Raw genomic sequence first — 110,609 nt, 5'->3', positions numbered from 1 at the left:
GCGATCGCCGCGCCGATCCCCGACGAGTTCTGGGAGCGCGCCGCCGCGTTGCTCCCCGAACCGTCCGTCTGGCTCGACGCCGAGCGCTGACCGCCTGGGTGTCGGCGGGGCACCGGCGCCCGCGGCCCTCCGGTCACGGCAGACTGGGCGCATGGCGAGCAATGCAAGTGGCAATCAGTCGGACTCGGCGCAGACCTGGGACTCGGTGAACTCCGGCCAGTCGGACGACATCGAGAACAGCCTGACCGGGCAGGGCACCTCGGATCGCGAGACGACCCGCGAGGTCGACCGCGACGAGGCGGTCGAGGAGCGGCACCACGACGGCGCGCACGCCGACGACGGGGCCGAGAAGGGCGCCTGAGCCCCGCGCCCCTCTCACCCCTTACGCTCCCCGAACCTTCCGTTCACGATCGCGGGGAGCACCGCTCGGTACGGTGAGCGGGTGAACGACCGCGGGCTCGTCGTCGTGCTCGAGGACGAGCGCGCGATCGCGGAGATGGAGCGTCTCTACCTGCAGCAGGCGGGGTTCGGCGTGCACGTCGCCGCGGACGGGCAGGCGGGCCTGAACGACATCCGGCGCCTGTCGCCCGTCGCGGTCATCGTCGACATCGGCCTGCCGGGTCTCGACGGCACGGAGGTCGTGCGCCGGCTGCGCGCCGACGGCGACTGGGTGCCCGTCGTGTTCGTCACCGCGCACGACAGCGAGATCGATCGGGTGCTCGGGCTGGAACTCGGGGCCGACGACTACGTGACCAAGCCGTTCTCGCCCCGCGAGCTCGTGGCCCGGGTCAAGGCACTGGTGCGCCGTTCGTCGGGACCGGCCGCCGGATCCGTGCGCCGCGCCGGCCGCATCGAGCTCGACGAGGGCGAGCGCCGGGTGCGGGTGGGTGGCGCGGAGGTCGCGCTCACCACCACCGAGTTCGACCTGCTCGCGCATCTGCTCTCGCGTCCCGGCCAGGTGTTCACGCGCGAGCAGCTGCTCTCGGCGGTCTGGGGCATCGCCGACTACAGCGGCACCCGCACGGTCGACGTGCACGTCGCGCAGCTGCGTGCGAAGCTCGGCGACCCCGATCCGATCCGCACGGTGCGCGGCGTCGGCTACGCGCTCGAGGCGGCGGGGTGAGGGGCCCGATCCGGCGGCGCGTACTCGTCGCCACCCTCGTGGCGGCCTTGGTCGCCGTGGTCGTGACGACGATCGCCGCCCTGACCCTGGTGCGCGGCGTCGACAACTCGGCGGGCCGGGATGCCCTGGCCGCGCAGGTGCAGCGGCTCGCGAGCGCCACGCCCGCGGCGCGTCAGGCGGTCGTCGACGGCCTCTCCCAGCTCGGCGATCAGGGCGTGCTCGTCGCGCTCGTGACGCCACGGGGTGCCGTCGCCGGGTCGGCCTCGGCCGAGGCCGTGCCGCGCGTCCGGCTCGAGCTGCGCGCCGGTCGCCCGGTGTCGACGACGGTGCGCCGCGATGGTCGCAGCTACCTCGTCGAGGCACGGCCCGTCGCCGGCGGCGGCGGCGGAGTGGTCGGAGCTCAGGATGCGTCCACGGCCAGGACTCTCACCCCCGCGGTCCTCACCCGGCTCGCGATCGCCCTCGCGATCGGCATCGTCGTCGCGCTCGTGGCGGCGCTCGTCGTCGCGCGGGCCCTCTCGCGTCCGCTCGTGCGGCTCGCCGGCGCCGCACGGCGTCTCGCCGACGGCGAGCGCGACGTCGCGCTCGAGCCGAGCGGGATCGACGAGGTCGCCGATGTCGAGGCGGCGCTGGGGTCGCTGGATCGGGCGCTCGCGCGATCCGAGGGGCGGCAGCGGGAGTTCCTGCTGTCGATCTCCCACGAGCTGCGCACGCCGCTGACGGCGATCCGGGGGTACGCGGAGGCGCTCCGTGACGGTGTCGTGCCGCTGGAGCAGCTGCCCGAGGTGGGTCGCACGCTCGAGGCCGAGTCGACCCGGCTCACCGCCTTCACCGACGACCTGCTCGCCCTCGCGCGGCTCGAGGCCGACGACTTCCCGCTGCAGGAGGCCGACGTGGAGCTCGGCGCCGTGCTGCGCGAGGCCGAGGTCGCCTGGCTGGCGACGGCGAGCGTCGGCGGTGTCGAGATCGAGGTGGATGCGGTCGGCCCCGTCGTCGCCCGCACCGACGCCGCGCGGGTGCGCCAGGTCGTCGACGGCCTGCTCGAGAACGCGTTGCGGGTGAGTCCGGCCGGGTCGCGCATCGTCGTGCGCGCCGGTCGCGCCGAGGACGGCGCGGCGATCGTCGAGGTCGCCGACGGCGGCCCGGGGCTCACGCCCGACGACGCCGCGCAGGCCTTCGAGCGCGGGCGGCTCCGCGACCGGTACCGCGACGTCCGCCCCGTCGGCACGGGCCTCGGCCTCTCGATCGCGGCGCGTCTCGTCGAGCGCCTCGGGGGCACGATCACGGCGCACTCCACGCCGGGCGGCGCGGTCTTCCGCATCTCGCTCCCGCGCGCCGGAGCATAGAGCGACGACCGCGTCCGGACGACGGCGACGGCCTCAGCGCAGCCCGGCGGCCTGCGCGATCGCCGCGTAGCTCTCGACGGGATCGTCGCCCGGCCCCGGGATCACGTGCACGGCGACGTGATCGGCCCCGGCATCCAGGTGCCGTCGCAGTCCCGCCACGATCGACGCCGGGTCGCCCGACACCACGAGATCGTCGATGAGCCGATCGCTGCCCTCGCCGGCCAGGTCGTCGTCGGTGTAGCCGAGGCGCTGCAGGCTCTCGCGGTAGTTGCGCAGCCCGAGGTAGGGCGACACGACCGAGGGCCGGCCGATCGCGCGCGCCTCGGCGGGGTCGGTGCGCAGCACGACCCGCTGCTCAGGGGCGAGCAGTGGCCCGGCGCCCAGGATGCCGCGCGCCTCGCGCGTGTGCTCCGGCGTCACGAGGTAGGGGTGGGCACCGGCCGACCGCTCGGCGCTGAGGCGCAGCACCCGTGGCCCCAGCGCGGCGAGGGCGCGCTCACCGACCGGCACGCCGCCGGCATCCAGCCCGTCGAGGAATTCGTTCAACGCCGTGTACGGCCGCCACTGCGTCGCGGGGACCCGCTCCGGATGCCCCACCCCGATCCCGAGAAGGAGCCGACCGGGATGCGCCTCGACGACCCGCTGATACGACTCGGCGAGCGTCCGCGGCTGCGTGGTGAGAATCGAGACGATGCCGGTCGCGACGACCAGCCGCGTCGTGGCGTCGAGGATCTGCTCCACGACCTCGAGGTCGCCGGGTTGGCTGCCGAGCCACAGCGCCGGATACCCCAGCCGTTCCAGCTCGGGCGCGATCGCGGGGTCGAAGGTGCGCCCGCTCTCCCAGACGCCGAAGGTCCCGAGGCTCGCCTTCCAGTCCGTCACGCAGGCTCCTGAAAACGAAAAGGGTCAGGCGGCGACGAGCTCGCCGGACGGCACCTCGTCCTCGGCGGAGATGTTGAAGCGCTCGAGCGAGTTCTCGACGATCCGCAGGCCCTCCATGCCGGGGAGCTTCGCGATGTGCGAGTCGACGTCCTGGATGAGCTTGCGGCCTTCGGATCCCGCGAACAGCGCGCCCATGACGTGCTCCACCTCGGAGTCCGGGCTGATGCCGGAGCCGACCGGCCGCCAGAACTTGCGCAGCGCGAACCGGGTGATGACCTGCGCCTTCTTGCTGTCCGCCAGGCGGGCGCGGGCCTGCGACGCGTAGAACGCGACGTGCTTGGTCTCCTGCGCGGCGATCCGCTTCAGCAGCTCCCCGAGCACCGGGTGGTTCTGCTGCTTGGCCAGCCGGAGGTACGCGGCGTTGGCCGACCACTCGTTGACGGCGCCCCACGACATGTGCACCGCGACGAAGTCGTGCCCGACCAGGCCGCCCATGAGCGACTGCTTGATCGGATCGAGGCGGTCCTTCCAGCCCAGCTTCACGCGGTTGGCCTTGAGCTCGTCGAAGTCGAGCGTGATCCCGTGCTTGCCGAGCACCGTCGCGAGCGCCTCGCCGTGCCAGAACTCCTCGCGGTTCCACATCGTCATGAAGGCGCCGATCTCCGGCTCCTTGTGCGACGGGGTGGTCAGCAGATCCCGGAGGTAGCAGACGGTGTGGTACTCGACGTCGGCCATGTAGCGCAGCGTGCGCAGCGTCTCGGGCGGCAGCGGGTCAGTGTCGAACGCGTCGAAGTCGAGGTCGTCCCACGCGACGGACTTGGAGTTCGTCGTGTATTTGTCGATGTCGAAGGCCATCGCCTCGTCCTTCCTACCGGGCCGGTGCCGCTATCTCATCACGCTTGGGTGAACGAGCGCTGCGTTTCCAGCTGTCGATGCGCCAGTGCCGCCGCTGCGCCTCGCGCAGCAGCTGGGTGTCCGGATTGACGGCGTGCGGGTGCCCGAGCAGCTCCAGCCAGCCGAGATCGGCGTGCGAGTCCCCGTAGCCGTACGACTCCGCGAGGTCGAGCCCGTTCTGCTCCGCGTAGCGCTGCAGCCACGCCGCGCGGGCCTCCGCCACGAGCGGCGGACGGTCGAGGAACCCGGTGAGCACGCCGTCGCGCGAGTGCATGTCGCTCGCGACCACCTCATCGAACAGGCCGGCGAGCGGCAGCACGAGCGTGCCGATCGAGCCCGTGACGAGCACCGTGCGATGCCCCGCCTCGCGATGCGCCTTGATCGCGGCGATCGCGTCCGGGCTCGTGTGGCGCAGGAGCGTGTCGCCGTAGCCGCCCTGCACGATCCGCTCGAGGCGGGAGACCGGCATCCCCTGATAGCGGCGGAGGAAGGCGCGGATGAACTCGCCCCGGTCGCGGCGATCGGTGCGGAGGTAGCCGGGGGCGGCGGCGACGAGCCGCGCGAACTCGGCCGGCCAGGCGGCCTTGCGGAAGCCCGCGGATCGCACCCAGAGGTACTGGTGCACGATCGTCGAGTCGACGACGGTGCCCTCGAGGTCGAAGACGGCGACGACGTCCTTGCGCTCGGACAGCGCCGGGCGCTTCTTCGGCGTCGCCGCGGCGGACGCCGCCGAGGCGCGCTTGGAGTACGCCCGCGTCATGCCGGTGATCGCCGGGAAGTGCACGTTCTGGAGGTAGTCCTCCCAGTCGATGCCCGGCACGTCGATGCCGCGGTCGGCGCGCTTGGTCTTCGGGATCGCGTCGTTCAGCGCCCGCGTGTTCGTGTCGTCGAAGATGATCTCCGTCTGCACGTAGGCGCGGTACAGCTGCGTGAAGTTGCGCAGCGTGCCGAGGTCGTGCACGCCGGTCTCGAGCTTGGCGAGGTTGCGGCGCACGGCCGGCGTCTTCGGCAGCAGCCGCAGCACCGCGGCGCCGCGCGCGGCCGCCTTCTCCTTGCGCACCAGCCCGCGCTCGACCTTGCGCCCGCCGGGGAACTTCCACGTCGGCACCCGGATCTCGCCCGGCTCGCCGGGCTTGGGCATCGGATGCTCGAGGAAGTAGCGATTGACGTTGTCGAACATGCGGTGGAACGGCAACGGGTTGGAGGCGCCCGAGCTCACGTGGAAGTACTGCGGCTCGCGCGGCTTCTCGGGGTTGGCCGCGGCGGCGAGCACCGTGTTGACGACGAGGTCGACCGGGATCAGGTCGAGGATCGAGTCGGGCAGGCCCGGGAACTCGGGCAGCTGCCCGCGGCCGTAGGCGATGATCAGCGGGTCGGCGACCTTGAAGCCGTCGATCCAGCCGGGGAACGGATGGTGCAGCGCGGACTCGATGATCGTGGGACGCACGATCGAGAGGCGGTGCCCGTTCTGGGCCCACAGCTCCTCCGCGGCGCGCTCTGCGCTCGCCTTCGTGAGGGTGTACACGTCGGTCCAGCCGAGGCTCTGGGCGCGGGCACGGCCGGCATCCACCAGCTCGGCTTCTACCCACTCGATACGCGCCGCCTCGGTCGCCTTCGCCACCGCCTGCGGGCCCTGCTTGCCGTGCTGCTCCCGCGCGGCGTCCATGAACCGGCGCAGCGTCTCGGGGCGGCGCGAGACCAGCTCGATCTCCTCGCGTGCGGAGCGCGCGGCGGCGTACTCGGCGCGCCAGTCGACGTTGTGCACGAGGCTGGCCTCCTGCTGGACGCCCCGGCGCAGGCCGCCGACGTAGCAGGTGGAGACGTGCACGACGTGCGGGTCGCCGCCCGTCGCGAGCAGCGCCTCATAGAGGTTCATCGCGCCGCCGACGTTGGTGTCGAACGCCTGGTCGATGGGCGGGTCGAACGAGACCGACGCCGCGGAGTGGATGACGACGTCGAGGTCCTTCGGCAGCTCCGGCACGCGCGACAGCGACCCGTCGACGATCCGGATGCGCTCGGCGACCGCCTTCTCGACGACGGCGTCGCCCACCTTCTCGCGCCATGCCTTGAAGACCGGTTTGCGCAGCAGGGTGCGGAGGCGGTCCGCGCCGCCGGCCGAGCCCTTGCCGCGCACGAGGAGCGAGATCGTCGTCTCCGGATGGTCGGCCAGCAGCCGCTCGAGGATCGCCTGTCCCACAAAACCCGTGCCGCCCGTCAGGAAGACGTGCGCACGGCCGAGGTCGGTCGCGGCGCGCTTCGGCGTCACGGAGCAAGCCTGGTGGCGACCATCGGGGCGACGGACTGCATACCGGGGAGGGAGGCGATGAGCGAGGCGATCCGGCCCCGCTCGGTCGGCCCCGAGGCGCCGCCGAACACGGTCGCCTCGAAGGCCGCGCGCTCGTCGGACGGGAGTTCGGTCGCGCCGACCGGCCATGCCATCCGGCGCAGCTCCTTGCGGGTCAGGCGGCGTCCGCGGCGCGAGTCGGTGAGCCGACGCTGCGCCTCCTCCGTGAAGAAGCGGATGTGGCGGGACTTGACGTCGAGCACCAGCTCGACCACGGAGCCGAGCGTCGAGGCGAGCTCGCCGAGCTTGCGATAGGCGGTCTGGCCGATCCACTCGTCGACCAGCTGCGTCGTGATGTGCGCGTCGACGAGGGCCGGGCCGGCCATGTTCGCGGCGAGGGCGCGCCGGACCGGGCCGCGCCGCTCGATGCGCTCGCGCAGCGACCGACGCGGCGCGGCCGTGAACTCGGTCGACGCGCGCTCCTCGCCGGCGGCGTCGAGCACGGCGTCGAGCGCGTCGGCGATCCAGAACTTCTCGAACGCCCACGTGGTGAGGAAGGCGGTGACCCGCGCGTCCTTGTGGGTGGCCGTCACGAGCACGTTGCGCATGCGCTGCATGGTGGCGCGCTCGAGGTCGCGCAGCGTGCGCACGAGGCGCAGCACCTCGACCGGCAGGTTGCCCGGGGCGATCCCGCTCAGGTCGAGCTGGTCGCGCAGATTGCCCCGTGCCGTGCGGGCGAACTCGCGGATGTCGAACGCGTGATCACCGGCGGGTTCCCCGGGCGTCGCCGACGCGAGCGTCGCGCTCGACGCGTCGGAGTGCTGGGGGTCATCGGAGCGGGCCCTTCCTGGCCGGTGCGGGGGCACCCCGAAGGCAGGTGGCCGCATCCGCTAGCACCGTATCGTAAGCCACATGGGCATCCCCGTGGGCACGGCGCTGGTCACCGGCGGCACGTCGGGCATCGGTGCGGCCTTCGCGCGGGCGCTCGCGAAGCGCGGGCACGACATCGTGCTGGTGGCCCGATCGGCCGGGCCGCTGGAGGCGATGGCGGCCGAATTGCGCGCGCTCGGCAGCCATGTCGAGACGATCACCGCCGACCTCTCCGACCGCGCCGACACGTCACGGGTCGCCGAGCGGCTGCGCGATACCGGCCGCCCCATCGACGTCCTGGTCAACAACGCGGGGTTCGGCCTGCGCACCCGCCTGGTCACCCCGGATGTCGCGGAGCACGAGCGTGCCTTCGACGTCATGATCCGCGCGGTCTTCGTGCTCGGCGCGGCGGCGGCGGAGCAGATGCGCGGCCGCGGCCGCGGCGCGATCATCAACGTCGGCAGCGTCTCGGGCGAGACCTCGATGAACGCGTATTCGGCGATCAAGGCGTGGGTCAACACCTACAGCGAGGTGCTCGCCAACGAGCTGCACGGCACCGGCGTCACGGTCACCGACCTCGAGCCGGGGTGGGTGCACACGCAGTTCCATCAGCGCGCCGAGCTGCGCTCCTCCAGCATCCCGGGCTTCCTCTGGCTCGACGCCGACTACCTCGTCGAGCGCTGCCTGCGCGACGCGGATCGTGGCAAGGTCATCTCCATCCCCAGCGTGCGCTTCAAGGTGCTCACCTGGTTCACCCGGCACCTGCCGAGCACGTCGATGCGCGCCGTCTCCCGCAGGATCGCTTTGCGCCGGCGCGATACGGTTAGCCAATGACCGACGACGTCGCGGCGAAGCCCACACGCGACCGGTTCAATTCGAAGGGCACGCTGCCGGCCGCTTCGTGGCGCAGCATCTCATCCTGAAGCCGGTCGTCTGGTCGCTCGTGACGGTGCAGATCATCGGGCGCGAGAAGGTGCGCAAGACGAGCGGGGCCTTCGTGGTGGTCGCCAACCACTCCTCCCACCTCGACGCCCCCTCATCCTCGGCTCGCTCCCGCGGCGGATGTCGCGCTACCTCGCGGCGGGCGCCGCCGCCGACTACTTCTTCGACGTCTGGTGGCGTCGCGGGCTGACGGCCCTGTTCTTCAACGCGTTCCCGGTCGACCGCAGCGGCAATCACCCGCGCCGGGTGAGCGCCAAGGAGCTCCTGCAGCGCGGGGTGCCGCTCCTGGTCTTCCCCGAGGGCACGCGCTCGAAGGATCTCAAGCTGCACGCGTTCAAGCCGGGGGCGGCGGCGCTCGCCACCTCCGTGGGCGTGCCGGTGCTACCGGTCGCCCTCATCGGCGCCGGCGAGGCGCACCCGCGCGGCTCGAGCTGGCCCAAGCCCGGCCGGCTGCCGGTCGGCGTCGTGTACGCCGAGCCGATGCAGGCCGAGCCCGGTGAGACCGCGGCCGAGTTCATGGCGCGGGTGAAGGTCGTCATCGAGGGCCTGATCGCGGAGCACGGTCCGCGTATCCTCGCTTCGAAGACCGATCAGCAGGCTGGGACAGAGCCCGGAGGAGTGTCCACATGAGCGATGTCAAGCACATGAAGTGGTGGGGGTGGGGCGTCGAGGGCGTCGGCTTCCATTGGGAGGACAAGCCCGGCTTCGCCCCTTCGTGCTGAAGGCCGTCGGCCTCGACCTGCACCAGGCCCAACCCGTCGACCCGCCCGTCTTCGACGACCTGTCGATCGCCGGACCGGTCGTGAAGCAGGCCTTCCTGAAGACGCTGCAGGGGATCGTCGGCGCGGACGACGCGACGATCGACCCGATGGAGCGCGTCGTCCACACCTACGGCAAGAGCCTGCGCGACCTCGTGCGCATGCGCGCGAACGCCGTCGAGCGCTACGTCGACGTCGTCGTCTACCCCGACGACGAGCAGCAGGTGCAGGCGATCGTGGACGCCGCGGTCGCCGAGAACGCGGTCATCATCCCGTTCGGCGGCGGCAGCAACATCGCCGGCAGCCTCGAGCCCCGCTCCGAGGAGAAGCGCACGGTCATCTCGCTCGACCTCGGCCGGCTCAACAAGGTCGTGTCGATCGACGAGACGTCGGGCCTGGCCCGCATCCAGGCCGGCGTGCTCGGCCCCGACATGGAGGAGCAGCTGGGCGCGCAGGGCTGGACCCTGGGCCACTTCCCCGACAGCTTCACCCACTCCACCCTCGGCGGCTGGGTCGCGACCCGCAGCTCCGGCATGCAGTCCGACAAGTACGGCGACATCGCCGACATCGCCCGGGGCTTGCGCGTCGTGCGGCCGAGCACCGACGGCCGCAGCGGCGCGCTCGTGATCCGCGGCATCCCGTCGGCGTCGAACGGCCCGAGCGTGCGCGAGATGATCCTCGGCAGCGAGGGGCGCCTCGGCGTCATCACCGAGGTCACGGTGCAGGTGCACCGGATCCCGGCCAAGCGCGACGTCTACGCCTACTTCTTCCCGAACTGGCGCGCGGGCGTCGAGGCGATGCAGGAGGTCGCCGAGTCGGATGCCCACCCCTCGATCACGCGCGTCTCGGACGCGCGCGAGTCGGGCTTCTCGCTCGCGACGAGCAAGGAACGCCACGGCTTCGACAAGTTCGCCGCCGACACGGTGCTGCCGTTCCTCATGCGCCGCAAGGGGTGGAAGAACCTCGAAGACATCTGCCTCTCGTTCATCGGCTACGAGGGCGAGGAGTCGTACGCCAAGCGCCAGCGCAAGCTCGTCGAGGCGATCATCAAGAAGCACGGAGGCCTCGGCGTCGGCACCGGTCCCGGCGTGCTCTACGACCAGAAGAAGTTCGACACCCCGTACCTGCGCGACTTCCTGCTCGACCGGGGCGCCGCGGGCGACGTCTCCGAGTCGGCCATGCCGTGGTCGCAGGTCATCCCGCTCTACGACGCCGTCGTCGCGGCGGCGGAGAAGGCGTTCGACGAGATCGGCATCCAGGGCTGGATCATGGCCCACCTCTCGCACTCGTACCACTCGGGCGCGTGCCTCTACTTCACGTTCGCGTTCGTCTTCGGCGACGACCCGATCGGCGAGTACGACACGGTGAAGCGCGCGATCCAGCAGGCGTTCGTCGACAACGGCGGCTCGATCTCGCACCACCACGGCGTGGGCGTCGAGCACTCGCCGTGGCTCGAGCAGGACATCTCGCCCGAGGGCGTGGCCGTCATGCGCGGACTGTTCGAGGCGACCGACCCGGCCGGCACGTTCAACCCGCGCAAGATCGTGCCGGATGTCGCCCCCGCGGCCGCCGCGCCGGCCCGCCGGCGCGCGACGACGGCCGCCGCGAAGACGGGTGCCAAGACGGGCGCGAAGGCCGCGGAGAAGAAGGCGCCCGACACGAAGGCCGCCGAGAAGAAGAGCACGACGCGTCGCACGGCCGCCGCGCGTTCCTGAGGTGGTCGCGCTCACCCTGTCGGCCGAGGTCGCCGATGCGATCGCCGCACGGCGTCCCGTCGTGGCGCTCGAGTCGACGATCATCTCGCACGGCCTGCCGCACCCCCGCAACCACGCGGCCGCGCTCGAGTTCGAGCAGCAGCTGCGCGACGCGGGCGTGACGCCCGCGACCGTCGCCGTGCTCGACGGGGTGGCGCACGTCGGGCTCGACGCCGAGGGCGTGCGCCGGATCGCCGAGGACGACCTCGCGAAGGCCAGCGTGCGCGACCTCCCGATCCTCGCCGCGCGCGGGGCGTCCGGCGCCACGACGGTCGCCGCCACGGCGCACCTCGCGAACCGCGCCGGTGTGCGGGTGTTCGCGACCGGCGGGCTCGGCGGCGTGCACCGCGGGGCGAGCGACTCCTTCGACGAGTCGGCCGACCTCCCCACCCTCGCCGCCACGCCCATCACGGTCGTGAGCGCGGGCGTGAAGAGCGTGCTCGACATCGCCGCGACGCTCGAGCGGCTCGAGACGCTCTCGGTGCCGGTCGTCGGCTACCGAACGCGCCGCTTCCCCGCGTTCTGGCTGCGGGACTCCGGCCACGACCTGGACTGGACCGTCGAGGGCGCCGAGGAGGTCGCCGCGATCATGGCGGCGCGCGACGAGGGCGGGTCGAGCGCGGGGATCCTGGTCGCCAATCCGGTGCCCGAGGCCGAGGAGTGGGATCCGGGGAGCACGACCGGATCCTGGATGCCGCCCTCGCCGAGGCGGACACCGCCGGGCTCCGCGGCAAGGCCGTCACACCGTTCCTGCTCGGCCGCATCGTCGAGCTCTCCGGCGGCCGCAGCCTCGAGGTCAACCTCGACCTGGCCCGCAATAACGTGCGGGTCGCGGCCGAGGTCGCGATCGCGTGGGCCGCCCGTAGGTGACGATGACCGGCGCGCGGATCGTCTGCGTCGGCGACGTGGTCAACGACATCGTCGTCGTGCCGGTCACCGCGGTGCGCCCCGATACCGACACGACGGCGCGCATCCGCCGGGCCGCGGGCGGTTCGGCCGCGAACTCGGCCGCGTGGCTCGGTGCTCTGGGAGCGCCGGTCGACTTCGTCGGCAGCGTGGGGCTGGCGGACGCGGCCCAGCACGCCGACCGGCTCGCCGCCCACGGCGTCGTGCCGCATCTCGGCATCGCCGACGGCCTCGAGACCGCGACGATCGTCATCGTCGTCGACGGGGACGGGCGGGCGATGCTCACCGACCGGGGCGCGAACGCGGCGCTGGATCAGGGGCAGGTCACCGACGAGCTGCTCGACGCCGCCGGGTGGCTGCACGTGACGGGGTACAGCCTGTTCGACGGACCGCGGGCACCGGGCATCCGGCGGCTCATCGAACGTGCGCACGAGCGCGGGATCACCGTCTCGATGAATCCGGGGTCGGTCGGGTACATCGCCGACTACGGCGTCGAGCGCTTCGCCGCCGACACCGCCGGCGTCGACGTGCTGCTGGCCAACCTCGACGAGGCCGCGCTGCTCACCGCGACCGACGACCCGTCGGCCGCGACGTCGGCGCTCGCCGTGCGGCACGGCACGGCGGTCGTGACGCGGGGATCGCTCCCCGTGCTCGCGGCCGAGGGCGGCTCCGCGGTGCTCGAGGTGCCCGTGCCGGCGGCGACGCTCGTCGATCCCACCGGTGCGGGCGACGCGATGGCCGCCGGTTTCCTCGCCGCGCGGCTCGGCGGCGCCGGGCTCGCCGCGGCGGTCGGGAGCGGCATCGCCACGGCGGCCCGCGCCATCGGGATCGTGGGAGGCCGCCCGCCCGCTGCGCGCTAGCGGTTCGCGGCCCGCATGTGCTCGAACGCCGCGAGGGCGTCCGCACGCGACGCGGCGAGGTCGACGATCGGTGTCCGGTAGGCATCGGTGCCGGCCTCGGGCACCCACCGCCGCACGTACTCGCCGTGCGGGTCGAACCTGCGCGCCTGCAGCTCCGGGTTGAACACCCGGAAGTAGGGCGCCGCGTCGGCCCCCGAGCCCGCGACCCACTGCCAGTTGGCGGGGTTGTCCGCCTCGTCGGCGTCGACGAGCGTGTCCCAGAACCAGGCCTCGCCGATCCGCCAGTCGGCGAGCAGGTTCTTGACCAGGAAGCTCGCCACGACCATGCGCACCCGGTTCGGCAGGTAGCCGGTCGTCCACAGCTCGCGCATGCCGGCATCCACGAGCGGGATGCCGGTGCGGCCCTGCTGCCAGGCCGCGAGCTCCGCCTCCCGCGGCGGCTGCCACGGGAACGCGTCGAACTCCGCGCGGACGTTGCGCTCTGCGACGTCGGGGCGGTGGTACAGGATGCTCGCGTCGAACTCGCGCCACCCCAGCTCGCGCAGGAACGCGCCGACATTGCGCCGGGCCGCCGCACTGAGCTCGCCGTGCACGCGATGCCAGAGCTGCACGGGGCTGAGCTCGCCGAATCGCAGCCGGGGGCTGAGCAGGGAGGTCGCCTCCTGCGCCGGGATGTCGCGCTCGTGATAGTCGGCCAGCACCTCCGTGGCGAAGCGCTCGACCCGCCGGTGCGCGGCGTCCTCGCCGGGCTCCCAGCGGGCGCGGAGGCCGGCGGCCCAGTCCGGCCGCGTCGGCAGCAGCGCCCACGCATGGAGCTCCTCGGAGTCGACCTGCCGCGGTCCGGGCACCTCGCGGGGCGTGGGGACGGGCTCCCGGACCGGCAGCTGCTGCGCCGCCCGCCAGAACGGTGTGAACACCTGGAACGCGCCCCCGCGCCCGGTCGCCACGGTCCATGGCTCGTGCAGCAGGTTCGCGGCGAAGCTCGCCACTTCGACTCCGTCGGCGCGCAGCGTCGCCTTGAGCCGGGCGTCGATCTCGCGGCTCGCACCGTACCGCCGGTTCCAGAACACGGCACCGGCGCCGGTCTCGGCGACGACGGTGGGCACCACGGCAGCGGCGGGACCGCGCCGCAGCACGAGCCTGCCTCCCCGCGACGCCACCGCGTCGTCGAGCGCCGCGAGGCTGTGATGAAGCCACCACCTCGTCGCACCGCCGAGGGGCCGGATACCGGGGCTCTCGTCGTCGAGCACGTACAGCGCGACGACCGGGCCGCCCCGATCGACCCCCGCCCGCAGCGCCGGGTTGTCCGCGATCCGCAGATCGTCGCGCAACCAGACGACGGCGGGCGAGGTCACAACGGGTCGACTTCGTGCCGCAGCTTGTCGGTGAGGCGGGCGAGATCCCGTAGCTCGTCGGGTTCGAGCACCGACATGAGCTCGGCGATCGCGGCCGCGTGGTGGCTGCCCACGCGGCGGAACACCGCGGCGCCCTCCTCGGTCAGCGTCACGATCGTGCCGCGCGCGTCGCTCGGGTCGTCGCTCTTCGTGACCAGGCCGCGTGCGGCGATCCGGTCGAGCAGGCGACTCACGCTCGGCTGGGTGAGCAGCAGGCGGCGATTGAGGTCTCGGATGCGGGCGGCACCGCCGGGTGTGCGCGAGAGGTTGAAGAGCACGTCGTACTCGCTGATGGAGATCTCGTCGTCGGGGAAGACGGCGCGCAGCCGACGCAGCACGGCGACCTGCGCGCGGTAGAGCGCCTCCCAGGCGTCCACGGCCTCTCGACGGTCGTTCACCCGGCCAAGCCTACGAAACCGGGGCGCGCCTTAAATGATTGTGGGCCGGTCGCAGAGGCAAGCGACCGGCCCACTCCCTTGCACCAAGAGTGTCCTGCAATCACATTCCGCGGTAGCTGCCACAGCAAACAACTAACGCTCTTGAAATGTATAACGGACAGGTAACGGTGTCTAGTTACCTGTTCGTTATTTTTCCTGGGAAATCGCCAAGAGCGCGAACGCCCACATCTTCCCGATCACGACCGGGCGCTCGCCGACGGCTGCCCGGGATCCTTCCGATTGACCGGCCCGTCGAACAGCCGCACGATCTCATCGACGGAGTGCCCCTTCGTCTCGGGCAGGAAGAAGTAGACGAAGAGGACGCCGATCACGCACAGGCCCGCGAACACGATCATCACCCAGCCGAGGCCGATCCCCGCCTGCATGATCGGGAACGCCAGCACGAGACCGTAGTTCGCGAGCCAGTCGACCGCCGCGCCGATTCCGGATGCCCGTCCGCGCACCGTCGTCGGGAACACCTCGCCCTGCAGCAGCCAGCCCGTTCCGCCGATCCCGATCGCGAAGCAGGCGATGAACAGGGCGAACCCGACCATGATGACGATGAGTTGCGGCACCCCGGACAGGAACGACGCGCCGTACGAGCCGATGAGCAGGAAGACCGCCATCCCGATGTACGCACCGATGGCCAGCCGCCGGCGCCCCACGGTGTCGATGAAGCGGAACGCGAAATACGTGGCGATGACATTCACCACGGCGAGGATGCCCGCGGCGATGACGCCGAAGACCTCCGACTGCACCATGGACGTGCCCGGGTGGGTGAAGTAGGGCGTCAGCAGATGGGGCCCGTAGTAGAACGCGACGTTGATGCCGGTGATCTGCTGGAAGATGAAGAAGACGCACACGATGACGAGCGCACGCTTGACCGGCGGCGTCCACTTCGTCTTCGAGGTCGCGCGTTGCATCTGCGCCCGTGCCGCCTCCGCCTCCGCGTGCACCTGCTCCGCCGTCGCCTCCACCCCGAGGGTCTGGAACGCCTTGAGCGCCTTCTCCTCCAGGCCGCGTTCGAGCAGCCAGCGCGGGGACTCCGGCATCCGAGCCCGCAGGAGGAGCGAGATGATCGCCGGGATGAATCCGACGCCCAGCAGAATCCGCCAATCGATGGTTGACGCCGCCTTCGGGGCGACCTCCAGCACGATCACGGCGATCACGTACGCGGCCAGGATGCCGATGGTGATCATCCACTGCTGGATGATGGAGAGCGACCCGCGGCGGCGCTTCGGCGCGAACTCCGAGATGTAGGCGGTGGCGATCGCCGAGTCGGCTCCGATCGCGATGCCGATGATGACGCGCCCGATGATCAGCGTGGTCGGCTCGAACGCGAACGCCGAGATGAGCGAGCCGAGCGCGAACAGGCCCGAGTCCACGAGCAGCAGGGACTTGCGCCCGAATCGGTCGGTCAGCGGACCGGCCGCAATCGCCCCCACGAACGAGCCCAGCGACGCGCCGCCGACGATGATGCCGATCGCCAACGGGCTGAGCTTGAAGGGGAGGAAGACCAGGGCCGAGCCGATGTTCGACGAGTCGAACCCGAACAAGAACCCGCCGATGGTGGCCAGGATCGCCAGGTAGATGTAGAACCGGCCGATGTCGCGGGTGTCGAGCGTCTCGAGCAGCCCGGCCTTCGTGCTCTGCATGACGCGGACGCTACGCCGCTGCCGCAGCGCGGATCATCGACACAGGAGACTCCCAGAGGAGTGCGGACGTGATTCGACTCAGCTCACGCCTCGTGACAACGTCGGCGGACGTGGACACGATGGTCCTCGTGAACGAGCAGCGGATCGCGGGGCAGGAGCGTCTCGACCGGATCGTCGTCGACCGCCTCGCCGGCGAGCCGGTCGATCAGGGGCCGATGTTCTCGACGACCGGGTGGCGGCGCGGCGGCAAGGTGTTCGCGTTCGTCGGCGGGAGCGGTGAGCTCATGATCAAGCTCCCCGAGGCGCGCGTGCGCGCGCTCATCGACAGCGCCGCGGGCGAGCCGATGACGATCCGAGAGCGCACCATGCGCGAGTGGGTGCGCATCCCGCCGGAGGGCGACTGGGAACCGCTCGTCGTGGAGGCGCAGGCGTTCCTGGCCGTGTGAGCGCGAGGTCGTGGCATCCGTCGAGCAGGCTCTCGCGTCCGACCGCGTCATCGGGATCACGACGGTGGGACGGTCGAGCGGCCGGCCGCGGCGGATCGAGATCTGGTTCGAGCAGATCGACGGTCGCTACGTGCCGGGCGGCGCGGTTAGCGGATCGGTGTGATCCGGAACGAGATCGTCTTCGTCGCGCCGGGTGCGAGCTCGAGCGTGCCGCGGCGCCGCTCCCAGTGGCCGTCCTCCTCGCGCATCGGGTTGCCGCTGATCGAGCCGTACCAGGGCTCGAGAGCGGCGAACGGCGAGCCCGGCACGTTCCAGACCTGCAGGTAGGTCGCACCGGGGAGGTCGAGCGCGAGCGCACGGCGGGTCTGGTCGCTCCCGAGCACGACCCGATCGGAGGCCAGGTCGCCGAGGCAGAACGCGCCGTCGGGGAACTGGCTCGGGTCGAGCCGCAGCCGGCGGCCGTCGGCGCTGAACGCGTCCTCGATGGCCGAGCGCGGCCCGAACGTCCGCACGACCTTCTCCGGTCCCTCGGGCGCATCGAAGGCGAGGTGGTGGTCGGTGAACGCGAGACCCTCGGCCGGATCGACGGGGCAGGTGAACCGCGGATGCGATCCGACCGAGTAGAGCATCGTCTCCTCGCCCGGGTTGTGGATCTCGTAGTCGGTGACCAGCGTCGGCCCCTCGAGCGAGTACCGCACTCGCAGCCGGAACGGGAACGGGTAGGTCGCGAGCGTCGCGGGCGTGTCGCGCATCTCGTAGGTGACGCTCGCGTCCGTCCGGTCGATGACCTCGAATTCGGTGTCGCGGGCGAAGCCGTGCATCGGCATCTCGTACTCGCGCCCGTCGAGCTCGTAGCGGCCGTCCGGAAGCCTGCCGAGCAGCGGGAAGCAGGTCGAGGTACGCGTCAGCCCGGGCTCGGGCGGCATCCAGAGGTAGTCGAGCTCCTCGTCCAGGAACCGGAGCGAGTGCAACTCGGCACCGTGGCTGTCCGAGACGAAGGCGACCTCGTCGTCGGCGATCGTGATGCGCACGCGGGTGCTCTCAGCCGTCCGTCCGGGTCAGGCCCACGACAGCGGGCGGACCACGCGCGGGTTCTGGTTCGGATAGAAGTGGTCCTCGGGCGCCGGGAAGATCCGGTCGATCTCGGCGAGCACGTCGGGGGTGAGGGTGACGTCGACGCTCGTGGCCAGCTCCTCGAGCTCCTGCACGTTGGCCGGCCCGATGATCGGCGCGGTGACCGCCGGCTGGGTCAGCTGCCAGGCCAGATGCACGACGGCGGGCTTGAGGCCGAGGTCGTGGCAGAGCTTGGCGTACTCGGTCAGCTGCGGACGGTACGCCTCGACGTACCAGACGTCGGTCTCGTGGATCTTGTGGTCGTCGGGCTCCAGCAGGTCGACCGCGAAGACCCCGCGCCGGATCGGGCTGAACAGCAGGACGCCGATGCCCTGATCGATCGCGCAGGGGAACGCCTCGATCTCGGCGGCGCGGGTCAGCATGTCGTAGCGGTGCTGGGTGCTGACCAGACCCATGAAGTTGCGGCGGCGCGCGACCTCCTGCGCCTTCATCATCTCCCAGGCGTAGGCCTGGCTGCTGCCGACGTAGTCGAGCTTGCCCGAGCGGACGAAGCCCTCGAAGGCCTCCCAGAGCTGGTCCCACTGCGCGTTGCGGTCGATCCGGTGCATGTGCACGAGCTCGACGTGATCGGTGCCGAGGCGGCGGAGCGACGCCTCGAGGTGGCGACGGATCTTCCAGAGCGAGAGGCCGTCCTTGGTGTTCGCGCCGTCGTCGTCGTTGTCGAACATCGTGCGCCCGACCTTGGTGCCGAGGAAGACCTTCTCGCGCCGGCCGCCGCCCTGGGCGAACCACTTGCCGATGATGCGCTCGGTGTCGCCGCTCGTGCCGCGGCCGTGGTTGCCGTAGACGTTCGCGGTGTCGAAGAAGGTGATGCCCAGGTCGAGCGCGGCGTCCATGATGCGGAAGGCCTCGGCCTCGCCGGTGGCCCCGAGGTCGCCGACCCACGACTCGTTGTAGCCGAAGGCGCCCGTTCCCAGACACAGCTGGCTGACCAGGACGTTGGAGCTGCCGAGTTCGCGATACTGCATGGTCGCCTCAATTCCATGATACGGAAACAAAACTACGTATTGTGGAATCTAGCACAGCCGAGTTACGCTCCCGGCACGGCCGATCGTGTCCCGGCGCCCCCATCGGGCCGGTGTGATCGGACGGGGGCGCGGGCCCGGTCACCTCGGCGTTCGCGTCGACGGTCCGGGCGCCGCCCGGACCCGCACCACCCGGTCCTGACCGCATTCACACGAGGGAGTCTGAATTGTTCCGCTCACCTGCCCGGCGACGGTTTCGAGTCGCGGCCGTCGCGGCCGCACTCGCCGTCGCTCTGCCCCTGGCCGCCTGCTCCGCCGGCAACCCTTCGTCCGGCTCCGGATCGTCGACCTCGTCGACGGCCACCGACACACTGAACCTCGCCATCCCGCCGAGCGCGCTCACGCTCGATCCCGCCCTCATGCAGCCGACCGTCAGCCGGTACATCTGGGGTTCGATCTACGAGTCGCTCGCCTACTGGGACCCGAAGACCGGCGCCGTCACCCCGTGGGCCGCCAAGAAGTGGACGTACTCACCCGACGGCAAGACGCTCACCATCGAGTTGCGCAACGGCCTGACATTCAGCGACGGCAGCGCCGTGCACGCGTCGGACGTCGCGGCGACCATCAACCGCAGCGTCAACACCGCGGGCTACATCCAGTCGATCGACACCGCGGTGGACTCCGCGGAGGCGACGAACGACAAGACGGTCGTGGTGCACTTCAAGAACTACGACCCCAAGTGGGTCTCCCTGCTCGGGCGCGAGGCCGGCGTGATCGCCAAGGCGTCGGACCTCAACAGCCCGGACATCGCCACGAACCCGATCGGCTCCGGTCCGTACACGCTCGACACCAAGGCGACGGTCGCCGGCACCAAGTACGTCCTGCAGAAGCGCAAGGACTACTGGGATGCCAAGGCCTTCCCCTTCAAGACGATCAACATCACGATCACCAACGACCCGACCGCGCAGCTCAACGCGTTCAAGGCGGGACAGGTGAACGCCACCGCCGTCACGGCGCAGCAGGCGGCCGCGGCCAAGGCCGTGTCGGGTGCCACCGTCACGCAGACCACGGCGAGCACGATGTACTGGCTGCTGTTTCTCGACAAGTACGGCAAGAGCGCCAACCCGGAGTTCAAGGACGTGCGGGTCCGTCAGGCCGTCAACTACGCCCTCGACCGCGAGGGCATCGCCAAGAAGCTCCTCCAGGGCTACGCCACGCCGACCGATCAGGTCTTCTTCCCCTCGCGCGAGGTCTTCGACTCGAAGCTCGAGAAGGTGTACGCCTACAACCCGGCGAAGGCGAAGAAGCTGCTGGCCGCGGCCGGCTACCCGGACGGCTTCACGATCGAGATCCCGAGCAGCCAGGCCACCACGCAGTTCGAGCCGACGCTGTCGCAGGAGCTCGGGGCGGTCGGCATCAAGCTGAAGTGGGTGCCGATCCCGGAGTCGCAGACGGCCAGCATCATCCTGACCGGCCAGTACCAGCTCTACCTGAAGCAGTCGGGCATCGTCTCCGACCCGTACACGGCAGCGCTCTACTTCACGCCGCAGGGCGGAACGGTCAACCCGGAGAAGTACACGGACCCGACCATCACCGATCTGTACGACAAGATCACGACGACGGTCGACACCGACAAGTCACTGGCGATCTACAAGGAGCTGAACAAGTACGCGGTCGACCAGGCGCTCGCCGCCCCGGTCACGATGACCAGCGGCCTGTGGGCGACGTCGCAGGGCGTGACCTTCGTGGACCGCGCCGGACTGCCTGCCGACATCCGACAGTTCGGCGTCGCCGGCAAGTAATACTGACCCGAAGGGGTCGCCGCGCGTGCGGCGGCCCCTTCGGGCAGAAGGAGTTCGATCCCGTGCTTGCCTACGTGCTCCGGCGCCTGCTCATCGGAGTGGTGCTCGCGGTCCTGGTGACCTTCATCACCTACCTGCTGCTGAGCGGGTCGTTCCGCGATATGGTCTCGACCCTGCTCGGGCCCGACGTGACCGCGGCCGACATCACGCGACGCACACACGCCCTCGGGTACGACCGCCCGGTCGTCGTGCAGTACGTCGACTGGCTGGGTCACGCCGTGCGCGGCGACCTCGGCACATCGCTGTTCACCAGCTCGGCGGTCGCCCCCACGGTGCTGTCGCACATCGTTGTCACGATGTCGATCGTCTTCCCGGCGCTCCTGATCGCGGTGATCCTCAGCGTCACGCTCGGCGTGTGGGCCGCATCGCGAAGCGGCGCCCCCGACCGGATCGCGCAGAGCATCTCGCTCGTCGGGCACGTGATCCCGGCGCTGCTGACCGCGATCGTGCTGGTCGTCGTCTTCGCCGTGGAGCTCAAGATCTTCCCGGCCACCGGCTTCGTCCAGTTCATCGACAGCCCGGTCGGCTGGCTGCGCAGCGTCACCCTTCCGGTGGTCGTGCTCGTGATCGCGGGCATGGCGAGCATCACGGCGCAGGTCCGCGGATCGATGATCGAGGAACTGAGCAAGGACTACGTGCGCACCCTGCGCACGGCCGGCCTCCCCGCGCGGTCGATCGTGCTCAAGCACGCGCTGCGCAACGCCGGCAGCCCGGCGCTCACGGTCATCTCGCTGGAGTTCATCTCGCTCTTCAGCCACTCGGTGATCATCGAGAACGTGTTCGCGCTCCCGGGCTTCGGATCGTTCGCCTTCAGCTCGGCGCAGAACATCGACGTGCCGGTCATCATGGGCGTCACGCTCGTGAGCGTCGTGCTGGTGACGGTCATCAACCTGATCGCCGACGTCGCCAACGGCTACCTCAACCCGAAAGCGAGACTGCATTGAGCACCACGCTGATCCCGGAGCCCGACGACGCGCAGATCTCGGTGGTGCCGCGCCGCTCGGTGTGGCGACATCTGCGGCGCGATCCGCAGGCGGTCGCGACCGCGATCATCCTCATCGTGCTGTTCCTCGCCGGCCTCCTGAGCCCGCTCATCTCGCCGCACGACCCCAACGCCGCCAGCCTCGACGCGATCAACCTGCCCACCGGCACGCCCGGATATCTGCTCGGCGGCGACGAGAGCGGGCGCGACATCCTGTCGCGGCTGCTCTACTCGTTCCAGACCGCCACCGTCTCGGCGCTCATCGGCGCGAGCGTCGCCCTCGCGATCGGGGTGATCGCCGGCCTGGTCGGCGGCTACTTCGGCACCGCGGTGCGCAGCAGCACGGAGTGGCTCTTCAACCTGATCATGACCTTCCCGGGTCTCATCACCCTCATCGTGCTGCTCCCGCTGACCCACGGCGACTATCGATGGACCATGCTCGTGCTCGGCGTGCTGATGAGCCCGGGCACCTACCGGATCGTCCGCAACCTCGTGCTGGGCGTGAAGAAGGAGCTCTACATCGACGCCGCCAAGGTGTCGGGCCTCGGCGACGTCCGGATCCTCGCCCGCCACGTGCTGTTTGCCGTGCGCGGTCCGATCATCGTCAACACGGCGTTTCTCATGGGGTCGGCCATCGCGGCGCAGTCCGGTCTCGCGTTCCTCGGCGTCGGGGCGAAGGACGTGCCGAGCTTCGGCCTCATGATCTACTCCGGCTTCAACAACATCTACGCCAGCCCTCTGCAGTTCGTGTGGCCGTGCATCTCGCTCGGCATCTTCACCGGATGCCTCGTGCTGTTCGGCAACTCGCTGCGCGACGCGTTCAGCGGCCCGCGCATCAAGCGGCAGAAGCCGGCACAGGGTCTTCGACTGGTCACGTCCGCGATCCCGACATCGGTGGTCACGGCGACGGTCGAGCGGGACGACGAGCCGATGCTCGCCATCGAGGATCTCGGGATCTCGTTCCCTGGCACCACGGGTGCCCGCGAGGTGGTCAAGGGCGTGAGCCTGACCGTCGACCAGGGCGAGGTCGTGGGGCTCGTGGGCGAGTCCGGCTCCGGCAAGACGCAGACCGCGTTCGCCGTCCTGGGAGTGCTCGCCCCCGAGGCCCGCGTCACGCGGGGCTCGGTCCGCCTCGAGGGGCGCGAGCTCGTCGGGCTCTCCGAGTCGGCGCTCCGGTCGCTGCGCGGGCGCGTCGTGTCGTACATCCCGCAGGAGCCGATGTCGAACCTCGACCCGTCGTTCACCGTCGGATCCCAGCTCACCGAGCGGGTGCGCCACACCCTGCGGGTCTCGCGGCGCGCGGCGCGGCAGACGGTGCTGGACCTGCTCGCGCGGGTCGAGATCCCGGATCCGCCGAGAGTGTTCCGCTCGTATCCGCACCAGATCTCCGGCGGCATGGCGCAGCGCGTGCTCATCGCGGGAGCCGTCGCGTGCCGGCCGCGGCTGCTGATCGCCGACGAACCGACGACGGCGCTGGATGTGACGGTGCAGGCGGAGATCCTCGATCTGTTGCGCGACCTGCAGAAGGAGTTCGGCATGGCGATCCTGCTCGTCACCCACAACTTCGGTGTCGTCGCCGACATCTGCGACCGGATCGCGGTGATGCGCGGCGGCGAGATCGTCGAGACCGGCGTGACCCGGGAGGTGTTCCGGGCGCCGAGACACGCGTACACGCGCGGGCTGCTCGATGCGATCCTCGACGAGGGCGCACCGGCCGGCGGCGACGCGTCGACCGTGGGGGCCGGGCGATGAGCGCGCTGCTCGCGGTCGACCAGCTGCGCGTGCGGTTCGGGACCGGCAAGCGGGCGACCGAGGTGCTGCACGGGGTGAGCTTCGAGATCGCCCCGTCGGAGACCCTCGGCCTCGTCGGGGAGTCGGGCTCCGGCAAGACCACGATCGGCCGGACGGTGCTCGGACTGGTGAAGGCGCACAGTGGCGCCGTCAGCTTCGACGGGCGCGATATCACCTCGGCCGGGCGGCGGGAGCGCCGGGCGCTCGCGAAGGACATCCAGGTCGTCTTCCAGGATCCCTACAGCTCACTCAACCCCGCGATGGCGATCGGCGACATCCTCTCCGAGCCTCTCATCATGCAGGGCGTGTCCAGACGGGATGCCCGCGCGCGGGTGCGCACGCTCCTCGACCAGGTCGGCCTGCCCTCCGACGCGACGGATCGGCGTCCGCAGGAGTTCTCGGGCGGACAGCGTCAGCGCGTCGCCATCGCGCGCGCGCTCGCGCCGGAGCCCCGGCTGATCGTCTGCGATGAGCCGGTCTCCGCCCTCGATCTCACGACGCAGGCGCGCGTGCTCGACCTGTTCGCCGAGATCCAGCAGCGCACCGGTGTCGCCTACCTCTTCATCTCGCACGACCTCGCCGTCGTCCGGCACATCAGCGACCGCGCGTGTGTGCTGTACCGGGGCGACATCGTCGAGACCGGACAGGTCGACGACGTGATCTCGCGCCCGACGCACGCCTACACCCGGCGCCTCATCCTCGCGGCGCCCGTCGCGGACCCCGACCGGCAGGCCGAGCGCCGGCGCGAGCGGCGCCGGCTCCTCGACCTCGAGCGGTCGACGGAGGCGGTCGCGTGAGCGCCGAGCCGCGGCGCGTGGCCGTGGGATCGGCGCACCGCTCCGCCGGCGGGGGCCGGATCGAGATCCTCGAGCTCGCCCCGTCACCGGCCGGCGACTCGGTGGTGCGGGTCGCGAGCGCCGTCACCACCGGCCCCATCGCCTATCTGGCCCGGCATCCCCGGCTGCCGCTGCTCTACGCGGCGAGCGAGGACGGATCGCAGGGCGTCGTGACCGCGTACGCGTGGGATGCGGAGGGCGCGCTCGAGCAGCGCAGCGCCGGGCGCTCGCCGGGCCGGCCCAGTCACCTGTGCGTGTCGAGCGATGGTGCCCACCTCCTCACGGCCGACTACGGCACCAGCTCCGTCAGCCTGTTCCGCCTCGAGGCCGATGGATCGATCGCCGGCCGGCTCGACGAGCTGCGCTGCGAAGGGTCCGGTCCGTCGGCGCGGCAGGAGAGCTCGCACCCGCACCAGGTCGTCGAGGTCGACGGCGCCTTCTTCGTGCCCGATCTCGGCGCGGACCTCGTGCGCCGCATCACGATCACGCCCGGCGGCGCCCTCCGGGAGACGGCTCGCCTCGCGGTCCCGCCGGGCAGCGGACCCCGGCATGCCGTCGCCGCGGACGGGCTGCTCTACGTCGCGTGCGAGCTCTCCGGCGAGGTGCGCTGGGACGGCTTCGACGGGGCGGCGGGCTTCGCGAGCGGCATCGGCTCCTCGGCGACCGGGGCCGACGAGATCATGCCGTCGGCGATCCGCCTGGTCGGCGATCGCATCCTGGTGGCCAACCGCGGGCCGGGCACGGTGCTCGACGCGCGACGCACCCCGGGCGGCCTCGTCGACGCGCACGAATTCGCCTCCGGTGGCACGTGGCCGCGTGACCTCGTCGTCGCCGGCGACCTCGTGGTCGTGGCCGATCATCGCGCCGACGCGGTGCACGTCGTCGGCGGGATCGAGCCGCACCAGCTGCTCGCGGTGCACCGGGTGTCGGGGCCGACGAGCGTGGTCGCGCTCGCGGCGGCCTAGCCTCCTAGAAGACGTCCGGAGAGGGCGTCGACGCGTAGCGGATCGTGACATCCGCGTGCCGGTCGAACCGGTATCCCGCGCCCCGCACGGTGCGCACGATGTCCTCGTACGCGCCGAGCTTGGAACGCAGCCGCCGCACGTGCACGTCGATCGTGCGCTCGTTGGGCGTCTCGTCGTCGTCGGTGTCGCCCCACAGCGTGGCGATGATCTCGTGCCGGTCGATCGTGCGCCCTTCGCGCAGCACCAGGAACTGCAGCAGCTCGAACTCCTTGTACGTCAGCGGCGAGGTCTCGCCGTCGAGCTGCACCCGCTTGCGGGAGATGTCGATCACGACGCCGCCGCGCGGCTCGGGCGCCTCGGCCGCGGGCGCCGTCTGGCGGTGCTTCGCGAGGGCGGCCGGGTCCTGCAGGGCGAGGCGCACGACGTCGACGTCGCGGCCGCCGGTACCGGATGGCGCGAGCGCGACCGCCGCGTAGGTCTCGGCGGTCGGTGCGATCGCCGCGAGCGCGCGCTTGAGCGTCTGGACGATCTCGCCCAGATCGGTGCCCGCGAGGGCGGCGGCGTTCTCGTCGATGCCGACGTAGAGCGCGAAACCGCGCGGCTCGGTGCCATCGGGGACCGCGCGCAGTCGGCGCGGCGCCGGATCGGGCTCCGGTGGGAGCGCGGTGGTGGGAACGGGGGCGAGGGTGGCCAGAGACATGGTGTCGAATCCTTGATCGGAGGCGGCACCCGCGGATTCATCCGTCGCGGGCGACGCGGTGCTGTCGATATGCGTGGGATCGCCGGGCAGATCCGGCGTGCGGGAGTTCATGATGAGAACTCGGACGGGTCAGATCCGTCAGGCGCACATTCGACAGCACATGACCGCAGCCGCCGGCATCATCATGCCGGCGTTCCCCAGGGCCTCGCGGGCGATCAGGGTACGCGGATGGGCGGTCATGGGTCACATTGTGCCATGGCCGCGGGGTCCGGCGCGACGCGGACCGTTCGCGGCGGCGCCCAGGGCGGGGTCAGACGGTGCCGTAGAGGCGGTCGCCGGCATCCCCGAGGCCGGGCACGATGTAGCCGACCTCGTTGAGCCGCTCGTCCTTCGCGCCGAGCACGATCGTCACGTTGCGGCCCTCGGTCGCCCGCTCGACCGCCGCGAGGCCCTCGGGGGCGCCGATCAGGCAGATCGCGGTCACGTCGACCGCGCCGCGGGCGAAGAGGTAGTCGATCGCGGCGATCAGCGAGCCCCCGGTGGCGAGCATGGGGTCGAGCACGAAGCACTGCCGGTCGGAGAGGTCGTCGGGCAGCCGCTCCGCGTAGATCGCGGGCTGCAGCGTCTGCTCGTCGCGCACCATGCCGAGGAAGCCGACCTCGGCGGTCGGGACCAGCTTGACCATGCCGCCCAGCATCCCGAGCCCGGCGCGCAGGATCGGCACCACGAGCGGGCGTGGATCGCTGATGGCGAGGCCCTGGGTCTCGGCCACGGGCGTCTGCACCGTGATCGGGGTCGTGCGCACGTTGCGGGTCGCCTCGTACGCGAGGAGCGTCACGAGCTCCTCCGCGAGGTTGCGGAACGTCGGCGACGGCGTGCGCGCATCCCGCAGCACGGTGAGCTTGTGGGTGATGAGCGGGTGGTCGGCGACATGGACGCGCATAGGGTCAAGGGTATGGCCGCCGCCGCTGCCGTCCCAGAGGCATATGAGGACGCGATGCGCGCCGCCCTCGCGGCGGCGGAGCTCGCCCGCTCCGGCGGCGACGTGCCGGTCGGCGCGGTGCTGCTGGATCCGGATGGCGCGGTGCTGTCGGTCGGACGCAACCGCCGTGAGGAGGACCGCGATCCCACCGCGCACGCCGAGGTCGTCGCGATCCGGGCGGCGGCCGCCATCCGGGGCGACTGGCATCTCGACGACTGCACGCTCGTCGTGACGCTCGAGCCCTGCGTGCTGTGCGCCGGCGCGATCCTCGCCGCACGTATCCCGCGGGTCGTGTTCGGGGCGTGGGACGAGAAGGCCGGCGCGGCCGGCAGCAGGTACGACCTGCTGCGCGACCGGCGCCTGCCCCACCGGGTCGAGGTGCTGCCGGGCGTTCTCGAGGAGGAGTGCGGCGAGATCCTGCTCGACTTCTTCCGGGGCCGCCGCGGCTCCGAGCTCTGACTCCCGCGCCGAGCGCCTACGTTTGCATCTGCGAGGCGCGGTCGAACGTGCCCGTTCGATGCGAACGTAGGCGCTCGACGCGGGGGAACAGGTCAGTCGACTGACTAGGCGGCCGGACGGGTCCACCTGCCCATGCCCTGGCCGCCGGATGCCTCGAGCCGCTGACCGGTGACCCAGGCGAACTCCTCCGAGAGGATCGCCGCGGCGGCGCGGCCGATGTCGTCCGGCTGCCCGACGCGGCCGAGCGCGCTCGAGGCGATGATGCCGGCCTGGTAGGCCTCGTTGTCGCGGATCTGGCCACCGGCGAAGTCGGTGGCCGTTGCTCCGGGAGCGAGCACGTTGACCCGGATGCCGCGCGCTCCGAGCTCCTTGGCGAGGTAGCGCGTCCAGACCTCGACCGCGCCCTTCATCGCGGCGTAGACCGAGTACCCGGGGTTGACGAGGTTCTGCGTCAGGCCGGTCGAGATGTTGAGCACGGCGCCGCCGTCGGCCAGCAGCGGGCTCAGCTCCTGGGTGAGCAGCACCGGACCGGTGACGTGCACGGCGAGCAGCGACTCGATCTGCTCGCGGGTGGTCGAGCCGAAGAAGGTGTCGAGCGCGTAGCCCGCGTTGTTCACGAGGATGTCGAGGTCGTCGCGACCCCAGGTCGCGTGCAGCGTCTCGCGCAGGGTCGCGGCGAAGGCGGGGAAGGTCTCCGGCATCGTGGTGTCGAGCGGGAGCGCGACGGCCGTGCGGCCCGCCGCCTCGAGGTCGGCGACGACCGCCGCGGCCTCGTCGACGCCGGTGCGGTAGGTGAGGATGACGTCCACGTCGTGATCGGCGAGGGCGAGCGCGGATGCCCGGCCGAGGCCGCGGGATCCGCCGGTGATGAGGGCGATGCGTGTCATGCCTCGAGGATGCGCCGATGCGGGGACGGCATCCAGGGCGCGCTTATCCGGGGAGCGGCGATCCCTGGCACGGGCGGCGCAGGGCGAGGACGATGGAGACGTGGAGATGGATCGCGCGCAGCTCGCCGACTTCCTGCGCACCCGGCGCGAGGCCCTGCAGCCCGAGGACGTCGGCCTGACGCGCGGGCCGCGTCGTCGCACGAGCGGCCTGCGGCGCGAGGAGGTCGCCCAGCTCGTCGGGATGTCGGCCGACTACTACGGACGGCTCGAGCAGTCGCGCGGTCCGCAGCCCTCCGTGCAGATGCTCACGGCGCTCGCGCGCGGGCTGCACCTGACGCGCGCCGAGCGCGATCACCTGTTCCGGCTGGCGGGACACCCGGCGCCCGACCGCCGGGGCGACATCGACCACATCGCCCCCGGCATCCTGCGCATCGTCGACCGCCTGCAGGACACCCCGGCCATGGTGATCGGCGAGACCGGCGAGACGCTGCTCCAGACGCCGCTCGCGGTCGCGCTGCTGGGCGACGCGACCCGGTGGACCGGGCTCGCCCGCTCGACGGTCTACCGCTGGTTCACCGACCCGTCCTCACGCGCGGTGTACCACTCGGACGACCACGCCGTGCACGGCCGGGTCTGGGTCGCAGAGCTGCGGGATGCGCTCGGGCGAGGCGGGGCGGGCTCCCGGGCGGCCGAGCTCGTGGCGGCGCTCGAGCGCGAGAGCGCGGAGTTCCGTGCGCTGTGGGCGGAGCACGAGGTCGCGCAGAAGCAGGTGCGCACGAAGCGGTTCGTGCATCCGGAGGTCGGTGAGCTCACGCTCGACTGCGAGACCCTGCTCGACCCGGAGACGCAGCAGCGGCTGCTCGTGTTCACCGCGACGCCGGGCTCGGAGAGCGCGCAGAAGCTCGAACTGCTGGCCGTGATCGGCACGTACGAACCGGCGGCCGAGTAGGCGATCGACGGGCTCAGTCGGCCGACTTGATGACGATCGCGTCGGTCGTCATCGCCTCGCGTTCGGGGCGCAGGATGTCGGGCTCGATGTAGATGACCCGCGCCACGGGCACGGCGGCGCGGATGTCGACCTCCATCTGGTCGATCGCCTCCGCGACCTGCTCGAGCTTCGTGGTGTGCGGGAAGGCGACCTTGGCCGCGACGAGCATCTCGTCCGGGCCGAGGTAGAGCGTGCGCAGGTGGATGAGCGCCTCGGTCTGCGGGTGCTGGTTGAACGCGTCGCGGATGCGTTCCACGACATCCGGCTCGGCGCCCTCGCCGATCAGCAGGCTCTTCGTGACGCTGCCGAGGATGATCGCGACCGTCACGAGCAGCAGGCCGATGAGCAGGGTGCCGAGCGCGTCGAAGACCGGGTTGCCGGTGATCACCGTCAGGCCGACCCCGAGCAGGGCGAACACCAGGCCGATGAGCGCCGCCGTGTCCTCGAAGAGCACGACCGGCAGCTCCGGCGCCTTCGCACGGCGGATGAACGAGATCCAGGAGCCGGTGCCCTTGAACGGCAGCGACTCCTTGCGCGCGGTGCGGAAGGAGAAACCCTCGAGGCCGATCGAGATGACGATGACGGCGATCGGCAGCCACCAGTTCGTGATCTCGTGGTGCGGCTCGAAGAACTTCTGGATGCTCTCGTAGATCGAGTAGGCGCCGCCGACCGAGAACAGCACGATCGAGACGATGAAGGCGAAGAGGTAGCGCTCGCGGCCGTAACCGAACGGGTGCTCCTGATCGGCGGACTTGCGCGAGCGGCGGCCGCCGACGAGCAGGAGCACCTGGTTGATGGTGTCGGCGAACGAGTGCACCGCCTCGGCGAGCATGGCGGCCGAGCCGGAGAACAGCGCCGCCACGAGCTTGGTCAGCGCGATCCCGAGGTTGGCGGCCATCGCCGCGATGATCGCCTTGCCGCCGCCGGATGCGCTCACGCGCTCCAAGTTACCCTGGCCCGCCAGCTAGGATCGCGACCCGTGAGCCCCTCGCTGCCCCGGATCGCCCTGCTCGGAGCCGGCTCGATGGGCGGTGCGCTGCTCGCCGGACTCATCGCCTCCGGCGTCGGGCACGGCGGCGTGACCGTCACCAACCGCACCGCCGCGAAGGCCGCGGCGCTCGGCGGGCCGGGCGTCACGTCGCTGGCGCTGGAGCGCGATCCGGATGCCCAGCGCACCGCCCTGGACGGCGCGCGGCTCGTGGTGCTCGGCGTCAAGCCCGCGATGATCCCCGAGCTGCTGACGTCGATCCGCACCGACCTCGACCCGGATGCCGTGGTCGTCTCGGTCGCGGCCGGCGTGACGATCGCGTCGATGGAGGCGCTCGTGCCGAACCCGGTGCTGCGGGCGATGCCGAACACCCCGGCGGTCGTGCGCCTCGGGGTCACGGGGCTGGCATCCGGGCCGCGGGTGTCGGCCGAGCAGACGGCCGTCGCCCGCGCGTTCTTCGAGACCTCGGGCGCCGTGGTCGAGGTGCCCGAGGACCGGATCGACGCCCTGAGCACGATCTCCGGCTCGGGGCCGGCGTACGTGTTCCTGCTCGTCGAGAGCTTCACCGCGACCGCGCTGCGGATGGGGTTCTCGGATGCCGACGCTCGGCTCATGGTTCAGCAGACGTTCCGCGGCGCGTCGGAGCTGCTGGCGGCATCCGACGTCGATCCTGCCGAGCTGCGCCGCCGCGTCACGAGCCCGAAGGGCACGACCGAGCGCGCGATCGCGGTGCTCGAGGAGGCCGACCTCACCGGGCTGTTCGACCGCGCCACCGCCGCAGCCCTCGATCGCGCCCGCGAGCTCGCCCACGGCGACGCGTGACCCGCGCGGGCCGCGCCCCACATCCGATCGACGTTTTGCCATCCGATCGTCCCCCGCGCGCCGCATCGGATGGCAAACGGTCGATCGGATGCGCGAGAGGGTCGCGCCGAGCGTCACTTGAGTCGAGCGAACCGCTCCAGGTCGCCGATCGAGCCGCTGACGATCGCGATGTCGCGCTCATGCAGCACCGTCTCGGTCGAGGCGTAGGTGAAATCGCCGCCGGGCTGCTTCACCCCGACGACCGTGACGCCGTGCTTCGAGCGCAGGCCGCTCTGCCCGAGCGGGATGCCGCGCAGCGGCTTGGGCGGGTGCATCTTGACGATCGCGAAGTCGTCGTCGAAGCGGATGTAGTCCAGCATCCGATTCGAGACGAGGTGCGCGACCCGCTCGCCGGCCTCCGCCTCCGGGTAGACCACGTGGTGCACGCCGATGCGCGACAGGATCGTGCCGTGCGCCTGGCTGACCGCCTTCGCCCAGATCTGCCGGATGCCGAGGTCGACGAGGTTCGCCGCGATGAGCACGCTCGACTCGATCGAGGTGCCGACCGCGACCACCGCGACCGGGAAGTCGCCGGCGCCGAGCTGGTGCAGCGCCTCGACCGAGCGCGCGTCGGCCTGCACCGCGTGCGTCAGCCGGTCGGCCCACTTCTGCACGAGGGCCGGATCCTCGTCGATGGCCAGCACGTCGCGGTCGAGCCGGGCCAGCTGCCCGGCGGTCGCGGCGCCGAACCGGCCGAGCCCGATGACGAGCACGGGCGCGTCGGCGGGGATGTCGCTCGCGATGTCGCTGGGGGTGGATGCGTCAGCCAACGATGGGCCTCTCCTCCGGTCGGCGGAACAGCTGGCGCCGGGTCGACGCCGCCAGCGCGGCGGCGAGGGTCACGGTGCCGATGCGTCCCAGGAACATGGTGGCCGCCAGAACGTACTGCGCCGGTTCCGACGCGCTCGCGGTGAAACCCGTCGAGAGCCCGCACGTCGCGAACGCGCTGATGACGTCGAACAGCACGTCGTCCAGCGGCGCGCGGGTCATGACGAGCAGCGTGATGGTCGCGGCCGCGACGGTCGTGGCCCCCACAGCACGACGCTGACGGCCAGGCGCATGACATCCGACGGGATGCGCCGCCGGAACGACTCCATGTCGTCGACGCCCCGTGCCTCCGCGAATGCGCCCAGGAACAGGATCGCCAGGGTCGTCACCTTGATGCCGCCCGCGGTCGAGGCGGAGCCGCCGCCCACGAACATGAGCATGTCGGTCACGAACAGGCTCGCCCCGTCGAGGTGGCCGACGTCGACGGTCGAGAACCCGCCCGAGCGTGCCATCGACGACTGGAAGAAGCTCTGCAGGATCCGCTGGCCGGGGTCGAGGCCGCGCTGCGCACCATCCCACTGCAGCAGCAGCAGCGCGAGCGCCCCGCCCGCGAGCAGCAGGAGGAAGGTCGCGATCGTGAGCTTCACGTGCAGGCTCCAGCGGCGGGGATGCCACGGGTTCCGGGACAGCGTGTGGATGACCGGGAAGCCGATGGCCCCGAATCCGACCGCGATCATCAGCACGATGAGGAACCACGCGTCGTGCGCGTACGGACCGAGGCCGGCGCTCGAGGGGAGGAAGCCGGTATTCGTGAACGCCATGGCGGCCGTGTAGACGGACTGCCAGCCCGCGGTCCAGGGATCGTCACCGGCCAGCAGCATCCGGGGGAACAGCAGCACCGCCGCCGCGAGCTCGATCACGAGCACACTCACGGCGACCGTCACGATGAGTCCGCCGGTGTCGCCGAGCTGCAGGGCCTGGGCGTCGACCCGCAGCCCCTTGCGCAGGTTGAGCGGGTTGGCGTCGCCGGCGGCGAGCAGCTTCTGCCGCAGCCCGAGCTTGCGACTGATGATGAGGCCGAGGATCGACGCGAGGGTGAGCACCCCGATGCCGCCGATCTCGACGCCGACGAAGATGAAGACATGCCCGAGCGGCGACCAGAACGTCGCCATGTCGACCGTCGACAGGCCGGTGACGCAGATGACGGACACGGCCGTGAAGATCGCATCGACCAGGGGTGCGGCGTGCCCGGAGCTGGTGGCCGGCGGCAGCGAGAAGAGCACGGCGAAGAGGGCGGTCAGCCCGGCGAACACGAGGAGCGCGAAGCGGGCCGGCGTGGCGACCGAGAAGTCGCCGATCGCGTCGGCCATGCGGGTCGGCAGCGAACCCCGGCGGATCGGCGTTCCGGCCATCCCTGGATGCTATCCCCGGAACCGCCGGCCGAGACGGCCGGCGGCACCGGCTCCGCGGGGAGGTCGGAAACGACCTCCTCCCAGCGGGGAGCGTGCTGTGCGACCCTGGAGCGATGAGCGACATCTTCGACGTGCTCGCCGACGGCACCCGGCGCGAACTCCTCCGGAGCCTGCGCGATCGCGGCGACGAGGTGAGCGTGAGTGAACTCGTCAGCGAGCTCGGCATCAGCCAGCCGACCGTCTCCAAGCACCTCAAGGTGCTGCGCGACCACGATCTGGTGAGCGTGCGCGAGGAGGGGCAGCACCGGTACTACCGGCTGGATGCCGCACCGCTCGGCGAGATCGAGGCCTGGCTCGCGCCGTTCGCGGGGGCGCCGCGGCGGACGGGACGGCATCCGGCGCGCTGCTGGAGTCGGGTGCGTTCTCGGCCTGGGCGGGCGCCGAGGTCGGCGGTCGGCTCGGCCGCACGGCAGCGGAGACCGCGCATCAGGCGCGTGCGGCGCTCGAGGCGGCGCAGGAGAAGCTGCAGGGCGCGCAGCGGCGGGTTTCGGTGCGGCTGCCGAGATGGGGTCGCCGCTCCTAGACACGGGGGCTCGCGATTCCCTATATTGACGCTGGGCACTCGCGTCACAGCAGTCACATAGACAACAGCGAGCGCCCCCACAGAAGGGGTGTCGATGGCCGATCTCTCGGACGTCCGCTTCCTCACCGTCGCCGAGGTCGCCGACATGATGCGCGTCTCGTCGATGACCGTCTACCGGCTCGTGCACGCCGGCGAACTGCCGGCCGTGCGCTTCGGGCGTTCCTACCGGATCCCGGAGTCGGCGGTCGCGCAGGTCATCGCGGCCCCCGGGGCCGAGCGCGACGCGGGCTGAATCCGGCCTGGGCTAGACTTCTGCGGTTGACTTTCCCCGCGGTTCGTTTCGGAACCCGGCCGGTGGTCCGATCGAATCGAATGAGGTGAAGTATGGGCTCCGTCATCAAGAAGCGCCGCAAGCGCATGGCGAAGAAGAAGCACCGCAAGCTGCTGCGCAAGACGCGGCACCAGCGTCGCAACAAGAAGTAGTGCACGAACGCCCGGCTCCGGCCGGGCGTTCTGCATGTGCGGGGTGCACCGCCCCCGGCTTTGCTGCGCAACCGATCGGCGGTTTGCCATCGGATGGTGCCCGCGCGCACCTGCACGGATGGCAAACCGTGTAGCGGTTGCGGAGCGTGGGTGCGGATGCCGAACGCGAGCTGCTACTCCGTGACCTTCTTCGCGTCGCGGGCCTCGCGGCGCAGGCGTCGCCGGGCCTCGCGGATGCTCGAGGGTCGCAGCCGCATGATCGGCCAGTGGTGATCGTGCGCGTGCTTCATGAGGGCGACATCCGGATTCACGACCGTGGGGTGGCCGACGAGTTCGAGCAGCGGGATGTCGTTGCGGCTGTCGGAGTACGCCCAGCTCTCGGCGAGGTCGGCCCCCTCGCGCTCGGCGAGCTCGCGGACCGCCTCCGCCTTGCGCTCGTGGTGCAGGATGTGGCCGATGATCCGGCCGGTGAAGACGCCGTCCTTGGACTCGAACTGCGAGCCGAGCGCGCCGGTCAGCCCGAGCTTCTGCGCCATGCGCTCGCCGATGACGAGCGGCGTCGCCGAGACGAGCCACACCTGGTGCCCGCGGGCGATGTGGTCCTGGGCGAGCTTCACGGTGTCGGGGTAGAGCCGCGGACGGATCCGGTGCTCCCAGATCGAGTCGGCGAGCTCCAGGATCTGGGCCTCCGAATGCCCGCCGAGCAGCCCGAGCGCCCGCTCCTTCGACGACGCGAGGTGCTCGTCGTTCTCGCCCACCATGATGAAGCGCACCTGGTGCCAGCCGAACAGCGCGATGTCGCGAGCACGGATGATGCGGCGCTTCCACGCCTCGCGCCCGAGCTGGAACAGGCTCGTGCCGCGCATGAGCGTGTTGTCGACGTCGAACAGCGCCAGGATGGGCCGGTCGCTCGGCGGCAGCGGCTCCTCGGGCATCGATCCATGCTAGCCGCGTGCCCGCACCGGACGCCCGGGCAGGTCGCCGCCTAGGCTGGCGGCGTGCCGCGACTGACGCTGCTGACCCGACCCGGATGCCACCTGTGCGACGACGCGCGCGCGCTGGTGCAGGACGTGCTCGGCGGGTACCCGGAGGTCGCGTTCGAGGAGCGCTCGATCGTCGGCGATGCGGAGCTGGAACGCGAGTACGCGGAGGAGATCCCGGTCGTGCTGATCGACGACCGCGTGCATACGATCTGGCGCGTCGACCGCGCCCGCCTGGTCGGCGCCCTCGACGCGGCAGGACGTCGGGTCTAGCCACGAGCGCGAGCCCGGTCTAGCCTGCCGACATGCTGCGGACGCCGGTGCTCGCGATCTGCGGGAGCCTGCGTGCCGACTCGCTGCACCGCGGGCTCCTGCGCGCGATCGAGCGCCGTGCGCCGGGCCTCCAGCTGCTCGGCGACGACCTCGTGCCGCAGCTGCCGCTCTTCGATCCCGGGCTCGACACTCCCGACCGGATGCCGACCGCGGCTCGCGAGCTGCGCCTGCTCGCGGAAGGCTGCGCCGCCGCGATCATCGCGTCGCCGGAGTACGTGCACGCCCCGTCCGGCGTCACCAAGAACGCGCTCGACTGGCTCGTCGGGTCGACCGGGCTGTACGGCAAGCCGGTGCTGCTCATGTCGGCATCGCCCGGGCAGACGGGCGGCATCCGGGGCCTCGCCGCCCTCGTGCCGACCCTGCTGGCGATGGATGCCGCGCTCGTCGACCCGGTGAGCGTCTCGCACGCGCCGAACCGCATCCGCCCCGACGGCGAGGTGCTCGACGCCGGCCTCGACCTGCGGCTCGACATCGCGGTCGAGCAGCTCGCCGAGGCGATGCCCGTCTCGGTGGCCGCGCGCTGATGCAGCGGCTGTACTCGAGTTCCGGCGATCCCGGCGAGCGCCCGGCGGTTCCCGCATGGGTGCAGCCGCCGCAGGACGAGCTTCCCGTGCTGCTGCCGATCGGCGAGGTGCTCGCCCGCACGGCCGGCACGGTGCTGGCGGTGTCGGCGCTCGAGGTGTACTCGACGGGTGTGGTGATCCGCGTCGATTCCGTCCTCCGGCGGCTGGGGGAGACGGCGAAGGACTGGAGCTGGATCCTGCACGGCGGGTTCGGACGGCGGGAGGATCCGCCGGGTGACGAGCTGCACTGGCGCGTCGTGCTCGCCGAGGGATCCACGGCGGAGTTCGGTGGATTCCCGCACGGCAGGGCGTGGGACGAGCAGCCCGAGGGGTGGTCGCTGTCGTTCGCGAACGGCGGCGGAGGCGGGGGCGGCGATGAGCGCTACGACCAGCACCACGGGCTGTGGCTGTGGCCGCTGCCGCCCGAGGGTCCGATGGAACTCGTCGCGGAATGGCGCGAGCGCGGCATCCTGGAGAGCCGCGTGACCGTCGACGGCGCCGCGATCCTCGCCGCGGTGCCGCGGGTGCGCAGTCTCTGGCCCTGACGGCGCGCGCTACGGCTCCAGGCGGTTCGGCCCGCGGAACAGGTAGATGACCTCGCGGATCGACGGCAGGTGCAGCAGCAGCATCAGCACGCGCGCGAGGCCCATGCCGAAGCCGCCGTGCGGAGGCACCCCGTACTTGAAGAATTCGAGGTACTCGCCGATCTCGTCGGGGTTCAGACCCTTGTCCTGCGCCTGGGCGACGAGCACGTCGATACGGTGCTCGCGCTGCGCGCCGGTGGAGATCTCCGCGCCGTTGAAGATGAGGTCGTAGCTGTTGGTGAGGCCCGCGTCGTCGTCGTGGCGGCGGTGGTAATAGGGCCGGATGCTCGACGCGTAGTCGGTGAGGAACACGAACTCGTGCCCGAGCTGCTCCTTCACGTACTCCGAGATGCGGCGCTCGCCCTCCGGGTCCATGTCAGCGTCGTGCCGGGGCACGGTGTAGCCGCGGGCGGCCACGATCTCCTTCGCCTCGGCGAGCGGGATGCGCGGGAACGGCAGCGACGGCACGGTCACCTCGACGCCGAACAGCGCCTCGATCTCGGCGCCGTGCTTCTCCTTCACGGCGGCGAACGCGGCGGCGAGCAGCTGCTCGTGCATCGCCATGACGTCCTCGTGGGAGTCCACCCAGCTGATCTCGGCATCCACCGACACGAACTCGGTGGCATGCCGCGACGTGAACGACGGGTCGGCCCGGAAGGCGGGCCCGATCTCGAAGACCTTGCCGAAGCCGGCGGCCTGGCCCATCTGCTTGAAGTGCTGCGGGCTCTGCGCGAGGTAGGCGGTCGTCTCGAAGTACGGCACCTGGAACAGCTCGGCGCGCGACTCCGACGGCGAGGCCATGAGCTTCGGCGTGTGGATCTCGATGTAGCCGTTGTCGACCCACCAGGTGCGCATCGCGTGCAGCAGCGTCGTCTGCACGCGGAACAGCAGGTTCATCTCGGGCCGGCGCAGGTCGAGCCAGCGGTAGTCGAGGCGCTTGTCGATCGACGAGTCCTCCGCGATGGGGGAGTCGAGCGCGGCGGCGGCGACGTCGAGCCGGCCGACCTTGACCTCGAGCCCGCCGAGCTTGACCCGCTCGTCGTGCTTGAGGTCGCCCTCGACCCGGATGAAGGTGCCCGCCGTGAGCGCGGAGATCGCGTCGGCGATCGGGTCGGGCTGCGGGTCCTCGCCCGCGTCGGTGCGCGGGTGCACGAGCTGCACGGCGCCGGACTCGTCGCGGAGCACGACGAACTGCACCTTCTTCTGGTCGCGCACCGTGTCGACCCATCCGGCGACGGACACGGGTCCGTCGATCGCGGCGGCCAGGTCGGCGACGAGCGTGCGAGAGGTCACGGGCACCGAGTTTACGGCCCGCGCCGACGGGCGGCCGGTTCGTCCGTCGGCGGAGCTTCAGGCAGCCGCCCGTAGAATCCGGAGCGTGTCCGCCGACCTCGTCCGCCTGGTGCGCCACGGCGAGGTCTTCAATCCCGCCGGGGTGCTCTACGGCCGGATGCCGGAGTTCCACCTGAGCGATCGGGGCCGCGACATGGCGCGACTCGCGGCGCGGTCGCTGGCCGGCCACGACATCCGGCGCGTGATCGCGAGCCCGCTCACCCGCACCCGGGAGAGCGCGCAGCCGTGGCTGGACCTGTTCCACCCCGCGGCGGGCCTCGAGATCGACGAGCGCATCATCGAGCCGACCAACGTCTTCGAGGGCACCAACATCCGGCGCGCGGTCCGGGCGAATCCGCTGCTCGCCCGGCACTTCCGCAACCCGTGGCGGCCGAGCTGGGGCGAGCCGTTCGCGGCGATCGCCGCCCGGATGATGGCCGCGATCCACGACGCCCACGCCTCGGTCGACGGCGGCGAGGTGGTGCTCGTCAGCCACCAGTCGCCGATCTGGATGGCCGCCCGCACCGTGCAGGGCAGGCCGCTCGCGACCGATCCGCGCAACCGGCGGTGCGCCCTGTCGAGCATCACGAGCCTCGCCCTGCGCGACGGCCGCTTCGTCGAGGTCTCCTACGAGGAGCCCGCCGCGGAGCTGCTGGCCGGGGCCGTCGACCAGGGGGCGGTGTGAGCGCGCGCGGACGCCGGATGCGGGCGGCGGCGGTCGTGCTGGTGGCGGCATCCTCGCACTGGCCGGCTGCTCGTCGGGTGACGGGATCGCCGGCAGCTACACCGGCGGCGACTACACCTCGGGCGACGGCACGACGCGGGTGATCGCGCCCGGCAGTCGCACCGCGCCGATCAGCTTCACGGCGACGACGTCGACCGGCGGCACGGTGTCGAGCTCCGAGCTGCGCGGCGACGTCGTCGTCGTCAACTTCTGGTATGCGCAGTGCGCGCCGTGCATCGCCGAGGCCCCGCGCCTCGAGAAGCTCTACGCCCACTTCGGCTCGGGGGAGAAGGGCGTGCAGTTCCTGGGGGTCGACATCAATGACCTGGCGCCGCAGGCGACGGCCTTCGCGAAGGCGCACGGCGTCAGCTACCCGATCACGATCGAGACCGGCAACAACGCGCCGATGGCGGCGGCGTTCGCCGGCAAGTTCTCGCCGCGCACCACCCCGACGACGCTCGTCATCGACACGAAGGGCCGGGTCGCGGCGCGCTTCGACGGCGAGATCACGACGGATCAGACCAGCGTGCTGCGCGAGGTCATCCAGGACACCCTGACCGAGACGTCGTCCTGATGGATGTCGGCTCGATCGTCGCGGGCGGCGGCCTCTGGCTCGCCGTGCCGATCGCGCTCGCGGCCGGCCTGGTGTCGTTCCTGTCTCCGTGCATCCTGCCGCTCGTGCCCGGCTACCTCGGCTACGTCAGCGGTGTCACCGGCGGGGCGGTGCGCACCCGGGGTCGCGTGCTGCTCGGCGCGGCGCTGTTCGTGCTCGGGTTCTCGGTCGTGTTCATCCTCGCGACGGTGCTGGTCGGCACGGTCGGCGTGTTCGTCGCCCAGTGGTCGGACCTCATCCTGCGGATCGCGGGCGTCGTCGTCATCGTCATGGGCGTCGTCTTCATCGGGCAGGTCAGCTTCCTGCAGCGCACCGTGAAGCCCGGATGGCAGCCCCGCACCGGCCTCATCGGCGCGCCGCTGCTGGGCGTGATCTTCGCGATCGGCTGGACCCCGTGCGTCGGCCCGACCCTCGTGGCGGTGACCTCGCTCGTGCTCGACCAGGGCGACCTCGCGCGCGCGGTGCTCCTCGGCGTCGCGTACTGCCTCGGCCTCGGGGTGCCGTTCCTGCTGGTCGCGATCGGCTTCGGCTGGGTCGGCGCGTCGGTCCGCTTCGTCAAGCGCCACATCCGGGCCGTCAACATCGCGGGCGGCGCGCTGCTGATCGTCATCGGCGTGCTCATGGTGTCGGGGTTGTGGGGCGTCGTCGTGCATTCGATCGGGGTGGGCGCGAATGTCCCGCTCTGACCTGTCCCGCTCTGACTCCGACGCGCCGACGAGCTTCGGCGCCCGCCCCGACGGCCACGCCGAGGCGCCCGAGCCCGCCCCCGGCATCCAGCAGCCGCGGCTCGGGCCGGTCGGCTGGCTCCGCTTCCTGTGGCGCCAGCTCACGAGCATGCGCACGGCGCTCATCCTGCTGCTGCTGCTCGCCCTCGCCGCGGTGCCCGGGTCGCTCGTGCCGCAGCGCACCTCCGACCCGAATGGCGTCATCCAGTTCCAGCAGCAGAACCCCGACGGCTACAAGATCCTCGACGCGCTCGGAGTGTTCTCGACGTTCGCGTCGCCGTGGTTCTCGGCCATCTACCTGCTGCTGTTCGTTTCGCTCGTGGGGTGCATCATCCCGCGCACCCGGCACCATCTGCAGGCGCTCGTGGCGAAGCCGCCGCGCACGCCCGCCCGGCTCGAGCGGCTGATCGGCTACACGGAGGCGACGACCGCCGTGGATGCCCCCACCGCCGTCGCCGAGGGACGCCGCGTGCTGCGCCGCCTCGGCTACCGGGTCGAGAACTACCCGCTGCCCGGCGGCGGCGACTCGGTCTCGGCCGAGCGCGGCTACCTGCGCGAGACCGGCAACCTGATCTTCCACGTCGCGCTCGTCGGCATCCTGCTCACCGTCGGCGTCTTCGGCGGCTTCGGCTACACCGGCCAGCGCATCCTCGTGCAGGACTCCACGTTCACGAACGTCGGCAGCGACTACGACTCCTTCATCCCGGGCCGGTTCTCGTCGGTGGACGACCTGCAGCCCTACCAGATGCGGCTCGAGTCGTTCCGGCCGACCTACGCCTTCAACCAGACGACCGGCACCTGGGACCCGGAGGACTACGTCACCCGCCTGAGCACCCGCACCCCCGGCGGCGGGTGGACGAAGCAGGAGCTCAAGATCAACGCGCCGATCACGGTCGGCGGCACCCAGATCTACCTGCTCGGCAACGGCTACGCGCCGATCCTCACGATCCGGGACTCCCACGGCACGGTCGTCAAGAACGAGCCGACGCCGTTCCTCGCGCAGGATGCCAACCTCACGAGCAACGGCGTGCTGAAGGTCGCCGACGGGCTGACCGACTCCACGGGGAAGCCGACGCAGATCGGCATCCAGGGCTTCTTCCGGCCGACGCCGCCGGCGGGCAAGGACCAGATCCTGTCGGCCGCGCCGCAGCTGTCGCCGAAGGCCGACGTGTTCCTGTCGGTGTACATCGGCGACCTGGGCCTCGGCGGCGGCACCCCGCAGAACGTGTACACGCTCGACGTGGCGAAGCTGAAGCTCGCCGCGGGGCGCGACCCCGCGACCAGCAAGACGGTCGGCGGCGGGCCGATCGACCTCGTGCGCGGGCAGACGGCGACGCTGCCGGACGGGCTGGGCACGATCACGTTCAGCGGCATCCGGCGCTACGTCAGCCTCGACATCCACCACGACCCGACGCCCCTTCCCGCGCTGGTGTTCGCGCTGCTCGTCCTCGGCGGCCTGCTTCTCAGCCTGTTCGTGCCCCGGCGGCGCATGTGGATCACCGCGGTCACCGGCGAGGACGGCACGCGACTGCGCTACGCCGGCCTCGCCCGCGGCGAGGACGCGAACCTCGAGGCCGCCGTCGCCGAGGTGGCGGCGCGCCACCGCGCGGCCCTCGGTGACCCGGGCGACCCCGACGGTCCGGACGACCCCCGAACACCGATACCTAGGATGTGACCGTGACGACCGATACCCTCGCCGCCTATTCGCTGCTGATGGCGTACTCGGCGATCGCCGTCTACGCGATCGCGTTCGTCATGTACGTGCTCGACCTGAGCCGGCGCACCGGGTCGATCCCCGTCGCCGAGGCGAGTGCTCGTGCCGCGGTGCCGGCCGCGACGACCGCACGGGCCGGCGGCGGCACGGCCCTGCTCGAACGGGTCGGCAGCGTCACCACCCGCATCGCCGAGGGCCAGGCGAAGAGCGTCAACAAGGCGACCCGGTTCCAGCGCACGGCGTTCGCGCTCATGATCATCGCCTGGGTCGTGCACGTCGGCGCCGTCGTGCTCCGCGGCATCGCGGCCGACCGCGGCCCGTGGGCGAACATGTACGAGTTCTCGCTCACCGGCACGGCGATCATCGTCGGCATCTTCATCGTCGTGAACCTCTGGCGCGACGTGAAGTTCCTCGGCGCCTACATCACCGGCTTCGTCGTGCTGATGCTCGGCCTCGCCGCCACCAACTTCTACGTCGCCGTCGCGCCGACGTCGCCGCCGCTGCAGTCGTACTGGCTCTACATCCACATCTCGGTCGCGATGCTCGCCACCGGCTTCTACGCGGTCGGCGGCGGGCTCGCGATCGTGCAGCTGCTGCAGCAGGCGCGCGAGAAGGGGCGCCTGACCCGCGGACGGTTCCTGGCGACCTTCCCGTCGTCGGCGACGCTCGAGGCGATGTCGTCGCGCCTGATCATCGTCGGCTTCGCGTTCTGGACCTTCACCCTCATGGCCGGCGCGATCTGGGCGTACCACGCATGGGGTCGCTACTGGGGCTGGGACACCAAGGAGGTCTGGACGTTCATCGTGTGGGTCATCTTCGCCGGCTACATCCACGCCCGCGCGACCCGGGGATGGCGCGGCACCCGATCCGCTTGGCTCGCGATCATCGGACTGGCCGCGGTGCTGTTCAACTTCACGATCGTGAACCTGTTCTTCCACGGGCTGCACGCGTACAGCGGGCTCTCCACGATGTGACCTCGCCGCTACTCGACCCGCGAGGCGAGGAGGGCGTGGCAGCGCTCCAGGCGGTCGAGCCACCACGTCGTGCGCTCCGGGGGCGCCGCAAGAGCGTCGAGGGCGTCGGCATCCGGCACCGGCCGGGTGACCGGGATCGCGCCGTCGACCGGCACGAGCGGATCGGCGACGACGTCGCGCTCGAACAGGCCGACGGTGGCGAGACCGCAGTCGTAGGGCAGCTCGGGCAGGGCGGCCGCGAGGTGGGCGCCCATCGCGATCCCGATGCTGGTGTCGAGGGCGCTCGACACGACGACCGGCAGTCCCGCGTCGCCCACGATCTCGAGCGCCCGGTGGATGCCGCCGAGCGGCTGCGCCTTGATCACCAGCAGGTCGGCGGCGCCGGCCCGCGCGACCGCCAGCGGGTCGGCGGCCTTGCGCACGCTCTCGTCGGCGGCGATGGGGATGTCCCAGTCGTGCAGGCGGGAGCGGAGCTCGGCGAGCTCCTCGACGCTCGCGCACGGCTGCTCGAGGTACTCGAGGTCGAACGGCGCGAGGGCGTGCACGGCGTGCTCGGCCTCGTCGACGTTCCAGCCGCCGTTCGCGTCGAGCCGCACCCGGCCCTCGGCGCCGAGCGCCGCGCGCGCCGCCGCCACGCGGGCGACGTCGTCGGCGAGCGCCTGCCCGCGTTCGGCGACCTTGACCTTGACGGTGCGGCATCCGGGATAGAGCGCCAGCACGGCCGGCACATCGGTCGCGGGCACGGCGGGCAGCGTCGCGTTGACCGGGATGCGATCGCGGCGGGCGGCGGGCGGCGCGTTCCAGCCGAAGTCGATCGCGGCGGCGAGCCAGGTCGCCGCCTCCGCGTCGTCGTACTCGACGAACGGCGAGAACTCCGTCCAGCCGGCCGGGCCCTCCAGCAGCACGGCCTCGCGCACGTCGACGCCGCGGAAGCGCCGCCGGAGCGGGATCGCAACCACCCGCGCGCCCGCCCGCAGCTCACGCAGGGGCGGGGTCGCGGGCATGTGCCCAGAGTAGGCTGACGCTCGGTCAGGAGGCCCGATGAGCTACTCGCAGCAGCCCGGACGTTCTCCCGCGCCGATGCCGAACCAGCTCCGCTCGATGTCGTCCGGGCCGCCGATCGCCCCGCAGCAGGGCGGGTATCGCCCGCAGACCGGTGGCGTCGCCCCGCAGCGCGGCGGGATCGCGCCGCTACGCGGAGGGATCCCGCCGATCCCGCCGGAGTACACGGTCGCGCCCACGCTCGGGCAGTTCTGGCGCAGCGACGTGCGGCGCACGCGCATGGACGGCACGCGCCGCGTGCGCTGGCCCGGGTTCATCGCGTTCTTCGTCGGCCTCGCCGCGGCGATCCTGCTGCTGCTCTCGGCGATCGCCGCGTCGGTCGTGCTCGCCTCGATCGCCCTCGCGTTCAGCATCGTCGCCGGGTTCTTCGCGATCGTCACGCTCGTGGCCGGCTTCGGCCGCGTGCTCGGACTCTTCGGCCTGCTGCTGGCGCTCGCAGGCAACATCTACATCGTCGCGCCGCTGTTCGGCCTTGTCTGATCCGGTCATGATCCCCGAGGGGTCGGCGTCGGCGACGCCGGCCGCGTCGCGCGCGACCGCCGCGCCCGCGCCGTCGGACACGGCCCCCGCTGTCGTCCATGTCGGACGCCTCGCCGCCCGCGCGGTCGCATCGCCTCGTGCGCGAGCGCAGGCCGTCCCTCGGCCGTTACGCGCTCGCGCTCGCGGTGCTCATGGTGGCGCTGGTGGCGGTCGCGCTGGGGGTCGACGCCCCCGAGCGGTACCTCGCGGCCACCGTCCTGGCGCTCCTCGCCGACGCGTTCAGCGCCGCCGCGCTCATCGTCGGGATCGTCGCGCTCGTGCGCCGTCGCTGCGTGGTCGCGGCGACCTTCGGCGTCGTGATCGCGGTGCTCGGAAATCCGCTCGTCCTCCTCCACGGATTGGGAGCCCTCGCATGAGCGCCGACCGCGTCTCCGAGCTGTTCGACCCCGAGCGCTGGGTCGAGGTCGACGGCTTCGCCGATCTCGAGGACGTGACGTACCACCACGACACCACCGGGCGGGTCGCGCGGGTCGCGATCGACCGGCCCGAGGTGCGCAACGCCTTCCGGCCGCGCACGGTCGACGAGCTCGCCCGCGCCCTCGACGACGCGCGGCAGAACCCGCGGATCGGTGCCGTGCTGCTGACCGGCAACGGCCCGTCCCCCAAGGACGGCGGGTGGGCTTTCTGCTCCGGGGGCGACCAGCGCATCCGGGGGCGCAGCGGCTATGAGTACGACGACGGCTCGGTCGGCGTCGGACGTCTGCACATCCTCGAGGTGCAGCGACTGATCCGGTTCATGCCGAAGGTCGTCATCGCCGTGGTTCCCGGATGGGCGGCCGGAGGCGGCCACTCCCTCTACGTCGTGTGCGACCTGGCCATCGCCTCCGCCGAGCACGCCCGGTTCAAGCAGACCGACGCCGACGTCGGCAGCTTCGACGCCGGCTACGGCAGCGCGTACTTCGCCCGGCAGGTGGGCCAGCGGTTCGCGCGCGAGGTGTTCTTCCTCGCCGAGGAGTACGACGCGCAGCGCGCATACGAGACGGGCGCGGTCAACAAGGTCGTGCCGCACGCCGAGCTCGAGGCGCGGGCGCTCGAGATGGCCGAGACGATCCTCGGCAAGAGCCCCACGTCGATCCGGATGCTGAAGTACGCGCTCAACGCGGTCGACGACGGACTCGTCGGGCAGCAGCTCTTCGCCGGCGAGGCGACCCGGCTCGCCTACGGCACCGACGAGGCGCTCGAGGGTCGCGACGCGTTCCTCGAGAAGCGCCCCCCGACTGGTCCCCCTACCCGTGGCACTTCTGACCCGCCCGAGCCCGTTGAGTGCGCGCAATAGGGGGTCGCGGCGCACTCGCCGCCCCCAATTGGGGGTACGAGACGGGATTCGACCCCCGATTGCGCACCGTGAACGCGGGGTGACGGTGTGACGCGGAGGCTCGAGGTGGTGCGGGGGGCGGAGATCGCGGTGGCGCTGCGCGCCGCGCTCGCGGGGGCCCCGCGGTGCTGCCGGCGGCACCGGGGGCCGACCCGCAGGGGCTGCCCGGCACGGTCGAGCAGCGGATCGCGCTCGTCGTCGAGACGAGCGGCTCGACCGGGGACCGAAGCGTGTCGCACTGAGCGCCGACGCGCTGCTCGCCAGCGCGGCCGCGAGCGAGTCCGCGCTCGGCGGTCCCGGCCAGTGGGTGCTGGCGCTTCCCACGCACTACATCGCCGGGCTCAACGTGCTCGTGCGCTCGTTCGCCGCGGGAGTCGATCCGGTCGAGCTCGAGGGCGGGCCGTTCACCGCGGCACGGTTCGTCGACGCGGCGCGGCGGCTCGGCATCCCGGAGCGCCTCGTCGCCCTGGTACCGGCCCAGCTCGCGACGCTGCTCGACGACCGGAACGCTCTCACCGAGCTGCGCCGGTTCCAGGCGGTGCTCGTCGGCGGGCAGGCGACACCGGCGACGCTCGCGGCACAGGCCGCGGATGCCGGCGTGCGCCTCGTGCGCAGCTACGGCTCGAGCGAGACGAGCGGCGGCTGCGTCTACGACGGCCGGCCGGTCGGCGGGGCGACGGTGCGCGTCGAGGACGGCGAGGTGTGGCTCGGCGGCCCGAGCCTCGCGGAGGGGTATCTCGGCGATCCCGGGCTGACGGCGGAGCGGTTCGTCATGCACGGCGGGGCGCGCTGGTTCCGCACCGCCGACGGCGGCTCGCTCCGCGACGGCATGCTGACCGTCACGGGACGCCGCGACGACGTGCTCATCTCCGGCGGCGTCAAGGTCGCGCTGGCCGAGATCGAGCGGGTGCTGCGCGAGCAGCCCGGGCTGCAGGATGCCGTGGTCGTCGCCGCCCCCGATCCGCGCTGGGGCGAGACCCCGGTCGCATTCACCGCCGGGTACGCCGACACCCAGGCCGCGATCGCCGCGGTCGGCGCGGAACTCGGCGCCGCCGCGCGGCCCGCCCGCCTCGTGCACCTGGATGCGCTGCCCGAGCTGCCGAGCGGCAAGCCCGACCGACGCGCCCTCGCCGAGCTGGCGCGCGGGTAGCCCGGGGTCGGTCGATAGACTTCCGGCCGTGGCACGCCCGAAGCAGCAGCGCATCGACGTCGGCCGGCGCACGGCGGCGGCATCCGGCGGCAAGGCCGTCCCCGCGAAGGCGAAGTCCGCGCCCGCGAAGGGCAGGGCATCCGGCTCGAAGGGCCGCGGGCGAAGCGGACGCCCGGGCGGCCGTCCGATCGTCGAGGCCCGTCCCGCCACCCTCGGCACCTGGATCGCGGGGGCGCGTCCGCAGACCCTCCCGCTCGCGCTCGCCGCGGTCGCGATCGGCTACGGCGCCGCCTCCAACACCGCGGCGTTCGGCGTCCAGCTCTGGGACCACTGGCTCCGCGCGGTCGGCTGCCTCGTCGTCGCGATCGCGCTGCAGATCGCCGTGAACTACGCCAACGACTACTCCGACGGCGTGCGCGGCACCGACGCCCACCGGGTCGGGCCGCAGCGGCTCGTCGGCTCGGGTCGCGCCCGGCCCCGAGCGGTGCTCACGGTCGCGCTCGTGTTCTTCGCGATCGCCGCGATCGCCGGCGTGCTCGTCGTCTGGCGCAGCGGCCAGTGGTGGCTGCTGGCCGTCGGCGCGGTGTGCATCGCCGCCGCGTGGTTCTACACGGGTGGCAAGCGCCCGTACGGCTACTCGGCGCTCGGCGAACTCGCCGTCTTCCTCTTCTTCGGCATCGTCCCGGTCGCGGGCACGGTCTTCGTCCTGACCAGCAGCGCGGCCAGGATCGGCACGGTCAACGTGGAGGGATGGCTCGGCGGCGTGGCCGCGGGGGCGCTCGCGTGCGCGGTGCTCGTCGTCAACAACCTCCGCGACATCGACCGGGACCGCGCCGCGCGCAAGCGCACCCTCGCGGTGCTCATCGGGCGGGTGCCGACCCTCGTGCTCTACGTGGTGCTGATGCTCGTGCCGTTCGTGGTGCTGATCTTCTTCACGCTGTTCTACCTGAATGCCGGCTACGTGTACTTCACGCTCATCGTCGCACTGCCGGCGATCGTGATCGTGCTGTTCGGCACGACGCCGCGCGAGCTCGTGACGGCGCTGCAGCTCACCCTGCTGACGGCGCTGTTGTTCGGGCTGGGGCTGGGCGCGGCGCTGCTGTTCGCGCCCGCCTGAGTGAGCTCCAGGGCCGCCTACGCGTCGCGGTCGATGACCGTGTCCTCGGCGTTCTCGTCGGAGCCGGCCGGAGCCTCGCGGGGCCGGCGCGACGCGGCGAGCTCGGTAAGGGCTCGCGCGCGCAACCGCCCGAAGAAGATGTACGAGATGCAGAACGCCAGGAGGGCGGCGACGACGGCCGCGACCGCCCAGGCGAAGCTCCACAGCTGTGCCGTGAGCGCGTAGACCACCGCGAACAGCACCGCGAACAGCCCCACGCGCACGGCCGAGTACAGGATCCATGCGCGCACCCCGGCATCCTACGATCCGCCGCTGTGCACGGGCTCGGCGCGTAGGATCCGAGCATGCTCCGCCTGCTCCCCGGGATCATCGACCTGGTGCTGACGGTCGTCGCGATCGTCGACATCTCGCTCATCGATTCGTCACGGGTGCGCGGGCTGCCCAAGTGGGCATGGGTGCTGATCTCGCTGCTGCTGTTCATCGTCGGGCCGTTGCTCTGGTTCTTCGTCGGGCGCGAGCGGCTCGAGCCGCGCAACCACGGTCGCTATGCGGCGGAGGGACCCTCGGCGGCATCCCCGCGCTCGGGCCCGCGGGCCCCGGATGACGATCCCGACTTCCTGAGCCGGATCGCGCGGGAGCAGGAGCAGGCGCAGCGCATCCGCGACCTCGAGCGCCGCCTCGCCGAGCGCGACGACCCGACCGCGGGCAACCCGGACGACACGAAGCCCGCCGGGTGAGCGCCGCCCCGTCCAGCGAGTTCGCCGTCGCGCTGCTCGCCGAATTCGTGCGTCTCGGCGTGCGCGACGTCGTGCTCAGCCCGGGTTCGCGCTCGCAGGCCCTCGCGCTCGCCGCCGCGCAGCTGGAGCGCGCCGAGCTGCTGCGGCTGCACGTGCGCATCGACGAGCGCTCGGCGGGCTTCCTCGCGCTCGGCATCGCCGCGGAGTCGGGCATCCCGGTCGCGGTGATCACGACGTCGGGCACGGCGGTGGCCAACCTCCATCCGGCGGTGCTCGAGGCGTCGCACGCCGGCATCCCGTTGCTGCTGCTGACCGCCGACCGCCCGGAGGAGCTGCGCGGCATCGGCGCGAATCAGGCGACGATCCAGGACGGCATCTTCGGGTCGGCGGTGCGCCGGTCATGGGATGTGCCGCCGCCTGCGGGCGCTCAGGGCGCCCCCGAGCTGGCGCGCGAGGCGCTCGCGGCCGCGTCGTCGGCCGACGGCGCGGGTCCCGTGCAGCTGAATCTGGCGTTCCGCGAGCCGCTCTCCGGCGACGCGCGGCTCCCGGAGGTCGAGCCGGGTACGTGGACCGCTCCCACCCGCTCGGGCGAGACCGTCGAACTGCGCCCCGCGCCCGGCACGGTGGTCGTCGCCGGCAACCGCGCGGGCGAGCGGGCCGAGGAGGTCGCGCGCGAGCTGGGCGCGCCGCTGCTGGCCGAGGTGTCGAGCGGCGCCCGGTTCGGCCCGAACCTCGTCGCGGCGTATCGGGAGCTCATCGACGCCGGCAACTTCGGCGACCGGGTCGAGCGGGTGGTGGTCTTCGGGCATCCGACGCTCAGCCGCGAGGTGCCCGCCCTCATCCAGCGGCCCGGCGTCGAGACGGTCGTCGTGCGCACCCCGGCCGCGACGATTACGACCCCGGGCGGGTCGTGACGCGGTTCGCGGATGCCGTCACGGTCGTCCCCGACGAGGCCGGTCTCGCGGCGGGCCGCTCGTGGATCGGGCGCTGGGTGACGGCATCCCGCCGCATCCTCGACGAGAGCGCGGACGAGCCGCTCGGTGCCGCGCTCACCGACGACGCGCTCGAACGGGCGCGGTGGGCGCGCGACCAGCTGGCCCAGCTGCGCGAGCCGGTCACGCGGCGTCTGCTGGCACGGTCGGTGTGGGATGCCACCTGGCCGCACGACCGGCTCGTCGTGGCGGCGTCGCGGCTGATCCGCGAACTCGACCGGATCGCCGCCGGCAAGCGGATCCGCGTGCACGCGAACCGCGGTCTCGGCGGCATCGACGGCACCATCGCGACCGCCTCGGGCATCGCGCTCGCGACCGCCGACCGCGGCGTGATCCGGGTGCTGCTGGGCGACCTCGCCCTGCTGCACGACGCCGGGTCGCTGCTCGGCTCCGGCGGGGCGGAGATCGAGGGCCGCCTGCAGCTCATCGTCGGCGACGACGGCGGGGGCTCGATCTTCGACACGCTCGAGGTCGCGTCGGCCGACCCCGCGCTCTACGCGCGCGTCATGCGCACCCCGCAGAGCGTGGACACGGCGGCGCTCGCCGCGGCCTACGGCTGGGAGTTCCGCCGGGTCGAGACCCGCGGTGACCTGATGCCCGCCCTCACCGATGCGGGTGCGACCCGGACCCTGATCGAGGTGCCGCTGGCCCACTGACGGCGCGTGCGGCGCGGCGCAGCCCAGCGTCCTGCTCACGGTTGCTGACGACGGCGCCCACCACGATCAGGGCGATGCTCGCGAGCGCCCAGATCGTCGGCAGGAGCCCGCCGCGGAGGCTGACGAGCGCGACGAACTGACGTGCCATGTCGGCGCGGGTCGACCCGGATCCCGCGGCCAGCACGAACTGCATCGCGATGGCGAACGACACCGCGCCGGCCAGAATGGCGACGCCGGCGACCAGGTTGAGCGGGGTCATGGTGCCGAACGCGGTGCTGCGGCTGGTGCCGTCTCGCTCAGCCTGAGTGCGCGGGAGCACCGCCGCGACGAGGATCCCGATCGGCACCATGATGATGAACGCGACCCCGCCGCCGAGGGCGGCGCCGACGACGGAGAGCATCAGGAGGACCCCGATCGCCTGGTAGACGCTCCAGCCGTATTCGAACCCGTCGGCGGGGATGTCGGGGCGCGCCGAGGCGAAGAAGACGATCGCGTACACGACGGCGGGCACGAGCAGCAGCAGCGGGACCCCGCGAGGTCCCTCCGCCACCCGGACGGTCAGCCGCTCGCGCAGGCTGCCGGTGCCGTCGATCCAGAACACCGCGATGATCTGGAGCAGTCCGCCGGCGACGCTGGTGAGGAAGAACGTCCAGCCGAACGTGTCCCAGTCGGGCCCCGACCCGATGATCATCGCGAACCACGCCCACACCGCCACCGAGATCGTCAGGCCGACCACGATCAGGTGCAGCGGTCCGAGCCCGGTGGCGAGGCCGACGAGCACGCTGCCGGTCGATGGCCTCGCCGACGTCCCCTGGGACTCTCGGGAGCGGGCGGATGCGGTACCCATTCCGACCATTGTGCGCATAGCGTGCGGGCATGGCCCACCACGCACCGCTGACCGCCGCCGGACCGCAGTTCGCCCTCGCGGACGTGGATCCGGCATCCACCCCCGGGTTCGACGGCGGCAAGAAGGCGGGAAGGAGGGCGCTCGCGAAGGGCGCGGCCGAGCTCGCCGAGCTGCAGGAGAGGCTGTTCGCCGCCGGCCTGAACGGCGACCGCCGCAGCGTGCTGCTGGTGCTTCAGGCGATGGACACGGCCGGCAAGGGTGGCGTCGTCAGCCACGTCGTGGGTTCCGTCGACGTGCAGGGGGTCGCGCTGCACGCGTTCAAGGCGCCGACCGACGAGGAGAAGGCGCATGACGTGCTCTGGCGGATCCGGCGCGAACTGCCGGCCCCCGGGATGCTGGGCGTCTTCGACCGCTCGCACTACGAGGACGTGCTCATCCATCGCGTGCACGCGCTCGCGTCGCCCGAGGTGATCGAGGCGCGCTATGCGGCGATCGTCGACTTCGAGGCGGAGCTCGTGGCGGCCGGCACCACGATCGTCAAGGTCATGCTGCACATCTCGCCGCAGGAGCAGCGCGATCGTCTGCTCGCGCGGCTCGACGACCCGACGAAGCAGTGGAAGTACAGCCCCGGCGACGTCGATGAACGGGAGCTGTGGGGCCGGTACATGGAAGAGTATGAGATCGCGATCCGGCGCACGTCGACGCCGGATGCGCCCTGGTACGTGGTGCCGGCCGACCACAAGTTCGCACGACTCGCGGTGCAGCGATTGCTGACGGATGCCCTCCGCGGCCTCGACCTGCACTGGCCGCGCCCGGACTACGACGTCGCCGCGGAACGCGCCCGGCTCCTAGCCGAAAACGCCCAGTGCGCGTGCCCGCGACTATGCGTTTTCGGCCAGTCAGCCGAAGGCCTCCACGATGGGGCGGAACTTCAGCCGCGTCTCGGCCAGTTCGTGCTCGGGATCGGAGTCGGCGACGATGCCGGCGCCCGCGTACGCGGTGACGCCGCCGGCGGCATCCACCTCGGCGCTGCGCAGCGCGATCGCCCACTTGCCGTTGCCGGCCGCGTCGATCCAGCCGACCGGGCCGCTGTAGCGGCGGCGGTCGATGCCCTCGAGCTCCGCGATCGCCGCGACGGCCGCGTCGGTCGGGGTGCCCGCGATCGCCGCGGTCGGGTGCAGGGCGGCGGCCAGGTCGAGCACGCTCGAGCCGTCGGCCAGGCCCGCCTCGACGTCGGTGGCGAGGTGCCAGAGGTTCGGCAGCTTGAGCGCGTAGGGCACCTCGCTCGCGGCGACACCGCGCACGTGGCCCTCCAGGGAGGCGAGCACGCTCTGCACGGCGAAGCGGTGCTCGTCGAGGTCCTTGGTCGAGGTCGCGAGGGCGAGGGCCGCGGCCTGATCGCTCGCCGCGTCGACGCCGCGGGCCGCCGACCCGGCGAGCACACGTGCCGTCACCGTGCCGTGCCCGACGCGCACCAGCGTCTCGGGGCTGGAGCCGAGCAAGCCGTCGATGGCGAACGTCCAGGTGTCGGGGTAGCCGAGGGCGAGCTCGCCGACCACCCGGCGCAGGTCGGCATCGACGGGAATGTGGCCGACCAGGTCGCGTGCGAGCACGACCTTCGCAGCGTCGCCGGCGTGGATGCGGCGCACGGCCTCCGCGACGATCTCGCGGTACCGGTCCGGCGGCGTCGCCCCCGGGCGCAGCGGGATGCGGTACTCGGGGCCGAACGGGGCGGCCGCGACCCGGTCGTCGGCGTCGTCGCCCTCGTCGACCTGCACGCGGGTGATCCAGCCGACGCCGTCACGGCGTCCCACGATCACGCGCGGCACGATGAGCACGCTCGGCCGGTCCGACCCGGCGGCGAACGTGAAGGCGCCGAACGCGACGAGCCCGCTGCCGGAGAGCCCGACCGGATCGTCGATCTGCGCGTCCGCGGCGATGCGACGCCAGGCCGCGGCCGCGTCGCGGATGCGATCGGGTCCCGAGAACTCGAGGCGCAGCGCCTCGCCGATGCCGCCGATGCCCTCGCCGCGCCGGACGAACAGCAGCGGCCGCGACGGATCCAGCAGCGGCACGAGCGAGGACGGCGCATCGATCTGCCGGGTGATGACGCGCACGGTCCCAGCCTACGTATCCCGGGCTGACAGGGTCCGGCGCGAGCGCACGGGCGGGCGCCGACCCGACGGGCGGTCAGGCGGAATCAGTAGGCTGAAACCCGTGGCGAGGGCCGAGATGGACAAGCAGCCGGGCGCCGTCTCGGGCATGTTCGACGAGGTGGCGCGGGGCTACGACCGCACCAACGCCGTGCTCTCGCTCGGCAACTCCGGACTCTGGCGGATCGCGACGGTGCGGGCCATCGACCCGCAGGCCGGCGAGCGCGTGCTCGACATCGCCGCGGGCACCGGCACGTCGTCCGCGGCGATCGCGCGCGGCGGCGCCGAGGTGGTGGCCCTGGACTTCTCGGCCGGCATGATCGCGGAGGGCGCAAGCGCCATCCGGAGATCGAATTCGTCGAGGCCGACGCGGAGAAGCTGCCGTTCGACGACGGCTCGTTCGACGCGGTCACCGTGAGCTTCGGGCTGCGCAACATCGCACGCCCGCAGGTGGCGCTCGCCGAGATGCACCGGGTGCTGCGCCCGGGCGGCCGCGTCGTGATCTGCGAATTCAGCAAGCCGCCGCGCGCGCTGTTCCGCACCGGGTACGGCGCGTACATGCGGTTCGTGATGCCGCTCGTGGTGCGCGCGACCAGCACGGACCCCGAGGCGTACGACTACCTGGCCGAGTCGATCCGCGACTGGCCCGACCAGCACACCCTGAGCCAGTGGATGCGCGGGGTCGGATTCACGCGCGTCGCCTACCGCAACCTCACCGCCGGCGTCGTCGCCCTGCACCGCGGCCACAAGCCCGCCGACGAGGCGATCCTGGCGCGCACCGCCCAGCGCACCGCACCCCGTCGCAGACCCGCCGCCGCAACGCCGTCGAAGGACCCCTCGTGACCCCGACCCCGCTCGCGCGCCGCAGCAACACGCTCAGCTCGTCGCTCGGACTCGGCGAGAAGCTGTTCGCCTCGAGCGAGGAGCGCCAGTTCGCCGACGCGATCGAGCGCGGGCTGGACGAGGTCGAGTCGGGCCTGCTCGCCGAGGTCGCGTTCGCCGACGACATGGCGGATGTCACGAGCCGCTACCTGATCGAGGCCGGCGGAAAGCGGGTGCGTCCCACCCTCGTGCTGCTCACGGCGCAACTCGGCGAGGGTGCCAACGCGGCCGTGATCACCGCCGCACGCGCGGTCGAGATCACCCACCTGGCCTCGCTGTACCACGACGACGTCATGGATGAGGCGCAGCTGCGTCGAGGGGTGCCGAGCGCCCAGTCGAAGTGGGGCAACTCCGTCGCGATCCTGACCGGCGACCTGCTCTTCGCCCGGGCGTCGAAGCTCATCGCGAGCCTCGGCGAGCGCGGCCTCGAGGCGCAGGCGGACACGTTCGAGCGGCTGTGCCTCGGGCAGCTGCACGAGACGATCGGCCCCCGCGCCGGCGAGGATCCGATCGCGCACTACCTGCAGGTGCTCGCCGACAAGACGGGCTCGCTCATCGCGCTCGCGGCGTTCCTGGGCGTGATCTTCTCACAGGCGCCCGAGAGCTTCCAGGAGCCCGTCGAGCTGTTCGGCGAGCGGATCGGCGTCGCCTTCCAGCTCATCGACGACGTCATCGACCTCTCGCCGTCCTCGGACGAGACCGGCAAGGCGGCGGGGACCGACCTGCGCGCCGGCGTGCCCACCCTGCCGCTGCTCTACCTACGCGATGCCGCCGCGTCGGACGACGAGGCCGCCGCCCTGCTCGCCCGCATCGAGGGTTCGGCTGACGCCGACGACGCGGAACTCGCGCGCATCGTGACCGCTCTCCGCGAGCACGACGTGACCCGCGCTACCCTGACCGAGGCGCGCCGCTGGTCGGCGCTCGCCGTCCAGGCCCTCGACCCGCTGCCCGACGGGCCGGTGAAGAAGGCGCTGACGAAGTTCGCCGAGGCGATCGTGGAGCGATCCGCGTAGCGCGCCGCGCGCGTCCCGACCGAGAGGAACCCGTTGAGCAAGCTCCGCCTGGCCATCGTGGGAGCCGGGCCCGCCGGCATCTACGCCGCCGACATCCTGCTCAAGCACGAGAGGTCGTTCGACGTCTCGATCGACCTCTTCGATCACCTCCCCGCGCCGTACGGGCTGGTGCGCTACGGCGTCGCACCCGACCACCCGCGCATCAAGGGCATCATCACCGCGCTGCGCGACGTGCTCGACCGCGGCGACATCCGGATCTTCGGCAATGTGCGGTTCGGCACCGACCTCACCCTCGACGACCTCAAGCACCACTACAACGCCGTCATCTTCGCGACCGGCGCGGTGCGGGATGCCGACCTCGGCATCCCGGGCATCGACCTGCCCGGCAGCTACGGCGCCGCCGAGTTCGTGAGCTGGTACGACGGCCACCCCGACTACCCGCGGGAGTGGCCGCTCGATGCGCAGTCGGTCGCGGTGATCGGCAACGGCAACGTCGCGCTCGACGTCGCGCGCATCCTGGCGAAGCACCCGGAGGACCTGCTGCCGACCGAGATCCCGGCGAACGTGTACGAGGGTCTCACCGCCTCGCCGGTCACCGACGTGCACGTGTTCGGCCGCCGCGGCCCGATGCAGGTCAAGTTCACGCCGCTCGAGCTGCGCGAGCTCGGCGAGCTGCGCGACGTCGACATGATCGTGCACGACGAGGACTTCGACTACGACGAGGCCTCACGGGCGGCGATCGAGTCGAACAAGCAGATCCTCGTGATCGACCGGGTGTTCACGCAGTGGCGCCAGCGGGAGACCGGGCGGGCCTCGCGGCGCCTGCACCTGCACTTCTTCGCGAAGCCGACGGAGGTCGTCGCCGGCCCCGACGGCCGGGTCGCGGCGTTCCGGTACGAGCGCACCGAACCGGATGGCGCGGGCGGCGTCCGCGGCACGGGCGAGTTCCGCGAGGTGGAGGTGCAGGCCGTGTACCGCGCGGTCGGCTACTTCGGATCGCCCCTCGACGGCATCCCGTTCGACGAGCGGCACGGCGTCATCCCGAACCACGAGGGCCAGGTGCTCGGCGACGACGACCGCATCGTGCCGGGCGTCTACGCGACGGGCTGGATCAAGCGCGGCCCGGTCGGGCTGATCGGTCACACGAAGTCCGACGCGATGGAGACGATCGAGCACCTCGTGCGCGATCAGGCCTCGTGGTGGAGCCCGGCGTCGCCCTCGGAGGAGTCGATCGTCGCCCTGCTCGACGAGCGCGGCGTGCGGTACACGGACCTCGACGGCTGGCACGCGCTCGACGCGCACGAGATCGCCCTCGGCGAGCCCGAGGGACGCGCGCGCATCAAGGTCGTGCCCCGCGACGAGATGGTGCGCGTCTCCCGCGGCGAATGACCTCCGCCGGATCCGTTGCCGCTTCCGGCCGTCGAACAGCCCGCGGAGCGGACGTGTCGAGACGCCACTGACTCGGCCGCGTGCCTCCGCACCCCTTTCGAAACCGCATGTGAGCTCCGCCTCACTGTGAGGCGTGTTTGACACGGCACCAGGACCGGGGCGACGGCCAGGGCGCCCCCGGACGGAGACGGGCACGGTCCGTCGTGTCAGAGCTCTCCGATCAACCCGAACACGGCGTTAACGAGCATCGCGTCGGCTCCGCCGGCAACGTGCGCACCGGTCTTGCGGAATTCGTACTGGTACTGCAGACGGTGGAGGCCGCGGCGGATGATCGTCCCGACCACCGCGTCCGGGGCGGGCTGGATCCGAGTGACTCCCCAACTCGGCCCGTCCCAGACGGGGTCGTCCGGTTCGCGGCGGTCGATGCGGTATCGCGGCCCGTCGTCCGAGATGACCTCGAACCGCGCGATCTCCTCCAGGCCGTCGGCGTACGGATCGTCCACGATCGAGCCGCCGAGCACCAGCCGCCCGAACCCCGCGCTCACTGCAGCACCGCCGTGAGCCGCATGACGTTGTCGAGCACGCTCGTCCAGCGACCGCGGCGGCGCCACACCTCGAGCGTCAGCTCGGTGCTGTTCGCGCGGAAGTCGTCCTCGATCGCCCGCAGCCGCTCGAGGAACGCGCGCCCGCGCACCATGACCGAGATCTCGAGGTCGAGCGAGAAGGAGCGCATGTCGAAGTTGCTCGATCCGATCACCGAGAGCTCGTCATCCACCGTGATCGACTTCGCGTGCAGGATCGTCGGGGCGCGGTACAGGAAGATGCGCACGCCCGACTTCAGCAGCTCGTCGTAGTAGCTGCGCTGCGCGTGGTACACCCCGAACTGGTCGCTGATCTGGGAGACGAACAGCTGCACCTCGATGCCCGACTGCGCCGCGGTCGTCAGCGCGTAGAGCATCGAGCCGTCGGGTACGAAGTACGGGCTCACGAGGTTGATGCGCTTCTGCGCGGCGTAGACGAGCGAGTTGAACATCTTGAGGTTGTTCTCGTCGCTGAACCCCGGGCCGGAGGGCACGACCTGGCAGTCGAGATCGCCGTCGCCGACGGTGCGGGCCGGCGCGGCCTCGCGGGTGAGCAGCTCGTTCGTCTCGGAGTACCAGTCGGTGACGAAGAGCGCGTCGATGCCGGCCACGACCGGTCCCTCGAAGCGGGCCATGAGATCCCGCCAGCGCAGCCCCTTCTTGCGGTTCTTGCGCTTCTGGTAGGGCTCCTCGATGACGTTCTGCGAGCCGGTGAACGCGATCTGCCCGTCGATGACGAGGAGCTTGCGGTGGTTGCGCAAGTCGGGGCGCTGGATGCGTCCGCGCAGCGGCTGGAACGGCAGCATGAGGTGCCACTGCACGCCGAGCTCCGTCAGCCGGCGCTTGGCCGGGCCGAAGCCGGGGTAGCCCGAGTTGCCGAGGTGGTCGAGCAGCACCCGCACGGTGACGCCGCGTTCCCGAGCGGCGCCGAGGGCGTCGAAGAACGGTCGAGTGGTGTCGTCGAGCGAGAGGATATAGAACTCGGCGTGCACGGTCGTCGTCGCCGCAGCGATCTCGGCGACCATCGCGTCGAGGGCCTCCTGGTCGTGGTCGTACAGCGTCGCCGCGTTGCCGCCGACCAGCGGCATGGAGCCGAGGTTCCGGTTGAGCTGGACCACCGGCTCCAGCCACGACGGCCACGGCGGATCGGTGCGCACCCGCTCGATGCCCTCGGTCGTGTCGAGGATGTACGCGTTGATCTCCCGCTGCTTGCGCCGTCGCGCCCGCGGCAGCCGCGCGCGGCCCAGCACGAGGAAGACGAGCAGCCCGATGTACGGGATGAGGTAGATCGCGAGCAGCCAGGCCACGGCCGTCTGCGGCCGCCGGTTGCGCGGCACGACGATGAGCGCGCCGATACGGATCCCGGCATCCACGACGATCGCGGCGATCGTGATGATGAAGGCGAGCGTGCCGCCGTCGATCTGGAGCTGCACGGGCTCAGTATGCCGGGCTCCTGGGTCCGATCGGCGGTTTGCCATCCGATTCGGCCCGCGCGCCCCGCAACCGATGGCAAACGGTCGATCGGTTATGGAGTCGGAAGCGAACCCGGGGTCAGCGGAAGTTGACGAACTGCAGGGCGACGTCGAGGTCCTTGCCCTTGAGCAGCGCGATCGTCGCTTGCAGGTCGTCGCGGCTCTTGGACTGCACGCGCAGCTCATCGCCCTGGATCTGGCTCTTGATCGACTTGGGGCCCTCGTCGCGGATGATCTTGGAGATCTTCTTGGCGTCGTCGCTCGAGATGCCCTCCTTGATGGATGCCTCGATCCGGTACTCCTTGCCGCTCGCGAACGGCGCCCCCGCGTCGAGCGAGCGCAGCGAGATGCCGCGCTTGATGAGCTTGGACTCGAACACGTCGAGCACCGCTTTGACGCGCTCCTCGCTGGAGGCCTTCAGCACGAACTTCTCGCCGGAGGCGTCGATCGAGGCGCCGACGTTCTTGAAGTCGTAGCGCTGCGCGATCTCCTTCTGCGCCTGGTTCAGCGCATTCTGGGTCTCCATCGGGTCGACCTTGCTCACGATGTCGAACGAGGAATCTGCCATCCGGCCATGCTAGAACCGATCCTCGTGGCGGCCCGCGGACGGATCATCGCCGGTGTGCTCGGCGGGGCGGCCGGCGTCGTCGTGATCGTGCTGCTCGTGCTGGCCCTGACCCCGCGAGCCGGCGGCGGCACGGTGCTCGTGCCGGACGAGACGCCCGCCCCGCGCTGGGCGCCGCCGGCCGATCCGCCGGTCGCCGCCGTCACACCCGGACCGTACGGGATCGCGGGTCTCGCCGAGCCCGCGTGGGTGGCCAGGACGGCGAAGGCGACCGGCATCCCGCGGCGCGCGCTCGCCGCCTATGCCGGCGCCGCCATGACCAAGGCGAGCGCCATGCCGGCCTGCGGTCTCTCGTGGACGACCCTCGCCGGCATCGGTCGCGTGGAGAGCGACCACGGCCGGCACGGCGGCTCCACGATCGGCGCCGACGGCACGGCGACCCCGCCCATCTTCGGGCCGGCGCTCGACGGCGACGGGGTGGCCCGCATCCCGGACAGCGACCAGGGCGCGATCGACGGCGACACGAAGGCCGACCGCGCGGTCGGGCCGATGCAGCTGATCCCGCAGACCTGGCGCAACTGGCACACCGACGCGAACGCCGACGGGCGCGAGGATCCGCAGAACATCGACGACGCCGTGATGGCGAGCGCGAACTACCTCTGCCGGGCCTCGACGGGTCTCGACACCGAGGCCGGCTGGCGCCGCGCGATCACGTCGTACAACGACGCGACGACGTACATCGACGCGGTGGCGCGCGCCGCGGAAGGCTACCGCACGGCCGCCGACCGCTGATCCCCGCCGCGTCCGGCATCGGATGGGCACTTTGCCATCTGATCCGCTCCGCGCGGATTCGATCGAATGGCGAAACCGCGCTCGGTTGCGCCGCGCAGCCGTGGTCGGCGGGATCGCGCGATCCTTGTATCCTTGTGCGGTGCCTCGCGCACATGGCGAGTTACCCAAGCGGCCAAAGGGATCTGACTGTAAATCAGCTGTCTACGACTTCGGGGGTTCGAATCCCTCACTCGCCACCATCGCGGAGGGCCTGCGTCGCGGCAGCAGCCGTCACCAGGCCGTCCAGCCGCCGTCGACCACGAGCTGCGCGCCGGTCACGAAGCTCGCCGACGGTGAGGCCAGGAACACCACGGCACCGGTGATCTCGCTCGCGCGCCCGACTCGCCCCATGGGCACGTGGGCGACCAGGCGCTTCATGAACTCGGTCTCGCCGCCCTGGCCCGCCGGGTTCGGGAAGGGCCCCGGGATCACGGCGTTCACGGTGATCCCGCGCGGCGCGAGTCGCACGGCCTGGTAGCGCACGAGCTGGGCGACGCCCGCCTTCGCCATCCCGTACTCGACCGGGTTGACCGGCACGCCGTCCGGATACGCCGACGGGTCGGGGCTCACCTGGCCGTACATGGAGCCGAACTGGATGATCCGTCCGCCCCGGTCGGCGGGCGCGGCGACCATCACTCGCTCGGCGGCGCGACCGAACCAGAACGCGCCCTGGAGCGTGACCGACAACCCGGCCGTGAGCCCCTCGGCGTCGAGCTCCTCGTAGGTCAGGCCCGAGTGCGTCGCGCAGAGGTTCACCGCGATGTCCAGGCCGCCGTGCCGTGCCGCGATGTCGGCCGCCTGCCGGTCGGGGGCCCCGTCGTCGGCCACGTCGAGCTCAAGGCCCTCGGCGAGCAGGCCGGCGTCGTCGAGCTCCGCCGCGACGCGCTGCGCCTCGCTGAGCCGACGGTCGGCGATCACGACGCGGGCGCCGTGCTCGGCGAGCGCTCTCGCGACCTCCGCGCCGAGCTGCCCGCCGCCGCCCGCGATCCAAGCCACCTTGCCGGTCAGGTCGAAGCGCCAGGGATTGATCATGTCGAGTCCTCTCGTCGGGGCGGCCAGAGCGCGGGGCTCACGAGATCGGGGGAGCCGGCGGGGATCGAGGCCTCCAGCCGGCGGCAGTCGCTCTCCGGCAGGGAGCCCCGGGCGAATTCGTCCGCGATGTGCGCGAGCTGCGCCCGCGAGCGGATGCCGACGACGACGGCGTCGATCCACGGCTGCGCGAGCGCATAGCCCAGGCACAGTCCGGCGAAGGTGCGCCCCGTCTCCGCCGCCATCCGCGCGAGGGAGGCGCGCACGGCGGCGGCATCCGGGCGGGCGTCGCGGGGCCAGGTCGCGTCATCGGGGTCCAGGAGGATGCCCTGCAGGAACGCGGACCGCGCCACGATCGTGACGTCGGGCCGCGCGGCGAGCGCGTCCTGCACCGACGCCGTCAGCCACCGCCGGTCGACGACGTTGAACGGGAGCTGGATGTAGCCCAGGTCCGGCACGGCCAGCGCCTCGGCGAGCTCGTCCGGGTCGGCGACCGACACGCCCCAGCGGCCCAGCAGGCCGTGCGCCCGCGCGGCTCGGAGAGCGTGGATCGCGGCCCCACCGGCACGGCGCAGGTCGGCCGTTCGGTGCAGCAGCACGGCATCCAGGTGGAACGCGCCCACGTGCGAGAGCGACTCGGTGAGGCTGGCCCGCACGGCGGTCTCGATGCCGAGGGTCTCGGAGTGGTCGGTGAGGGGGCGGATCTTGGTGACCACCGGCAGCGCGCCGCCCGCTCCGGATCGCCGTGCCCGGCCGATCGCGGCTTCGCTGTCGCCGTACGCGCGTGCCGTGTCGACCGCCGCGCACTCCAGCTCGACGGCCAGGCGCAGGATGTCGGCGACCTCCGCGTCGGTCGGTGCCGGCTTGCCGCTGCGGCCGTACGACTGGCCGAATTGCGCCGCGCCCACGACGAGGCGCGACGCCGGGCGATCCATCTCGGCAGAGTGATGTAAAACGACGTTCCATGTCAAGCGGGCTGGGCACCGCGCGGTCGTCGGCTGCCGTGCGGCGCCTCGCCTCCGGTTCCGCGGCACCGAGATCCACGGAACGCCGTTCCATGTCGTGGTCTCGGTGTGACACCATGCGGATGTGGAGCAGGCCGGTTCGTATCACTCGCAGGGTCTCAGCCGCGCACTGGCCGTGCTGCGGGTGCTGGCGGGGGCCGAGCACCCCCTCACGCTCTCGCAACTCGCCCAGGAGCTCGACGTGCCGAAGTCGACGCTCGTGCGCCTGCTGGCCGTCATGCAGGAGGAGGGGTTCGTGCGTCGCTACGGCGATCCGCCCACCTTCGCGATCGGCCACGTCGTGCATGAGATCGCCCAGGCCTACCGCCCGCCGAGCGTGGCCGAGATCGCGGCCCCGGTCATGCGGCGCCTCGCCGAGGAGGTCGGATTCACCGCCAACCTCGGCGTCCTGCGCGGCCGCTCCGTCCTGCACCTGCATGTCGAGGAGCCGCAGCGCGCTCTCCGGTTCGCGGCGAGCGGCATGCTCGACGACACCTATTGCACCGGGCTCGGCAAGATGCTGCTCTCCGCCCTTCCGCTCGATCAGGTCGCCGCTTCGGTGCCCGAGACGGAGCCGTACGAGAGCTGGACGCCGCAGACCATCACGACGCGCGCCCAGCTGGACGCCGAGCTCGAGCGCATCCGCGCCTCCGGCGTGAGTCTCGACGACGAGGAGCGCAACCGCGGCGTCAGCTGCATGGCCGTGCTGCTGCCCGGCGTGCACGTCTCGATCTCCGTGTCCGGCCCCACCGGGGAGCTGACGCCGCGCGATCAGCGCCGGATCCTGCCCGTTCTCCGGGCGAGCGCCGCGGAGATCGTCGCCGCCCCGGGATTCGTGACGGCTCTGCCCGATCTCCCGGCCTGAGCCGGCTCCGGGCCGGCGCGTTCCACGTCGCGTCGCGCGATCGTTACATGGAACGATGTTTCATGTCGCGCGTGATTCTGACATCATGCCGGTATGCAGGATCGCGAAGGGGCGAAGCGTCACCGATGATCGTCGACATCCACAGCCACTGTCTCCAGCCCGAGCACTGGGGCGACGAGCACAAGGACCATTGGGAACCCGCCTACGGCGGCGCGCCCTACCCGGTCGTCACCCCCGAGTCCTTCGATCGCGTGATGCAGGAGGGCGGCGTCGACGTCGCCGTCGTGTTCGGCCTCGCCGCGTCCCACGCCGGGGTGCGCACCCCCAACCGTTTCGTCGCCGACTTCGTCGGGCGCATGACGACGCCGACGATCGCGTTCTCGTCGATGGATCCGCTCGATCCGGATTGGCGCGAGCAGCTCGACGAGGCGATCGAGCTCGGGTTCCGGGGCGTGAAGCTCTACCCCGTGCTCTCGCTCATGGACCCGCTCGCACCCGAGTTCGACGAGTTCTACCGCCGGCTCGAGGCGAACAACATGGTCGCCCTGTGGCACATGGGCGCGACGCCGAGCCCGATCGGGAGCCTGCGCGTCAGCCAGCCGCTCGTGATCGAGGAGGTGGCGCGCCGGCATCCGGGGCTCACCCAGGTGATGGCGCACATGGGTCATCCGTGGCAGCGCGACGCGAACGTCGTGCTCCGCAAGCACGAGCGCGTGTTCGCCGACGTGTCGGGGGTGCCGTCGCGGCCGATGGACGCCTACCTCGCTCTCGTGAACGCGCAGGAGTGGGGCACCGTCCCGAAGCTCCTGTTCGGCTCCGACTACCCGCTCTGGACGCCCGCCGAGGCTCAGGACCTGCTGCGCCGGGTGGCGGCGATGCGCGCCGGCGACCTGCCGCACGTGCTCGACGAGACCGTCGACAGCATCATCCACCGCGACACGCTCGCGCTCCTGGGCCTGGAGGACCCTCGCCGATGACCCACACCCTGAACTCCCGTGCGCTGGCCGAGGAGGCCGAGCGCATCATCCCGGGCGGCGTGAACTCCGCGACGCGGCGCATCGGCGCCCCCTGGGCGTGGCGCTCGGCGCACGGCGCCACCATCACCGATCTCGACGGCCGCGACTACATCGACTACCACGCCGCCTTCGGCGCGATCCTGCTCGGCCACGTCGACGAGCGCGTCAACGCCGCCGTCACCGCAGCGATCCAGGACATCGACCTGGTCGGGCTCGGCACGACCGAGCTCGAGGTCGAGGCGGCGCGACTCGTGACCGAGTCCATCCCGAGCGCCGAGGTCGTCATCTCGACGATGAGCGGGTCGGAATCGGTGTTCCAGGCCATCCGTCTCGCCCGCGGCGTGACCGGGCGCTCCTACATCGTCAAGTTCCAGGGCTGCTTCCACGGCTCCTACGACGCCATCGCCCGCAACGTCATCTCGACGCCGGAGACGGCGTGGGGCATGGACCCGAACTCGGCCGGCATCCTGCCCGACGCCCTCGAGCACACGCTCGTCGCCGAGTTCAACGATCTGGCCTCGGTCGAGGCCCTGTTCGCCGAGCACCCCGGCGAGATCGCGGCCGTGATCCTCGAGCCCGTGCCGCACAACGTGGGCGCGCTCCTGCCCGAGCAGGCGTTCCTGGAGGGGCTGCGCGAGCTCACCCGGCGCACGGGCAGCGTGCTGATCTTCGACGAGGTCATCACCGGGTTCCGGCACGCGCTCGGCGGCTACCAGGAGCTGTGCGGGGTGACCCCGACCTCACGACGTTCGGCAAGTCGATGGGCAACGGCTACCCCGTCGCCGGTCTCGCCGGATCGGCGGAGCTGATGAGCAGCTTCTCCTCCTCCGGCGGCCCCGTCATGCTGGCGGGCACCTTCAACGGCAACTCGATGTCGATGGCGGCGGCGATCGCGACGATCAGCGTGCTGCGCGATCCCGAGGTCGACTTCTACGGCCATGTGCGGCGCCTCGGCGACCGGATGCGCGACGGCCTGCGGCGCATCACGCGCGACCACAGCATCCCCGCCGTCATCACCGGCGTCGGCTCGGTCTTCATCGCGTACTTCCTGGAGGGCGAGGTGCGCGGCTACCGCGACCTGCTCCGCAACGACGACGAGGCCTACGCGACGTTCCACCGCCGGATGATCGACAAGGGGTCCTTCATGTACCCGATGTCGCTCAAGCGCAACCACATCTCCCTCGCGCACACCGAGGCCGACATCGACCGGACACTCCAGCAGGCGGACGAGGTGCTCGGCGAGATGGCCAGGAACGGCGAGTTCGCCCTGCTGCGGGGACGCGTCTGACGATGACCTCGACCGCCGCCCGCACCGCTCTCGTCGGCGGATCCGTCGCCGACGGGTCCGGTGCCGAGGCGCGCAGCGCCGACGTGCTGCTCTCGGGCGGACGCGTCGAGGCGGTCGTGCCCTTGGGGGAGCGGCCGGCCGGCGGATACGACGCCGCCCTCGTCGACTGCGCCGGACGGATCGTCGCGCCCGGCTTCGTCGATGTCCACTGCCACTCCGACATCACGCTGCTCGCGTATCCCGGCAACGCGAGCCGGGTCACGCAGGGGGTCACGACCGAGGTCGTCGGCAACTGCGGGATGAGCCCGGCGCCCGGCAACGCCGACCCGGAGGGGCTGGCCGGCATCATCGCGACGATCGACGTGACGCCCGACGTGCCCTGGGCGTGGTCCGATGTCGCCGGCTGGCTGCGTGCGCTCGACGAGGCGGAGACGGCGACGAACGTCGCCGCGCAGGTGGGGCACGGCTCCGCCCGGTTCGCGGTCGCGGGGACGGCCGCCCGGCCGCTCGACGATGCCGAGCTCGACGCGCTCGAGGCCGAGCTGGAGGCGGCGTTCGAGGCCGGGGTGGTCGGCGCCAGCGTCGGGCTCATGTACGCGCCGGGGAGTCGGCGACCGCGGCCGAGCTCGACCGGGTCGCCGTCGTGGTCGCGCGCCACGACGGTCTCATGTCGGCGCATCTGCGCGAGTACGTGCCGCGCCTGGAGTCCGCGGCGATCGACGAGGTCGCGGGGCCGGCGGGTCGCGCGGGTGCGCGCCTGCAGATCTCGCACCTGAGGGCGGTCGGCGACGACGGCGACTTCGCGGCCGTCCTCGACCACGTCGAGGAGCTGCGCCGCGGTCAGGACGTCGCCGCGGACCTCTACCCGTACGTGCACGGCCACACCACCGCACTGCAGCTGCTGCCGAGCGAGCTGCGCGCCCTCGGTCCGGCGGCCGTGCTGGCCGCCTGCCGCACCGATCCCGAGCGGATCGCCGGGCTCCTGCGCGACCACGGCCGGTCGCCGGAGCACATCATCGTCATGAAGGCGACGGCGACTCCGGATGCCGTGGGCCACGACCTGCGCGACGCCCCCGGCGACCCCTTCGACTGGCTCGTCCACCTGCTCGTCGCGAACGAGTGCCGCGTCGACGTCGCGGTCGAGAGCGGGCGCTGGCAGGACGTGGACGCCGCGTTCGAACGACCCTGGCTCAGCATCGGCTCCGACGGCACGGCGCTCGACGCCTCGCACACCGCGTCCGCGCCGCACCCGCGCTCGTGGGGGCCTTTCCGGCGGGCTACCGCCGGCTGCGGGACCGCGGGGTCCCGGTCGGCGAGGTCGTGCGCCGTATGACGAGCGCCCCCGCCGCGCGTGCCGGCCTCCGCAGCGGCATCGCGCCGGGCGCCCGCGCCGACATCGTCGTCCTCGACGACGAGCGCTTCGACTCCACCGCGACGTTCGGACACCCGGCGAGTCCCTCCGTGGGCATCGACCACGTGTTCGTGAACGGCGTCGCGGTGCTCCGCGAGGGCGGCCGACGACGGCGCGACCCGGACGACTCATCAGAAGGGGATCGGATGTCTGAGTCGAAGACAGTCGGCGTCGGCATCGTCGGTGTCGGCGGCATCGCCGTCTCGCACATGGCGGCGCTGCGTGCCACGGACGTCGCACGGCTCGTGGCGGTGACCGACCTCGATCGTGCGCGTGCCGGCGAGGTCGCCCGCCAGGAAGGGGTGATCGCGGCCGCGGACGTCGCGGCGCTGCTGGCCGACCCCGCCGTCGAGGCGGTCATCGTCTGCACGCCCAACCTGACCCACGAGCAGCTGGGCCGGCAGGTGCTCGCGGCCGGGCGGCACCTGCTGATGGAGAAGCCGCTCGCGATGACCGGCGAGGGGGCGCGGGCGCTGGCGAGGAGGCGGCATCCCGCGGCCTGCAGCTCGCGGTCGGCCACAGCCACCGCTTCAGCGACCAGAGCCTCGCCATCCGCGAGGCCATCGACGCGGGAGCGATCGGCACGCCGCGCTTCGTGCGCATCGCGATGAACGGCGGCTGGATCTGGCCGGGCTGGCAGCACTGGGTTCTCGACCCCGCGCTCTCGGGCGGTCACTCGCTGCACAACGGCATCCACCTGGTCGACCTCGCCGGCTGGTGGATCGGCGAGGAGGCGACGAGCGTCTTCTCGGCCGGGCAGCACGCGACGAGCGAGGCGCTGCGCATCCACGACTACCTGGTCATCAAGCTCGGATTCGCCTCGGGGGCCTCGGCGATCTGCGAGGTCAGCCGCGGCGAGCGTCCGCGCTCGGCCTCGTACCTGGAGCTCGTCGTGGTGGGCACCGATGGCGTGCTCGCCCGCGAATGGGATGCCGAAGGTGTGCTCGCCTGGACCGACGACGGACTCACCGCCTGGGGTGTCGACGGTCCGGGCGGGCGCGTGTTCCGGCGCGAGCTCGAGAGCTTCGCCGCGGCGATCCGCGGGACCGGTGCCGTCGTGCCGCCCGTCGAGGCCGCCGTGCACGCGGTCGACCTCGCCGTCGCCTCGGAGGAATCGCTCGCCACCGGCCGCACGATCCGGATCGGAGCCGCACGATGACCGCGACGCCCGTGCTCGTCGCCGGCACCGTCGGCTCGGGCGCTCAGCATCACCAGGCCGAGATGTGGACGCCCGCGTTCGCGGCGGCCGGGCTCGAGGCGGTCGGGGTGTGGACCCCGCCGACCGTCGACGCGGCGGCGCTCGCCCGCGCGCGCTCCTGGCCGGCGACCTCGGCGTCGATCTCGAGGTGTCCGAGGAGCCGTCGACGGCGGCCGCCGGCGCGGTCGTCTGCCTGCGCGGCGCCGAGCGGATCGCCTTCGCGCGGTTCGCGGCCGAGCGGGGCATGCCCATCCTGCTCGACAAGCCCACGCTCGACGCCACGGCGCAGGTCGAGGAGCTGGCGGCGGTGGCCGGCGACGGCATCGTCATGGCGGGCCACCACCTGTCGTCGCACCCCGGATTCACTCGCGCCCTCACGGCCGTCCGCGGCGCCGAGATCGGGCTGCTCAGGGCCGTGCACGCGGATCTCGTCTCGGGCGGCGGCGACCGCAGCCCGGACGGCGAGCTCCGCAATCTCGGCGTGTACCTGGTCGAGCTGACCCGCCAGACGACGGGACCCGCGGACCTCACCCTGCAGGCGACGGCGACCGGGGCGGGCGACGCCTGGACCTTCCTCGGCAGGACCGACCGCGAGGTCGTCGTGTCGGCTCACGTGTCGCGCGCCGGGGCGGGCGAGGCATCCCCGCGTTCGCTCCGCGCCCGGCTGCGTCTTCTCGGCACGCACGGTTCGCTGATCGTCGACCTCGCCAAGCCCGCGATCGGGCTCGCGACGACGAACGCGACGAGCACCGTGCCGTTCGTCGGCGAGAGCTCGGTCGTCGCGCACCTCCGGCGATTCGCCCGGGCCATCGACGGGTCGGTGCGGGTGCCGGCACCGGCCGACCTCGTGACCCTCTCCCGTGCGCTCGACGCGATCGCCGCCTCGGCGGCCACCGGCGACGCCACCCCTGACCTGGTGACCCGGAAGGACGACCGATGACCAAGTGGCTCACTCTCGATGACGGCGGCGCGATCCGCCACGGCTACGTCGACGGCGACGAGATCGTCGTGACGGGCGACGGCGACCTCTCCGGAGTCGTCGCCGGCACCCGGGAGACCGCCGAGGTCGCGCGCCGGCCGGTCGCCGGTGCCCGGATCCTCGCGCCCGTGCTGCATCCCGGCAAGGTGCTGTGCGTCGCCGCGAACTACCAGTCCCACGTGACGGAGAGCGGCAGCGCCGAGCGCGAGCGCCGGATCGCCACGCCCCGGCTCTTCCTCAAGCCGGACACCGCGGTGATCGGCCCCGACGAGCCCGTGCGACTGAACCCGATCACGACGCAGCTCGACTGGGAGGTCGAGATCGCGGTCTGGATCGGCCGGGAGGGGCGCGACATCGCCGAGGACGAGGCACTGGATGCCGTCGCCGGCTACTCGACGAGCAACGACATCTCCGCCCGGAGCCTCGAACTCGGCGCCGAACGCGACGACTACGAGGGCACGAACTTCTTCGACTGGCTCGAGGGCAAGTGGCTCGACGGCTCCGCGCCGATCGGCCCCTACCTCGTGACCGCCGACGAGGTGCCGGACCCGCAGGATCTGCGCCTGACCCTGACCGTCAACGGCGAGAGCTGGCAGGACGGCACGTCGCGCGACATGGTCCACAGCGTCGCGGCGCTCGTCTCTTTCTGCTCCCGGCTGATGACCCTGCGCCCCGGCGACGTCATCCTCACGGGCACACCCGCCGGCGTCGGCGCGACGACCGGCGTGTTCCTCCGGCCCGGCGACGTGATGGTCGCCGAGGTGCAGGGACTGGGCTCCTCACCACCCCCGTCGTGGCGTGAGCCACGCCGTTCAATGAAGAACCGCACCAGAAACACGACAACACGAAGGAGCATCATGCGATCACGGATCATCGTCAGCGCGATCGCGCTGGCCGCGGTCTCCGCGACTCTGCTCGCGGGCTGCAGCCCGGCCGGTAAGACGCCGACGCACAGCGGGCCGACGTCGGCCACCCTCAACCTCTATCAGCACCCGCAGTCCTTCAACCCGCTGAAGGGTTCGCAGGGTGCCGAGGTTCTGACCGACGAGCTGATCTTCGACAATCTCGTGCAGGCGACCTCGGACTTCAAGTTCGAGCCGCGGCTCGCGTCCTCGTGGAAGATGTCGGACGACGGGATGACCTGGACCTTCCACCTGCGCAAGAACCTGAAGTGGAGCGACGGCAAGGCGTTCTCGGCGGACGACGTCGTGTGGACGTTCACCACCTACGCCGACCCCAAGGTCGGCAGTGCGTGGGCCACGAAGTTCGCGAACGTCGAGGGTTACGCCGACCTCAAGGCCGGTACGGCGACGAGCCTCAGCGGCATCACGGCGCCGGACAAGAACACCGTCGTCATCAAGTTCGCGAAGGCGGCCCCGGCTTCCTCGCCTCGATCGTCGGCCCGAACCTGTTCATCCTGCCCCAGCACGTGCTCGGCTCGGCCGACAAGGCGGGGCTGCTGACGAACGAGTTCTTCAACCTGCCGAACGTGGGCATGGGGCCGTACACGATGACGAAGTTCACGCCGGATCAGGAGGTGGACCTCAAGAAGAACCCGCACTTCCGCGAGCCGGTCGGCATCGACAAGCTCTACCTGAAGATGCTGACGTCCGACGTCGCCGAGGCGCAGCTGCAGACCGGCGAGCTCGACCTCGCCCAGGTGGCCCCCGCCGACCTCGCCACGGTGCAGGCGATGTCGGGCGTCAAGGTCTCCTCGGCACCGTCGGCCGGGTTCCTGCGGATCGTTTCGAACGATGAGAAGTTCCCCGCGGCAGTGCGGCGGGCGCTTCTCACGGCGATCGATCGCAAGACCCTCATCAAGACGATCTACGGAGGCAAGGCCGATCTGGTCAACAGCAGCTTCCTCACCAAATGGGCCCTCCCGAGCGACCTCGACACCTACGCCTTCGACGAGGCCAAGGCCAAGTCGATGCTGCAGGCATCCGGCTTCGACTTCTCGAAGACCTATTCCTTCGAGTGGGTCGCCGGCACGGCCGACCGCGATCAGGCCATCAACGTCATCCTGCAGGAGTGGCAGGCGATCGGGGTGAACATCAAGGCCAAGCAGGTCGACGGTGCCACGCAGCTCGCCGACATCAAGAGCAAGGCGTACGACTTCACCTTCTCGGGCGGCGGCACGTACACGATGGATCCGGCGACCTCGCTGGCGTTCCTCCTGACCTCGAACGCGTACCCCGCGGGCGGCAACGTCGGCTACTACTCCAACCCCGACTTCGACGCGCTCGCCAGCAAGGCGGCGGGCACGGTCGCGAAGGCGGACAGCGCGCCGATCTGGAAGCAGGCGGCGAAGATCGAGAACAAGGACGTCGCCGAGATCTGGCTCTACGACCCGCAGACCGTGTGGGCCGCGAGCTCGAAGCTGCAGAACTTCACGGCATACGGTGACTTCACCAACGCGTTCGCCGACGCGTACAAGTGGAAGATCGGCGGCTGAGATAGCGACATGCTGAGGTCCTCGCCATCCGGCTCGTATCGAGCGTCGGAGTGTTCCTGATCATCGCGGTCGGGCTCTTCGTCCTCGTCCGGCTCGCCCCCGGTGATCCCGCCGAGACCCTCGTGCCCATCGACGCCGCCCCCGGGCAGCGCGAGGAGCTGGTCAAGGCGGCCCGGGAGCAGCTGGGGCTCGACAAGCCGGTGCCGGTGCAGTTCGTGCTGTGGTTCGGCTCGCTGCTGAAGGGGGACCTCGGCTACTCGTTCTCGACGCACCAGGCGGTCGGGCAGCTCCTGCTCGACCGCCTGGGCCCGACCGTGCTGCTCATGGGCAGCGCACTCGTGCTCGGGCTGCTCATCGCGATCCCCGTCGGGATCATCGCCGCGGTCCGCCGCGACACGTTCGTCGATGCGGCGGCCGGCACGGTCAGTGTCATCGCCCTCGCGATCCCGAGCTTCTTCCTCGCCATGCTCGGCATCTACGTCTTCGCGGTGAAGCTGCGCGTGCTGCCCTCCGCGGGCATGTACTTCTCCGGGGAGAGCGACGTCGGCGACCTGCTGTACCACCTGATCCTGCCGGTCTCCGTACTGGCGCTCGCGGTGGCAGCGGCCTTCACCCGGTACATCCGCAGCGGGATGCTCGAGCAGCTCGGCCAGGACTACATCCGCGCGATCGTCGCGAAGGGCGCCGGCCCGTTCCGCGCGACGATGCACGCCTTCCGGAACAGTCTCATCCCGCTTGTCACCGTCCTCGCGCTGTACATCCCGGCGTTCCTCTCGGGGGCCGTGGTCGTCGAGCAGATCTTCTCCTGGCCCGGCATGGGTCAGATGGCGGTCAACGCCCTGATCGTCCGCGACTACCCCGTCATCACCGGCTTCGGGCTCTACGTCGCCGTGCTCGTGCTCATCTGCAACCTGCTCGCCGACGTGCTGTACACCGTGGTCGACCCGAGGGTGAGGACCGCGCGATGACGACGACGAACCTGCCGTCCGGGCCGTCGGCGGCCCCGATCCGGTCGTCGCGCCGCGGCCTCGTGCCGCCCGGGCGGTTGGCCCTGCGCCGGTACGTGCGCAACCCGGCGGCGGTCGCGGGCGCCGTCGTGCTGCTCGTCATGGTGCTCGCCGTCGTCTTCGGCCCGATGCTCAGCCCGTACAGCCCGGATGTCGGCGAGCTCATCACCGCGAGGAGCGCGCCCTCGGCCGCGCACTGGCTGGGCACCGACGCCATCGGCCGCGACCAGCTCGCGCGCGTGTTCGCGGGCGGTCGCGTCTCCCTCACCGTGGGCTTCCTCGCCGCCCTCCTGGCGGTCGTCGTCGGCACGCTGGTCGGCACCCTGTCGGGCTGGTTCGGCGGGGTCGCCGATGCGGTCATCAGCCGCATCATCGACATCCTGCTCTCGGTGCCCCCGGTGCTCGTCATCATCGTCTTCGCCGGCATCCTCGGGCCGAGCGTTCCGATGCTGATCATCGTCTTCGCCGCGCTGCTCTGGCCGCAGTCGGCACGCATCGCACGCGGTGTCGTGCTGAGCCTGCGGGAGCAGGAGTTCGTCCAAGCCGCCCGCGTCCTCGGCTCGCGGACCGCGTACATCGTCGTCCGGCACCTCATCCCCGGCGTCCTGCCCGCCGTGGTCGTCGCAGCCACGATCCTCGTCGCGGACGCCGTGCTCTCCGAGGCGGCCGTCTCCTTCCTCGGCGCCGGCGTGCAGCCGCCCCAGGCGAGCTGGGGCAACATGCTGAACGACTCGAAGTCGATCACGGTGCTCTCATCGATGCCGTGGCTGTGGCTGCCGCCCGGCATCGCGATCTTCGCGACCGTGCTCTCGACGATGGCGATCGGCGATGGCGTCCGCGACGCGATCGACACCAGGAGGAACGCATGACCGCCGCCCCCGTGCTCTCTCTCGAGGGCGTGACGCTCGATCTGAAGACCGGCGACGACTACGTGCGCATCCTGCGCGACGTGACGTTCGATGTGGCGGCGGGCGAGATCATCGGCATCGTCGGCGAGTCCGGCTCCGGCAAGTCGATGACGGCCCTGTCGATCCTCCAGCTGCTGCCCCCGAAGGCGCGGCTCACGGCTGCGCGGATCGGCTTCGACGGCGCGGACCTCGCCGGACTCCGGCCGGCGGAACTGCGCAAGGTCCGCGGGCGCAGGATCGGCATGGTGTTCCAGGACCCGATGACGACACTCGACCCCGTGGTGCAGGTCGGGCGGCAGATCGACGAGGCCTATCGCATCCACCACCCGCGCGCCGGTCGCGCCGAGGCCCGGGAGAAGTCGCTCGCGATGCTCCGGCTCGTCGGGGTGCCCGATGCGCAGAACCGCGCGAAGCAGTATCCCCACCAATGGTCGGGCGGCATGCGGCAGAGAGCCGTCATCGCGATGGCTCTCGTCAACGACCCCGAGGTGATCCTCGCCGACGAGCCGACCACCGCGCTCGACGCCACGATCCAGGCGCAGGTGCTCGACGCGCTGATGCGGGCGCGCGACGAGCTCGGCGTCGCGGTCGTGCTCATCACGCACGATCTCGGCGTCATCTCCCAGGTCGCCTCGCGCGTCGTCGTGATGTACGCGGGCGGCGTCGTCGAGATCGCCGGAACGCGGGAGCTGTTCGCCGACAGCCGTCATCCGTACTCGGCGGCGCTCATCCACAGCAGACCGGGGGCCCACCGTCGCGGCGAGCCGCTGGTCGCGATTCCCGGCCGCCCGCCGCTCATGTCCGATCTGCCGGCCGGCTGTCCGTTCGCACCGCGCTGCGCGTCGCCTTATAAGTCGGAGCGCTGCGTCACGCAGCGACCGGCGCTCGAACCGAGCGTCGACGGCAGGCTCAGCGCCTGCCACTACCGGGACGAGCCTCAGGAGGTGATCGCATGAGCGAGCTGCTGCGCGTGGACGATCTCAAGGTGCACTTCAGCCAGCGCGGATTCAGCGGCCGCAAGCGCGTCATCCGGGCCGTGGACGGCGTGAGCCTCTCGATCGACACGAACGAGGCGCTCGGGATCATCGGCGAGTCCGGCTGCGGCAAGTCGACGACCGGCCGCGCCATCGTGCACCTGGAGGATCCGACCGAGGGGCGCATCAGCTACCGGGGCGCCGACGTCACCCATCCGGACGCGGCTGCGCGGCGCGCCTTCAACGAGAAGGTGCAGTTCGTCTTCCAGGATCCGATGTCGTCGCTGAACCCGCGGATGACGGTCGAGTCGATCATCGCCGAACCGCTCCGCGCGTTCGGGGCGTGGGATCGCGTCACCGGGCCGGCGCGCGTCGTGGAGCTCCTGGAGCGGGTGGGCCTGCCCGCCCAGTTCGCGAGCCGGTACCCGCACGAGTTCTCCGGCGGCCAGCGGCAGCGGATCGGCATCGCGCGCGCGCTCGCGCTGGACCCCGAGCTGCTCGTGCTCGACGAGCCCGTCTCCGCGCTCGACGTCTCGGTGCAGGCGCAGGTGCTGAACCTGCTCATGGACCTGCGACGCCAGCAGGGGCTCGCCTACATCATGATCAGCCACGACCTCGACGTGATCCGGCACGTGACGGACAGGATCGCGGTGATGTATCTCGGCGTCGTCGTGGAGACCGGCCCCGCCGACGAGGTGCTCGACCATCCGCTGCACCCCTACACGGCCGCGCTCGTGTCGGCGACGCCGCCGTCCTCGCCGGACGAGCACCGCGAGCGGATCCGCCTGCAGGGCGAGCTGCCGTCGGCCTCGAACCCGCCCTCCGGATGCCGCTTCCGCACCCGGTGCTGGCGCGCGACCGAGGTGTGCGCCGAAGTGGTGCCCCCGCTCGAACCGGTGGGCGACGGACGCTCCCGCGCCTGCCACCACCCGCTCGACCTCGGCATGCCCACGATCCGGACGGAGTCCGCCGCGTGACCGGATGGTCCCACCTCGTCGGCGCGCCGATCGAGGATCTGCCCTCGCCCGCCGTGCTCGTCGACCTGCCGACGCTGCGTCGTAACATCGCGGAGATGGCCGCCCACACCGACGCGCTCGGCGTCGCGCTCCGGCCGCACTGGAAGACGAGCAAGGTGCTCGAGGTCGGCCGGATGCAGCTCGCCGCCGGTGCCGTGGGCCTGACGGCCGCGACGGCGAACGAGGTCCTGGCGCTCGCCGAGGCCGGCATCCCCGATGTGTTCTGGGCGTATCCGCCCGTCGGCGCTCATCGCGTCGCCGCGGCGCTCGCCGCGGCCGAACGGACGCGCCTCATCGTCGGCGTCGACTCGCTCGAGGCGATCGCGGGCCTCGCCGCGGCCGCCGTCGCGAACGGGACGGTCGTCGACGTCCGGCTCGAGATCGACACGGGCCTCGGCCGCATGGGGGTGCGACCTGACGATGCGGTGGCGCTGGCCCGCGTCCTCCACGCGCTCGACGGCGTGCGGCTCGAGGGGGTCTACACGCACGAGGGTCACGTGCAGGGACTCGGGGCGGATCCGGAGCGCCGCGCGGCCGTCGGTCTGGCGGCCGGCCGGACCACGGCGGAGGTCGCCGAGGCGATCCGCGCCGACGGGATCCCGCTCACGAGCGTCTCGGTCGGGTCGACGGCCGGCGCGCGGTCGGCCCCCACGGCATCCGGGATCACCGAGGCCCGCCCCGGCACCTACGTCTACGGCGATGAGAACCAGGTCGCGATCGGCACGATCTCCGAGGCCGACACGGCGATCACCGTCCAGAGCCGCGTCATCAGCGTCCAGCGCGGCGAGCCCGTGCTCGTCGACGCCGGCACCAAGGCGATGAGCGCCGACGGCTCGATGCACGGCGACGGACGCATCGGCACGATCGTCTCGAGCGGCGGGGGCCTGATCGCGACCGGGCACGAGGAGCACGGGTTCGTGCGCGGCTCCACGGGCCTGCGGGTCGGCGACCTCATCCGGGTCCGCCCCAATCACGCCTGCGGACTCTCGAACATGCACTCCCACGTCTTCGCGATCGAGGACGGCGTCGTCGCCGACGTCTGGCCGGTCGTCGGTCGCCACTGAAGCCCCCTCATCCAAGGAGAACCATGAACCAGCTCGTCACCTCGCCCGACGCCCCGAAGGCCGCCGGCGCCTACTCGCCCGGCATCGTGAGCGGCGGGTTCCTCTTCGTCGCGGGCCAGGGGCCGTTCGACAGCGCCGGCGCGCTCGTCGGGGAGGGCGACTTCGCCGAGCAGCTGCGGCAGACCTTCCGCAACCTGGAGGCGATCGCCCGCGCCGCCGGCACCTCGCTCCGGCACACGGTCCGGCTCGGCGTCTACCTGAAGAACATGGAGAACTGGCAGGCCCTGAACGAGCTCTCGAAGGAGTTCCTGGCGGAGCCGTATCCGGCCCGCACGACGATCCAGGCCGACCTGAACGGCTTCGAGATCGAGGCCGACGTGATCGTCGCCCTTCCCGACGCCGCCCGATGACGCGCGGCTACGTCGTCGGCGCGTACGCCGCGTCGCCGACGGCGTCGGCATGGGATCCGGATGTCGAGGCGGCGTATCTCGGAACCCTCGCGGAGGACCCCCGCATCGCCGGCTTCGAGATGCCGTGGACGGGGGCCCTGCATCCCCGCGACGAGGAGTGGCTCTTCGCGCACCTTCCCGCGCGCCTGGATGTCGTGCTCACCGACATCCCGAGGGTGTTCCTCACGATCACGCAGGGTGACGAGCACTACGGGCTGGCCTCGGACGATGAGGCGGGGCGTGTCCGCGCACTCCGCGATGTCGCCGCGCTGCGCGACGACGTGCATCGCTTCGACGACCGGATGGGCCGCCGCGTCGTGCGCGGCGTCGAACTGCACCCCGGGCCGAGGGGGTCGCACGCCAGCGCCGGGTCCCTCGCCCGCTCCCTGCGGGAGCTCGCGGGCTGGGACTGGGGCGGGGCGGAGGTGCTCGTCGAGCACAGCGACGCGCTCGTGCCGGGCCACGATCCGGAGAAGGGGTTCCTGTCGCTCGGTGACGAGCTGGCCGCGATCCGCGACGCGCAGGCCGACGTCGGCGTCGTGCTGAACTGGGGCCGTTCGGCCATCGAGTTCCACGACGCGACCCGGGCGATCGAGCACGTGGGCGAGGCCCGCCGGGCGGGGCTGCTCCGGGGCTACGTCGTCTCGGGTGCATCCGATCGCGTCGGGTCGTTCGATCGCCCGTGGGCCGACGTGCACAACGCCTTCCGCCGGTCGGACCTGCACCCGCACGGTGATCCGACCTCCTCCTCACCGAGGAGCTGCTCGCCCCCGTGCTCTCCGAGGTCGGATCGGAGCCCTGGATCGGCGTCAAGCTCAGCTGGCTCACCGGAGCGGGCTCGATCGCCGATCGGATCGCGATGATCCGCGAAGCGCTCGACGCCCTCGACCGCATCCAGGCCGCCTGAGCACCGACCACGAGACCTGAGGAACCCCGATGAGCACCGCAGCGCAGCGGCTGATCTTCCGCTCCGACCACCGCATCGACATCGAGCCGTTCGAGCTGCCGGATCCGGGATCGCGGCAGGTGCTCGTGCGCAACGACTTCACCCACGTGAGCGCGGGCACGGAGATGAACTTCTTCCGGCTCCATCCCGACTCGGGCCCTCTCGTGCGGGACCAGCTCGGCTACATGGCCGTGGGCGAGGTCGTCGCCGTCGGCGGCGAGGTCGCCGAGTGGGCGGTGGGCGAGCGGGTGGTCACGAACGCGTTCCACCAGAGCCACTGGCTCGTCGACCTCGACGAGGATCGGGACGGCGCACAGAGTCCGTCGTGGTACATCGACCGCCTCGATCCGGCGATCCCCGGCGAGCAGGCCGGCTTCATCACGCTCGGCGACGTCGCCCTGCACGGCCTGCGTCGGGCGCAGCCCCAGATCGACCAGTCGGCCGCCGTCATCGGCTGCGGCCTCGTCGGGCAGCTCGTCATCCAGCTGGCGCGCATCGCCGGCATGCAGCCGATCGTCGCCGTCGATCTCGTCGAGCGGCGGCTCGAACGCGCGCGGACCAGCGGCGCGACGCATCGTGTGGATGCCGCGGCGAGCGATCCCGTCGCAGCGGTGCGCGAGATCACCGCGGGTGGCGCGGAGACGGTGTTCCCGTGCGCGCCCGCGCCATCGACGCTGCAGGCCGCCCTCGAGATGGCGGCGAAGCGCGGCACGGTCTCGCTCGTGGCGAGCATCCCGGGCACCGCCGAGATCCGGTTGCAGGACGAGCTGCTCCGTCGCGAGCTGACGATCCTCGGCACCTACGAGGCCGACATGAACGAGGCGAGCGTCTACTGGCCCTGGAGCCGCGCGCGCAACCGGCGGGCGGTCCAGCGCCTCATCGTCGAGGGCGCCCTGCGGCTCGACCACCTCATCACCCACGTCGTGCCGTACACCGAGGCGGAGACCATGTTCGCCGCCATGCACGACCCCGGCACGGACTGGATGGGCGTCGTCTTCGACTGGCGCTGAGGTCCGGAACCCGTCCCATCACCCCCTCGAACAACGGAGCAACATCGTGAAACTGCTGACCATCTACGCCCATCCCGCCGACACGATCACGAACTGCGGGGGCACCCTCGCGCGGCATGCGGAGGCGGGCGACGACGTGACCGCGCTCATCCTCACGCACGGCGGCCGCATCCACGCCAACCGCTACGCGGAGGAATGGCGCAAGGAGACGCCGGACGAGTCGGTCGTCTCGGCCGACCTCCAGGCGATTATCGACCACAAGAAGCACGAGCTCGAGCGGGCCGCCGAGATCGTCGGCATCCGCACCCTGATCACGCTGGATCACGACGACACGATGGCGACGCTCCATGAGGACGTCATCGAGCAGATCGCGGAGCACGTCGCCCGCGAGCAGCCGGACGTCGTGATCTGCGACTACCCGAAGAACCCGGTCATGACGATGGACGCGCACACCGCCGCGAGCGCCATGGCCCTCGCCGGGATCGCCCGGGCGGGCTTCTACCTGCAGAACCTCGACGGGAGACCCGAGACCGCGGTCAAGCAGGTCTTCCTGACCTCGCTCCAGGTCACCGCGAACGATGCGCTCAGTCACTACGGCATGCGCAACGACTGCTTCATCGACATCACGCCGGTCGTCGATCGCAAGATCGCGGCTATGGACTGCTTCGCCAGTCAGGGGTATGCCGGACTCTTCGCCCGCAAGCTCATCGAGTCCAACAACGGTGAGATGGGCCGGCTGGCCGGCGTCAACTTCGCCGAGGGGTTCGTGCGGCTGCACAGCGAGACGCACTCGCTGCTGGGCATCACCGATGCCGCGCGCGCCGCCGACCCGCTCGTGCGCCACGTCGAGTACTCCCGCCTGAGCCTGCGCGAGATGTTCCCGGTCGCCCGGGGCTGATACGCGTGACTGCCAGACTGGGCCCCATGCAACTGCTCCGCCTCGGCGCCCCCGGCCACGAGATCCCGGCCGCCCGCTCCGAGGGTGTCGTGTACGACCTGCGACCCCTCACCTCCGACCTCGACGGGGACTTCTGGGACGGCGGCGTCGAACGCGTGCGCAGTGCGCTCGCCGCCGGCACGCTGCCGGTGCTCGACGGTGCCGACGGGATGCGCGTGGGCGCGCCCGTCGCCCGGCCCACGGCGATCCTGTGCATCGGGCAGAACTACGCGGCGCACGCGGCGGAGTCGGGCAGCCCCGTGCCGACGAACCCGATCCTGTTCTTCAAGCACCCGAACACGCTCGTGGGGCCGAACGACCCGATCGTCATGCCGCGCGGCGCGACCCAGCTGGACTGGGAGGCCGAACTCGCCGTCGTCATCGGCCGGCGGGCGTCGTACCTCGCGAGCCCGGAGGAGGCGCTCGCGCACATCGCCGGGTACACGGTCGCGAACGACGTGTCGGAACGGGTCTGGCAGCGCGAGCGCGGCGGGCCGCAGTGGGGCAAGGGCAAGTCGATGCCGACCTCCAACCCGCTCGGTCCGGTCGTCGTCCCCGCCGACGAGGTCGACCCGCGGGGGCTGCGCATCTGGTCGCGCGTCAACGGCGAGCCGCGGCAGGACTCGACGACGGCCGACATGATCTTCTCCGTCGCGCAGCTGGTCCACGACCTCTCGCAGTACCTGGTGCTCGAACCCGGTGACGTCATCGACACCGGCACGCCGCAGGGCGTCGCGATGAGCGGCCGGTTCCCGTACCTGCAGGCCGGCGACCGGGTCGAGGTCGGCGTCGACGGGATCGGCGCGCACGACACGACGATCGCGGAGGGCTGAGCGTGCCGAGCGAGCTGCTCGGGCTCGCGCGGTCGATCGCGCTCGAGGCGGGGGCGCTCGCGGCGCGGCGCCGCGCGGAGGGCGTCGAGGTCGCGGCCACCAAGTCGAGCATCGTCGATGTCGTGACGGCGGCCGATCGCGAGGTCGAGGACCTGGTGCGCGGCCGGATCGCCGACGCGCGACCGGACGACGCCGTCCTCGGCGAGGAGGGCGGCGGCACCGCCGGCACGAGCGGTCTCACCTGGGTCGTCGACCCGATCGACGGCACGGTCAACTACCTCTACGGCATCCCGCACTATGCGGTGAGCATCGCCGTCGTCGAGGGCGACCCCGACCCGGCGACCTGGACAGCCCTGGCCGGAGCCGTGCATGCGCCGCCGCTCGGCGAGCTGTTCCACGCCGAGCGGGGCGGGGGCGCCCGCCTGAACGACGGGTCGATCGTCGTGGGGCCGCGACCACCCCTGGAGCAGGCGCTCGTCGCGACGGGGTTCGCGTACGACGCGCACACGCGCGAGCGGCAGGGGGCGGTCGTCGCGGCCCTGCTGCCCCGGGTGCGCGACATCCGGCGCCAGGGGGTCGCCTCGCTCGACCTCTGCTTCGTCGCGTGCGGGCGGGTCGACGCGTACTTCGAGCGCACCCTCAACCCGTGGGATCACGCGGCCGGGGCGCTCATCGCCCGGGAGGCCGGGGCCATCGTCACCGGGCGCGGGGATGCCGCTGCCGGCCGTGACTTCACGCTCGCCGCGGCCCCGGGTCTGGCCTCCGAGCTCGCCGCCGTGCTCGACGGGCTGGGGGTGACCGCCTGGGACCTCCCGGCTTAGGATGAGCCGGGTCATGAGCCAGGGGTCGCAGGCGCCGCTCACCCGGCGCGAGGCCCTCGCGCGGGAGCGCGAGGCGCGGGTGCGGGCCGCCCCGCCCGCCGCCCCGCCCGCCGCGCCGCCCGCCGCGCCGCCTGCCCCGCAGCCGCGCCGCCGCACGCGTCATGGCATCGCCCACCGGATCCTCACCGCCGGCGTGCTGCTCTTCGTCGGAGCGATGGTGGTCGGGCTCTCGGTGCCGGCGAACGCCTTCTACTCGGGCTCCTCGGCGTCGGCGGACCCGGCGGCCCATGTCGTCGCCGGATCGCACCAGAAGGCGGAGGTCGATGCGGAGGGCGCCACCATCCCCATCACCACGAGCGACTACACGGCCTCGACCAAGGCGCAGCTGCTCGCCCAGAAGTACCGCGGCGGGGTGGGCGGGGCGTTCACCGGTCCGGTGCGCTGGCCGTTCCCGTACAGGGTCGCCATCCTGAGCCCGTTCGGTCCGCGCGGGGCGGTGGCCGGATGCCCGACCTGCGCGCCCTTCCATCGCGGCGTCGACCTGAACGGCGGCAACGGCAATCCCATCTACTCCATCATGGCGGGCACGGTGACGGAGCGCTCCGGCGGCAGCTGGACCTACGGCAACTACGCGATCATCGTGGGCCACTACCAGGGCCATGAGGTGAAGGCGATCTACGAGCACATGCAGGCGGGCTCCTCGCCGCTCGTGGTCGGTCAGCAGCTCGCGGTCGGCGACTTCGTCGGGTTGGTCGGCGCGACGGGGGAGACCACGGCGCCCCATCTGCACCTGGAGCTCGACGTCGACGGGAAGCTGATCGACCCCATCCCGTGGTTGGACGCGAACGCGAGTTGAATGGAAAACGGCTTCCGCGTTTCCGGGGCCTGCGTTAGCAATTCGTTACATGTGAACGTTTCGCAAGTCAGCCCCGGCTGCCGTATCGTTCGGGACGCGTCGGGTTAAGCGCTCGACGCAGGGCGAAAGTTTCGCACCTCCCCACCACCACAGCACGAAGGAGTGCCATGAAGAAGTCCTTCATCGCCGTGGCCGTCGTCGCAAGCGTCGCATCGCTCGCGTTGGCAGCCTGTTCCAGCGGCGGATCCGGCGGATCCGGCGGCGACAAGGCGTCCACCCGCGCCTGCGTCATCCTCCCCGACTCGGCCTCGTCGCCCCGCTGGGAGAACGGCGACCGCCCGGCTCTGGCCAAGGCGTTCAAGGACGCCGGCTTCGACGCCGACATCCAGAACGCGCAGGGCGACACCGGCAAGTACGCGACCATCGCGCAGCAGGAGCTCACCAAGGGCTGCGGCGTCATGGTCCTCGTCGACTACAACGGCGCCGCGACGGCCGTGACCCAGAAGGCCCAGAAGCAGGGCATCCCGGTCATCGCCTACGACCGCCCCATCACCACCGGTGACGCGAGCGACCCGAAGATGCTCGCCGACTACTACGTGTCGTTCGACAACGTGAAGGTCGGAGAGCTCGAGGGCCAGTCGATCGTCGACGGGCTGAAGGCTGCGGGCAAGGACGCCGCGACCGCGAAGGTCGTCTACATGGGCGGCGACCCGACCGACGGCAACGCGAAGCTGTTCCACGACGGTGCGGTCAAGGCCATGAGCGCTGCGGGCATCAAGCCGGCGGCCGAGCCGGTCGGCATCTGGGACGGCCAGAAGTCCGCGACGAACTTCGAGCAGGCGCTGACCTCGCTCGGCGGCCAGGTCGACGCGGTCTGGGTCGCCAACGACACCAACGCCGCGGGCGTCATCACGATCCTCGACAAGAACCACCTCACGGTTCCGGTCTCCGGTCAGGACGCGTCGACGGCCGGCCTGCAGAACGTGCTGCTCGGCAAGCAGACCTCCACGGTCTACAAGCCGTTCAAGCTCGAGGCCGACGCGGCGTCGAAGCTCGCGATCGAGCTGCTGAAGGGGAAGAAGCCCTCCGTGGCCGACTCCCTGTACGGCAAGCCGTTCATCGCGGTCACGCCGATCCTGATCACGGCCGACAAGGTCCAGCAGGTCATCGACGGTGGTGACGCGAAGGCGTCCGACATCTGCACCGCCGAGGTGCAGGCCGCCTGCGCCAAGTACGGCGTCAAGTAGAGTCCGTCCCACACACCGAGAGGGGCTCCGCACCGGTTCGCCCGGGCGGAGCCCCTCCTGGCTGATCCGAAAGGGAGATCGCCGTCATGGCGGAGTCATCCGAACTCCGGCCGCTCATCGAGTTGGTCGACGTCAAGAAGGGCTTCGGCCCGGTGAGCGTGCTCAAGGGCGTCGCTCTCAAGGCCTATCCGGGCAAGGTGACAGCCCTGGTGGGCGACAACGGTGCCGGTAAGTCGACCCTCATCAAGGGCCTCGCCGGCGTGCAGCCCTACGACGAGGGCCAGATCATCTTCGACGGCGAGCCCGTCACGCTGCACACCCCGCGCGACGCGTCGGCGCTCGGGATCGAGGTCGTGTACCAGGACCTCGCTCTGGCCGACAACCTCGACATCGTCCAGAACATGTTCCTGGGCCGCGAAGAGACCGAGCTGCTCACGTTCGACGAGGGCCGCATGGAGCGGGAGGCGTCCGAGACCCTGCGCTCCCTCTCGGTGCGGACCGTGAAGTCGGTGCGCCAGAAGGTCTCGTCGCTGTCCGGAGGCCAGCGTCAGACGGTCGCGATCGCGCGTTCGGTGCTCAAGAAGGCCCGACTCGTCATCCTCGACGAGCCGACCGCCGCCCTCGGGGTCGCCCAGACCGAGCAGGTGCTCAACCTCGTGCGCCGACTCGCCGAGCAGGGTGTCGCGGTCATCATCATCAGCCACAACCTGGCCGACGTCTTCGAGGTGGCCGACTACATCAGCGTGCTCTACCTCGGCCAGATGGTCGCCGAGGTCGAGACGGCGAAGACCACCCGCGACGACGTCGTGGGCTACATCACCGGCGCCAAGACGCAAGCCAGAGGAGCCGCGGCATGAGCGTGACCCACACCCCCGAGACACCGGAGCCGGGTACACCGGCCGCCACGCTCGACACCACCGCCATCGCGGCCACCGACTCCGACCTCATCGGCAGCGGCCAGGAGGGCGGGATCGTCGATCAGGCGCGCGCGTACCTCAGCCGGCTCCGCGGCGGCGAGATGGGAGCGCTTCCCGCGATCGCCGGCTTCATCGTGCTCGTCGTGCTGTTCAGCTTCCTGAGCCCGTTCTTCTTCACCGAGCGCAACTTCGCCAACCTGCTCACGCAGGCTGCGTCGCTCGTCATGCTAGGCATGGCGCTCACGTTCGTGATCCTGCTGGGCGAGATCGACCTGTCGGCCGGTGTCACCGCCGGTGTCACGATGGCGGTATTCGTGGTGCTGTCGGATCCCGGCGGTGCGCATCTGAACTGGATCATCGCCTTCCTCATCGCGCTCGCCTCGGGCCTCGCGATCGGCACGTTCATCGGCTTCTTCCGATCGCGCATCGGCATCCCATCGTTCGTCGTCACCCTGGGCCTGTTCCTGGGCCTGCAGGGCGCGCAGCTGATCATCATCGGTCCCGGCGGCCTGTACCGCATCCAGGAACCCGCGGTGCTGGCGATCCAGAACAACAACATGCCGGTCTGGATGGGCTGGGTGATGCTGCTGATCATCCTCGCGATCTCCTTCGCGACGTCGATGGTCGATCGAACCCGTCGCACCCGCGCGGGCGTTCCGAACCGCACGATCGCGCTCATGTGGGTCCGGCTCGGCGTCATTGCGGTGCTCGGCGCGGTCGTGATCTTCGCGCTCAGTCAGAACCGCGGTACCGCGTTCCTCGCCGTCACGGGCGTGCCCATCGTCGTGCCGATCACCCTGGTGATCCTGTGGATCGGCACCTTCGTGCTCGACCGCACGAAGTACGGCCGCTGGCTCTACGCGATCGGTGGCAACGAGGAGGCCGCACGTCGCGCCGGCATCAAGGTGATCGGCATCCGCTGGATCGCGTTCGTCGTCTGTTCGGGCCTCGCCGTCATCTCCGGCCTGTTCGCCGCGAGCCAGGTGGGATCCGTGGATGCCGCCTTCGGTCGCAACGACGTGCTGAACGGCGTCGCCGCGGCGGTCGTCGGCGGCGTCAGCCTCTTCGGCGGCCGCGGACGCCTCATGCACGCGGCGGTCGGCGCGCTCGTGATCTCGGTGATCACCAACGGCCTCGGCCTGCTCAACCTGCCGAGCGGTGTGAACCTCCTCGTCACCGGCGGCGTGCTGATCCTCGCCGCATCCGTCGACGCGCTCTCCCGCGTGCGAGGCACGAAGGCCGTCGAACATCCGACAGGCCCGTTCAACGTGTTCGCGATCGTCGGTTTCGTGCTGTCGTTCGTCACCGCGATCGGCGGCATCGTGCTCGGCGCGATCGCCGTCTTCCAGATCCGGGAGCACGGCGGTCGCGGTCGCGGCCTGGCGATCTGGGCCGTCGCGATCGGCATCATCGAGCTGTTGATCGCCCTCGTGATCGCCGTGACGGCGGTACTGCGCGCCCAGGGCTAGGAGGTCGGCCGGCCGGTGCTCTCGCGCGCCGGCCGGCTCACCTCAGCCGTGCAGCCAGACCGTCGTGTCGCCCGGCACGCGGATGGCGCCGTCGGTGCCCTCGACGAGAGCCTCGCTCGCCAGCAGGACGACACCGTCCGGCGCGGCGACCGGCCGGGTGCCGAGGTTCGCGAGCACCGTGACCCGGCCCACGCGGAACGCGAGCGTCTCGGGGTCGTCGCACGCGATCCACTGCAGGGTCTGCCTCGCGAGCTCGTGCTCGCGCCGGAGCCCGAGGGCGTCGCGATAGAGCCGGAGCGTGGAGCCCGGCTCGCCGTCCTGCACGTCGCGGGCGTACGCGGCCCACGTCGACGGCTGCGGAAGCCAGCTCGCCTCGCCGGGGCCGAAGCCCTGCGAGGGCGCGCCCGCGATCCACGGCAACGGCACGCGGGCGCCGTCGCGGCCGTAGTTGGCGCCGCCGGTGCGGGCGAAGGTCGGGTCCTCGCGCGCCGTGTCGGGCAGGTCGATGACCTCCGGCAGGCCGAGCTCCTCGCCCTGGTAGAGGTACGCCGACCCCGGCAGCGCGAGCATGAACAGCGTGGCGGCGCGCGCCCGGCGCAGGCCGACCACGCCATCCGGATGCCACGGCGAACGCGGACCCAGCCCCTCGCCCTGCGGGGGCGGCGGCGTGAGCGCGAGCCGGGTGCGGTGCCGGATCACGTCGTGGTTCGAGAGCACCCAGGTGGAGGGCGCGCCCACGCTCCCGAACGCGGCGAGCGACTGCGTGACCACGTCGCGCAGCGCGGCGGCCTCCCACGGTGTCTCGAGGTAGCTGAAGTTGAAGGTCTGGTGGAGCTCGTCGGGCCGCACCCACTCGGCGAGCTTGTCGAGCGGACGCACCCACGCCTCGCCGATGAGCACCCGGTCCGGACCGTACTCGGCGACCTGCCGGCGCCAGTCGCGGAAGATCTCGTGCACCCCGGGCTGCCCCCACATCGGCGCCGTGTCGTCGCCGCCCATCGAGGCCTCGTCGGCCGGCGGGGTGTAGTCCGGAAGCCCGGCGGCCTTCACGAGCCCGTGCGCGACGTCGATGCGGAAGCCGTCGATGCCGCGGTCGAGCCAGAACCGCAGCACGCCGAGGAAGAACGTCTGCACGTCGCCGTTCGTCCAGTCGAAGTCGGGCTGCGAGGTGTCGAACAGGTGCAGGTACCACTGGCCGGGGCGCCCGTCGGCCTCGGTGACGCGCGTCCACGCCGGTCCGCCGAACACCGACTGCCAGTTGTTCGGCGGCACGTCGCCGCTCGCGCCTCGGCCGTCGCGGAAGAGGTAGCGGGCGCGCTCGGGCGAGCCGGGCGCCGCCTTCAGCGCCGCCTGGAACCACGGATGCTCGCTCGAGCTGTGGTTCGGCACGATGTCGACGACGACCCTGAGCCCGAGTTCGTGCGCCCGGGCGAGCAGGCGGTCGAATCCGGCGAGGTCGCCGAAGAGCGGGTCGACGTCGGTGTAGTCGGCGACGTCGTAGCCGGCGTCGCGCTGGGGCGAGACGTAGAACGGCGAGAGCCAGACCGCGTCGGCGCCGAGCTCGGCGATCGCCTCCAGGCGGGCGGTGATCCCGTCCAGGTCGCCGACGCCGTCGCCGGTCGAGTCGCTGAACGAGCGCGGGTAGACCTGGTAGATGACGGCGGTGCGCCACCAGTCGTGCGAGGGAGACATCCGCTCGAATCTATGGCCGCGCGGGGACCTTGTCGAAACGGTCGGAACGGGGGCCGGTCGGGCATCCGGCGCCGGCCCCCGCGCGGGCGGGCGCCCGGTCGCCGGATGCTAGAGTCTTCGGGTTGCCGCGCGCGTCGCGGCGCGCCCCGATAGCTCAGTGGTAGAGCACTTCCATGGTAAGGAAGGGGTCGTCAGTTCAATCCTGACTCGGGGCTCGCGAGCCCCTGTCGGTGCACCAAGCGGCGGTGGGGGTTCCCCCGGCGGGGTAGCTCAGGTGGTTAGAGCACACGGCTCATAATCGTGGTGTCGCGGGTTCGAGTCCCGCCCTCGCTACTAGCCCGGATTTCCGGGCTTTTTAGGCGTTTCGACCCGACGTGGGAACGGCCCGAATGATCCAGTGCCCACGTTTTGCCCACAATCGAGGAACGCACGACGTCATCGAGGCGTTCGGCAACGGCGCTCAGGTCATCGTCGAAGAGGTCGGCGTAGACGTCCAGGGTCATTGCGGCGGACTTGTGACCGAGCATTTTCTGCACTGCCTTCACGTTCGCACCGGCCGACACCGCCAGGCTGGCAGCAGTGTGCCGAAGGTCATGGATCGTCATCGGAGATAGCTCCGCCAGACGTAGCGCCCTTTCGAACCAAGAACCATCCTGCTTGGTCGGTGTGATTTGGGGCTGTCCGAAGCGGCCGGGGAAGACGAGATCGTCGTCACGTCGTTCAAGGAGTGCACTCGTGATCTCATCGCTGAGGAAGCTCGGGAACGGCACCATTCGCTGTTGATGCGTCTTGGGGGTGCCGACGATGACGAAGCCCTTGACGTAGACCGCGTTCTGGCGAACCCAGAGTCTGTTTCTGTCCAGGTCCACATCCTTCACGCGAAGTCCGGATGCTTCGCCCCATCGGAGGCCTGTGTAGGCGAGCAGCTTGACTAGCGTTCCCCTCGATCCCGATTCAGAGGCGAGCCTGAAAACCTCCTCGTGGGAAAGGTAATTGTGTTCCCTGCGCTCACGAGCCGGCAGCCTGATCCCCTAGCCGGATTGTTCGAGATCTTCCGGTCACGGACTGCGGCTTCCAGGACGGCCGACAGAATGCCGTGACAGCGGTGGATCGTCGCGGGTGAGAGGGGTCGACCGCGGTCCGGCCTGCGAAGTTCGACGACCCAGGCCTCGATGTCGCTTCGACGGACCTTCCCGATCTGCACCGAGCCCCAGTGGGGTCGAACGTGCAGTCGCCAAGCCGATTCCATCACGGCCAACGAGGAAGGCTTGAGGCCCGATCGGGACGCGAGCCAAGCGTCTCCCACCGTTGCTATGGTCGCGCGCGCCAGCGCTGGATCGATGAACGTTCCTGCTGAGCGACCTATCGCGATCTCAGCGAGGAAAAGTTCAGCTTCTCGCTTCGTTTTGAAACCGCGCTTGTCAGTCTGCGAGTTGTCCGGCTTGCGGTAGCGCACTCGGTAGCGTCGGCCGCCATTGGTGTCATAGGGCTCGATCGTGGCCACGGTTCAGATGTCCCACCCTGCCGAAGTCAGGAACTTCCGAAGTTGATCGATTTCAACCTCGGCTGCGGCCCGCCGACGATTCATTCCGTCCTGGAGTTCACCGTTGTGAGTCGACTCGATTCGTTGCACTGTCTCCAGCCGCGAGAGCTCCCGTTCCAAGACACGAAGCTCTCGGAACGCCTGCAGTTCAGCTCGGTCAACCCGTTCGTCACTCGACCCCGCAACGTAGGTGGCGGAAGGCAAGGCGCTCAACCATGCATCGAATTCGGCGGAGCTCATGCCCTCGAACATGGGCCCAAGCCCGGGCAGGTCTAGGGGGCGTTCGGTCGTGACATCGGCGCGAGGAGAAAGCTGACGGGCACCTTCAGGACCCTTGCGATGTTCAGTACCTGGCTGACGTCGAGGTCGGCCTTCCTGCCTGACTCGATATTGGCGAGGACGGCTTGCGAGATACCGGTACCTGCGAGAGCTGATTCGAGCTCGGCGACCGATCGATAGCCCCTGGACCGACGGGCTGCCGCGATGCGGGAGCCGATGCTGCCCGCTGCCGCATAGTCCGCCATTTCGACACCGTATCGCGCGCAGGCGCGCCGACTTGACAAAACTTGCACCATGTCACTATGACATTAATAACACGCAATCACTGTCATTTTGACAAGGAGAGTTTGATGGACGACGATTACTTGCCGCCAATTGCGGTTCAGGACCTCACCGGAGTCTCGATCGCCGCGCTCGCGCAGCTTCGGCATCGAGGGCTTGGGCCGCGCTACTACAAGCCAACGCCTAGGACGGTCCTTTACAAGCGGTCCGAAGTCGTTGCCTGGATTGAGGGCAGCGTCAGGCAGGGCATTCGGGAATTGGCGTGAGGAGCCTCGAGCAGATCCCAGGTGTCGATGTGGGGCTCTACGCGGCCAAGGGCGCGGTGATCGTCGCGGCGCGGCTGGAGCTGGGGAACACGGCTGCTCGGCTGTTCCTGCATATGGCTCTGGAGTGCTGGGACGACGAGGACAATCCGGCTGGCGCCGCCCCTCGTCGTTATTTCGGTCGGCGGGAGTTCTCCGCGATCGCCCTCGGCTTCCAGGCTCCCGAGAACGGATCGGAATCGGCGTTCCGCGCCGTGAAGCGGGCTGTCAAGGAGCTCGTGGACAAGGGCGCGATCAGGCGCGTGCGGCATGGCGGCAACGGCATGGCAGCCGAGTACGAGCTGCAGGTGCCGATAGCGAGACAGCGCCGTGCGCGGGGCGACACGTATCTGTTCCCTGTGGACAGCTCGGGGCAGGGGGCGACTCGGCCGCCCGTGCAGCGGGCAAGTTTCTAGCCCTCTGAGGGGGCAGTTTTGTCGACCAGCAGGGGGCGAGAAATCGGTCCCCTTTGAGAGCAGGAGGGAATCAGGATGACCAGCTACCGAGCAGCAGGCGCGACCGGTGAACGGACTGATCTCTGCCGCGTGGTGATTCCGAACCTCGGACGTTCGGAACTTCGTCGGGTTGGGAGTTTCGGACTTCGTGAGGTGCGGAGTTCGGATGTCGCGAGGTTCCGGACGTCGGGACTCGCGTGGTGGAGAAGTTCGGGAGTTCCGCACTGCGGGAGATTGGAAGTGCGCAAATGAGGATCGTCGCGATCGCGAACCAGAAGGGTGGCGCCGGAAAGACCACCACCACCATGAACCTCGCCGCCGTCGCGGCCGAGCACTCGAGAGTGCTCGTGATCGATGTCGATCCGCAGCAGTCGACGAGCTGGTGGGCGGCTGCGGCCGGCGACCGCCTTCCGTTCGACTTTGCTGCCGACACGACCGTGGCGAACTTGTCGCGGATGCGGGACCTGCCCTACGACCTGGTCTTCGTGGACACCCCGGGCAACCTCACCGATAGCGACATCCTCGGCTCGGTGTTGGCGGCGTCAGACTTCGCGATCATCCCGACGGAGCCGGAGGCGCTGTGCGTGCCGCCGATGGTCCGCACGATCCGCGAGCTGGTCCAGCCCTCCCGCACGTCGTTTCGAGTGCTGCTCTCGAAGATCGACATGCGTGTCCCGGGTCAGCTGGAGGACGCGGAGCGGCTGGTGGATGAGATCCAGTTGCCAAGGTTTCGGCGCGCGATCCGCCGCTACAAGATCCACTCCGACGCGCCCATCGAGGGGCTGGTGGTGACCCAGTACCCCGAGGCGCGGCAGACGATCAAGGCGATCGATGACTACCGCGCCGTCGCGCTGGAGCTCATGTCTCTGTGGGCGAATGGGGACGCCTGATGGCGCGCGCCGACCTGTCGAGCCTGCTCGGCCGGCTCCCCGCTGATGAGCCACGATCAACCCCGGCAGCGGTGCCGGCTACTCCCCGGAGGTCTCGCATCGAGCTGAGCCGAAGCCGCGCCGGGTGCCCACGGAGACCCGGATGGAGTCGTCGTCTGGCTCGCCTGAAGCGCGCTATCTCGGTTTCGTGCGGAAGGACATTCGGCTGCGGGACGACCAGCTCGAGGCGTTGACAGTGCATGCGCGGCGCTTGAATCGTGCCAAGCGCAACACGGGCGTGCGCATCACGGAGAACACCCTGATCCGTGTCGCCATTGACGTGTTACTCGCGCGGGTCGAGAAGGTTGCCGGCGACGATGAGGCGGCGCTGTTGAGGTCGTTGCGGTGACTAACTTTCAATCGTCACTTGAGCCGAATTCGGGATCTCGGCGTGTCGTTCTACCCCCGTCTGGGGGTGGCGGGGTGACGCTGTCGGCAAGTTGCTTTTGTCGTTGGGGTAGGCGTCGACGGCGACTAGGCGAACGACAGTTTTTGGGGGTTTCTTGTCTGTGCCACCACCCGTCTCGGCCTGCGGCCGCGTCCCAACCTCTCCCACCCACCGTGAGTGTCTACGAGAGGTTGGGACATACAGACGGGTGGTGGCACAGACAAGAAAAAGCAGTGGTGGTTTGCAGGCAGAGGGCGATCGGACCGGAGGGGAGTGAGCTCCGCGTGGTGCAGTTGACGGTTCGCGATGAGGCGATGTTGGAGTGGCTGCGATCGGTGAGGTTGGCCGATACCGAGGCGATCCGGTGGGCGCTCCCGGCGGTGCCTGGAGGTGGTGTCGAGGTGGCTCCGGTGCATCTGCGGAAGGCGCAGCGGTGGGTTGCCCGGATGCATCAGGTGGGGCTGGTCGAGCGTGGCCGGCTGTCGTCTCACGGGAACTTCATCGTGTGGCCGAGCCACCATGCGACGGGGCGACCGGGGCCGAACTTGTTTCGGCAGACCACTCGCCATGAGCTCGCGGTGGCGTTGACGTCGGCGCGGTTTTTGGGGCGCGGGTATCGGTGGACGCGGGATCGTCGGCCGATGTCGCTGCAGGATCACCAGGCGGACGGTGTCGCGATGAAGCAGGGGTCGCTCGAGTTGATCGAGGTGGAGCTGACCCCGAAGGTCAGTGACCGATATCGGGGCATCTTCCGCAATCACGCTGAACGGCTCACGAGCTCGGGGGTGACCCGCGTGGTGTATCTCGGGACCGAGGATGCAGCGCGGATGGTGCTGCGCGAAGCGGATGTGCACCTGTTCCGCGACTTGCGTCCGAGGGTGGTCGCGTTGCCGGTGTTCAACGTGCACGGCGAGTGGGTCGGCGCGGATGATGCGCCGTGGGCGGATCATCGGAGCTGTGGGATCGGGGCATCGCATGAGCGCGATGCGAAGTTCAGACCAGTCGCTCGACCTCGGCCAGCGTCTGGATCAGTGGCGCTCCGAACTGCTCCTGCAGTCGGTTCCCGCCCGCACGCCCCTCGCTGCCGCCGACGACACCGAGCGGCCGCGCCAGCGCGTGCGCGGCAATGCCGGTGCGCATTGCACCGGACCCCGCCTCACCGCCGGCGACGAGGACCTTGCCGGCGAGGGCCGCAAGGATGACCGGTGTCCGCAGCGCCGAGGCGAGGACGACCGGCAGCAGGGGCGGGTTCTCGCTGATGACGACTTCGCCGCGCGCGTGGCCTTCGCGGGCGGTCGTGGCGACGGTGACCAGAGGCGCGTCCATCGCGAGCGTGGACTGGTGCGCGAGATTGTCCACTCCCGGGCGCGCGGCCGTGGCGACGGTCCACCCATCGCCGGCGATCCGTGTGGTGAGGTCGATGACGTCGTGGCGCAGCCACGGATCCGGGCAGGTGCTCCCGGTGACGACGACGGGAAGATCGTGCAGCGCCGCGCCGCTGCCCGAGGCCCACAACGCAACCGGTGCGGCGGTGCCGAGTACCTCCACCTGCGCGGGCCATTCGTCGTGGCCGGGGGTGAGGATGCGGTAGCCGCGCTGAATCGTGATCTCCAACACCGCGGCGACGGTGTGGCCGCCGCCCAGAGCGCGCAGGCGCGTGGAGATGTCGGCGGGGAGTTCGAGGAACGGGTCGTTGTCGTAGGCGGCGGCGACCAGGTCGACGGCGGAGCCGCGGTCGCGGATCGCAGCGCCAATGTGACGGTTGCCGCCGAGGCCCGCGGTGGCGAGCGCGACGCGTGCGCATACCTCGGGGGACGGGAGCCGAGTGTCGGTGGTGGGCATGGTGGGGTCCTCTCGGATCGATCGTTTTGTTTGCCTTCCGGCACAGAGATCGAGAGGGAGCAAGCAACGCGAAGTGCGCGGTCGTGGAATACCGGACCAAGCGCAGCGCGGGAGGATATGCCGCGAAAGCCGGGCACGCAGCGGCAGCAGCGACGTACGATCGCCGGCCGGAAAGGTCAAACCCTCCGCCCCGCAGGGGCGGCCCCTCGCTCCGCGCCTGCTCCGTCAGGCGCCCGGCGAGCCTCCGTGCGAGCCGCTCGGACCTGGGCTGGAGCATCCGGTGACCGGGGCGCAGCAGACCACCCCGGCCGCGCAGGGACAGGGCGCTGTCGAGGACCTGATCGAGAAGGTCGTCATCGCCGCCGCCGTGATCGCCGCGGTTATGGTGGCGCTTCCGCTGGTGATACCCGTGGTCGTGACGCGGGTGGCGGGGAGCAGATCGCCACCCGAGCCAGGTTCTGGATGACGTCCCGCCGCCAACCGGTCACCGCGCCGGTCGGCATCGCCCTGGTCCTGGCGCTCATCGGGGTCGAACTGACGCTGCTGGTGGCCGGGATCCGCGACGGGCAAATCGCGTGGCGACTCCACCTGGTCGTGCAGCTTCTGCCGTGGGCGATCGCCAACCTCGTCTCCGGGCTGCTGCTGCTTCCCGCAGCGTGGTTGCTGCACCGGCGAAGGATCGCCGAGCTCGTGCGGACGCGTCGGATCTCGGACGTGATCCGGCAGACGCGGATCGAGGCCGCCCGCAAGCGCGCCGCCGACGCCGTGTCGGCCGCGCGGATCGGCGTCACCGTTCATCCGGCGACCGGAAAGATCACCGGCACACGTAAGGGGCTGGTCACTGCGCCGCACACCACTCCTGCGGGGAGGCATTCGCGTTCGTGACCCGCCCCACCGTGACGACCGTTGTGGAGCGGTTCCTCGAGCGCCGCCAGGTCCGAGACTGGATCTCGCCGGCCGGCGATCTGCTCGTGCTGCCGCGGACATCGTCCGCGGTGCGAGCGCTCGTGATCGCCGAGTCCGGTTCCGGCAAGACCGTGCTGCTGGACTCGGTGATCCTGTGCGCCCTCGAGTACGGGTGGCCAGTGTTCTTCCTGGACGCCAAGGGCGACCCAGCGGACGCGGCTCACCTCGCCGCCCTCGCTGCCTCGCGCAGCAAGACGGCAGAGGTCGCCGGCGCCTGGAACCTTTTCAACGGCACCGCGGACCAGATCACCGCAAAGCTGATGCGCCTGATGCCGTCACCCGACGGAGCCAACCAGCACTACCTCGACGAGATCCGCGGCGTCCTGCAGGCTGTCCAGGACGCCTCACCGGTCGCCTCGGTCGAGGACCTGCGGGAGCGGCTCAAGCGACCCGGTCCGTGGGTGCGGGACCAGTACGACCTCGACATGGTCACCGCCCCGGTGGACCGCACCGGCAACCAGACCTCCGGCACCCGCGCGCTGCAAGCGCTCCTCGTCGCGCTCCGGCCGTTGGAGAAGTATCTCGACGCCGTCGGGTGGTCGTACGACAGGCCGACCGCAGACGTCACGGTGGTCCCCCTGTCACCCGTCGATGACGCGCAGGCACGGCTGGGGGATCTGCTGCTGCTGGATCTTCGCAACTACCTCGCCTCCCGCCTGGCGCGCGGCGACAAGTCGCCGGTGCTGGTGGTCGTGGATGAGTTCCCGCAGCTGGTCACCGACACGTCCGACCCCGGGGACACTGCGGGGAGCCTTTTCGAGACCGCGCGCTCCGCCGGCGTTGGACTGGTCTTGGCCACTCAGTCTCCAGCTGGGCTCTCCAACGACGAGATCCGCCGCCGCCGGGCCCTGACCTCCGGTGCCGCTCTGGTCTTCGGGCGCTCCAAGGATCCGGAAGACGTCGTCAAGTACGCCGGCACGGTCATGCAGATGGAGTCTTCCGGCGCCGCCACCGGCGAAGAACTCCGATCCGCCCGAGCACAACACACGTACGTCATCCCACCGCAGGACGTCCGCGAAGCAGCCGACGGGGCCTTCTGGCTCGTGCAGGGCGGAGCGATCGCCCCCTTCCGCGCCCTCCCGCAAGCCACCCCAGAGCTCGGAGCAGCCGCTTCGTCGAACACCACTGCCACCTCACGTGGAGAAGAGGAAGGAATCGAATGAGCACGACCGCACCCTTTCGGGGCGCCGCCCGCGCTGCCGCCTACGTCGAAGAGGACACCGCCCGGCGGCGTCCCGCCGACCCCGCACCTCCCGTCGAACCTTCGGATGCGGCGCTCGACGAAGTCGACGAAGTCGACACCGCGTCGGGATCGATCGAGGAGATCGATGTCGCGTCCCTCACCGCCACGGACACCTCGCCGATCGCTCGGACCGGGGTGCGCGGCCTGATCGCCCGCACCGGCGTCAAGCTCGCACCCGGCAGGTCCGAGCTGGCAGCTCTCGCGCGTGCTGCGCGGTTGAAGGCGGACGAGGACGTGATCCGGCAGACGACCTGGCCGCGCGCGGTCGGGATTTTGGTCGCGAACAGGAAAGGCGGCGTCGGGAAGACGCCGACCTCACTGATCCTGGGCGGCATCCTGGCCTCCATCCGCGGCGGTTCCGTCGCCGTCATGGAGGTCTCCGACGACCCCGGCACCCTCACCTACCGCACCGAGGGCAACCCGACTCGCGGTATCGGCGAGCTCGTCGTCGACCACGACCAGATCCGATCCGCAGGTCAGCTCGCCTCCTACACGGCCCCGCAGACCTCATTCGCGTCCGTCATCGGCACCACCGGCGTTCGCCCGCAGCTCGTCGCGACGGACGTCCTTCACGCGGCGGCGGTGGTAGACGAGTTCTACGCGATCCGCGTCATGGACTCCGGCAACCAGCCCTCCAGCAGCGCCTTCGACGGCGCCCTCGCCGCCACCGATGCGCTCGTCATCCCGGTCCTGAACTCCGCCGAAGCAGTCCTGGAGGCCATCTCCTCCTGGACTACCTCCGCGCCGGTGGTACCGCGAACCGTCGGCTCGCGGACACCGCGACCATCGTGCGGCTGATCGACGGGCGCGCCGAGAACCCGCAACTGAACGAGCGCCTGTCGAAGCTGCTGCAGCAGCACCGCGTCGAGCAGGTGTTCGAGGTCCCGTTCGATGCGCACATCGCCGAACGCGGCCCCATCACACTCGCCAAGCTCGCACCCGCCACCCGAGATGCGTTCACGCACCTCGCTGCCGGCATCGTGCAGACCATGCAGAACCAGCCCATCGCCACGAAGCCGACCACCGGCACCAAGAACTAGAGGAGATCAGGAATGCACGCCATCGTCCACATCATCGACAACCCGCTGAACGGTTTGCTGCCGAACTTCTCGATCTTCGGCGTCCAATTCACCGCCCTCTGGCAGAAACTCCTTGCCGGAGCCTGGGGAATCGCGATCGTCGCCGCCGTCATCTTCCTCATCATCGGCATCGCATCTATGGCCACCGCTTCCGCGGCAACGAACCCGATGGAGTACAAGGTCGGCCGTCAGAAGACGGTGTGGGCGGCGATCTCGCTGGGGCTGCTCGCTGCTCTCGCGGTGATCGTCGGGGCGATCCTCGCTGTGTTCTCATAAGCCATGACCCTCGCCCCCACTCGTCCTCGTCGTCCGCGCTGGCCATGGATCGTCGGAGTCGTCCTCGTCGTCATCGTCGTTGCGGTGGCCATCACCCTCACGGTGGCGATGCACCCCTCGGCGAGCCCGTCGCCCTCGAAGACCCCGACCGCAACCGCGACGGCCAGCCCATCCGCAGGTGTCGCGCCGACCGGGTGCTTGGGCGGCAGCAACCGCGACAACACCATGCTGTTGGCCGCCCAGAAGACAGCGCCCCATACGACCAACGGGGCAGTCGAGTTCGCCGCCGCGGTGGTCCGTTGGACGTTGCGTCATCCGACGGCGACAGCAGATGAGGCGGACGCTGTGGCGCCGCAGATCATCGCCAGCGACGCAAGCCCGGACTTCAAGGACCTCGGTGCCGCCGTCACCCAAAACCAGAACCCGTCGGGCGGCGCCGTCGCCGATGGCACCGACTTCTACGTCTCCACCGCACCCGGCGTCTACTACGTCGACAGCGCCGCACCCGACAAGGTCACGGTGTCCATCGGTGCCGGCTACGTCATCGGAGGTGCCGTGAATCCGCAATTGCGGACCTCTACGACCTACGTCCTCGAGTGGGAAGACGGGGGCTGGCGCGTACAGAGCGGGAGCCTTGCCCACACCACCGAGGACCTCTTCAAGATCGGAACACCATTCACCGGGGGTGCTGATGGCAGACAACGGCTCGAACTGCGACAACCTCTTTACCTGCGTCTCGACAGGTGTCGGAAACGTGGCGAACGGAATCGGGGACGCGGTGAACGGCGCCGCCGGCGCCGTCTCCTATTGGTCCGACCCATGGGGCAACACCTACGAGGCCCTCCGCGACGCCGCGAAAGGGCTCGCCACGCAGCTTCTTCCGCAGCTGACCTCCGCGACGCTGCCGGATCTCACGGTCGACTGGTTCGTGAAGGCCTACGAGATCTCCTTCGCCACGGCGATCTTCGCCGCGATCCTCCTTCTCATTCCGCAGATCCTCCGCACCGCGCGAGGAGCGCAGAGCGGGCGCGACCTCGTCGAGTCGATCGGAATGTACTTCCCCTGTTTCTTCTCGGGGCGATGTTCGGGCCCGCGATCGGCGGGCTGCTGGTCACCTTCTTCGGCGCCCTCTCTGACTCGTTCGCAGCGTGGGGCATCACCTCGACCGTCGATGAGGTGAACAAGCAGTTCACTCAGATGCTCAGCGACGCTGACGGCACGGGCATCGCCGGCGGCGTCCCGGTCGCGGTGCTGCTGATGTTCCTCATGCTCTGCGCCTTGTTCTTCGTGCTGCTCGTATTGATCGTCCAACTGGTCGCTCTCTACTTCACCGGCGTTCTCATTCCCCTCGCCCTGGTGTGGATCATCGATCCGGGACGGCGTCAGTTCGGCATGCGACTGGTGGGGTTGTGGATCGGCGTGCTCGCCGCGCACCCGCTGCTGTTCTTCCTGCTCGGATTCGCGTTCAACATGCTTGGCGGCTCCATCGACTTCCTCGGAAACGACGCGTCGCTGCAGAAGCTGGTGCAGCTGCTCGCCGCGATCATCGCGATGTTCATCGCCGGCGCCAGCCCGCTGCTGCTGATGAAGTTCGCCCCGATCATCCCGACCGGCTCCGGAGGAAGCCAAGGCCCGGGCGTGCGGCCCGGCTCCTGGGGGCCATCGAGCATGAGCGATGCCCTCGACCGCTACCGCAGCTCCAGTGGTGGGAGCCCGACGCCGGCGATGGCCTTCGGTGGCGGAGGCGGGGGAGTGCGCCTACGGGCAGCGATGCCGCGTCCTCCGGAGGTGGGTCACTCAGCGCGGCCGCGTCCCGCGCCGCAACAGGAGCGAGCGGCGGGGGCGCAGTGGCGGGCGGCACCACGGGAGCTGGCGGCATCGCCGCGACCGGCGCCGCGGAATCCGCGACCGGAGCCGGTGCCGCGATCGGTGTCCCGACCCTCATCGCTGCAGGGGCGATGGCCGCAGGGAGCGCCGTCGGGTCAGTCGCTCAGGCGGCGAGCGACCACGCCGTCGCCACCATGGGCGAGTCGGGAGAAAACTGACCGATGACCGACACCCATACCCCGGCCGACGAGCTCACCAGCTCCGGCGTCGATCGCCAGATCGGTGGAGAGCGAGCACACCGCGGCTTCTTTGGCGGCACCCAACCCAAGGGGCGGGTCATCGGCCTGGCGATCGCCTTTCTGGCGATGCTGGTACTCACTCCCGTGCTCGGTATCTGGGGCCTCGCGATCGCTGTGGCCCTGGGCGTTACGGTGATCCTCGTCACCCTCCGCACCCATCGCGGATCTCTGATCGAGCGCCAGGTCCGACGACGGCGGTGGCGGCAGCGTCAGCTGGCGGGCACGGATCGATTCGAGCCGTTCGACCAAGCCCGCTGGGACCAAATACAGGCGGCAGCCCGCTCCGGCACCAAGCCCGAGCGCGCCAGCGCGGCGCGAGAGCTGGCCGCGATGCGCACCCACCCGGATGGCGCCGACGGGATGGGGTGGCTGCAATCCAGCTCCCGCGAACCCGGGATCGCATGGCATGCGCCACTCGGCGAGGAGCCCTACCTCTCCGTCGTCTTCGCGGTCACCGGGCAAGCACACGGTGTCGAGTCCGCATCTGCGATGCGCCGCGCAGCCGAGGCGTGGGGATTGTTCCTCGCCTCCCGCGCCGCACCCACCAACCTCATCGGCGAGATCCAGACCCTCACCCGAGTGTTACCGGCCGACTCGGCCCTGCAGGAGTTCTGGATCCTCGAGTCCCTCGACGACACCGTCCCCGCGGACGCGATCGCCTCCTACGACGACGTTCTCCGGCTCACCGGGATGGATGCGATGGTGCAGCGGCACTACATCACCGCTCGATGGCCGCTCGGCGCGGCGTTCATGGACGCGGCTCGCAAGTACGGCGCCGGCCGGGACGGATGGCGAGGACTCATGCGGCAGGAGATCGCCTCCACACTCCGCGGCCTCACCGACGCGCGCCTGGGCGAGGTCGAGGCCCTGACGGCTCGGAAGGTCGTAGCGGTGATGCAGCATCAGCAGAACCCGAGCCGCCCCATCGACTACCTCCCCGACGTCGAACCCACCCGCCTTGGGCTCCGCTCTCGGGATGAGTTCTCAGCCACCGTGGTCAGCGACCGCGATCCCGTCAGCGGGGAAGCCGTGGAGTGGTGGCACCGAACCGCCGCGATCCGGTCGGAGGACCTCGCGGTCGGATCCCGAAACCAGCTCTGGACCCTGGATCTGCTGATCGGGTCCGACATCCAATTCGTCCGGTCGATCTCCTTCCACCTGCGTCTGATCCCCAAGGGCGACGCCAAAGCGGCCGCCCGCAACGACCTGGTCCGCGACCGTGCCGACCTGCGGTCCGACCTCGAGCGAGGTCGAATCGTCAACGACGAACGCCGAGGAGTGGGAGACCTTCGCCGTGGTCGACGCGCTCGCCGCGTCGTCCGGGCTCTCGGTCGTGCGCGAGAACGACGCGGCCTGCGCGGCCATTGGGCAGTTCTGGGTCGGCCGGCTGTCGGCGGCGCAGAGCTTCGCGACCCTCTACATGGCGACCGGATTCGGTTGCGGCATCGTCGAACACGGGGCACTCGCGCGCGGCGCCTCGTCGAACGTCGGCGAGATCGGGCACATGGTCGTCGAGGTAGACGGGCCTCCGTGCTGGTGCGGATCCCGTGGGTGCCTGGAGATGCTCGCCGCCCCGCGTCGGGTGATCTCCTCGCTATGGCCGATCCGGCGCTGGCCGCCCGACTCGAGTTGTCAGGGGCCGAGGCCGACGTCCGACGCGACTTCGCGGCCGTCGGACGCGCCGCCGCGCAGGGCGACGCCGCCTGCGCGACCCTGATCGAGGGCTCGGCGCGGTACGTGGCGCAGGCGATGCTCTCCGTGGTCAATCTGCTTGACCTCGATCGCGTTTACCTAGCGGGCCCGGGCTTTGCCGAGGCGGGTCCCATCTACCTCCAAGTCATCCGCGACGTCGTCACGCGGTTCGCGCGCACCCGCGACATCCACGGCGTTGAAGTCGTCCTCTCCGATCCGGCGCGCGATGCCGCGGCGGTCGGCGCGGCGGCCCTCGCCCTGCAGCAGTCCCTGACCCCGCACATGGTCGTCGGCAGGGACTGATCGGACGGACCTTCTCGACGCAGTCGTTGCGGTCGGTGAACTAACTATCATAAAGTAAGAAAGGACGCCGACTCGAGCGCTCCCTCAATGGCGAAGGGCCCTGGCGTGACGATCCGATCCGTGCTCCTAAATGTCCGAGACGTCGCTCGCTCGGTGGACTTCTACACACGGTTCCTCGGCGCGGTCCCTCTCAGTGCCGTGACCCCGTCCGGGGCGGACCTCGATCTGGTCACGGGAACGCTCCGGCTGCGTCACGTCGAACAGCCGGCGGAATCCACGTGGGTCGCCGATGATCTGCACGCCGGATTTCGGCACGTCGGGTTCAAGGTGGCCTCCTCGAGCCGCTCGTCACCCGGTTGCGCGACGCCGACGTGTCGTTCCACCTCGAGCCCATCGACGCCGAGGGCGGTGTGCGCATCACCTTCTTCTACGACCCCGACGGCACGCTCCTCGAACTGGTGGAGGGTGCGCTGCAGTATCACGAGGTGTTCGATCGAGACGCGGTCGACGAGGACTGGGCGGCAGGAGTGCCGGACCGCCCACGACTTGACCACGTCGCCGAGACGGTGGCCGATCTCGACCGGACGCTCGCCTACTACGGCGGTCTCGGCTGGCGGCACATGGCCGGCATTCATCAGCCCTCCGACCCGCGGGGTTTCGAGATCGCGTACGTGCGTTCGGGAGACTTGGTGCTCGAGGTCTTCACGTTCGCGCGGGCCGAGCTCCTGCCCGCGCGTCCGCTGCTCGACGCCACCGGATTCCTCGGCATCGAGCTGGATCCGGCCCCCGAGGGGGCGAGCCCACTGTAGATGGATGGAGCGTCAGCACGGACCCGGACGGCCTCCTCCTACTCTCGGCGCGTCGATGAGCGGTCGGCTGCCCGATCGGGAGCTTGGATCGACCGGTCTCGTGCTCTCGTCGGTGACGCTCGGCGGCGGGCCGCTCGGCAGCATGCTCGAGAACTTTGGATACGAGGTCGCCGAGGAGCAGGCGATCGAGCTGGTGGGCGACGTCCTGCGCAGCGAGATCCGCACGATCGACACCGCGAACGGCTACTCGGCGGGGCGCAGCGAGCGCCGGATCGGCACCGCGATCGCCCGCTTCGGACTACCCGACGACGTCGTCGTCGTCACCAAGGTCGACGCCGACGGACGGGACTACTCCGGCGACCGGGTGCGCGCCTCGCTGCGTGAGAGCCGGGAGCGCCTCGGGTTGCCCGGGCCGCTGCCGCTCGTCCACCTGCACGATCCCGAGTTCCACGACTTCGCGGACCTCACCGCGCTGGGCGGAGCGGTCGACGCTCTCGTTGAGGCGCGGGAGAGCGGCGCCGTCTCGCACATCGGGCTCGCGGGGGTCGCGTTCAGGACATGCGGCGCTATCTCGACCTGGGCGTCTTCGACGTGCTCCTCGTCCACAACCGGTGGACGCTCGTCGACCGGAGCGGGGGCGACCTCATCGACGACGCGCTCGAACGCGGCGTGGGCGTCGTGAACGCAGCCGTCTTCGGCGGTGGCATCCTCGCCGACGACTCCGGACGCGCGACGGGCTACGGCTACCGGCCGGCGCCACCCGCGACCCTCAAGGCGATCACCGCGATGCGGGACGCGTGCACGCGATGGTCGACCGATCTGCGGACGGCCGCGCTGCGGTTCTCGACCCGTGATCCGCGGTTCGCCTCCACCATTGTGGGCATCAGCAAGCCGGAGCGGGTCGAGCCGACGATCGCGGCGGCCAGCGCCGACCTCCCCGACGGCCTCTGGGAGGAGCTCGAGTCGCTCCTCCCGCCTCGCGCGCATTGGCTCGACTACCGCGACTGACCCGATCCCCACAGGAGAGAACTTCATGCCCTTGGTCCGCGTCGACATTCACACGCATCTGGCCCTGCGCCGGACGGAACTCAGCGCCGCCATCCACTCCGCTCTCGTCGACGGGTGGGAGATGCCGGCCGACGACCTCTTCCAGATCTTCACGGTGCACGAGCCCGGCGACCTGTTCTACAGCCGCACGTATCCGGATGCGGAACGCTCCGACATCATCCTCATTCAGATCCTCGCCTTCACCGGGTATAGCCCGGAGGTGAAGCAACGAGGTGCGGCTCTGATCGCGGACCGGATCGCGGCGCTCGGGCTGCGCCGCGATGACGTGTTGATCGCGCTCTCCGAGAACGGAGACGGCGACTGGCTGGCTCCGGCAAAGGAGGCATGATGCGCCGCGCCGACCTGCCGACGGACTTCGTGTGGGGCACCGCGACCGCGTCGTACCAGGTGGAGGGCGCCGTCCACGAGGGCGGACGGGGCATCAGCATCTGGGATACCTTCGCGCGACGTCGCGGCGCGATCGCCGACGGCTCCACCGGCGACGTCGCCGATGATCACTTCCACCGCTATCGGGAGGACATCGCGCTCATGCGCGACCTGGGCGTGGGTGCGTATCGGTTCTCCATCGCGTGGCCCCGAATCCAGCCCGAGGGCCGCGGCCCCGCGCTCTCCGCCGGACTCGACTTCTACCGCCGGCTCGCGGAGGCCCTGCACGAGGCGGACATCACGCCGTGGGCGACGCTGTACCACTGGGACCTGCCCCAGGCGCTCGAGGACGCCGACGGATGGATGAACCGCAGCACGGCGGATCGGTTCGCCGACTACGCGGGCATCGTCGTGGATGCGCTGGGCGACGTCATCGGCGACTGGATCACGCTGAACGAGCCCTGGTGCTCCTCGTTCCTGGGATACGCCAGCGGCCAGCACGCGCCGGGTCGTCACGAAGGCGCATCGGCGGCGAGGGCCGCGCACCACCTGCTCCTCGGTCACGGTCGGGCGATCGAGGCGATCCGTAGCGCGAGCTCCGAGGCGCGGGTCGGCATCACGCTCAACCTGTACTCCGTGGTCCCGGCCGGCGACTCCGGCGCCGACCACGACGCGGCGCGGCGGATCGATGGACTGTCGAACCGGTTCTTCCTCGATCCAGTGCTCCGCGGCGCGTACCCGGGGACGTGCTCGATGACCTGGGCCAGCGCGAGTGGTTCGACGAAAACGCGGGCGCTGCCGATCTGGTCGAGATCTCGCGGCCGATCGACTTCCTGGGCGTGAACTACTACAGCCGGCACACGACCGCGACCGGTGCGCCGCCGCCTGGTCCCAGCGCGAATCCCGGAAGCGAGTTCGTCAGGATGGTCGACACAGGAGCAGCCACGACGCAGATGGGCTGGGAGATCCATCCCGATGGTCTCATCGACGTACTGCGGATGGCGGCGGAGCGCGCACCGGGACTTCCGCTGTACGTGACGGAGAACGGCTCGGCATGGCCCGACACGATCGCCCCCGACGGCACCGTCGACGACCCGGAGCGCACCGCGTACCTGGAGGCGCACCTCGCGGCCTCGCGCGACGCGATCGCAGAGGGCCTTCCGCTGCGTGGCTACTTCGTCTGGTCCCTCCTGGACAACTTCGAATGGGCGTATGGCTACAGCCGTCGGTTCGGCGTCGTGTACGTCGACTACCCGACGCAGCGACGCATCCCCAAGACCAGCGCACGATGGCTCGCCGCCCTCCTCGGCGGAGAGCTCGCGAGAGGAGCATGATGACCACCGGACCGCTCGTCCGCCGCCCCCTTCACGACGGCTGGACCGTCGAGCCGATCGAGGGGCCCGTGCCCACCGCGGTGCGCGCGGCGGGATCCGTCCCCGCAGCGGTCCCGGGGGTCGTCCACCTCGATCTCATCGCGGCGGCACTCATCGACGACCCCTACCGCGGTCTCGCGGAGAAGGCCCAGGAGTGGATCGGCAGCACCTCGTGGCGCTATCGCACGACCTTCATCTGGTGGCCCGACGATGCCGCGCGCACCGACCTCGTGCTGGAGGGACTGGACACCGTCGCCGAGGTGCTCCTGAACGGCCGGTCGATCCTGTCGTCGCAGAACCAGCACCGCGGCTACCGCGTGCCGGTGCGCGAGCTGCTGGTCGCGGGCGACAACGAGCTCGAGATCCGCTTCGCCGCTCCGGTCCCCGAGGCCGACCGCCGCAGTCTCGAGCTGGGCTACCGACCGCACGTGAACCATCACCCGTTCAACGCCCTGCGGAAGATGGCCTGCAGCTTCGGCTGGGACTGGGGGCCCGACACCGCGACATCGGGCATCTGGCGTCCCATCGGCCTCGAGAGCTGGTCCCGGGCGCGCATCGCCGGACTCGTGCTGTCGCCGGTCGTCGAGGGCTCCGACGGTGTGCTGAACGTGCGGGCGGATGTCGAGTGCGCCGGCGACGCGCAGCTGCGGCTCCGGGTGCGCGCGGGAGAGGCGAGCGAGGAGATCGAGATCACGAGCGACGGCGGTGAGCTCACGGTCCGGATCTCGGATGTCGCGCTCTGGTGGCCCCGCGGATACGGCGAGCAGCCGCTCACGGCTGTTGATGTCGAACTCCTCGACGGCGACGACGTTCTCGACGCCGCACACCGCACCATCGGATTCCGAACGGTCGAGCTGGACACGACGCCGGACGACGCCGGAACCCCTTCCGCATCGTCGTCAACGGCCGGCCAATCGCCGTGAAGGGCGTCAACTGGATCCCGGACGATGCGTTCCCGTCGCGGATTGAGCGCCACCGGCTGGCGACACGCCTGGACCAGGCCGTGGACGCGAACGTCAACCTGCTCCGGGTCTGGGGTGGCGGTCTCTTCGAGAGCGACGACTTCTACGACCTGGCCGACGAGCGCGGCTTGCTGATCTGGCAGGACTTCCTCCTCGCATGCGCCGCATACTCGGAGGAGGAGCCGCTGCGATCGGAGATCGAGGCGGAGGCGCGGGAGAACGTCGCACGCATCGGCTCGCACCCCGCCCTCGTGGTCCTGAACGGCAACAACGAGAACCTCTGGGGCCATGAGGCCTGGGGTTGGAAGCCGCGACTGGAGGGCCGCAGCTGGGGTGCCTTCTACTACCACGAGCTGTTCCCGGCGATCGCCAACGAGCTCGCGCCGCACGTGGGCTACACCCCGGGAGCCCGTTCTCGCCGGACGACGAGCACCACCCCAACGACCCCGAGCACGGCACGATGCACATCTGGGACCTCTGGAACCAGAAGGACTATCCGCACTACCGCGACTACCGGCCGCGATTCGTATCGGAGTTCGGATGGCAGGGGCCGCCGACGTGGTCGACTCTCGAGTCCTGGATTCCCGACCACCCGCTCACACCCGAGTCGCCCGGAATGCTCGTGCACCAGAAAGCCGAGAACGGCAACGTCAAACTGACCGACGGCCTCGTGCCGCATCTGCCGCTCCCGAACGACATGCGGGACTGGCATTGGGCGATGTCGCTGAACCAGGCGATGGCGATCCGCACCGCAGTGGAGTGGTTCCGCTCCCTGCAGCCCCACTGCATGGGCACGATCCTCTGGCAGCTCAACGACTGCTGGCCCGTCGTCTCGTGGGCGGCGATTGACGGTCTCGGACGGCGGAAGCCGCTGTGGTATGCCCTGCGCGAGGCCTATCGCCCGCGGCTGCTGACGATCCAACCCGACGGCGACGGCTTCACTGTCGCGGCCGTCAACGACCTGGCCGAGGACTGGTCCGCGACGCTCGTGGTGACCCGACGCGCCGTCAACGGAACCGAGCTCGCCACGTCGTCGCAGGAGGTGACGGCGCAGGGATGGGGCGCCGAGCACGTCGCGATCACGCCCGCCATCGCGGCGCCGGGGGACGCGCGCGGCGAGCTGATCGTGGCGACGCTCGGCGACGAGCGCGCGCTGTGGTTCTTCGCCGAGCCGCGCGACTCCGCACTCGATCCCGGGGCAGTGGACGCGGTCGCGGAGCGAATCGACGGCGGATGCCGGCTGCGGATCACGGCTCGCGGTCTGGTCCGCGACCTCGCGATCCTGGCCGACATCGTCGATCCGGAGGCGGTCGCGGATCGGTCGCTCATCGACCTTCTCCCTGGCGAGTCCGTCGTGGTCGACATCCGCACGAGCTGGGACGGGGATCCGAGCAGGTTCGCGGAGGCCGACGTCGTCCGGTCGCTCAACGACCTGCTTGGATCCGCGACCGTGGCGGGCGCCGGGCGGGATCGCGTCCGCACGGTGAGCACGTCCTAAATCTGCGCCTGGGTCCGCCAAGATCCCCTGCTGCGAGAGGGGCGGCCGCAGGCCGTTGTACGGAAGATTGCCGTACACTGGCTTCCATGCCTGCGGCGCTGAAGAACGAACGCATCGAGCTCCGTCTCACGGGGGAGCAGAAGCGCACCATCGAGCAGGCGGCAACGATCTCGGGTCGGTCGGTGACGGACTTCTCGGTTCCGCTTCTGGTGGACGAGGCCGCCGAGGTGATCCGTCAGGACCGCGAACTCCACATGTCCGCCGATGCATGGGACGCCTTCAACGAGATCCTCGACCGACCGGCCGCCTCCCTTGCGGGTCTCGCCGATCTGCTCCGCCGCCCCTCTGTTTTCAACGATTGACCTCGTTCAGCCGGCCTCGGGCGATCACGCCGCGGGATGACGTCACGGGGTTCCGCTGCGGCGAGCAGTCCCTGGACAGCTGGCTCAGTATGCGCGCCATCAGGAACGAAGTCGCGAACGCATCCCGCACGTTCGTCTCGATCGAGCGTGAGACCGACGTCGTCGCCGGGTACTACTGCCTGAGCTCATCGTCGATCGCTCGCGAACACTCGGGCCGACTTCTGGGCGGTCATGGCACCCCGAACCCGATCCCGGTCATCCTGATCGGCCGGCTCGCGGTGGACGAGCGATTCACGGGACAAGGCCTCGGCGCGTCTCTCCTGCAGGACGCCGTCATCAAGGGGATCGAGGCATCGCGCACCGTGGGCTCCCGCGCCTTCCTCGTCCACGCCCTCAACGACGGCGCCGTCGCCTTCTACCGCAAGTTCGGATTCGCCGAAGTCCCGGACTCGCCTCGGGTCATGTACCTGCTGACGAAGGATGCCGAGAAGACCATCACCGATCTGGCGTGAGGGAACCGGCGTCGCCTTCGCTCTCCATGGCGCGCTGGCGCGCGCGGAAGGTGCGGAGGTGCTCGCGGTTGCCGCAGGTGGCGAGGTCGTCCCACACGCGGCTGTTGTTCTTGGACCGGTCGAAGAAGACGATGCGGCAGCTCGGGTTGCGGCATGCCTTGAGCCGGCGCCAGGTTCCCTGCTGCTGTGCGTCGTAGACGTCGCGGAGCAGGGTTGCCGTGAGACGGGCCGCCGCCCCTCCTTCGCCGTCCAGCTGCACGCTGCCGTTCGCGTCGAGGGAGATGGAGAGCTTCGCGCTCGGAGCGGACGTCGTGACGTCGGCCTCGCCGTCGAGTGAGGTCAGGAGGGCGCTGCGCAGGCGCTTCAACGGTGCCAGGTCGTCGGAGCCCAGCTTCACCTCGGCGGGATCGGCTCCGCGCGCGCGCACGGCCTCGTCCAACCACGACTGCGCAGGCCCGAGGTCGTCCAGGAGGTCGGTCAGCGCGGGGTGACCCACCGGGGCGGTGCTCAGGAAGTCGTGCACGAACGCGAGCTGTCCGGGCGCCGCGTCGGTGCCATAGCGGGCGGTCGCGCTCCACGTCATGCTGCGATGGTAGCGCGCGAAAGAGGCAAAAGCCGGATGGGTGTGTCTCCGCGTGAAATTGGTGTTACGGTTTTGACCGTTTCCACCCCACCAACACTTCGAGGCGTCCCGATGATCGTCATCACTGGAGCGACCGGCCACGTCGGCACGCCGCTCACCCTGCAGCTGCTGGATGCCGGCGAGCAGGTGCGCGTCACCACCCGCGACGCCGACAACGCCGCCGCGTTCGCCGGGCGCGCCGAGGTCGCCGTCGTCGACTTCGCCGACCCGGCCACCCTCGAGGCGGCCTTCGCGGGCGCCGACCGCGCCTACATCGCCGCGGGCGTCTCTGAGACGCAGGCGCAGGACGAGATCGCCCTGATCGACGCCGCCACCAAGGCGGGCGTCGGCTACATCGTGAAGCTGTCGGTGATCGGCGCGGGCGGCGACTACCCGGTCGTGGTGCAGCAGCTGAACACCGCCATCGAGGCGCACCTGCAGGAGAGCGACGTGGCGTGGACGATCGTGCGCCCCGCCACCTACTTCGGCTCCATCATCGACCTGCCGGCCGGGTTCATCGAGGCCGGCGCGTGGGGCGGCGTGACCGACCCGGGCACGGCCGCGTTCATCGACACCGACGACGTCGCTGCGTTCTCCGCACGTCTGCTGATCGACGGACCGACCTCGCACGCCGGCAAGATCTACACGATCACCGGCCCCCAGTCGCTCTCGCTCGAGCAGGTCGCGGCCGCGCTCAGCGCCCAGCGCGGAACCCAGATCACCTTCACCCAGCGCACCGAGGCCGAGCAGACCCAGTTGCTCGCCGGCGCCGGAGTGCCCGAGGCGTTCATCGGCATCCTGCTGGGCATCGACAAGATGACCCGCGACGACATCATGGCCGAGGTCTCACCGACGTTCTCCGAGATCGTGGGCCGTGCGCCTCGGCCGCTCTCGGCCTGGCTGGCCTTCACCGTCGAGTAGACGTGCCGCCGTGCTCGCGGCCGCCCGTGGCTTCCTTTGCCCAACACCTCCGCTAACGTCACTTTGTCTGACAAGTATTCGTTGAGTGCCGAGCCTCCCGGGAGGCGTTTTCGGTTCGACTGAGGGTGGCGAGGATGGCGACGGTCGCATTTATCGGGCTGGGGATCATGGGACGCCCGATGGCCGTCAATCTCGTGAAGGCGGGATTCGACGTGCGCGGATTCAGCCGCACCGGCCGAAGCCGTGATGCGGCCGCCGCGCAGGGCGTGCCGATCGTCGGCTCGCTGGATGCGGCCGTGGCGGACGCCGACGTCGTCATCACCATGCTGCCCGACACTCCCGATGTCGAGGCGGTCGCCCTCGGTGACGGCGGAGCCCTGGCCGGCATGCGGCGGGGCGCGCTCTACATCGACATGAGCACGATCGATCCCGAAGGTGCGCTGCGCGTCCACGATGCCGCGGCGAGGGCCGGCATCGGATGCCTGGACGCTCCGGTGAGCGGCGGAGAGGTCGCCTCGATCGAGGGCACCCTGTCGATCATGGCGGGCGGCACTCGTGAGGACTTCGATGCCGCACGCGAGCTGTTCTACGCGATCGGGGCCAGCGCGATCCTCGTCGGAGGTGCGGGTTCCGGGCAGGTCGTGAAGGCCGCGAATCAACTCATGGTGGCCGGCCATCTGCAGATGCTGGCCGAGGCGATCGTGTTGCTCAAAGCGCACGACGTGGATGAGCGGGGCGCGCTCGCGGTGCTGGGTGCAGGCCTCGCCGGGAGCACCGTTCTCGCGCGCAAGCAGAACGCGATCCTCGAGCAGGACTATCGGCCCGGCTTCCGGGTGGAGCTGCACAACAAGGATCTCGCCATCGTGCAGAACGCCGCGAGGCGCAAAGGGGTGGCCCTGCCGGCGACGGCGTTGGTGTCGCAGTTCATGCAGGCGCTCGTCGCCCAGGGTTACGGCGCACTCGACCACTCGGCTCTGTA

121 protein-coding genes, 3 tRNA genes and 8 pseudogenes (2 of these 132 only partly in view) are annotated in these 110,609 nt (G+C 70.9%); 99 read left to right on the top strand and 33 right to left on the bottom strand.

All coding sequences use genetic code 11. The annotated features are described in order from the left end of the window. The 4 genes from QQK35_RS08130 to QQK35_RS08115 form a co-directional block, all read left to right on the top strand. Positions 1–90: the final stretch of an aldo/keto reductase gene (locus QQK35_RS08130; protein WP_284255648.1), read on the top strand. It extends 450 nt beyond the left edge of the window; only the last 90 of its 540 coding nucleotides appear in the window; its start codon lies off the left edge, out of view; the stop codon is at positions 88–90. Between the two features lie 61 nt (positions 91–151). Continuing rightward, on the top strand, positions 152–361 hold the full coding sequence (locus QQK35_RS08125) for a hypothetical protein (protein WP_284253727.1): 210 nt from the start codon (positions 152–154) through the stop codon (positions 359–361). Positions 362–442: 81 nt separating this feature from the next. Continuing rightward, a complete protein-coding gene (locus tag QQK35_RS08120; protein ID WP_284253726.1) occupies positions 443–1,123 on the top strand; it encodes a response regulator transcription factor in 681 nt (226 codons plus the stop codon). Then, positions 1,120–2,469 carry a sensor histidine kinase gene (locus QQK35_RS08115; RefSeq protein WP_284253725.1) on the top strand — a complete coding sequence of 450 codons (1,350 nt, stop codon included), beginning with the start codon at positions 1,120–1,122 and terminating at the stop codon, positions 2,467–2,469. The genes QQK35_RS08120 and QQK35_RS08115 overlap by 4 nt, the downstream gene beginning before the upstream one ends. A 33-nt stretch (positions 2,470–2,502) precedes the next feature. Here the strand turns inward: QQK35_RS08115 and QQK35_RS08110 are convergent, their stop codons facing one another. The 4 genes from QQK35_RS08110 to QQK35_RS08095 are packed head-to-tail and all read right to left on the bottom strand — an operon-like array spanning position 2,503 to position 7,416. Continuing rightward, on the bottom strand, positions 2,503–3,351 hold the full coding sequence (locus QQK35_RS08110) for an LLM class F420-dependent oxidoreductase (protein ID WP_284253724.1): 849 nt from the start codon (positions 3,349–3,351) through the stop codon (positions 2,503–2,505). A gap of 24 nt (positions 3,352–3,375) precedes the next feature. Next, a complete protein-coding gene (locus QQK35_RS08105) occupies positions 3,376–4,206 on the bottom strand; it encodes a ferritin-like domain-containing protein (RefSeq protein WP_284253723.1) in 831 nt (276 codons plus the stop codon). A 13-nt stretch (positions 4,207–4,219) separates the two neighbouring features. Then, positions 4,220–6,511: an SDR family oxidoreductase gene (locus QQK35_RS08100; protein WP_284253722.1), complete on the bottom strand. Its 2,292-nt coding sequence runs from the start codon at positions 6,509–6,511 to the stop codon at positions 4,220–4,222. After that, positions 6,508–7,416 carry a hypothetical protein gene (locus QQK35_RS08095; RefSeq protein WP_284253721.1) on the bottom strand — a complete coding sequence of 303 codons (909 nt, stop codon included), beginning with the start codon at positions 7,414–7,416 and terminating at the stop codon, positions 6,508–6,510. The genes QQK35_RS08100 and QQK35_RS08095 overlap by 4 nt, the downstream gene beginning before the upstream one ends. 25 nt (positions 7,417–7,441) lie before the next feature. On the opposite strand from QQK35_RS08095, the gene QQK35_RS08090 reads away from it, so the two are divergent. The 7 genes and pseudogenes from QQK35_RS08090 to QQK35_RS08065 all read left to right on the top strand — a co-directional run bounded on the left by QQK35_RS08090 (position 7,442) and on the right by QQK35_RS08065 (position 12,619). Further along, positions 7,442–8,233, top strand: a complete 792-nt coding sequence (locus QQK35_RS08090) for an SDR family NAD(P)-dependent oxidoreductase (RefSeq protein WP_284253720.1) — start codon at positions 7,442–7,444, stop codon at positions 8,231–8,233. Between the two features lie 67 nt (positions 8,234–8,300). Beyond that, complete coding sequence (locus QQK35_RS08085) at positions 8,301–8,531, top strand: hypothetical protein (RefSeq protein ID WP_284253719.1); 231 nt, start codon at positions 8,301–8,303, stop codon at positions 8,529–8,531. After that, entirely contained in the window at positions 8,462–8,971 is a 510-nt protein-coding gene (locus QQK35_RS08080; RefSeq protein WP_284253718.1) for a lysophospholipid acyltransferase family protein, read from the top strand. The genes QQK35_RS08085 and QQK35_RS08080 overlap by 70 nt, the downstream gene beginning before the upstream one ends. 85 nt (positions 8,972–9,056) lie before the next feature. After that, positions 9,057–10,814, top strand: coding sequence for an FAD-binding oxidoreductase (locus QQK35_RS08075; protein ID WP_284253717.1), 1,758 nt, complete (start codon positions 9,057–9,059; stop codon positions 10,812–10,814). Continuing rightward, positions 10,714–11,460: pseudogene (locus tag QQK35_RS08070) on the top strand (pseudouridine-5'-phosphate glycosidase); the annotation flags it as partial. The gene QQK35_RS08075 and the pseudogene QQK35_RS08070, both read left to right, overlap by 101 nt. A 53-nt stretch (positions 11,461–11,513) precedes the next feature. After that, entirely contained in the window at positions 11,514–11,723 is a 210-nt protein-coding gene (locus QQK35_RS19725; protein ID WP_348534911.1) for a pseudouridine-5'-phosphate glycosidase, read from the top strand. A 2-nt stretch (positions 11,724–11,725) separates the two neighbouring features. Continuing rightward, on the top strand, positions 11,726–12,619 hold the full coding sequence (locus QQK35_RS08065) for a carbohydrate kinase family protein (RefSeq protein ID WP_284255647.1): 894 nt from the start codon (positions 11,726–11,728) through the stop codon (positions 12,617–12,619). Here QQK35_RS08065 and QQK35_RS08060 read toward each other — a convergent pair. From QQK35_RS08060 to QQK35_RS08050, 3 genes are all read right to left on the bottom strand, one after another. Further along, positions 12,616–13,974 carry a cryptochrome/photolyase family protein gene (locus QQK35_RS08060; protein WP_284253716.1) on the bottom strand — a complete coding sequence of 453 codons (1,359 nt, stop codon included), beginning with the start codon at positions 13,972–13,974 and terminating at the stop codon, positions 12,616–12,618. The genes QQK35_RS08065 and QQK35_RS08060 overlap by 4 nt on opposite strands. Continuing rightward, a complete protein-coding gene (locus QQK35_RS08055) occupies positions 13,971–14,411 on the bottom strand; it encodes a MarR family winged helix-turn-helix transcriptional regulator (RefSeq protein WP_284253715.1) in 441 nt (146 codons plus the stop codon). Before QQK35_RS08055 ends, QQK35_RS08060 begins: the two co-directional genes overlap by 4 nt. A gap of 236 nt (positions 14,412–14,647) precedes the next feature. Continuing rightward, positions 14,648–16,105, bottom strand: a complete 1,458-nt coding sequence (locus tag QQK35_RS08050; RefSeq protein WP_284253714.1) for a sugar porter family MFS transporter — start codon at positions 16,103–16,105, stop codon at positions 14,648–14,650. 110 nt (positions 16,106–16,215) lie between these two features. Between QQK35_RS08050 and QQK35_RS08045 the strand changes: the two genes are divergently transcribed. Then, a complete protein-coding gene (locus QQK35_RS08045; protein WP_284253713.1) occupies positions 16,216–16,551 on the top strand; it encodes a hypothetical protein in 336 nt (111 codons plus the stop codon). A 10-nt stretch (positions 16,552–16,561) separates the two neighbouring features. Next, positions 16,562–16,714 (top strand): hypothetical protein, encoded by a 153-nt coding sequence (locus tag QQK35_RS08040; protein ID WP_284253712.1) that lies wholly within the window; start codon positions 16,562–16,564, stop codon positions 16,712–16,714. Here QQK35_RS08040 and QQK35_RS08035 read toward each other — a convergent pair. Continuing rightward, a complete protein-coding gene (locus QQK35_RS08035; RefSeq protein ID WP_284253711.1) occupies positions 16,698–17,582 on the bottom strand; it encodes an aldose epimerase family protein in 885 nt (294 codons plus the stop codon). The two genes, QQK35_RS08040 and QQK35_RS08035, sit on opposite strands and share 17 nt — an antisense overlap. Positions 17,583–17,609: 27 nt before the next feature. Further along, positions 17,610–18,653, bottom strand: a complete 1,044-nt coding sequence (locus tag QQK35_RS08030) for an aldo/keto reductase (RefSeq protein ID WP_284253710.1) — start codon at positions 18,651–18,653, stop codon at positions 17,610–17,612. A 224-nt stretch (positions 18,654–18,877) separates the two neighbouring features. On the opposite strand from QQK35_RS08030, the gene QQK35_RS08025 reads away from it, so the two are divergent. The 5 genes from QQK35_RS08025 (at position 18,878) to QQK35_RS08005 (ending at position 25,086) form a co-directional block, all read left to right on the top strand. After that, positions 18,878–20,452, top strand: a complete 1,575-nt coding sequence (locus tag QQK35_RS08025; protein WP_284253709.1) for an ABC transporter substrate-binding protein — start codon at positions 18,878–18,880, stop codon at positions 20,450–20,452. A 62-nt stretch (positions 20,453–20,514) separates the two neighbouring features. Further along, positions 20,515–21,456, top strand: a complete 942-nt coding sequence (locus QQK35_RS08020; RefSeq protein WP_284253708.1) for an ABC transporter permease — start codon at positions 20,515–20,517, stop codon at positions 21,454–21,456. Further along, on the top strand, positions 21,453–23,246 hold the full coding sequence (locus QQK35_RS08015) for a dipeptide/oligopeptide/nickel ABC transporter permease/ATP-binding protein (RefSeq protein ID WP_284253707.1): 1,794 nt from the start codon (positions 21,453–21,455) through the stop codon (positions 23,244–23,246). Before QQK35_RS08020 ends, QQK35_RS08015 begins: the two co-directional genes overlap by 4 nt. Continuing rightward, on the top strand, positions 23,243–24,082 hold the full coding sequence (locus QQK35_RS08010) for an ATP-binding cassette domain-containing protein (protein ID WP_284253706.1): 840 nt from the start codon (positions 23,243–23,245) through the stop codon (positions 24,080–24,082). Before QQK35_RS08015 ends, QQK35_RS08010 begins: the two co-directional genes overlap by 4 nt. Beyond that, positions 24,079–25,086 (top strand): lactonase family protein, encoded by a 1,008-nt coding sequence (locus QQK35_RS08005; RefSeq protein ID WP_284253705.1) that lies wholly within the window; start codon positions 24,079–24,081, stop codon positions 25,084–25,086. The genes QQK35_RS08010 and QQK35_RS08005 overlap by 4 nt, the downstream gene beginning before the upstream one ends. Positions 25,087–25,090: 4 nt before the next feature. On the opposite strand, the gene QQK35_RS08000 is transcribed toward QQK35_RS08005, so the two are convergent. After that, complete coding sequence (locus QQK35_RS08000; RefSeq protein WP_284253704.1) at positions 25,091–25,786, bottom strand: winged helix-turn-helix domain-containing protein; 696 nt, start codon at positions 25,784–25,786, stop codon at positions 25,091–25,093. Between the two features lie 310 nt (positions 25,787–26,096). Continuing rightward, positions 26,097–26,729 carry a uracil phosphoribosyltransferase gene (gene upp, locus QQK35_RS07995; protein WP_284253703.1) on the bottom strand — a complete coding sequence of 211 codons (633 nt, stop codon included), beginning with the start codon at positions 26,727–26,729 and terminating at the stop codon, positions 26,097–26,099. Positions 26,730–26,741: 12 nt separating this feature from the next. On the opposite strand from upp, the gene tadA reads away from it, so the two are divergent. Continuing rightward, entirely contained in the window at positions 26,742–27,227 is a 486-nt protein-coding gene (tadA, locus tag QQK35_RS07990) for a tRNA adenosine(34) deaminase TadA (RefSeq protein ID WP_284253702.1), read from the top strand. 104 nt (positions 27,228–27,331) lie between these two features. On the opposite strand, the gene QQK35_RS07985 is transcribed toward tadA, so the two are convergent. Then, positions 27,332–28,114 carry an SDR family NAD(P)-dependent oxidoreductase gene (locus QQK35_RS07985; protein ID WP_284253701.1) on the bottom strand — a complete coding sequence of 261 codons (783 nt, stop codon included), beginning with the start codon at positions 28,112–28,114 and terminating at the stop codon, positions 27,332–27,334. A gap of 106 nt (positions 28,115–28,220) precedes the next feature. On the opposite strand from QQK35_RS07985, the gene QQK35_RS07980 reads away from it, so the two are divergent. After that, complete coding sequence (locus QQK35_RS07980) at positions 28,221–29,063, top strand: helix-turn-helix transcriptional regulator (RefSeq protein WP_284255645.1); 843 nt, start codon at positions 28,221–28,223, stop codon at positions 29,061–29,063. 13 nt (positions 29,064–29,076) lie between these two features. Here the strand turns inward: QQK35_RS07980 and QQK35_RS07975 are convergent, their stop codons facing one another. Beyond that, the gene (locus tag QQK35_RS07975; RefSeq protein ID WP_284253700.1) at positions 29,077–30,039 is read right to left on the bottom strand and encodes a cation diffusion facilitator family transporter; all 963 of its coding nucleotides are present in this window, start codon (positions 30,037–30,039) and stop codon (positions 29,077–29,079) included. Between the two features lie 42 nt (positions 30,040–30,081). Here QQK35_RS07975 and proC point away from each other — a divergent pair, with 42 nt between their 5' ends. Next, positions 30,082–30,912, top strand: a complete 831-nt coding sequence (proC, locus tag QQK35_RS07970; RefSeq protein WP_284253699.1) for a pyrroline-5-carboxylate reductase — start codon at positions 30,082–30,084, stop codon at positions 30,910–30,912. 113 nt (positions 30,913–31,025) lie between these two features. On the opposite strand, the gene QQK35_RS07965 is transcribed toward proC, so the two are convergent. After that, complete coding sequence (locus QQK35_RS07965; protein WP_425564925.1) at positions 31,026–31,721, bottom strand: potassium channel family protein; 696 nt, start codon at positions 31,719–31,721, stop codon at positions 31,026–31,028. Then, positions 31,714–33,131: pseudogene (locus QQK35_RS07960) on the bottom strand (TrkH family potassium uptake protein). Before QQK35_RS07960 ends, QQK35_RS07965 begins: the two are co-directional and overlap by 8 nt. Before the next feature lie 113 nt (positions 33,132–33,244). On the opposite strand from QQK35_RS07960, the gene QQK35_RS07955 reads away from it, so the two are divergent. From QQK35_RS07955 to QQK35_RS07945, 3 genes are all read left to right on the top strand, one after another. Continuing rightward, on the top strand, positions 33,245–33,775 hold the full coding sequence (locus tag QQK35_RS07955) for an ArsR/SmtB family transcription factor (protein ID WP_284253698.1): 531 nt from the start codon (positions 33,245–33,247) through the stop codon (positions 33,773–33,775). Between the two features lie 33 nt (positions 33,776–33,808). After that, on the top strand, positions 33,809–34,006 hold the full coding sequence (locus tag QQK35_RS07950) for a helix-turn-helix domain-containing protein (protein ID WP_284253697.1): 198 nt from the start codon (positions 33,809–33,811) through the stop codon (positions 34,004–34,006). Positions 34,007–34,098: 92 nt separating this feature from the next. Beyond that, complete coding sequence (locus QQK35_RS07945; protein WP_003792170.1) at positions 34,099–34,197, top strand: 30S ribosomal protein bS22; 99 nt, start codon at positions 34,099–34,101, stop codon at positions 34,195–34,197. A gap of 173 nt (positions 34,198–34,370) precedes the next feature. Here the strand turns inward: QQK35_RS07945 and QQK35_RS07940 are convergent, their stop codons facing one another. After that, positions 34,371–35,132, bottom strand: coding sequence for an HAD family hydrolase (locus tag QQK35_RS07940; RefSeq protein ID WP_284253696.1), 762 nt, complete (start codon positions 35,130–35,132; stop codon positions 34,371–34,373). A gap of 63 nt (positions 35,133–35,195) precedes the next feature. On the opposite strand from QQK35_RS07940, the gene QQK35_RS07935 reads away from it, so the two are divergent. From QQK35_RS07935 to QQK35_RS07925, 3 genes are read left to right on the top strand one after another with little or no spacing between them, the layout of a single operon-like run. Continuing rightward, entirely contained in the window at positions 35,196–35,450 is a 255-nt protein-coding gene (locus QQK35_RS07935; protein WP_284253695.1) for a glutaredoxin family protein, read from the top strand. 32 nt (positions 35,451–35,482) lie between these two features. Beyond that, positions 35,483–36,034, top strand: a complete 552-nt coding sequence (locus tag QQK35_RS07930) for an NADPH-dependent FMN reductase (protein ID WP_284253694.1) — start codon at positions 35,483–35,485, stop codon at positions 36,032–36,034. Beyond that, on the top strand, positions 36,034–36,618 hold the full coding sequence (locus QQK35_RS07925) for a hypothetical protein (protein WP_284253693.1): 585 nt from the start codon (positions 36,034–36,036) through the stop codon (positions 36,616–36,618). Before QQK35_RS07930 ends, QQK35_RS07925 begins: the two co-directional genes overlap by 1 nt. Before the next feature lie 9 nt (positions 36,619–36,627). On the opposite strand, the gene aspS is transcribed toward QQK35_RS07925, so the two are convergent. Continuing rightward, positions 36,628–37,950, bottom strand: a complete 1,323-nt coding sequence (gene aspS, locus QQK35_RS07920; protein WP_284253692.1) for an aspartate--tRNA(Asn) ligase — start codon at positions 37,948–37,950, stop codon at positions 36,628–36,630. A gap of 85 nt (positions 37,951–38,035) precedes the next feature. On the opposite strand from aspS, the gene QQK35_RS07915 reads away from it, so the two are divergent. The 5 genes from QQK35_RS07915 to ccsB all read left to right on the top strand — a co-directional run bounded on the left by QQK35_RS07915 (position 38,036) and on the right by ccsB (position 42,739). Continuing rightward, a complete protein-coding gene (locus QQK35_RS07915; RefSeq protein ID WP_284253691.1) occupies positions 38,036–38,674 on the top strand; it encodes a histidine phosphatase family protein in 639 nt (212 codons plus the stop codon). Positions 38,675–38,813: 139 nt separating this feature from the next. Then, positions 38,814–39,287 (top strand): TlpA family protein disulfide reductase, encoded by a 474-nt coding sequence (locus QQK35_RS07910; protein ID WP_284253689.1) that lies wholly within the window; start codon positions 38,814–38,816, stop codon positions 39,285–39,287. Beyond that, the gene (locus tag QQK35_RS07905; RefSeq protein WP_284253688.1) at positions 39,287–40,012 is read left to right on the top strand and encodes a cytochrome c biogenesis CcdA family protein; all 726 of its coding nucleotides are present in this window, start codon (positions 39,287–39,289) and stop codon (positions 40,010–40,012) included. The genes QQK35_RS07910 and QQK35_RS07905 overlap by 1 nt, the downstream gene beginning before the upstream one ends. Next, complete coding sequence (gene resB, locus QQK35_RS07900; protein WP_284253687.1) at positions 39,999–41,726, top strand: cytochrome c biogenesis protein ResB; 1,728 nt, start codon at positions 39,999–40,001, stop codon at positions 41,724–41,726. The genes QQK35_RS07905 and resB overlap by 14 nt, the downstream gene beginning before the upstream one ends. Before the next feature lie 2 nt (positions 41,727–41,728). Then, entirely contained in the window at positions 41,729–42,739 is a 1,011-nt protein-coding gene (ccsB, locus tag QQK35_RS07895) for a c-type cytochrome biogenesis protein CcsB (protein ID WP_425564924.1), read from the top strand. Positions 42,740–42,747: 8 nt separating this feature from the next. Here ccsB and QQK35_RS07890 read toward each other — a convergent pair whose 3' ends face one another. Continuing rightward, the gene (locus QQK35_RS07890; RefSeq protein ID WP_284253686.1) at positions 42,748–43,743 is read right to left on the bottom strand and encodes an o-succinylbenzoate synthase; all 996 of its coding nucleotides are present in this window, start codon (positions 43,741–43,743) and stop codon (positions 42,748–42,750) included. A gap of 37 nt (positions 43,744–43,780) precedes the next feature. On the opposite strand from QQK35_RS07890, the gene QQK35_RS07885 reads away from it, so the two are divergent. The 5 genes and pseudogenes from QQK35_RS07885 to QQK35_RS07865 all read left to right on the top strand — a co-directional run bounded on the left by QQK35_RS07885 (position 43,781) and on the right by QQK35_RS07865 (position 47,923). Beyond that, entirely contained in the window at positions 43,781–44,281 is a 501-nt protein-coding gene (locus QQK35_RS07885) for a hypothetical protein (RefSeq protein WP_284253685.1), read from the top strand. Between the two features lie 137 nt (positions 44,282–44,418). Further along, positions 44,419–44,697 carry a hypothetical protein gene (locus QQK35_RS07880; RefSeq protein WP_284253684.1) on the top strand — a complete coding sequence of 93 codons (279 nt, stop codon included), beginning with the start codon at positions 44,419–44,421 and terminating at the stop codon, positions 44,695–44,697. Next, positions 44,694–45,586: pseudogene (locus QQK35_RS07875) on the top strand (1,4-dihydroxy-2-naphthoyl-CoA synthase). Before QQK35_RS07880 ends, QQK35_RS07875 begins: the two are co-directional and overlap by 4 nt. 308 nt (positions 45,587–45,894) lie before the next feature. Next, entirely contained in the window at positions 45,895–46,806 is a 912-nt protein-coding gene (locus tag QQK35_RS07870; RefSeq protein ID WP_348535002.1) for an AMP-binding enzyme, read from the top strand. 28 nt (positions 46,807–46,834) lie between these two features. Next, a complete protein-coding gene (locus QQK35_RS07865) occupies positions 46,835–47,923 on the top strand; it encodes a 1,4-dihydroxy-2-naphthoate polyprenyltransferase (RefSeq protein ID WP_425564923.1) in 1,089 nt (362 codons plus the stop codon). A gap of 17 nt (positions 47,924–47,940) precedes the next feature. Here QQK35_RS07865 and QQK35_RS07860 read toward each other — a convergent pair whose 3' ends face one another. Further along, entirely contained in the window at positions 47,941–48,213 is a 273-nt protein-coding gene (locus QQK35_RS07860) for a DUF4229 domain-containing protein (protein ID WP_284253683.1), read from the bottom strand. Between the two features lie 54 nt (positions 48,214–48,267). Here QQK35_RS07860 and QQK35_RS07855 point away from each other — a divergent pair, with 54 nt between their 5' ends. Genes QQK35_RS07855 through QQK35_RS19715 form a run of 3 tightly spaced genes read left to right on the top strand, consistent with a single transcriptional unit; the run spans position 48,268 to position 50,308 of the window. After that, positions 48,268–48,660, top strand: a complete 393-nt coding sequence (locus tag QQK35_RS07855; protein WP_284253682.1) for a PLD nuclease N-terminal domain-containing protein — start codon at positions 48,268–48,270, stop codon at positions 48,658–48,660. Next, complete coding sequence (gene menD, locus QQK35_RS19720; protein ID WP_348534910.1) at positions 48,657–49,574, top strand: 2-succinyl-5-enolpyruvyl-6-hydroxy-3-cyclohexene-1-carboxylic-acid synthase; 918 nt, start codon at positions 48,657–48,659, stop codon at positions 49,572–49,574. Before QQK35_RS07855 ends, menD begins: the two co-directional genes overlap by 4 nt. Further along, entirely contained in the window at positions 49,571–50,308 is a 738-nt protein-coding gene (locus QQK35_RS19715; protein WP_348534909.1) for a thiamine pyrophosphate-binding protein, read from the top strand. Before menD ends, QQK35_RS19715 begins: the two co-directional genes overlap by 4 nt. Here QQK35_RS19715 and QQK35_RS07845 read toward each other — a convergent pair. Beyond that, positions 50,256–51,155, bottom strand: coding sequence for a hypothetical protein (locus tag QQK35_RS07845; protein ID WP_284253681.1), 900 nt, complete (start codon positions 51,153–51,155; stop codon positions 50,256–50,258). The genes QQK35_RS19715 and QQK35_RS07845 overlap by 53 nt on opposite strands. Before the next feature lie 29 nt (positions 51,156–51,184). On the opposite strand from QQK35_RS07845, the pseudogene QQK35_RS07840 reads away from it, so the two are divergent. After that, a pseudogene (locus QQK35_RS07840) lies at positions 51,185–52,009 on the top strand (PPK2 family polyphosphate kinase); the annotation flags it as partial. A 45-nt stretch (positions 52,010–52,054) separates the two neighbouring features. On the opposite strand, the gene QQK35_RS07835 reads toward QQK35_RS07840, so the two are convergent. After that, positions 52,055–53,272 carry an isochorismate synthase gene (locus QQK35_RS07835; RefSeq protein WP_284253680.1) on the bottom strand — a complete coding sequence of 406 codons (1,218 nt, stop codon included), beginning with the start codon at positions 53,270–53,272 and terminating at the stop codon, positions 52,055–52,057. Between QQK35_RS07835 and QQK35_RS07830 the strand changes: the two are divergent. The 3 genes and pseudogenes from QQK35_RS07830 (at position 53,166) to QQK35_RS07820 (ending at position 56,592) form a co-directional block, all read left to right on the top strand. Further along, positions 53,166–54,151, top strand: a pseudogene (locus QQK35_RS07830) (class I SAM-dependent methyltransferase). The gene QQK35_RS07835 and the pseudogene QQK35_RS07830 overlap by 107 nt on opposite strands. Next, entirely contained in the window at positions 54,148–55,203 is a 1,056-nt protein-coding gene (locus QQK35_RS07825; RefSeq protein ID WP_284253679.1) for a polyprenyl synthetase family protein, read from the top strand. Before QQK35_RS07830 ends, QQK35_RS07825 begins: the two are co-directional and overlap by 4 nt. A 33-nt stretch (positions 55,204–55,236) precedes the next feature. Beyond that, positions 55,237–56,592 (top strand): FAD-dependent oxidoreductase, encoded by a 1,356-nt coding sequence (locus QQK35_RS07820; RefSeq protein WP_284253678.1) that lies wholly within the window; start codon positions 55,237–55,239, stop codon positions 56,590–56,592. Between the two features lie 206 nt (positions 56,593–56,798). Here the strand turns inward: QQK35_RS07820 and QQK35_RS07815 are convergent, their stop codons facing one another. From QQK35_RS07815 to QQK35_RS07805, 3 genes are all read right to left on the bottom strand, one after another. Next, the gene (locus QQK35_RS07815; protein WP_284253677.1) at positions 56,799–57,137 is read right to left on the bottom strand and encodes a hypothetical protein; all 339 of its coding nucleotides are present in this window, start codon (positions 57,135–57,137) and stop codon (positions 56,799–56,801) included. Then, a complete protein-coding gene (cls, locus tag QQK35_RS07810; protein ID WP_425564956.1) occupies positions 57,134–58,594 on the bottom strand; it encodes a cardiolipin synthase in 1,461 nt (486 codons plus the stop codon). Before cls ends, QQK35_RS07815 begins: the two co-directional genes overlap by 4 nt. Before the next feature lie 130 nt (positions 58,595–58,724). Beyond that, positions 58,725–59,213, bottom strand: a complete 489-nt coding sequence (locus tag QQK35_RS07805) for a YajQ family cyclic di-GMP-binding protein (RefSeq protein WP_284253675.1) — start codon at positions 59,211–59,213, stop codon at positions 58,725–58,727. Positions 59,214–59,219: 6 nt separating this feature from the next. On the opposite strand from QQK35_RS07805, the gene QQK35_RS07800 reads away from it, so the two are divergent. Continuing rightward, positions 59,220–60,002 carry a lytic transglycosylase domain-containing protein gene (locus tag QQK35_RS07800; protein ID WP_284253674.1) on the top strand — a complete coding sequence of 261 codons (783 nt, stop codon included), beginning with the start codon at positions 59,220–59,222 and terminating at the stop codon, positions 60,000–60,002. A 154-nt stretch (positions 60,003–60,156) separates the two neighbouring features. After that, positions 60,157–60,241: transfer RNA gene (locus tag QQK35_RS07795), tRNA-Tyr, on the top strand. A gap of 31 nt (positions 60,242–60,272) precedes the next feature. Here the strand turns inward: QQK35_RS07795 and QQK35_RS07790 are convergent. After that, positions 60,273–61,073 carry an SDR family NAD(P)-dependent oxidoreductase gene (locus tag QQK35_RS07790; RefSeq protein WP_284253673.1) on the bottom strand — a complete coding sequence of 267 codons (801 nt, stop codon included), beginning with the start codon at positions 61,071–61,073 and terminating at the stop codon, positions 60,273–60,275. Continuing rightward, positions 61,070–62,005: an aldo/keto reductase gene (locus tag QQK35_RS07785; protein WP_284253671.1), complete on the bottom strand. Its 936-nt coding sequence runs from the start codon at positions 62,003–62,005 to the stop codon at positions 61,070–61,072. Before QQK35_RS07785 ends, QQK35_RS07790 begins: the two co-directional genes overlap by 4 nt. Positions 62,006–62,159: 154 nt before the next feature. Here QQK35_RS07785 and QQK35_RS07780 point away from each other — a divergent pair, with 154 nt between their 5' ends. The 26 genes from QQK35_RS07780 to QQK35_RS07655 all read left to right on the top strand — a co-directional run bounded on the left by QQK35_RS07780 (position 62,160) and on the right by QQK35_RS07655 (position 85,740). Further along, the gene (locus tag QQK35_RS07780; RefSeq protein ID WP_284253670.1) at positions 62,160–62,939 is read left to right on the top strand and encodes an IclR family transcriptional regulator; all 780 of its coding nucleotides are present in this window, start codon (positions 62,160–62,162) and stop codon (positions 62,937–62,939) included. 125 nt (positions 62,940–63,064) lie between these two features. Next, positions 63,065–63,916, top strand: a complete 852-nt coding sequence (locus QQK35_RS07775) for an amidohydrolase family protein (protein ID WP_284253669.1) — start codon at positions 63,065–63,067, stop codon at positions 63,914–63,916. Further along, the gene (locus QQK35_RS07770) at positions 63,913–64,764 is read left to right on the top strand and encodes an aspartate aminotransferase family protein (RefSeq protein WP_284253668.1); all 852 of its coding nucleotides are present in this window, start codon (positions 63,913–63,915) and stop codon (positions 64,762–64,764) included. Before QQK35_RS07775 ends, QQK35_RS07770 begins: the two co-directional genes overlap by 4 nt. Then, entirely contained in the window at positions 64,716–65,243 is a 528-nt protein-coding gene (locus QQK35_RS07765; protein ID WP_284255638.1) for an aminotransferase class III-fold pyridoxal phosphate-dependent enzyme, read from the top strand. The genes QQK35_RS07770 and QQK35_RS07765 overlap by 49 nt, the downstream gene beginning before the upstream one ends. 2 nt (positions 65,244–65,245) lie before the next feature. After that, positions 65,246–66,019 carry an amidohydrolase family protein gene (locus QQK35_RS07760; RefSeq protein ID WP_284253667.1) on the top strand — a complete coding sequence of 258 codons (774 nt, stop codon included), beginning with the start codon at positions 65,246–65,248 and terminating at the stop codon, positions 66,017–66,019. Then, positions 65,935–66,576, top strand: coding sequence for a hypothetical protein (locus QQK35_RS07755; protein ID WP_284253666.1), 642 nt, complete (start codon positions 65,935–65,937; stop codon positions 66,574–66,576). The genes QQK35_RS07760 and QQK35_RS07755 overlap by 85 nt, the downstream gene beginning before the upstream one ends. Beyond that, a complete protein-coding gene (locus QQK35_RS07750; RefSeq protein ID WP_284253665.1) occupies positions 66,573–67,265 on the top strand; it encodes a Gfo/Idh/MocA family protein in 693 nt (230 codons plus the stop codon). Before QQK35_RS07755 ends, QQK35_RS07750 begins: the two co-directional genes overlap by 4 nt. Next, complete coding sequence (locus tag QQK35_RS07745; RefSeq protein WP_284253664.1) at positions 67,250–67,813, top strand: Gfo/Idh/MocA family protein; 564 nt, start codon at positions 67,250–67,252, stop codon at positions 67,811–67,813. The genes QQK35_RS07750 and QQK35_RS07745 overlap by 16 nt, the downstream gene beginning before the upstream one ends. A gap of 109 nt (positions 67,814–67,922) precedes the next feature. Next, positions 67,923–68,792 (top strand): Gfo/Idh/MocA family oxidoreductase, encoded by an 870-nt coding sequence (locus QQK35_RS07740; RefSeq protein WP_284253663.1) that lies wholly within the window; start codon positions 67,923–67,925, stop codon positions 68,790–68,792. Then, positions 68,789–70,294 carry a fumarylacetoacetate hydrolase family protein gene (locus QQK35_RS07735; protein WP_284253662.1) on the top strand — a complete coding sequence of 502 codons (1,506 nt, stop codon included), beginning with the start codon at positions 68,789–68,791 and terminating at the stop codon, positions 70,292–70,294. Before QQK35_RS07740 ends, QQK35_RS07735 begins: the two co-directional genes overlap by 4 nt. After that, on the top strand, positions 70,261–71,286 hold the full coding sequence (locus QQK35_RS07730) for an ABC transporter substrate-binding protein (protein ID WP_284253661.1): 1,026 nt from the start codon (positions 70,261–70,263) through the stop codon (positions 71,284–71,286). Before QQK35_RS07735 ends, QQK35_RS07730 begins: the two co-directional genes overlap by 34 nt. A 26-nt stretch (positions 71,287–71,312) precedes the next feature. Continuing rightward, complete coding sequence (locus QQK35_RS07725; protein WP_284255637.1) at positions 71,313–72,254, top strand: ABC transporter permease; 942 nt, start codon at positions 71,313–71,315, stop codon at positions 72,252–72,254. Further along, complete coding sequence (locus QQK35_RS07720; RefSeq protein ID WP_284253660.1) at positions 72,251–73,162, top strand: ABC transporter permease; 912 nt, start codon at positions 72,251–72,253, stop codon at positions 73,160–73,162. Before QQK35_RS07725 ends, QQK35_RS07720 begins: the two co-directional genes overlap by 4 nt. Further along, positions 73,159–74,157 carry an ABC transporter ATP-binding protein gene (locus tag QQK35_RS07715; RefSeq protein ID WP_284253659.1) on the top strand — a complete coding sequence of 333 codons (999 nt, stop codon included), beginning with the start codon at positions 73,159–73,161 and terminating at the stop codon, positions 74,155–74,157. Before QQK35_RS07720 ends, QQK35_RS07715 begins: the two co-directional genes overlap by 4 nt. Next, positions 74,154–75,152, top strand: a complete 999-nt coding sequence (locus QQK35_RS07710) for an ABC transporter ATP-binding protein (protein ID WP_284253658.1) — start codon at positions 74,154–74,156, stop codon at positions 75,150–75,152. The genes QQK35_RS07715 and QQK35_RS07710 overlap by 4 nt, the downstream gene beginning before the upstream one ends. Further along, positions 75,149–76,255 (top strand): alanine racemase, encoded by a 1,107-nt coding sequence (locus QQK35_RS07705; RefSeq protein WP_284253657.1) that lies wholly within the window; start codon positions 75,149–75,151, stop codon positions 76,253–76,255. The genes QQK35_RS07710 and QQK35_RS07705 overlap by 4 nt, the downstream gene beginning before the upstream one ends. A gap of 23 nt (positions 76,256–76,278) precedes the next feature. Further along, positions 76,279–76,665: a RidA family protein gene (locus tag QQK35_RS07700; protein ID WP_284253656.1), complete on the top strand. Its 387-nt coding sequence runs from the start codon at positions 76,279–76,281 to the stop codon at positions 76,663–76,665. Beyond that, positions 76,662–77,567 (top strand): DUF4862 family protein, encoded by a 906-nt coding sequence (locus QQK35_RS07695; RefSeq protein ID WP_284253655.1) that lies wholly within the window; start codon positions 76,662–76,664, stop codon positions 77,565–77,567. Before QQK35_RS07700 ends, QQK35_RS07695 begins: the two co-directional genes overlap by 4 nt. A gap of 73 nt (positions 77,568–77,640) precedes the next feature. After that, positions 77,641–78,660, top strand: coding sequence for a zinc-dependent alcohol dehydrogenase (locus tag QQK35_RS07690; RefSeq protein WP_284253653.1), 1,020 nt, complete (start codon positions 77,641–77,643; stop codon positions 78,658–78,660). Between the two features lie 46 nt (positions 78,661–78,706). Then, positions 78,707–79,558, top strand: a complete 852-nt coding sequence (locus tag QQK35_RS07685; RefSeq protein WP_284253652.1) for a PIG-L deacetylase family protein — start codon at positions 78,707–78,709, stop codon at positions 79,556–79,558. 26 nt (positions 79,559–79,584) lie between these two features. Beyond that, entirely contained in the window at positions 79,585–80,430 is an 846-nt protein-coding gene (locus tag QQK35_RS07680; RefSeq protein ID WP_284253651.1) for a fumarylacetoacetate hydrolase family protein, read from the top strand. Further along, positions 80,427–81,251, top strand: a complete 825-nt coding sequence (locus tag QQK35_RS07675; protein ID WP_284255636.1) for an inositol monophosphatase family protein — start codon at positions 80,427–80,429, stop codon at positions 81,249–81,251. Before QQK35_RS07680 ends, QQK35_RS07675 begins: the two co-directional genes overlap by 4 nt. 13 nt (positions 81,252–81,264) lie before the next feature. Beyond that, positions 81,265–82,107, top strand: coding sequence for a M23 family metallopeptidase (locus QQK35_RS07670; RefSeq protein ID WP_284253649.1), 843 nt, complete (start codon positions 81,265–81,267; stop codon positions 82,105–82,107). 167 nt (positions 82,108–82,274) lie between these two features. Continuing rightward, on the top strand, positions 82,275–83,354 hold the full coding sequence (locus QQK35_RS07665) for a sugar ABC transporter substrate-binding protein (protein ID WP_284253648.1): 1,080 nt from the start codon (positions 82,275–82,277) through the stop codon (positions 83,352–83,354). 86 nt (positions 83,355–83,440) lie between these two features. Next, a complete protein-coding gene (locus QQK35_RS07660) occupies positions 83,441–84,211 on the top strand; it encodes an ATP-binding cassette domain-containing protein (protein ID WP_284253647.1) in 771 nt (256 codons plus the stop codon). Beyond that, positions 84,208–85,740, top strand: a complete 1,533-nt coding sequence (locus QQK35_RS07655) for an ABC transporter permease subunit (protein WP_284253646.1) — start codon at positions 84,208–84,210, stop codon at positions 85,738–85,740. The genes QQK35_RS07660 and QQK35_RS07655 overlap by 4 nt, the downstream gene beginning before the upstream one ends. 42 nt (positions 85,741–85,782) lie before the next feature. Here the strand turns inward: QQK35_RS07655 and QQK35_RS07650 are convergent, their stop codons facing one another. Then, on the bottom strand, positions 85,783–87,432 hold the full coding sequence (locus QQK35_RS07650; RefSeq protein WP_284253645.1) for a glycoside hydrolase family 13 protein: 1,650 nt from the start codon (positions 87,430–87,432) through the stop codon (positions 85,783–85,785). 143 nt (positions 87,433–87,575) lie between these two features. Here QQK35_RS07650 and QQK35_RS07645 point away from each other — a divergent pair. Next, a tRNA-Thr gene (locus QQK35_RS07645) sits at positions 87,576–87,647 on the top strand. 44 nt (positions 87,648–87,691) lie between these two features. Continuing rightward, positions 87,692–87,765 (top strand) — tRNA-Met (locus QQK35_RS07640). Positions 87,766–87,965: 200 nt separating this feature from the next. Here QQK35_RS07640 and QQK35_RS07635 read toward each other — a convergent pair. The 3 genes and pseudogenes from QQK35_RS07635 to QQK35_RS07625 form a co-directional block, all read right to left on the bottom strand. Continuing rightward, positions 87,966–88,358: pseudogene (locus tag QQK35_RS07635) on the bottom strand (tyrosine-type recombinase/integrase); the annotation flags it as partial. 5 nt (positions 88,359–88,363) lie between these two features. After that, on the bottom strand, positions 88,364–88,888 hold the full coding sequence (locus QQK35_RS07630) for an Arm DNA-binding domain-containing protein (RefSeq protein ID WP_284255635.1): 525 nt from the start codon (positions 88,886–88,888) through the stop codon (positions 88,364–88,366). Positions 88,889–89,247: 359 nt separating this feature from the next. After that, entirely contained in the window at positions 89,248–89,499 is a 252-nt protein-coding gene (locus QQK35_RS07625) for a helix-turn-helix domain-containing protein (RefSeq protein ID WP_284253644.1), read from the bottom strand. A 105-nt stretch (positions 89,500–89,604) separates the two neighbouring features. Here QQK35_RS07625 and QQK35_RS07620 point away from each other — a divergent pair, with 105 nt between their 5' ends. The 4 genes from QQK35_RS07620 to QQK35_RS07605 all read left to right on the top strand — a co-directional run bounded on the left by QQK35_RS07620 (position 89,605) and on the right by QQK35_RS07605 (position 91,571). Next, positions 89,605–89,802: a helix-turn-helix transcriptional regulator gene (locus QQK35_RS07620; protein WP_284253643.1), complete on the top strand. Its 198-nt coding sequence runs from the start codon at positions 89,605–89,607 to the stop codon at positions 89,800–89,802. Continuing rightward, positions 89,799–90,254: a hypothetical protein gene (locus tag QQK35_RS07615; RefSeq protein ID WP_284253642.1), complete on the top strand. Its 456-nt coding sequence runs from the start codon at positions 89,799–89,801 to the stop codon at positions 90,252–90,254. Before QQK35_RS07620 ends, QQK35_RS07615 begins: the two co-directional genes overlap by 4 nt. A gap of 287 nt (positions 90,255–90,541) precedes the next feature. Continuing rightward, positions 90,542–91,183 carry a ParA family protein gene (locus QQK35_RS07610; RefSeq protein WP_284253641.1) on the top strand — a complete coding sequence of 214 codons (642 nt, stop codon included), beginning with the start codon at positions 90,542–90,544 and terminating at the stop codon, positions 91,181–91,183. A 124-nt stretch (positions 91,184–91,307) separates the two neighbouring features. Next, the gene (locus QQK35_RS07605) at positions 91,308–91,571 is read left to right on the top strand and encodes a hypothetical protein (protein WP_284253640.1); all 264 of its coding nucleotides are present in this window, start codon (positions 91,308–91,310) and stop codon (positions 91,569–91,571) included. A 1,032-nt stretch (positions 91,572–92,603) separates the two neighbouring features. On the opposite strand, the gene QQK35_RS07600 is transcribed toward QQK35_RS07605, so the two are convergent. After that, the gene (locus tag QQK35_RS07600) at positions 92,604–93,452 is read right to left on the bottom strand and encodes a DNA-processing protein DprA (protein ID WP_284253639.1); all 849 of its coding nucleotides are present in this window, start codon (positions 93,450–93,452) and stop codon (positions 92,604–92,606) included. A gap of 280 nt (positions 93,453–93,732) precedes the next feature. On the opposite strand from QQK35_RS07600, the gene QQK35_RS07595 reads away from it, so the two are divergent. From QQK35_RS07595 to QQK35_RS07565, 7 genes are all read left to right on the top strand, one after another. After that, positions 93,733–93,918, top strand: a complete 186-nt coding sequence (locus QQK35_RS07595; RefSeq protein WP_284253638.1) for a hypothetical protein — start codon at positions 93,733–93,735, stop codon at positions 93,916–93,918. Continuing rightward, the gene (locus QQK35_RS07590; RefSeq protein ID WP_284253637.1) at positions 93,915–94,337 is read left to right on the top strand and encodes a hypothetical protein; all 423 of its coding nucleotides are present in this window, start codon (positions 93,915–93,917) and stop codon (positions 94,335–94,337) included. The genes QQK35_RS07595 and QQK35_RS07590 overlap by 4 nt, the downstream gene beginning before the upstream one ends. Next, positions 94,334–95,581, top strand: a complete 1,248-nt coding sequence (locus QQK35_RS07585; RefSeq protein ID WP_284253636.1) for a type IV secretory system conjugative DNA transfer family protein — start codon at positions 94,334–94,336, stop codon at positions 95,579–95,581. Before QQK35_RS07590 ends, QQK35_RS07585 begins: the two co-directional genes overlap by 4 nt. Next, positions 95,578–96,459 (top strand): ParA family protein, encoded by an 882-nt coding sequence (locus QQK35_RS07580; protein WP_284253635.1) that lies wholly within the window; start codon positions 95,578–95,580, stop codon positions 96,457–96,459. Before QQK35_RS07585 ends, QQK35_RS07580 begins: the two co-directional genes overlap by 4 nt. Then, on the top strand, positions 96,450–96,701 hold the full coding sequence (locus QQK35_RS07575) for a hypothetical protein (protein WP_284253633.1): 252 nt from the start codon (positions 96,450–96,452) through the stop codon (positions 96,699–96,701). The genes QQK35_RS07580 and QQK35_RS07575 overlap by 10 nt, the downstream gene beginning before the upstream one ends. Positions 96,702–96,713: 12 nt before the next feature. Then, on the top strand, positions 96,714–97,016 hold the full coding sequence (locus QQK35_RS07570) for a hypothetical protein (RefSeq protein WP_284253632.1): 303 nt from the start codon (positions 96,714–96,716) through the stop codon (positions 97,014–97,016). A gap of 84 nt (positions 97,017–97,100) precedes the next feature. Then, entirely contained in the window at positions 97,101–99,068 is a 1,968-nt protein-coding gene (locus tag QQK35_RS07565) for a hypothetical protein (RefSeq protein WP_284253631.1), read from the top strand. Here the strand turns inward: QQK35_RS07565 and QQK35_RS07560 are convergent. Further along, positions 98,999–99,391: a hypothetical protein gene (locus tag QQK35_RS07560; RefSeq protein ID WP_284253630.1), complete on the bottom strand. Its 393-nt coding sequence runs from the start codon at positions 99,389–99,391 to the stop codon at positions 98,999–99,001. The two genes, QQK35_RS07565 and QQK35_RS07560, sit on opposite strands and share 70 nt — an antisense overlap. Before the next feature lie 970 nt (positions 99,392–100,361). On the opposite strand from QQK35_RS07560, the gene QQK35_RS07555 reads away from it, so the two are divergent. The 12 genes and pseudogenes from QQK35_RS07555 (at position 100,362) to QQK35_RS07505 (ending at position 108,087) form a co-directional block, all read left to right on the top strand. Beyond that, positions 100,362–100,859: an ROK family protein gene (locus QQK35_RS07555; RefSeq protein WP_348534908.1), complete on the top strand. Its 498-nt coding sequence runs from the start codon at positions 100,362–100,364 to the stop codon at positions 100,857–100,859. Further along, complete coding sequence (locus QQK35_RS07550; protein WP_284255633.1) at positions 100,772–101,137, top strand: ROK family protein; 366 nt, start codon at positions 100,772–100,774, stop codon at positions 101,135–101,137. The genes QQK35_RS07555 and QQK35_RS07550 overlap by 88 nt, the downstream gene beginning before the upstream one ends. 87 nt (positions 101,138–101,224) lie before the next feature. Continuing rightward, positions 101,225–101,365: pseudogene (locus QQK35_RS19710) on the top strand (VOC family protein); the annotation flags it as partial. Between the two features lie 128 nt (positions 101,366–101,493). Continuing rightward, positions 101,494–101,946 (top strand): VOC family protein, encoded by a 453-nt coding sequence (locus tag QQK35_RS07545; protein WP_284253629.1) that lies wholly within the window; start codon positions 101,494–101,496, stop codon positions 101,944–101,946. A 55-nt stretch (positions 101,947–102,001) separates the two neighbouring features. After that, positions 102,002–102,628 (top strand): aldo/keto reductase, encoded by a 627-nt coding sequence (locus QQK35_RS07540; RefSeq protein WP_284253628.1) that lies wholly within the window; start codon positions 102,002–102,004, stop codon positions 102,626–102,628. Continuing rightward, positions 102,538–102,954 (top strand): aldo/keto reductase, encoded by a 417-nt coding sequence (locus tag QQK35_RS07535; protein WP_284253627.1) that lies wholly within the window; start codon positions 102,538–102,540, stop codon positions 102,952–102,954. Before QQK35_RS07540 ends, QQK35_RS07535 begins: the two co-directional genes overlap by 91 nt. 25 nt (positions 102,955–102,979) lie before the next feature. Then, positions 102,980–103,342 carry a tautomerase family protein gene (locus QQK35_RS07530; protein WP_284253626.1) on the top strand — a complete coding sequence of 121 codons (363 nt, stop codon included), beginning with the start codon at positions 102,980–102,982 and terminating at the stop codon, positions 103,340–103,342. Further along, positions 103,339–104,714 (top strand): annotated as a pseudogene (locus QQK35_RS20360) (GH1 family beta-glucosidase). The gene QQK35_RS07530 and the pseudogene QQK35_RS20360 overlap by 4 nt, the downstream one beginning before the upstream one ends. Beyond that, positions 104,714–105,676: a glycosyl hydrolase 2 galactose-binding domain-containing protein gene (locus QQK35_RS07520; RefSeq protein ID WP_284253625.1), complete on the top strand. Its 963-nt coding sequence runs from the start codon at positions 104,714–104,716 to the stop codon at positions 105,674–105,676. The pseudogene QQK35_RS20360 and the gene QQK35_RS07520 overlap by 1 nt, the downstream one beginning before the upstream one ends. A gap of 499 nt (positions 105,677–106,175) precedes the next feature. Then, positions 106,176–107,213, top strand: a complete 1,038-nt coding sequence (locus tag QQK35_RS07515) for a glycoside hydrolase family 2 protein (protein ID WP_284253624.1) — start codon at positions 106,176–106,178, stop codon at positions 107,211–107,213. An 86-nt stretch (positions 107,214–107,299) separates the two neighbouring features. Next, positions 107,300–107,575: a type II toxin-antitoxin system TacA family antitoxin gene (locus QQK35_RS07510; protein WP_284253623.1), complete on the top strand. Its 276-nt coding sequence runs from the start codon at positions 107,300–107,302 to the stop codon at positions 107,573–107,575. Positions 107,576–107,664: 89 nt separating this feature from the next. Beyond that, complete coding sequence (locus QQK35_RS07505) at positions 107,665–108,087, top strand: GNAT family N-acetyltransferase (protein ID WP_284253622.1); 423 nt, start codon at positions 107,665–107,667, stop codon at positions 108,085–108,087. On the opposite strand, the gene QQK35_RS07500 is transcribed toward QQK35_RS07505, so the two are convergent. Next, the gene (locus QQK35_RS07500; RefSeq protein ID WP_284253621.1) at positions 108,071–108,670 is read right to left on the bottom strand and encodes a CGNR zinc finger domain-containing protein; all 600 of its coding nucleotides are present in this window, start codon (positions 108,668–108,670) and stop codon (positions 108,071–108,073) included. The two genes, QQK35_RS07505 and QQK35_RS07500, sit on opposite strands and share 17 nt — an antisense overlap. 111 nt (positions 108,671–108,781) lie before the next feature. Here QQK35_RS07500 and QQK35_RS07495 point away from each other — a divergent pair, with 111 nt between their 5' ends. Further along, positions 108,782–109,630 (top strand): NAD(P)H-binding protein, encoded by an 849-nt coding sequence (locus tag QQK35_RS07495; protein ID WP_284253620.1) that lies wholly within the window; start codon positions 108,782–108,784, stop codon positions 109,628–109,630. 134 nt (positions 109,631–109,764) lie between these two features. Continuing rightward, positions 109,765–110,609, top strand: the 5' portion of a protein-coding gene (locus QQK35_RS07490; protein ID WP_284253619.1) for an NAD(P)-dependent oxidoreductase. Its footprint extends 49 nt past the window's final position; only the first 845 of its 894 coding nucleotides appear in the window; the start codon lies at positions 109,765–109,767; its stop codon lies beyond the right edge, outside the window.

Origin of the sequence: Pseudolysinimonas kribbensis, from assembly GCF_030161895.1 — a bacterium.
GTDB classification, from domain to species: Bacteria; Actinomycetota; Actinomycetes; order Actinomycetales; family Microbacteriaceae; genus Pseudolysinimonas; species Pseudolysinimonas kribbensis.
The sequence above is the reverse complement of the archived record's forward strand: the minus strand, read 5'-3'. Positions and strand labels throughout refer to the sequence as shown.

Bases quoted from the DNA above. Each gene is read 5' to 3' on its own strand.
- QQK35_RS07700 (WP_284253656.1), top strand. From the start codon at position 76,279: ATGAACCAGCTCGTCACCTCGCCCGACGCCCCGAAGGCCGCCGGCGCC.
- QQK35_RS07950 (WP_284253697.1), top strand. From the start codon at position 33,809: ATGGCCGATCTCTCGGACGTCCGCTTCCTCACCGTCGCCGAGGTCGCC.
- QQK35_RS07650 (WP_284253645.1), bottom strand. From the start codon at position 87,432: ATGTCTCCCTCGCACGACTGGTGGCGCACCGCCGTCATCTACCAGGTC.
- QQK35_RS07570 (WP_284253632.1), top strand. From the start codon at position 96,714: ATGCACGCCATCGTCCACATCATCGACAACCCGCTGAACGGTTTGCTG.
- QQK35_RS07785 (WP_284253671.1), bottom strand. From the start codon at position 62,005: ATGGATCGCCCGGCGTCGCGCCTCGTCGTGGGCGCGGCGCAATTCGGC.
- QQK35_RS07600 (WP_284253639.1), bottom strand. From the start codon at position 93,452: ATGCCCACCACCGACACTCGGCTCCCGTCCCCCGAGGTATGCGCACGC.
- QQK35_RS07710 (WP_284253658.1), top strand. From the start codon at position 74,154: ATGAGCGAGCTGCTGCGCGTGGACGATCTCAAGGTGCACTTCAGCCAG.
- QQK35_RS07580 (WP_284253635.1), top strand. From the start codon at position 95,578: ATGAGCACGACCGCACCCTTTCGGGGCGCCGCCCGCGCTGCCGCCTAC.
- QQK35_RS07885 (WP_284253685.1), top strand. From the start codon at position 43,781: ATGAGCTACTCGCAGCAGCCCGGACGTTCTCCCGCGCCGATGCCGAAC.
- QQK35_RS08065 (WP_284255647.1), top strand. From the start codon at position 11,726: ATGACCGGCGCGCGGATCGTCTGCGTCGGCGACGTGGTCAACGACATC.
- QQK35_RS07855 (WP_284253682.1), top strand. From the start codon at position 48,268: ATGCTCCGCCTGCTCCCCGGGATCATCGACCTGGTGCTGACGGTCGTC.
- QQK35_RS07735 (WP_284253662.1), top strand. From the start codon at position 68,789: ATGACCAAGTGGCTCACTCTCGATGACGGCGGCGCGATCCGCCACGGC.
- QQK35_RS07980 (WP_284255645.1), top strand. From the start codon at position 28,221: ATGGATCGCGCGCAGCTCGCCGACTTCCTGCGCACCCGGCGCGAGGCC.
- QQK35_RS07670 (WP_284253649.1), top strand. From the start codon at position 81,265: ATGAGCCAGGGGTCGCAGGCGCCGCTCACCCGGCGCGAGGCCCTCGCG.
- QQK35_RS07930 (WP_284253694.1), top strand. From the start codon at position 35,483: ATGCTGCGGACGCCGGTGCTCGCGATCTGCGGGAGCCTGCGTGCCGAC.
- QQK35_RS07540 (WP_284253628.1), top strand. From the start codon at position 102,002: ATGAGCGGTCGGCTGCCCGATCGGGAGCTTGGATCGACCGGTCTCGTG.
- QQK35_RS07590 (WP_284253637.1), top strand. From the start codon at position 93,915: ATGACGTCCCGCCGCCAACCGGTCACCGCGCCGGTCGGCATCGCCCTG.
- QQK35_RS07620 (WP_284253643.1), top strand. From the start codon at position 89,605: ATGGACGACGATTACTTGCCGCCAATTGCGGTTCAGGACCTCACCGGA.
- QQK35_RS07985 (WP_284253701.1), bottom strand. From the start codon at position 28,114: ATGACACGCATCGCCCTCATCACCGGCGGATCCCGCGGCCTCGGCCGG.
- QQK35_RS07660 (WP_284253647.1), top strand. From the start codon at position 83,441: ATGGCGGAGTCATCCGAACTCCGGCCGCTCATCGAGTTGGTCGACGTC.
- QQK35_RS07805 (WP_284253675.1), bottom strand. From the start codon at position 59,213: ATGGCAGATTCCTCGTTCGACATCGTGAGCAAGGTCGACCCGATGGAG.
- QQK35_RS07655 (WP_284253646.1), top strand. From the start codon at position 84,208: ATGAGCGTGACCCACACCCCCGAGACACCGGAGCCGGGTACACCGGCC.
- QQK35_RS08090 (WP_284253720.1), top strand. From the start codon at position 7,442: ATGGGCATCCCCGTGGGCACGGCGCTGGTCACCGGCGGCACGTCGGGC.
- QQK35_RS07515 (WP_284253624.1), top strand. From the start codon at position 106,176: ATGCACATCTGGGACCTCTGGAACCAGAAGGACTATCCGCACTACCGC.
- QQK35_RS07955 (WP_284253698.1), top strand. From the start codon at position 33,245: ATGAGCGACATCTTCGACGTGCTCGCCGACGGCACCCGGCGCGAACTC.
- QQK35_RS07520 (WP_284253625.1), top strand. From the start codon at position 104,714: ATGACCACCGGACCGCTCGTCCGCCGCCCCCTTCACGACGGCTGGACC.
- QQK35_RS07680 (WP_284253651.1), top strand. From the start codon at position 79,585: ATGCAACTGCTCCGCCTCGGCGCCCCCGGCCACGAGATCCCGGCCGCC.
- QQK35_RS07690 (WP_284253653.1), top strand. From the start codon at position 77,641: ATGAGCACCGCAGCGCAGCGGCTGATCTTCCGCTCCGACCACCGCATC.
- QQK35_RS07945 (WP_003792170.1), top strand. From the start codon at position 34,099: ATGGGCTCCGTCATCAAGAAGCGCCGCAAGCGCATGGCGAAGAAGAAG.
- QQK35_RS07665 (WP_284253648.1), top strand. From the start codon at position 82,275: ATGAAGAAGTCCTTCATCGCCGTGGCCGTCGTCGCAAGCGTCGCATCG.
- QQK35_RS07770 (WP_284253668.1), top strand. From the start codon at position 63,913: ATGACCCACACCCTGAACTCCCGTGCGCTGGCCGAGGAGGCCGAGCGC.
- QQK35_RS08030 (WP_284253710.1), bottom strand. From the start codon at position 18,653: ATGCAGTATCGCGAACTCGGCAGCTCCAACGTCCTGGTCAGCCAGCTG.
- QQK35_RS07765 (WP_284255638.1), top strand. From the start codon at position 64,716: ATGGGCAACGGCTACCCCGTCGCCGGTCTCGCCGGATCGGCGGAGCTG.
- QQK35_RS07505 (WP_284253622.1), top strand. From the start codon at position 107,665: ATGCGCGCCATCAGGAACGAAGTCGCGAACGCATCCCGCACGTTCGTC.
- QQK35_RS07940 (WP_284253696.1), bottom strand. From the start codon at position 35,132: ATGCCCGAGGAGCCGCTGCCGCCGAGCGACCGGCCCATCCTGGCGCTG.
- QQK35_RS08095 (WP_284253721.1), bottom strand. From the start codon at position 7,416: ATGCGGCCACCTGCCTTCGGGGTGCCCCCGCACCGGCCAGGAAGGGCC.
- QQK35_RS07845 (WP_284253681.1), bottom strand. From the start codon at position 51,155: ATGGGTACCGCATCCGCCCGCTCCCGAGAGTCCCAGGGGACGTCGGCG.
- tadA (WP_284253702.1), top strand. From the start codon at position 26,742: ATGGCCGCCGCCGCTGCCGTCCCAGAGGCATATGAGGACGCGATGCGC.
- QQK35_RS07750 (WP_284253665.1), top strand. From the start codon at position 66,573: ATGACGAGCGCCCCCGCCGCGCGTGCCGGCCTCCGCAGCGGCATCGCG.
- QQK35_RS08050 (WP_284253714.1), bottom strand. From the start codon at position 16,105: ATGCAGAGCACGAAGGCCGGGCTGCTCGAGACGCTCGACACCCGCGAC.
- QQK35_RS08000 (WP_284253704.1), bottom strand. From the start codon at position 25,786: ATGTCTCTGGCCACCCTCGCCCCCGTTCCCACCACCGCGCTCCCACCG.
- resB (WP_284253687.1), top strand. From the start codon at position 39,999: ATGTCCCGCTCTGACCTGTCCCGCTCTGACTCCGACGCGCCGACGAGC.
- QQK35_RS07775 (WP_284253669.1), top strand. From the start codon at position 63,065: ATGATCGTCGACATCCACAGCCACTGTCTCCAGCCCGAGCACTGGGGC.
- QQK35_RS07890 (WP_284253686.1), bottom strand. From the start codon at position 43,743: ATGCCCGCGACCCCGCCCCTGCGTGAGCTGCGGGCGGGCGCGCGGGTG.
- QQK35_RS07905 (WP_284253688.1), top strand. From the start codon at position 39,287: ATGGATGTCGGCTCGATCGTCGCGGGCGGCGGCCTCTGGCTCGCCGTG.
- QQK35_RS08125 (WP_284253727.1), top strand. From the start codon at position 152: ATGGCGAGCAATGCAAGTGGCAATCAGTCGGACTCGGCGCAGACCTGG.
- QQK35_RS07925 (WP_284253693.1), top strand. From the start codon at position 36,034: ATGCAGCGGCTGTACTCGAGTTCCGGCGATCCCGGCGAGCGCCCGGCG.
- QQK35_RS07720 (WP_284253660.1), top strand. From the start codon at position 72,251: ATGACGACGACGAACCTGCCGTCCGGGCCGTCGGCGGCCCCGATCCGG.
- QQK35_RS07510 (WP_284253623.1), top strand. From the start codon at position 107,300: ATGCCTGCGGCGCTGAAGAACGAACGCATCGAGCTCCGTCTCACGGGG.
- QQK35_RS07610 (WP_284253641.1), top strand. From the start codon at position 90,542: ATGAGGATCGTCGCGATCGCGAACCAGAAGGGTGGCGCCGGAAAGACC.
- QQK35_RS07760 (WP_284253667.1), top strand. From the start codon at position 65,246: ATGACCTCGACCGCCGCCCGCACCGCTCTCGTCGGCGGATCCGTCGCC.
- QQK35_RS07715 (WP_284253659.1), top strand. From the start codon at position 73,159: ATGACCGCCGCCCCCGTGCTCTCTCTCGAGGGCGTGACGCTCGATCTG.
- upp (WP_284253703.1), bottom strand. From the start codon at position 26,729: ATGCGCGTCCATGTCGCCGACCACCCGCTCATCACCCACAAGCTCACC.
- QQK35_RS07500 (WP_284253621.1), bottom strand. From the start codon at position 108,670: ATGACGTGGAGCGCGACCGCCCGCTATGGCACCGACGCGGCGCCCGGA.
- QQK35_RS07790 (WP_284253673.1), bottom strand. From the start codon at position 61,073: ATGATCAATCCCTGGCGCTTCGACCTGACCGGCAAGGTGGCTTGGATC.
- QQK35_RS07695 (WP_284253655.1), top strand. From the start codon at position 76,662: ATGACGCGCGGCTACGTCGTCGGCGCGTACGCCGCGTCGCCGACGGCG.
- QQK35_RS07495 (WP_284253620.1), top strand. From the start codon at position 108,782: ATGATCGTCATCACTGGAGCGACCGGCCACGTCGGCACGCCGCTCACC.
- QQK35_RS08105 (WP_284253723.1), bottom strand. From the start codon at position 4,206: ATGGCCTTCGACATCGACAAATACACGACGAACTCCAAGTCCGTCGCG.
- QQK35_RS08080 (WP_284253718.1), top strand. From the start codon at position 8,462: ATGTCGCGCTACCTCGCGGCGGGCGCCGCCGCCGACTACTTCTTCGAC.
- QQK35_RS07625 (WP_284253644.1), bottom strand. From the start codon at position 89,499: ATGGCGGACTATGCGGCAGCGGGCAGCATCGGCTCCCGCATCGCGGCA.
- QQK35_RS08010 (WP_284253706.1), top strand. From the start codon at position 23,243: ATGAGCGCGCTGCTCGCGGTCGACCAGCTGCGCGTGCGGTTCGGGACC.
- QQK35_RS07530 (WP_284253626.1), top strand. From the start codon at position 102,980: ATGCCCTTGGTCCGCGTCGACATTCACACGCATCTGGCCCTGCGCCGG.
- QQK35_RS07800 (WP_284253674.1), top strand. From the start codon at position 59,220: ATGCTAGAACCGATCCTCGTGGCGGCCCGCGGACGGATCATCGCCGGT.